Origin of the sequence: Bradyrhizobium sp. (genome assembly GCF_035484855.1) — a bacterium.
Taxonomy (GTDB): domain Bacteria; phylum Pseudomonadota; class Alphaproteobacteria; order Rhizobiales; family Xanthobacteraceae; genus Bradyrhizobium.
Window position 1 is genome coordinate 1 of record NZ_DATHOP010000109.1, and the last position, 112,283, is coordinate 112,283.

Here is a 112,283-nt window from a genome sequence, read left to right on the forward strand (position 1 = left end):
TGGCAACGGTCTTCGGCGTCGTGTTGAACTGGTAGGCCGCGTCAGCCTTGCTCAGTCCCCCTTCCACCACACTGCGGACCATCGCCTCTCGACCTTTGGGCGTCAAAGGCGCATTCTTGTGGACGTTCATCTGGTCTCTCCTTGGAACATTGAAGCTTCGCAACCTCAGTTTCCTCGGTTCAGACCAGATGGACAACCTCCTGAAAGACCACAACTAGAGCACGATCCGGAAAAGTGGACACTGGTTTTCCGAAAAGATCATGCTCAAGGATAGAGCGGGATGAGGTTTCAAGTCATCCCGCTCAGTTTAGAAATTCGACCAGCTTCGGAATCACCTGGTCGGGCGCTTCTTCCATCAGCCAGTGCCCCGATCCTTTTACCAGCACGCCCTCGACATGGGTCGCCACCATCTTGCCCTGCTCGATCAGGAACGGACCGCCGGCCTTTTCTCCCGACAACACCAGCACCGGCATCGTCAATTTGGTCTTTGCAAATTGCGCAAAATCCTCGGCGTCTCTGGGGAAGGCGCGGAAGACTTCCATGCCCGCGGCCATGTGACCGGGCTGCGCATACTCCTTCGCGTAAAACTCGCGGTCGTTTTCCGATAGCGACTTCTTCGGATCGGCGGCAAAATCGTTCCAGAAATGCTCCAGGTAAATCCGCTCACGCCCGGTGACCAGCGCCAGCGGCGTCTTGCCGTAGAAATGGAAATGCCAGAGGTCGCGCAACAGAAACACGCTGTTCCAGTCGCCGACGCCGGGCAGGAACGCTTCCATCAGCACCAGCCGATCGACCTCGCTTGGGTACTGCGCCGCATAGGCATAGGCGACCATCAAACCGATGTCGTGGCCGACAAGCCGGATATGGTCGTAGTTGAGGCTCTTCACCAACGCGTGGATATCGCGCGCCATCGCCGCTTTGGTGTAGCCGTCCGGCGGCGCGGCCGACTGGCCAAAGCCGCGCAGGTCCGGCGCGATCACCGTGTGTTTTTCGGTAAGCTTCGCGATCAGCGGCAGCCACATGTGGCTCGTTTCGGCATAGCCGTGCAGCAGCACGACTGGGTCGCCCTTGCCGCTAATCAGATAATGCAGCCGCGTGCCATTGACCTCGGCGAATTTGCTCTGCGGCGGCTGCATGCGCTATTCCTTGATCAAGTGTGACCGGCTTCAGTAATAGCGCGGGATCGGGCCGTTGTGCGGCGTCTTCCGGTCCGACAGGTCGAACATGACTTCGTCGACATAACACCAGCCCCAGCCCTCCGGCGGATCGTAGCCCTCGATGATCGGATGGTGTGTGGCGTGGAAATGTTTGGTCGCGTGCTTGTGGGGTGAGTCGTCGCAGCAGCCGACATGGCCGCAAGTGCGGCAGATCCGCAGATGCAGCCACTCACTTCCGATCTTCAGGCATTCCTCGCAGCCGAGCGCGCTCGGCGTCACGGTACGAATGCCGGCGAGGTGGGTGCAGTGCTTGGCCATGCCCGCCTCATACCACCTTGGTGTCGAAGAACATGATGTCGGCGCCGCCGCTTGCGAATTTGGGCACATCGGCCGCGGTGGCCTTGCCCTCCGCGCTGCCGAAGGCGTTCTGCACCGCCGCCATGCTGTCGAAGGTCAGCACTGCGACCAGATAAAGGCCCGACGGTCCGGCCGGCGTCGCAACCGCTCCCTGGCTGACCTGATACTTTCGCAGGCCAGGCAATTTCTTCGCCAGCGGGATGTGGGTCTCGGCATAATATTTGTCGAAGGCAGCCGGATCCTTTGGCGTTTTGTACAACACGACGACTTCGGCCATGGCGTTTCTCCCTTTCGAATTGAGGCAATCAGCCTGAACGCGCTCACTATACCGTTGGTTTCGCGGGATCGCCGAGAAATCCGTGCAGCGCCGCCACCACCTGCGCGCCCTCGCCGATCGCGCCGCCGACCCGCTTGACCGATCCGGAGCGCACGTCGCCGACGGCGAACACGCCCGGCACCGAGGTTTCCAGCAGCGACACCTCGCGCCCGTCCTTCCGGCACTGCGTGCCCGTCACCACGAAGCCGCCGCGATCGACCATCACGCCGCAGCCGTCGAGCCAGCCGGTTGCAGGATCGGCGCCGACGAACAGGAACAGATTGCGGATGTCGAATGCGACCTCCCCGCCGCCGAGGCGGCTCTTCCAGCGCACCCGTTCGAGCGATCCCTCCGCGGTGCCCTCGAGCCCGACCACTTCGGTATTGAACATCAGTTCGATGTTGGCCGTCGCCTCGATGCGCTCGATCAAATAGCGCGACATGCTGGCGCCAAGGCCGCCGCCGCGGATCATCATATTGACCTTGCGGGCGTGACCCGACAGAAACACCGCGGCCTGGCCCGCCGAATTGCCGCCGCCGACCAGCACCACCTCCTGCTCCGCGCAGAGCCGCGCCTCGATCGGCGAGGCCCAGTACCAGACGCCGCGGCCCTCGAACTCGGCGAGGTTCTCGATAGAGGGGCGGCGATAGCGCGCGCCGCTCGCCACCACGATGGCGCGGGCGCGCAGCACCTCGCCGTCCTCGAGCGCCAGGCCGAATGCGCCGTCCTCGCGCGAGCAATCGAGCGACTTGACCTCGACCGGGATCATGATGTCGGCGCCGAATTTCTGCGCCTGGTTATAGGCGCGTGCGGTCAGTGCCAGCCCGGAAATGCCGGTCGGAAAGCCGAGATAGTTTTCGATGCGCGCGCTGGCGCCGGCCTGGCCGCCGAACGAGCGCGTATCGCAGACCGCGACGCTGAGGCCTTCGGACGCCGCATAGACCGCCGTCGACAGGCCGGCGGGACCGCTGCCGACCACGGCGACATCGTAGACCTTGTCCTTGGCGAGCGCGCGCACCATACCCATGGCGCGCGCCAGTTCGGATGGGCTCGGGTTGCGCAACACGGTGCCGTCGGCGATCACCACCAGCGGCCAATCCGAAGGCAGCGGCGAATAGCGCGCGATCACCTCGGCGGCATCGGGGTCGCTGACGGGATCGAGCAGATGCTGCGGATAGCCGTTGCGGGCGAGAAAGCCTTGCAGGCGGATGACGCCGCCCGAATCCGATGGCCCGATCAGCACCGGGCCGCCGACACCGCCCTGGATCAGGCTGACGCGGCGCAGGATCAGCGCGCGCATGATACGCTCGCCGAGATCGGCTTCGGCGACCAGCAGCGCGCGCAGCCGGTCCGGCGCGATCAACAGCGTTTCGACGTCGCCCTCGGCATGGCCGTCGACCAGCGCGTTGCGCCCCGACAGCTGGCCGACCTCGGCGAGAAACTGCCCGGGTCCCTGATCGATCACCGGCGTGACATGGCCGAGGCCGTCGCGCTGGGTGACCGCGACATGGCCGGAGAGAACGACGAACATGCCCGGCCCGGGCTTGCCGGTCTCGAACAGCGCCTCGCCGTCCCTGTAACGGCGCAACTCGCCGAACCGGCGCATCCGCGCGATTTCCGGACCCGTCAGCTCCGGAAAGGTCTGATCGCGGCGCGGGAACGCGGGCGCAGGCGGCGCGCTGCCATTCGTCTTGCTTGCAGTCACGGAATCCACGGCGATCTCCGTCTCACATCATCGATAGGCTAGCAAAACCGAGCGGTGCGAGAACCCGGTTATTCGCCCGGCTTCCTTGCGCTGCCGTCATGTGGTGTGGCGTCATCGCCATTGGAAGATGCGAGGGCCGCCTCGCTTCGCCCCCGCAATTGCGATTTCCGCCGCTTCAGGTTTTCGCGCAACGCCAGCTTCAGCCGGTCCCGCCTCGGACCGTTCCCCGGATCGCGCTCGCGTTTGTCGCTGTCGTCCTGCATCGTGGTCCCGCTCGAATATGACGGTCTTCTAGAACATATCACGGGGAGAGCGGACCGGCGGGCGAACCCATGTGCCGGCGCCGCGCGGAAATTCGCCGACAATATCCGCGAATGGCCGCTGGTGAGGGAATTGGGAACCGGATCGGCCCGCAATCGGGCGCCTTCAAGGAGTTGGCGGCCTCACGGGGCCAATTTCGCCGGTTTTCGCAGCCGTCCGAGACAGCCCGCCGCGCTTGCGCCAGCTTGGGCCTTGTGGCAAGGATCGGCCGCCTTGTCGGGGCCTTTTTGGCTGATTCCCGTGGATCCCCGGGCACGCTGCCGTAGCTCAGTGGTAGAGCACTCCATTGGTAATGGAGAGGTCGACAGTTCAATCCTGTCTGGCAGCACCAGTTTTCCTAATAAAATCAGCTTTCGGCACAAACGAATTGTCTGTTTGGTGCACCGGTTCAGCATCTGCACGCAGAACGAAGCATGGAATGGCGTGCATTTTCGTGCAGTCGGTTCGCGTGACGTTCTGGTGCCGCGTTACTTTAAGAGCGGGGGCAGTTGAAGCGGCCCAAAAGCAAAAGCGCCCGGGTAACTAACGCCGGGCGCTTTATTGCTGATCAGGCAATGCAGCCTAGTGAGGGCCGCTGTTGGGTGGTAAGCCCAATACCAATCTCTGCGGATGCGAAGCCTCGGTGTGGCGACCTGAGTATGTAGCTTATCCCTCTGGGGGACCGAAAGATGTTTCGGGCAGCTAGCCTAACTCAATATCGACCAGGTAAAGCGCCGCGTTTCTCCTGAAGGATTTGCCAAGCCCTCGCAGTTTACCGCTTCGCCATCTCGCGCCGGCTATTGGGCGAAATTTAGGCCGCCAACTGAGGCCTTCTTTCATCCGGGTATCGGCGGCGAGTCTGCTTAGGGTCCGCCCTGTAGGCGTGTGCGGGAGGAGCGGATTAGTTTGCTTCGTTCCACTTCTTGTAAACAGACATTGGACCGTCAGCAAATTCCCTAAGGCCAGCGTGTCCGCGAAAATAGCAGAACTTTGTCGAACGGCTTTTCCCGAAGGCGTCTGTATAAAGGACGGCTCCGGCCAAATAGATGGCGGCGCGCCCCTCTCGAATACCTCTCAATTCCTCTTGAGTGATCGGGGATTCGAGGCTGGCGAAGAAATGGTTCACTGCGCCCGGAGCAAGCGGCCCCTTAGATTCATTTGGATCGCCGTCTGGGGGCGCTGGCTCCGTCGACAGCGGATAAGCGGCGACAGCCATGGTAGCCCAAAGTGTATGATCGTGGGCGGGCGTCTGGCCGGTGTTCTTGAGAACGACGGTGATTTCGGGAATGGACTCGATATTCGTGATAGTTACATCCTGCGGAAAAATATATGCCCGCAATTGCCGCTCTGCGGTGTTCTCAGCGCTCCTAACCAACCGCCAAGTTGCCCACCACAAACCCATAGTAGCCGCAAAAAGTAGCCACTCTCCGTATTTGACACCTAGTATTTCGCCGTGAACGTGTTCTGGAAACGGTAGGTAGATAAGAGGCAGCCCAATCAACAGCCACGCAGCCAAAGCTATCAACGCAACGAGAGCAATTCTGCCGTCCGTTGTTTTCGGCATCGTCCTACTTCCCGCGTTTGACCTTCAATTTCACCCCAACGAATTTCCCGTCGCTTTAGAAAAGCGCCTGCACAAAGAACACGCGGGGCTACGAATAGGTCTTCGTCTGGCGGTACGCGACGACTCTTTTCGAAATCCAACGGTGGAATTTCCAACACCGGCGCTTTTGCTCACTTGTGGCGCGGATCGTCGTGCGGATCGAGATATTCGAGACCGAGCGGACCGATCGCCGTCACCTGGGTGACGTATTCGCCGGATTTGGCCCAATGGAAGTGGAATGTGTCGCCGGGCAATACGATGACGCTGCCCGGCGGGTAGGCCTTGACCTTCTCGCCGTCGAACTCGTCGCCGAGGCCGATGTAGAACACGCCGGACATCACCGTGTAGATACGATCCTCGGGATGCCGGTGCGGCATCAGCTTCACGTCCAACGGCACCTTGACCCGGATCACATAGGGGCCGGGCTCGGAGGGTTTTCCGACCAGGACGGCCAACCGCACGGTAGGCGGGAAGGCCGGAAACGGCTTCCACTCGATGTCTTCCGGCAGGATCGATCTGAAAGCGGATTCGCCGGGTTGATGGGTGCGGGTCATGGCGGTCCTCCTGCTAATCCTGTTCGCCGAGGGTTTGGACGTAGGTTTTGCCGTAGGGATAGAAAAGCTCCTTGCGGCTTTGCTGCCAGGCGGCCTTGAGTTCGGGCGTCGTGATGTCCCAATCCGGCCGGCATTTTCTGGTCACGGCACGCAGGTCCTGGCGCAGTTCCTCCATGGTGGGCCGGCCGAAGAACCAGTAGCCGTTGTAGACCTTGTAAATGACGAGACGCGGCTCGAGCACGATCACATGGGGGATCATGGGATTGTGGAGGGGATCCGTATATTCGGCGATGTCGAGATCCTTCTGGATCACACGGCGCGCGTCGGAGAGAAATGGCCAGTGGGCGCCGACGCCGCTGCGATATTCATTCGTCTCGGTAATGTTGTCGGTGCTGATTGTGACCAGCCGGCAATAGCCGACCTCCATCTCGCGGTGGAGCTCGACAAGCCCTTCCGCCTGCCGGCGGTCCTTCGGGCAAAAACCTCCGCGGCTGAGCACGAGCACCATCGGATGTGGTCCTTGCAGCTCGGAGAGTTTTCGATGTTTCGCAGTGTGGTCGGAAAGTTCGTAGTCGGGAAAGACGGCCCCTGGGATCATGTCAGGACGCATGTCAGATCCTCCCCGTTCACGCCCTCGCCGGAGCACGCCGCACCGGTCGGCAATTTATCAGTCTCCAGGGTGAAACAACAGCTCGGCTCACACCAGGTTGATCGCGATGTCGATGTTGCCGCGCGTGGCCTTTGAGTAGGGACAGAGCTGGTCGGCTTCGTCCACCAGGCTCTGGGCGACGTCGCGCGCGATACCCGGCAGGCTGACGTTGAGGCGGGTACTGAGAAAGTAACCACCATCGCCCATGTGCAGGTCCACTTCGGCGTCGATCGCAAGCTCGGCGGGCAGCGCGATTCTCCTTTTGCGGGCCGCAAGCCCGATCGCGCTTTCGAAACAGGCCGACCAGCCGGCGGCGAAAAGCTGCTCCGGATTGGTGCCGATGCGCGCCGAGCCCGGCAGCGAAAGTTTGACATCCAGCCGCCCGTCGGAGCTGCGGGACATGCCGTTCTCCCGCCCCCCGGTGGTGTGGGTCTTGGCGGTGTACACGACTTTTCCGCCTTGAGTAGCCGCTGGGGCGTTTGCAAGTTCAGCCATCTTCTTTCCTCCTAGAGTTGGTCGTTGTAGGGCACGCGAAGTACCTCAAGCTGGTGAGGTCGGTTACAGCTGAGTGCGTCCGCCGTCGACAGCGAGTTCGACGCCGGTGATGTAGGAGGCGTGGTCGGAGGCAAGGAATGCTACCGCTGTGGCGACTTCTTCCGGCTTGCCGAACCGCTTGGCCGGGATCTGCTGCAGCAGAGCCTTGCCGAGTTCCCGGGCATCGGCTTCCGGAAGGCCGAGCTTTCCGAGAAGCGGGGTTTCGATCACGCCGGGGCTGACAGCATTGACACGAATGTTCCGGCCGATCAGTTCGGAGGCAAGCGTCCGCGTTAGGTTGCGCAACGCCGCCTTCGAAGCGGACACGGCTGACGTTCCGGCGATGCCGGCTTCGTCGAACCAGGACGTCGTGAAAACGATGGCCCCGCCATCGTTCATCAGCGGCAGTGCCTTCTGGACGGTAAAGTAGGCGCCGCGAAAGTTGGCATCGACGATTTCATCGAAGACTTCCTCGGTCGTCTCAGCGACGGAGCCCAGTTTGGCGATGCCCGCATTCACGTAGAGGACGTCAATTTGTCCGTACTTCTCGCGGACCTGCTTGAACAGCGAGTCGAGATCGGTCGACTTCGTGACATCGGCGCTGATCGCGATACCCTTCGCGCCAAGTTCTTTTTGAGCGTCGCCGACGGAACGCGAGTTGCGCCCGGTCACGACGACATTGGCACCCTCCTTGACGAACTGTCTTGCGGCTGCGAGACCGATCCCGCTGGTGCCGCCAGTGATAACGACGACTTTGTCGGTGAAGCGGCTCATGGCATTTCTCCTCTGATTGGCCAGCCTCATTGGCCGGATGTTGCAGGCTGACGCCGATCAACTTTCGGCGACATCGATGATGGCTTCGGCAAAAGCTCGCGGGGTTTCCTGCGGCAGGTTGTGCCCGATGCCGCCCTTGATGGTCCGGTGCGAGTATCGGCCCGAAAACTTCTTGGCATAGCTGCCCGGATCATCCGGGTGCGGTGCGCCGTTGGCATCGCCCTCGAGGGTAATGGTCGGCACGGTGATGACAGGACCTGCGGCAAGTCGCTTTTCCAGATCGTCATATTTCGGATCGCCTGCCGTCAGGCCAAGCCGCCAGCGGTAATTGTGGATGACGATGGCGACGTGATCCGGATTGTCGAAGGCCGCAGCGCTGCGATTGAACGTGGCATCATCGAAGTCCCACTTCGGCGAAGCGATCTGCCAAATCAGCCTGGTAAAATCGTTGCGGTACTTGTCGTAGCCGGCGCGGCCCCGTTCGGTGGCGAAATAATATTGATACCACCACTGCAGTTCTGCCTTTGGCGGCAGCGGAGCGGATTGCTGGCCAGGGATCAGATAGCCGCTCACGGAGACGAGCGCCTTGCAGCGCTCCGGCCAGAGCGCCGCCACGATATCCGCGTTGCGCCCGCCCCAATCGAAACCGGCGAGGGTTGCCTTTTCGATCTTCAGCGCATCCATCAGGGCGATGACATCGACGGCTTGCGCCGACGGCTGGCCGCTCCGGAACGTGTCACCTGAAAGAAAACGCGTCGTTCCATAGCCGCGCAAATAGGGGACGATCACGCGATAGCCTGCGGACGCCAGCAAGGGCGCGACATCGACATAGCTGTAAATGTCGTAGGGCCAACCGTGCAGAAGGATGACGGCAGGTCCATCGGCAGAACCCGCTTCGGCGTATCCGACATTGAGGACGCCAGCATCGATCTGCTTCAGTGCGCCGAACGAGGTGTGCGTCCCCGCCTTGATCCTGGGTAGATCCGCGGCTTTCGACTTGCCGGGTTGCGCGTCCGCAGAACCGCTCATGGCGAACTGGGCGGCGGCAAGGGCCGTAGCTGCTGTGCCAAAAAAGCGACGGCGAGCGTGGTTGATTTCTTCTGGCATGTTGAATCTCCATGGTTCACCGGCTGGAGGAAAAGTGGGTCTGGCGGTAGCGACGCTAAGGTCCGGCACCTATCCGTTCTGCGATGGTCTCTAGTCGCTCAACACGCTGGCGCAGCGGCTGGCAAATTGCCCGTTATGGCTTGTGAGGCGCCGTAAGCGATTGCAAGCAGCAGGGTCTCGTCCTGCAACTTTCCCGCGAGCGGAGTGCCGTTTTTTAGGCGGCCCTATGGCCGGGAACCGGACGCTGACTTAGGATGGGGGCCCAGGGCTAAGGGCTGCGAAGATCAGGCTATGATGACATCGGCAGGGCGGGCCAGAGAGGTCATATCGTTCGGTTCCTTCAGCCTGATTCCCAGCGAAAGGCTTCTCACAAGAGAGGACGCGCCGGTGGAATTGAGTGCACGAGCGCTCGATATTTTGATTGCGCTCTTGTCCAATCCCAACGAGGTGGTGAACAAAAGCGATCTGCTGTCTCAGGTCTGGCCCGACGTCACAGTGGAAGAGGCCAGCCTGCGGTTTCACGTCGCCAACCTGCGTAAGGTGCTGGGCGATGGAAAAGACGGTGCGCGGTACATCACTACCCTGCCCGGACGGGGCTATTGCTTCGTGGCCCCGATCTCGCGCTCGAGTCACCAACGCCAGGTCGCATCGACTGTTGACGCGCATTTTCGCTACGCCAACCTGCCCGGCCACCTCGGAAGAATGGTCGACCGCGTGGACGATCTTCGAAAGCTGTCAGCACGGTTGAACGCGGAACGCTTCGTCACGATCGTCGGCTCTGGAGGCGTCGGCAAGACGACGCTTGCAGTCGCTATCGGGCATGAGCTGATGGGCAATTTTGCCGGAGCCGTGCTGTTTGTCGACCTCGGCATGCTCAGCGATCCCAATCTGGTGGCGACCGTCGTCGCCTCGATGCTGGGAATATCCGTGCAATCCGATGATGCAACACCCAGCTTGATCGCTCATTTGCGGGACAAGCGGATTTTGCTGATTCTCGACACTTGCGAGCACCTGATCGAGACGGTGGCCGCACTCGCCTCAACGATCTTCGCATCGGCACCGCAAGTTCATATCCTGGCGACGAGCCGCGAGACGCTTCAGGCTGGAGGGGAACACGTCTACCGGCTTGAGCCTCTTGAGTGTCCGCCCGATGACCTGGCGCTCACCGCGGCATTTGCCAGGACATTTCCGGCTACCCAACTGTTTCTCGAGCGTGCCCTCTCGAGCGGCGCTCAGCTCGAGTTCGGCGATGCCGAGGCGGCCATCGTTGCCAGCATGTGCCGAAAGCTTGACGGCGTGGCTCTCGCAATCGAGCTCGCGGCGCGGCGGATCGAGGCCTATGGCGTGCATCAGACCGCGGAGCTTCTCGACCAGCGATTGACGCTTCTGTGGGCCGGTCCGCGGACCGCGCCGCCGCGGCAAAAGACCCTCCAGGCCACCATGGATTGGAGCTTCAGCCTCTTGACCGAGGTCGAACGGACGGTGCTTCGACGACTCGCCGTGTTTGTGGGATATTTTACGCTCGACGCAGTTCTCGCCGTCGTCGCCAGCGCTTCCATAGACCAGGCGGCAGTGTTCAGCGCCCTCGACAGCCTTGTTGCCAAGTCGATGGTCGCGACCCGGCCCGTAGGAGCCATGATGCGCTACCGGCTCCTCGACACGACGCGCGCTTATGCGCTCGATATCCGGATGGACGACGCCGAATTTGCCGATTTAGCCGTACGCCACGCGATTTATTACCGCCACTGGCTGGAGCAAACCGGGACGGAATGGGCGACATTGTCGACCGGTGCGGAACGCGCGCCGCACCTTGACCGTCTCAATAGTGTTCGGGCGGCTCTGGAATGGTGCTTTGGCGTCAACGGTAATGCTGAAATCGGCGTTGATCTTGCTGCGGCTGCTGCGCCTGTGTTCTGGGCGATGTCGCTGCTGCCCGAATGTCATCGCTGGTCGCAGCGAGCCATTCTCGCACTCGACGATGCGCGTCGAGGTGGATCCGAGGAGATGCGTCTTCAGGCGGGCCTTGGAACTTCGTTGATGAATATCCAGGGGAAGAGCGATGCGGCGCTTGCGGCCTTGAACAGAAGCCTCACCATCGCGGAAGAGCTTGGTGATAGCCTCGGCCAAATCGGGCTGCTCGGGGTGCTCCACGTGCTCTACGTGCGCAGCGGAGATTTCAAAACCGCCCTGCATTATGCCAAGCGCAGCTCCGCCGTTGCCGGGCGCGCGCAACATCGGGCCGCTATCGCGTTTGCTCACTGCATGTTGGGGAGAGCGCTGCTACTGATGGGCGACATCGGCGGTGCCCGCGCAGAGCTTGAGGCATCACTGCAGCATTGGTCGAACCCGGAGCGGTCCAGCCCGATCTATCTTTCCGCCGATCGGCACTATCGGCCCGGCATCGCCATGGCAAGGACCCTGTGGTTGCAGGGTTATCCGGATCAGGCCGTCGAGCGTGTGCACAAAACACTCAAGGAGGTCGCAGACCATCCGGTATCGCTGACCGGCGCTTTGACCTGGGCCATCGGTGTATTTTTTTGGGCCGGCGATCTGCGGAACGCGGAAACGCACATAGACTGGTTCATCTCCCGTTCGGAAGCCTATTCCCTGGGACCCAATCTTGCGGTTGGACTGGGCTTGAAAGCGCAGCTGGCCATTCGCCAAGGTGACGCAGTGCGCGGGGTTGCGGGCCTGAACGGATGTCTGGAAAAGATCCGGGCGGCGCGTCACGGGTTGTTAATCACGGAGTTCAACATCTCGCTCGTCCAGGGATTGGCGGCGATCGGCCGGTTCGATGAAGGTACGACCTTGATCGGCGAGACGATCCAACTGGTCGAGGCCAACGGCGATGTTGTTTACATGCCAGAGCTACTGCGTTTGAAAGGAAGCCTTCTGCTGTCGAAACCGCAGCCTAGCGTTGCTGAGGCGGAATTATGCTTTGCGCGATCGCTCGAGCTCAGCCGACGTCAAGGCGCACGCGCCTGGGAACTGCGGACCGCGACCGATCTGGCAACTCTATTTACCGGCCAGGGACAACCCGAACGCGGCCGGGCGCTTCTACAGCCCGTATTCGAGCAGTTCGCTGAAGGTTTTGACACGGCCGACCTGAGGGCTGCGAAAAGCCTGTTATTGACCTTGCGGTAATCCGGCCCCAAACGCGGCACCATCGAACGAGCGCGTGTGGCCGGCTCGCGGTTCAATTCTCCGGCACGGTGAAGACAGCGCATGGAGATGCGATACCGCGCAGCACATGCGTTCCCTGCGGTATCAGCGATGCACTGGTCTCGGCGGCGAAGGTGCCGGAGACAAGCACGACCTTGCCGAGCGGCCGGCATAGCCCTTCCAGCCGGCTGACCAGATTGACGGCGGCGCCGATCGCCGTGAAATCCAGCCGATCGGCAGCCCCGATATTGCCCCACAGCATCTCGCCGAGGTGCAGCGCCGCGCCGAAGGGCAGAGGCGGCAGCCCCTCTCGACGTCGCGCCTCATCGAGATGCGCCATCCCGGTCCGCGCGGCGGCAACCGCACGGAGCGCGGCGTCGCAGGCGCCACGCGGCGATCCTCCGACGACCGGAAAAATCGCCAGCACGCCATCGCCGATGAATTTCAGCACTTCACCGCCGAAGGCGTGCACCGGGCCGGCGATGCGGTCGAACCAGTCATTGAGAGCCGAGATCACCGCCGCGGGGGGATTGCTCTCGGACATGGTGGTGAAGCCGCGCAGATCGGCATAGAGCAGCGCGGCCTGGATGGTCTCGCCGATATCGCGCCTCAGGGGACCCGCCAGCACCCGCGCAGCGCTGCGCCGGCCGAGATAGGCCTCGAGCGCCGCCGTCAGCGTCGCGCGCGCAGCGAGAGCGGCAAGCGGTGCGACGGCGAAGCGCGCAACCTGGCGCAACGCATCGACTTCGCCTGGTGTGAACGGACGCGGCCCGATCCAGCCGAGCGAAGGGCCGTCCGGCCCCGACCCGACGACGTCCTCATGCACGGGACCGGCCGCCAGATGAGCGAGCCAGCGGCGGCCTTCATCGCCATGCGAGCTTGCTGCTCCCAGGGCGGCAAGCCCTTCCGCGGCGAAGCCAAAAGCCTCGATCACTTCCCCGTTCTCAGCCCGCCAGAGCCAGGTGCGCCGGGCGACGAGCGGGTGCGGCACGGCCAGGGTCAGGGCGCCCCCCGCGAGCGGAATGCCATCGGTGACCAGACGCGCGCCGACCTCGGCCAGCAGCCGATCGGCGCCCGGCGCCTCGCCGGCCGCATCGACGAGCCAGGAGAGCGTCGACGAAAGCTGCATCGACCGATCATGGGGCTGAGGCAGCTCTCTTGTCACCAGTCATTGTCGCGATGACCCGCGCTCGCGCCGCGATCCGCGCAGCCGCCAAACGGGTGTCGCGCTACGTGTCGCCCTTCCCTACGCCAGGATCGGCGCCGGGATTTCGGCCCGCGGCCGCCATCCCGAGCCTGCCCAGGTAATGCGCCCAGCCTTTGGCGTGGCCGGCGCACTCCGCCGCGTTGGGAAGACCGCTATGGGTCATGCGCAGCAAGGTACCGCCGTCCCGGTCGATCAGATCAATCTCGATCAGACTCGATCCCGGCGGGACTTCCTCGTCGTCGTCCCAACCGAAGCTGTAGACGAGCCGGTGCACCGGCACGACCTCGCGGAACGCGCCGCGCGCCACACGGCGGTTGCTGACGCCTTTGAGGAGATAGATCCCGCCCGGACGCATCTCCGTCTTCGCCTCGGTGCCCATCCAGCTGATGATCTTTTCGGGATCGGTCAGGAAGGCGAAGACGGTCGCGGGCGGAGCTGCGATCTGGGTCTCTTGCCGGACCATGAGCTGTTCGGTCATCGAAGTCTCCTTGATCAGGATGACGGCAGAAGCACCCGGTGCGCGAAGTTACACCCATGCCGACGCGGCATCCGGGAAACCGGCTGGGATCACGCCGGCACGGGCGCAGCCCGCGCTTTTGGAAACGGTCGAAAGCACATGGCCATCAGGAACGCACCAAGGCCCATGCCCCACGCGCCGATATAGAGCCACGCATAGCTTGAGAAGGTGTCGTAGATCAGGCCGCCGGCAATCGGTCCCGTCGCCATGCCGAGACTGCCCGCCATCGCGGTGCCGCCGATCACGGTGCCCATGATCTTCAGCGGGAAATTTTCCCGCGCCAGCACCGAATAAAGCGGCATCACGCCGGCATAGACGAAGCCGAACAGTGCTGCGACCGCATAGAACCCGGCAAGTTCGCGCACGAAGACGTAGCCCAGCGCACCGAACGCCTGGACCAACAGCCCCAGCACCAGAACGCGCTTGGCGCCAAAGCGGTCACCGAGCAGCCCGAAGGCGATGCGGCCGCCCAATCCGGCGAGCCCCTCCAGGCTGTAGATCGACACCGCGGCGACCAACGGGATGCCGCAACTGATGGCGTAGCTCACGGTGTGGATGATCGGGCCGGAATGCGTGGCGCAGCAGAAGAAATTGGTCGCTAGAAGGATGATGAACTGCGGCGAGCGCACCGCCTGCGAAATCGACATCTCCGATTGCGGTCCGGTATCGCCTGATGCGGCGGCGCCGCGGACGAGCGCGGGCGGGCGTCGCACCAAGAGCGCGACCGGAATCATGATGGACGCGACGACGACGGCAAGGATCTGCATCGTGGTTCGCCAGTCATAGGTGGAGACGAGCCGGGCCACCAGCGGTGACATGGTCAAAGGCGCCATTCCCATGCCGGCCGACACCAGCGACACCGCAAGGCTGCGCTGGGTTTCGAACCAGCCGGTCACGGTCGCCATCATCGGCGCGAAGATCGCACTCGTCGCCGCTCCGATGATGAGGCCGAACAGCAGCTGAAACTCGAGCAATGACGTCGCGCGGCTCGCCAGCGCGAGGCTGGCGGCGATGACGATCGAGCCGGTCAGCACCACCGGGCGGGCACCTATGCGGTCCGACAGCGTGCCCCAGGCCATGCTGCAACAGGCCATCGCCAGGAAACCGATGGTCATCGCGCTGGATATGCCCGCGACCGACCAGCCGGTATCCCGTGCGATCGGCTGCAGCAAAACCGGCAGCGAAAACATACCGCCGATGGCGACACAGCCCAACAGGCCGCCGGCCGCCACGATGACCCAGCGATAGCGAGGATTGTTCATTCCAGATCTCCGTTCAGTTCTCGGGACACAGGACGAATGAGGGGCTGCGAGAGCGACACGCTGGCCTTGCATGCCGCCTCACTTCTTTGTGAGGGCCATTGCCCCGTCTCCCAGAAAGCGGAAGTTACCATCTCATAAATGGCGGCCGAAGAATTGCCATCGTTTTTCGGAGGCTTTCCGCAGGGAATTATCTGAATCCAGGGAGCGGCAAATGTCACAGACGGTTTCGGAGCTTATCGTCGGGGTGCTGGAACAGATCGGCGTCCGGCACATCTTTGGATTGATCGGCGATTCCCTCAACCCGCTGGCGGATGCGGTGCGCCACAGCAAAATCGAATGGGTCGGCGTCCGGCATGAAGAAGGCGCAGCACTTGCCGCCGCCGGCCAGGCCAAGCTCACCGGGCAACTTGGGGTCTGCGCCGGCACCACCGGTCCGGGCAGCAACCATCTGGTCGCAGGCCTCTATGAGGCGAGCCGCGACCACGCGCCGGTGCTGGCGCTGTCCGGCGACATGCCGCGTGCGCTGCACGGCACCGACTATATCCAGACCACCGAGCCGGATCTCTTGTTTCGCGACGTCTCGCTTTATACGGAGACCATCTCGTCGCCGGCGCAGGCGCCGGCCGTGCTGCATCAGGCCATCGCCGCGGCTTACGCCGGCCCCGGGGTAGCGCATCTGACGCTGCCGCAGGACGTGATATCAGCCAAAGCGGTCGGCGCCGCCTCGAGTGTCGCGACCCTGAAGCCGCGCGGTGAGATCACCGCCAGCGAGGCCGATATCGCGGAACTGGCGCGGCGGATCGACAAGGCCGACACCATGGTGATCATGTGCGGCGCCGGCTGCCGTGGCGCTGCCGATCTTTTGGCCGCGCTGTCGGATCGCCTCAAGGCGCCTCTGATCCATACCGTGCGCGGCAAGGAGCTGATGGCCTATGACGATCCGCGCTGGATGGGTGGTCTCGGCATGATCGGCACCAAGCCGGTCTACAAGGCGGTCCAGGATTGCGACCTGCTGCTGATGGTCGGCACCGACTATCCCTATTCCAATTTCCTGCCCGCCAAGGGCAACGTGATCCAGATCGACGAACGCGCGCAGGTGCTCGGCCGCCGCACGCCGACCGCGCTCGGCGTCATCGGCTCGGTGCGGCCGACGCTAAAACTCCTGCTCGACAAGGTCGCGGCGAAGACCGACATGGCGTTCTGGGACAAGGTCACCCACGAGCGCCGGCGCTGGGACGAGATGCTCAACAAGCAGGCCGACCTCACGCGCAGCAAGGACTGCATCCATCCGCAAGGTGTGGCGCGTGCGGTCAGCGATCACGCGCGACCCGATGCGGTGTTCGTGTTCGACACCGGGCTGAACACGCTGTGGTCGGCAAACTGGATCCGGCAGACCGGATCGCAGCGCATCATCGGTTCGTTCAACAACGCAGCCGTCGGCACCGCGCTCGGCCAGGCCAACGGCGTGCAGGCGCTGGACCGCGCGCGCCAGGTGATCGTGCTGACCGGCGACGGCGGCTTCAACATGCTGATGGGCGAGTTCATGACGTCGGTGCAGCACAAGCTGCCGGTCAAGGTGATCGTCTACAATAATTCCGCGCTCGGGCTGATCACGCTCGAGGCCGAAAGCGTCGGCATCGTGCCGTTCCGCGAGGCCATCGAATTTCCCAATCCGGATTTTGCCGCGCTGTCGCGGGCCTGCGGCGGCCATGGATTCACGGCGCGCAAGCCGAACGAACTCGCGGCCGCAATCGCCGAGGCGCTCGCCAGCGACGGCCCGGCGATCGTCGATGCCGTCGTCGCCGCCGACGAGATGCCGAACATGCCGCACATCGAACTGGAGCAGGCCGGGCATTACGCCTTGGCCAAGATCAAGGAAGCCGTGCTCGCCTTTACCGGCGGCTGATCCGTCGCGGCCGGTTGGGGTCGCCGGCACCCGCCTACGCGGCGTCCTGACGCGAACCGACCGACGGCGGCACCCGCGAGGCGTACGTGCTTGGCGATCCCTATTGGATGGCGCTGTCGACCATGCCGACCGGAATTGGCACCGCCGCGGTCTCCGACGGCACGTCGGGAAAGCGGGTCTCCCAACCGCCGCCGAGCGCCTTGAACAACTGCACCAGGTCGAGCGAGACGTTGGTGGTGCTGGTGGCGTATTGCTGATCCGCCTGTAGCAGCGTGCGTTCCGCATCGAGCACGGTGAGAAATTCCGTGACGCCGTCCGTATAGCGCGCGCGTGCCAGACCGAGCGCGGCGCGGGCGTGATCGGCCTGCGCCCGCAGCCGCGTGCGGCGGATCTGTTCGAGGTGATGGGCGACCAGCGCGTTCACCACGTCATGCCAAGCCTGCAGCACGGTCTTGCGATAGGTGATGGCCGCTTCCTGCTGCTGCGCTTCGCGCAGCGCGAGCGTCGAGCGCAGCCGGCCGCCCGCGAAGATCGGCAGCGTGACCTGGGGTCCGACCATGTATTGCAGCGAACTCGCGTCGTACAGATGCTTGATGTCGAGCGAGTCGAAACCGACGGTGCCGTTCAATTGCACCTTCGGATAGAAGTCGCCGACCGCGACGCCGATATTGGCGGTCGCGGCATGCAGTTGATCCTCGGCGGCGCGGATGTCGGGACGCCGCCGCGCCAGTTCGGAGGGAATCCCGAGCGGAATGCGCGGCGGTCCGGTTCGCGTCATCAAAATTGAGCCAAGCTCGGACTTCAGCGTCCCCGGTGGCTGGTCCAGCAGCAGGCTGAGCGCATTGATGTATTCCGACTCCTGCTGCTGCAACTGCGGTATCTGGGCGCGGATGTTCTCGACCTGGGCGGCGGCATTCTCGACGTCGAGGCCGTTCTGCAATCCATGCTGCTGGCGATCCTGCACCAGCTGCAGGATATCGCGATCGACTTTGAGATTATCGTTGGCGATCCTGATCTGGGTCTGGACGCCGCGCAGCTGCATATAGTCTCGCGCCAATTCGGCGAGACTCGAGACCAGCGCGTCGCGGCGCTGGTCCGCCGCCTGATCGACCTGGGCATCGGCCGACTCGACCTGCCGGCGGATCCTGCCCCAAAGATCGATCTCCCACGAAGCGTCGAAGCCGGAATAATACTCGTTGATCGGCCCCGGGGCGACGCCGCCGCCGGCCGACGGCCCGAGCAGGCCGCTCAGCAGGCTGACGATGCCGTTCTTGCTGTATTGCTCGCGCGTGTATTTGTCATCGGCGTTGAGCGAGGGGAATTCGGCGGCGGCGGCGACGCCGCGTTGAAAGCGGCTTTCCGCGAGCCGCAGCGTCGCGGTCCGGACGTCGAGATTGGCGTCGGCCACGCGCTGTTCGAGACCGGTGAGCACCGGATCACGGAACACGTTCCACCAGGTCGGATCGGTCGGCGCCGGCAAGTGCGCCGTGCCGACAAGTCGTCCGTCGTCGCCAAAGAACGACTTCTCGGGCAGATGGGAATCCGGCTCGACGAAATTTGGCCCGACCGTGCAACCCGCGACAAGGCCCAACATCCCGACGACGCCGAACCAGTCCCTGAGCGTCCGCAAATTCATTCAATGCGCTCCGCCGGGGCCGCCGCCGCCGATCTTGGGCGAGAGCAGGAAGCAGAAGGGTACCACGATGAAGGCCACGATGGAGCAGTAATAAAATACGTCGGAATAGGCCAGGACGGACACCTGCGCGCGAAATGCCGAATAGACTTGCCCGACGGCGACATTGTGCACGGCCGCTCCCGCCCGTCCCATCGAGCGCAGGGACTGTTCATAGGTCGCGATCAGTGCGTCATATGGCTGGTGGAACGGACTTGCCCATTGCGACAGGTAGGTCTGGTGAACCTGCGAACGTTGCACGATCTCCGCCGTCGAAAGCGAAATTCCGATCGAGCCGAACACGTTGCGGAACATCGAGAACAGCGCGGCCCCGTCGCCGTTGAGACGGCGCGGCAGCGTCATATAGGCAACGGTGCTGATCGGGACGAAGAGAAATCCGAGGCCGGCGGTCTGCGCGGTGCGCATCTTCACCAGCGTCTCGAAATCGATGTTCGGCGTGATCGTGCTGGAATACAATAGCGCCAGGCCCATGATGGTGAACCCCAGCGCGATGATGTAGCGGGTCTGCAGTACCTGCATCAGCTTGCCGACGATCGGTATCAGCACGATCACCATCACGCCACCGGGCGACAGCACCAGCCCCGCCCAGGTCGCGGTGTAGGACAGGTTCTGCTGGGCGAATTGTGGAATGATGACCGCGCTGGCGTAGAGGATCCCGCCGGTCGCGCCGATCATGATGCAGCCAGCCGCGAAATTGCGGTCCTTGAACACCGCGAGATTGACGATCGGCTTCTTGGCCACCAGCAGCCAGCCGATCGCACCGAGGATGCCGAGGAAGGCGATCAGCGCCATCAGCCAGATGAAGCCGGACTGGAACCAGCCGTCGTCCTCGCCGCGGTCCATCATGATCTGCAGGGAGCCGAGCCCAAGCGTGATCAGCGACAGCCCGATATAGTCGACGCCGCGGCTTCTTTTGTTTTTCTCCCATGGCGGATCTTCGACCAGCACCGAAACCAGGAACACCGCCAGCACCCCGACCGGGATGTTGAGAAAGAAGATCCAGCGCCAGCTTGCCTGGTCGGTGATATAGCCGCCCAGCGTCGGGCCGAGCACCGGGGCCACGATCGTGGCAATCGCCGTGACGCCGAAGGCCGCGCCGCGCCTTTCGGGCGGAAAGGTGTCGAGGATGATGGATTGCTGGTTCGGTTGCAGCCCGCCGCCGAAAAACCCCTGCGCCAGCCGGTAGATGATGAGCTGGGTAAGACTGTCCGCGGTGCCGCACAGGAACGAGCACACCGTGAACATCGCGATGCAGATGATGAAATACCGTTTGCGGCCGAACACATCGCTGAGCCAGCCCGAAATCGTCAGCACGATGCCGTTGGCCACCAGATACGAGGTCAGCGCCCAGGTCGCCTCGTCGCTGCTCGAGGAAAGGCTGCCGGCAATGTGCGGCAGCGCCACGTTGACGATCGTGGTGTCGAGAATTTCCATGAATGCCGCAAGCGTCACCGTAACAGCGATTAGCCAGGGATTGTAGGCCGGCTTCCAGGCTGCGGCCGGCAGCGGGCCCGCGGTTTCGACGGCGCTCATCGGACGGTCACCGTCGGTTCGGCCGAGATTCCCAGCGGCAGCGGAATATCCGGATTGAGGCCGCTGTCGATCACGATCTTGACCGGCACGCGCTGCACCACCTTGACGAAGTTTCCGGTCGCGTTCTCGGGAGGGAAGGCCGTGAACTTGGAGCCCGAGCCCAGCTGGATGCTGTCGACATGGCCGCGAAGGTCGAGCTTCGGATAGGCGTCGATGCTGATCCGGACCGGTTGTCCTTTGCGCATGTCCGAAAGCTGGCTCTCCTTGAAGTTGGCGGTGATCCAGACCTCGGGCGCGACGATCGAGAGGATTTGCTGCCCGGCGGTGATGTAGTTGCCGGCCTCGACGTTTCGTTTGGTGATCCAGCCGTCCTGCGGGGCTTTCACCTCAGTCCACGACAGATTGAGGTTGGCCTGGTCGAGCCGCGCCTGGGCCTGCTCGACCTGCCCCTTCAGCTGTCCGACCTGGGCGTCGGTCTCGCCGATCCGCTCCGTTACCGGCGAATTTTCGGTCACCTGCGCTTCGGCAAGCGCCACCTGCGCCTCCCCCTGCTTGAGCGCCGCGGTCGCGGCATCGACCTCCTGCTGCGAGGTCGCCGGTTTCGGCAGGTCGCGCTGGCGTTCGTAATCGGCCTGGGCCCTGATCAGATTCGCCTTGGCGCTGGCGAGTTGCGCCTTGGCCTGCTCGAGCTGCGCCGGAAAGTTCTTTCGCGCGATCGCGGCGCCGAGTTGCTGTCCCTCATACTGGGCCTTCGCGGTGGCCAGCGCACCCTCCGCCTGGTCGCGGTCGTTGATGAATTGCCTGGGATCGATGCGGATCAGCGGCTGGTCCTTCTTGACGAACTGATTGTCATTGATCTCGAGCGAAACCACGACGCCGGAAACCTGTGGCGCGATGGTGATGGCGCGACCGTCGGTGTAGGCGTCGTCGGTGCTTTCCAGATTGCGGGTGGTAATCCAGTAGTAGAGACCGCCGCCAACCAACAGGAGAACGATGACGATCCCTATTGCAATGATCGGCGGGCGGCGGTGCTTGCGGGCCTCTTGCTCCGCCTGTTCCTCGCGCCTGTCGCCGGACTCGTCGGGAGCCTTGGCAGCTTTGCGGTCGCCGTCGCCTTTTTCGCTATTGTCGGCATTTCGCGAGGGCGGTTGCCGATCGCCGTCCGCCGGGCGCCCTGTATCATCGCGACTTGCGGCGTCGCGGTCGGTATCGCGGTCGGTCATCGACATCCGCTCCGTGGGTGAGCGCCGGAGCCGGCGAACGCGCCGGAAACTTAACCGAACCCATTAATCGGAAATATAAAATGGGGACGAGCCGAGTCAACCGACGCCGGACGCTGCGAAAAATTCAAATGGCAAAACACCATCGCGAGGCACCCAAATGTCGCCGGGCGGACCTTTGCGACGTTCCGCGGCTCAGGTAAGCTCGCACGAAGTGCCGGGGGTTTTGCGGCGATCCATGGAACCGCCGGCCGGGGGCGCGGTTATTACGGGTTCCATTTCCGGGTTCCGGCGATGAATATCCTTGATCCTCAGGGGCCGATCGGGGCCGCCGACAAGACGATCCTGATCGATTCCATCGCCATCATGCTGGCGATCGTGCTGCCGACGATTGTCGCCATTTTCGCGTTCGCATTCTGGTTTCGGCAGTCAAATCCCCGCGCTCACTATCGTCCCGATTGGGCTCATTCCGGCCGCATCGAGCTTGTGGTCTGGTCGATCCCGGCGCTCACCGTCATCCTGCTCGGCGGCGTCGCATGGATCGGCGCGCATCTGCTCGATCCGGCCGCGCCGGTCGAAGGCACGGGAAGCCCGGTCAGGATCCAGGTCGTGTCGCTCGACTGGAAATGGCTGTTCATCTACCCGGACCAGCGGGTTGCCACCGTCAATACGCTGACCGTGCCGGTCGGTGCGCCGCTGCAGTTCGAGCTGACATCGGCAAGCGTGATGAACGCCTTCTACGTCCCGCAGCTCGGCAGCATGATCTACACTATGAACGGCATGGTCACCCGGCTCAACCTGCGCGCCGATCAGGAGGGTGATCTTCAGGGCCTGTCGGCGCATTTCAGCGGCGACGGATTTCCCGACATGCTGTTCGACGTCCACGTCATATCGCCGCTCGCATTCCCCGACTGGGTGAAGACCACGCGCAGCGATCAGGTCCTCAACGCCGAAAGCTACCAGGAACTCGCCCGGCAATCGGTCGAGAAGTCGAGACCGACCTTCCGGCTCGACGATCCCGGGTTGTTCGGAGCCATCGCGACCCAAAAAATCCCGCCCGCGCCGGGGCCGAAAATAACCTCGGAAGGCGCGCAATCCTATCTCGGAGCGAGCGATGTTCGGTAAGCTCAGTTGGTCGGCGATCCCGTTCGATCAGCCCATTCCGCTCGTTGCGGGAGCTGTCGTGCTGGTCGCGATCCTGGCGGTTCTCGCCTGGGTCGTCATCAAGGGCCATCTGCCCTATCTCTGGAGCGAATGGATCACCAGCGTCGACCACAAGCGGATCGGCGTCATGTACACGCTGCTTGCGTTGGTGATGCTGCTGCGCGGATTTTCCGACGCCATCATGATGCGCGGGCAACAGGCGGTCGCCTATCACTCGCAAGGCTATCTGCCGCCGGAGCATTATAACCAGATCTTCTCGGCGCACGGCACCATCATGATTTTCTTCGTGGCGATGCCGTTCGTGATCGGATTGATGAACCTGGTGGTGCCGCTGCAGCTCGGCGTCCGCGACGTCGCGTTCCCGACTCTGAACTCGGTAGGCTTCTGGCTCACCGCGACCGGCGCGCTGCTGGTCAACATCTCGCTGGTGGTCGGCGAATTCGCGCGCACCGGCTGGCTGCCCTATCCGCCGCTGTCGGAACTGACCTATTCGCCGGGCGTCGGCGTCGACTACTATCTGTGGTCGCTTGAAATCTCCGGCATCGGCACGCTGGTTGCCGGCATCAATCTCGTCACCACCGTGCTGAAGCTGCGCACCCGGGGCATGACCTATATGCGCATGCCGATGTTCTGCTGGACCACGCTCGCCTCGAACCTCTTGATCGTCGCGGCGTTCCCGATCCTGACCGCGACGCTGGCGATGCTGATCCTCGACCGCTATTTCGGCTTTCATTTCTTCACCAATGAGGCCGGCGGCAACGTCATGATGTTCATGAACCTGATCTGGGCCTGGGGCCATCCGGAGGTCTACATCCTGGTCCTGCCGGCGTTCGGCATCTTCTCCGAAGTGGTCGCGACCTTTTCCGGCAAGCCGCTGTTCGGCTACCGGTCGATGGTGCTGGCCACCATGGCGATCTGCGTCATCTCGTTCATGGTCTGGCTGCATCATTTCTTCACCATGGGTGCCGGACCGAACGTCAACGCGATCTTCGGCATCGCCAGCATGGTCATCGCGGTGCCGACCGGCGTGAAGATCTATAACTGGCTGTTCACGATGTATGGCGGGCGCATTCGCTTCACGACGCCGATGTTGTGGTCGATCGGATTCATGGTCACCTTCATCCTCGGCGGCCTGACCGGCGTGCTGGTCGCCGTGCCGCCCGCCGACTTCCTGCTGCACAACTCGCTTTTCCTGGTCGCGCATTTTCACAACGTGATCATCGGTGGCGTGCTGTTCGGCGCGTTCGCCGGCTACACCTACTGGTTCCCCAAGGCGTTCGGCTTCCGCCTGCAGGAGGGCCTGGGCAAGGCGGCGTTCTGGTTCTGGCTGATCGGCTTCTATGTCGCCTTCATGCCGCTCTATGCGGTCGGCTTCCTCGGCATGACCCGGCGCATGCAGCACTACGACGTCGCGGAGTGGCGTCCCTGGCTGCTGGTGGCCGGTGGCGGCGCCGTGCTGATCCTGATCGGAATCATCTTCCAGATCGCGCAGCTCGTGGTCTCGATCCGTCATCGCGAGGAATTGCGCGATCGCACCGGCGATCCCTGGGATGGACGCTCGCTGGAATGGGCCACCGCCTCGCCGCCGCCAGTCTTCAATTTTGCCATTCCGCCCGATGTGCGCGGCGAGGGCGCTTACTGGGAGCAGAAATCCCGCGCCGAACGGCCGTATCTCGCAACGGCGGAACCGGACTACCAGGACATCGAAATGCCCCGCAATTCGCCGACCGGATTCGTCTGCGCGTTCTTTGCGACCGTCACGGGCTTTGCGCTGATCTGGCATATCTGGTGGATGGTGGCCGCAGGGCTCATTGGAGCGTTCGCGACCTTCGTGGTGTTCGCCTGGCGCGACCATGACGAGTACGTCATTCCGGCTGAAGAGGTCGCCCGCATCGACCGCGCCAATCTGGCGGAGCGCCGCGCGCTGGCCGGGCTCGCAGGGAGAGCGTGAGATGACGGACGCGACGATGGCATATGCCGATGGCGATCTGCATCATCTGCGAGGCACGGTCGCGCATAGCGGGCCCGCATCCAAGCGCATCGTCACCGGCTACGGCTTCTGGATCTTCATCCTCTCCGACATGGTGATGTTCTCGGCGTTCTTTGCGACCTATGCCGTGCTGCTCGGGCAGACGGCGGGGGGCCCGGGCGGCCGCGAATTGTTCGACCTGCGCAACGTCGCGATCGAGACCGGCTTCCTGTTGGCCTCGAGCTTTACCTGCGGGCTGGCCACTATCGCCGCCGACGTCCGCAACAAGCTCTGGTTCCAGGTCGCGATGGCCGTGACCTGCGTCCTTGGCCTCGCCTTCCTGACGATCGAGGGCCGGGAATTTGCAAGTCTGGTCGCGCGCGGTGCCGGGCCGACGCGCAGCGCGTTCCTGTCGGCGTTCTTCACGCTGGTGGGTTGCCACGGCATGCACGTCTCGGCTGGCGAACTCTGGCTCCTGACCATGATGGCGCAGGTCTTCGCCAAGGGCTTTCGCGCCGATATCCAGCGCCGCATCCTCTGCTTCGCGCTGTTCTGGCACGCGCTGGACATCATCTGGGTCGCGGTATTTTCGGTCGTCTATCTCTTGGGGAGCGCCGTATGAGCGATGAAGTTCAGGGCTTTGACAATCATGCCGACCTGGCGCCCGGCGATGAAGAGGAAGCCAGTATCGGCTCAAGGCTGCTTGGATATGTCGCAGGCCTTGGCCTTGCCATTCTGCTGACGGCAACGTCGTTCTTCGTTGCCGGCACCGACCTCGTCTGGCAGCCCAGCATTCCCGTCGCCATCATCGTGCTGGCGATCGCGCAGATGGGCGTGCATCTGGTGTTCTTCCTTCACATCACGACGGGGGCCGACAATACCAACAACGTGCTGGCGCTCGCCTTCGGCCTGTTGATCGTGTTTCTCGTGATCGGAGGCTCGCTGTGGATCATGGCCAACCTCAATCACAACATGATGCCGATGGACCAGCTCATGCAGATGCAGCGGTAGCCGCGCGCTCCAATGGAACCGAGGGCGCCGAAAAATTACGCGCAAGCGGCCAAAAATTAAGGCTTCTTTCAGGTTTGATTAAGGCTCCATTAAGTACAGATTCTCGTTGTTCCCCAATAGGTTGGGTTGTCATCGAGTGTGGCCCTCGGGTGACAGCATTTTATTCAAAAGCTGGCTAAGTGCGCGCCATGGATGGACGCCGACACGCGGCGCCTCTCGAAATAAAATGATCTGTCGGAGAACAACAATGAAGAAGCTTCTACTCGGTACTGTGGCCCTCGTCGCCCTCGGCGCGACCGTGCCAGCACTGGCCGCCGATCTCGGCACCCGCGCGCCCTATTACAACAAGGCCCCGGCCTATGCCGCGCCGATCTACAACTGGACCGGCTTCTATATCGGCGGTCACGTCGGCGGCGCCTTCTCCAGCGGCAACAATTTCAACGGCCTTGCCACCGGCAACAACGGCAACGGCCGCTTCCTCGGCGGTCTGCAGGGTGGCGCGGATTACCAGTTCGCCCCGAACTGGGTGGTCGGCCTCGAAGCTCAGTACAGCTGGCTCAGCGGCAATGTCGGCGCCGTGTTCCCCGGCGGCTTTGCCTACAACAACAACCAGCGCGGGCTCGGCTCGGTGACCGGCCGCGTCGGCTACACCTGGGGTCCTGGCCTGCTCTACGTGAAGGGCGGCTACGCCTATTCCGACAACAACGAATCGGTGACGCTGGGCGGCGTGCCGGTCGCATTCACGACCGACGTCAACCACAGCAACGGCTACACCGTCGGCGCCGGTCTCGAATATATGTTCGCGCCGAACTGGTCGGCCAAGGTCGAGTACCAGTATTACAACTTCGGCAGCGCCCGCTTCCTCACCCCGGCGCCCTTGATTCCGTTCGGCAGCTTCACCACCGACGACCATGTCGTGAAGGTCGGTGTGAACTACCGCTTCAACTGGGCGAGCCCGGTGGTCGCCCGTTACTGATCGGCGTCGATCGAAAGCGCGGAAAAGGCCGGCCTCGTGCCGGCCTTTTTCTTTGGGTTACGCAAATTTTGCGCAAATCCGCGAAAAGTTCCCGGTTTTGTTAACCATGCACCGCGATACTGCCGACCGGTATTTCCACGGACAGGGCGGGGGCGGTATGGCGGGGCGCTTCGGGAGCGGCAAGCTCTTTGGTTTCTTGAGGTTTCTTCGTCCGCGCTGGGGCGTGCGGGGCAGCCTGTTCGCCGCCTTCGCCACCATCGCCGGCATGGCGATCGTCATCAGCGCCGGAGCCGGCATGGTGCTGGGTCACCTCGGCAGCACCATGATGGATTTGAGCGGGCTGGACATCCCGCGGCTTGCCACCAGCCTGCAGCTTGCCGCTGAGAGTGCGACCCTGGCCAGCCAGGGGCCGGTGCTGCTCGCCTCCGAAAGCCAGGATGTGCTGGACGAACGCATCAAGAAAATACAGGAGACGCAGACGGGCACGCTCAACAAGCTCGGAGAGATCATCGAGCTCGGCGCCGACAAGACGGTGATCGCGGCATTGACCGAGACGGTCAAGAACATCGACGAAAACACCAAGAGCCTGAGCTCGGCGGCGCGCGAGCGGCTGGATGCCGCAGCCCGGCACCAGAAGCAATATGAGGCGCTGCGCAAGGCTCAGGCCGGCTTCGTCGCAGCCTCAGCGCCCGCGATGATGGACGCCCAGGGCCGGATCAACGCGATCCTCACCTCCGCCAACCTTTCTCCCGACGATGCCGCGCAATCGGCGCGCACCGTCGACCAGCTCGGCAGTATCGTCGCCGGCGGCAACCTGATGGCCGCCGACATGACCGCCGCGCTATCGGCGAATTCGAGCGACACGCTGGAGGCGATCGAAAAGGAATTCAAGGCCACGCTGGCAAGCGTCAGGCCCACCCTCGATGCCCTGCCGATCAATGCCGGAACCAAAGCGCTGAAGGACGTCGCGCTGGAACTGTTGGCGCTCGGCGAGGGCAAGACCGGCGTATTCAAGCTTCGCCAGAAGGAACTCGACGCCAACGATTACGGCCAGCTCGTGCTCGAGGAGACCCGCAAGCTCAATGTCGGTCTCGACATCAGCGTCCAGCAACTCGTCGACGCCGTGCAGAAGGAAACCAATACCTCGGCCTTCCTGGCGCGCCAGGAAATTGCCCTGGCGACCAAGGTGATGCTGGCACTCGGTTGTCTCACTCTGGTCGGATCGGCGCTGTTCGTCTGGCTCTATGTCGGCCGCAACATCCTGCGCCGGATCGGCAAGCTGCAGCGCTCGATGCAGCTTCTGTCCGACGGCGACCTCGAATCGGAAGTCTATCGCTCGCACCAGCATGACGAGATCGCAACGATGGCGAATGCGCTGCATATCTTCCGCGAGAGCATGATCGAGGCTCGCGCGCTCTCCGCCGATCAAAACAGGGATCGCGCGGCCAAGGCCGAGCGCGCCACCCGGATGGAGGCGCGGATCGTCGAATTCGAGACCACCGTCCGCGGCGCGCTGGACGCATTGCAGGAATCCGCCGGCTCCATGCAGGACACCGCACAGAGCATGGCGGCGACCGCCGATCAATCCAGCGCGCTGGTGAGCGCGGTGGCTTCCGCGGCCGAGGAAACCTCGGTCAATGTGCAGACGGTGTCCTCGGGCACCGAGCAGTTGTCCTCGTCGATCGCGGAAATCGGCCGCCAGGTCGTCAGCTCGGCGCAGATCGCGCACAAGGCCGTCGATGAAGCAGGCGCCACCGACGCCACCATGCAGGGACTTGCCGAAAACGCCGGCCGCATCAGCGTCGTGGTGGACCTGATCCAGACCATTGCCTCGCAGACCAACCTGCTCGCGCTCAACGCCACCATCGAAGCCGCGCGCGCCGGCGAAGCCGGCCGCGGCTTTGCCGTGGTCGCCTCCGAAGTCAAGAGCCTCGCCAACCAGACCGCGAAGGCGACCGACGAAATCCGCGCGCAGATCGCCAGCATGCAGCAGGTGACGACGTCGGCGGTCGGCGCCATCCGCAACATCACCAATACCATCAGCGAGATCAACGAAGTGACCACGGCGATTGCGGCCGCCGTCGAACAGCAGGGTGCGGCGACCCGCGAGATCGCCCGCAACATCCAGCATGCCGCCGGCGGCACGTCGGAGGTGTCCAGCAACATCATCGGCGTCTCCACCGCCTCCAGCGAGGCCGGATCGGCCGCCAGCGCCGTGCTGAGCGCCTCCGGCGCGCTGCGCCACGAGGCCAGTGTGCTGCGCGCCGAAATCGACGCGTTCCTGTCGAATATCCGGGCGGCTTAGAACGTCGTCATTCCGGGGCGCTCGCAAGAGCGAACCCGGAATCTCGAGATTCCGGGTTCTATGCTTCGCATAGCCACGGAATGACGGGTTGAATCAAAGCACCCATGTGCTTAGCCCAAGCCCGCATCTGCTTTTTCGGCTGGCGCCGCGCCGAATGTGCGGCTAAGCCGATATGGAACAACTGCGATTCAAGCGATGGATACGAAAACAGACACGATTCAGTCCTCGGCCGAGGCGCTCCGCTACCCCTGGGAAAATCACCCCGGGCCCGATCAGGTCGTCGAGGTGATGCCGGGCGTATTGTGGGTACGGCTGAAGCTGCCGTTCCGCCTCAACCATGTGAACATCTATCTGCTCGCCGACGGCGACGGGTTTGCGATGGTGGATTCCGGCTTCGGTAACGAGGAATCGATCGCGGCCTGGACCGCATTGTTCGAGGGCCCGCTCAAGCATGTGAACATCACCCGCCTGATCGTGACCCATTCGCATCCCGACCATGTTGGGCTCGCGGGATGGATCGTCGAGCGCTTCAACTGCCCGCTGCAGATGTCGCAGGTCGAATATCTGCAGTCGGTTTACCATCAGAACCGCGGCACCGAAGAACGCAAGATGGCGCAGCGGCTGTTCTTCCGCCGCCATGGCATGGACGAGAACCTGACCGACAAGCTGCTCGGCCGCGGCCAGGATTACCTGAAGCGGGTTTCGATCCTGCCGCCGGCCTATCGCCGCATCAGCCACGGCGACGAGATCTCGATCGGCACGCGGCGCTTCAAGGTCATCACCGGCGGCGGCCATGCGCTGGACCAAGTGATGCTGTATTGCGCCGCCGACAAATTGTTCATCTCCGCCGACCAGGTGCTGAGCAAGATCTCGCCCAATGTCAGCGTCTGGGCGGTGGAGCCCGACCAGAACTCGCTCGGCGAATATCTGGCCTCGCTGGCAAGCCTGACCACGACGCTGCCCTATGACGTCATCGTGCTGCCCGGCCATGGCGTGCCGTTCTACGGATTGAAGACCCGCATCAAGCAGCTCGCCGACCATCACGAGGACCGCTGCCGGCTGATCGCCGAAGCCTGCCGGGAGAGCTCGAAAACCTCCAAGGAGCTGGTGCCGGTGGTGTTCCACAAGCACGTGCTCGACGTGCACCAAATGGGTTTTGCCGCCGGCGAGTTGATCGCCCATGTCAACTACATGCTGGTGGAGGGCCGCCTGACATCAGAGGAAGTCGACGGCGTGCTGCGCTTCACGACCACCTGAATTTTACCGCCTCGAACGGTTTGTTGCCGGCACGATTTGTGACATCAGCGCGAAAAACGCTGATATCGCAGCTGTTTTATCGATACGTCGTGGCAGGCCTGAAATGTCGCCGACACGGCGACCGCATCTGGCAATTTTCGATTTGCAATCGTAGCATGCGCCATTCTAACAGGGGGAGTGGGCCATGGTCCTTGGTATGAGTCTGTCTGCCTTTACCACCTTGCACGTCGTCATCAGCCTGATCGCCATCCTCGCCGGCCTCATCGTGATGTTCGGCATGCTCGGCAGCAACCCGATGCCGGGCCTGACTGCGATATTCCTGCTGTTCACGATCCTGACCAGCGCCACCGGCTTCCTGTTTCCGTTCAATGGGGTGACGCCGGGAGACGTCGTCGGCGCGCTCTCGCTGGTGCTGCTGGCGATCGCCTGCATCGCGCTTTACGTCATGAAGCTCTCCGGCGGGTGGCGCTGGATCTATGTCATGACCGCGCTGATCTCGCTTTATCTCAACGTGTTCGTGCTGGTGATCCAGAGCTTCCTCAAGATACCGGCCCTGACCGCGCTGGCGCCCGGCAACCCGCCGACGGGTCCGGTATTCGCGGTGGTCCAGGGCATCGTGCTGGTGTTCTTCGTCGTCATGATTATCGGCGCGGTCAGGCGATTCCGGCCGGCGTAGGTTTGCCCGGGATGAACGTCATCCTGTTCGGCGCAACCGGCATGGTCGGGCAGGGCGTGTTGCGCGAATGCCTGCTCGACCCCGGTGTCGAGAGCGTGCTCGTGGTCGGGCGCAGCCCGACCGGGCAGCAACACGCGAAATTGCGCGAGCTCCTGCGCGACGACTTCGTGGATTATTCGGACGTCGAATCGCAGCTCGCGGGCTTTGATGCCTGCTTCTTCTGCCTCGGCGTGTCCTCGATCGGCATGGACGAGGAACGCTACCGGCATCTGACCTACGACATCACGCTGGCCGCGGCGCGGGTATTGGCACGGCTCAACCCGCAGATGGTATTGGTCTATGTCAGCGGCCGCGGCACCGACTCCACCGAACAGGGCAGCCTGATGTGGGCACGCGTCAAGGGCAAGACCGAGAACGATCTGCTCAAGCTGCCGTTCAAGGCGGCCTATATGTTCCGTCCCGCCGGTATCCAGCCGCTGCATGGCATCCGCTCCAAGACCGGCTGGGTGCAGGCCATCTATGTGGCGACCTCGCCGCTATTGTCGCTGCTCAACCGCGTGGCGCCGAAATACATGACCACGACCGAGCAGGTCGGCCGGGCCATGATCAAGGTGGCGCGGGACGGTTTCCCAAAACTGGTGCTGGAGAGCGAGGATATCAATTCGCTCTAATTGTCATTCCGGGGCGCGCGTCAGCGCGAACCCGGAATCTCGAGATTCCCCGGTGCGCAATTGCGCACCTGAGGTCTGGTCCTTCGGACCATCCCGGGATGACGGCTGAAGGTCCCACCCCATCAAATCGCCGCAAATTTCACGCCTTTGCCACCCGGGGCGCATTCGCTCTATACTTTATGAATAATAACATCGGGGGGCGGCATGGATCGCATTCGCATCGTCGGCGGCAACAAGCTCAACGGCACCATTCCGATTTCGGGTGCGAAGAATGCCGCGCTGCCGCTGATGATCGCGGGCCTGTTGACCGAGGAGACGTTGATCCTCGACAACGTGCCGCGGCTTGCCGACGTGGCGCAATTGCAGCGCATTCTCGGCAATCACGGCGTCGATATCACCTCGGTCGGCAAGCGCTCCGGCGACCATGAATATCAGGGCCAGACCCTGCACATCTCGGCGGCCGACATCATCGACACCACGGCGCCATACGAACTGGTGTCGCGGATGCGCGCCTCGTTCTGGGTAATCGCGCCGCTGCTCGCGCGGATGCATGAGGCGAAGGTTTCGCTTCCCGGAGGCTGCGCGATCGGCACGCGGCCGGTCGATCTCCTGATCATGGCGCTGGAGAAACTCGGCGCTGAAATTGCCATCGACGGCGGCTATGTGGTGGCCAAAGCGCCCGGCGGCCTGAAGGGCGCGGCAATCGATTTTCCCAAGGTGACGGTGAGCGGCACCCATGTCGCGCTGATGGCGGCAACGCTGGCAAAGGGCAAGACCATCATCACCGGCGCCGCCTGCGAGCCGGAAATCGCCGACGTCGCCGATTGCCTCAACAAGATGGGCGCGCGCATCGCGGGCGCCGGCACGCCGCGCGTCATCGTCGAGGGCGTGGCAAAACTCCACGGCGCGCGGCACACCGTGCTGCCCGACCGAATCGAGACCGGCACCTATGCGATGGCGGTGGCGATGACCGGCGGCGATGTGCAGTTGGCCGGCGCCCGGCCGGAACTGCTGCAATCGGCGCTCGACGTGCTGAGCCAGGCCGGCGCTGATATCACCGCGAACAATGAGGGCATTCGCGTCGCCCGCAACGGCGCCGGCATCCGCCCGGTGACGGTTTCGACCGCGCCATTTCCCGGCTTTCCCACCGACCTGCAGGCGCAGCTGATGGCGCTGATGGCCTGCGCCAAAGGCTCATCGCAGATCACCGAGACGATTTTCGAGAATCGTTTCATGCATGTGCAGGAGCTGGCGCGGTTCGGCGCGCGGATCAGCCTCGACGGCGAGACCGCGACCATCGACGGCATCGCGCAATTGCGCGGCGCCCCGGTGATGGCGACCGATTTGCGCGCCTCGGTGTCGCTGGTGATCGCCGGGCTCGCCGCCGAAGGCGAGACCATGGTCAATCGCGTCTATCACCTCGACCGCGGTTTTGAGCGGCTCGAGGACAAATTGTCGGCCTGCGGCGCCACCATCGAGCGCCTCAGCGGATAGGTCGTGGGATGCGATAAGGTGGCGCCTCAGCTCAAATTGATCGCGCTCGATGCCGACGATCTCGCGGTGATTTCGGCGCACGTCCAGGATGCCCGGGTGCAGGCCTCCGACATTCTGTGGCGGCAGGACGAGAGGCGGCTGGTGATCGGCATGAGCCGGCTGGACTGGGAACAGACGTTTTCAGGCGAAACCTCGCCGCGCCGCCTGATCGCAGCGTTGCGCTTCGACCGGGTGCTGTCGTGCAAGTCCCGTAACATCGGTTCGGCCACCGCGGAGACCGCGCTCGAACTGGTCGGGATCGAATTCCACCCCGCCGACACGCCGAGCGGCAGCGCCGTGTTGCTGTTCAGCCATGGCGGGGCGTTGCGGCTCGACGTCGAATGCCTGGAATGCGAGCTGACCGACCTCGGCGCCGACGACCTTGGAACCAGCGACGGCGCCGATGGCGCAGGGCTGGGGGTGTGACTTGGCCGTCATTCCGGGGCGATGCCACCGGGTCCGCGCGAAAGCGCGGCCCGATGACAGGCTCCGCATCGAACCCGGAATCTCGAGATTCCGGGTCTGGTGCGGAGCCTGTCATGGGGCGGCGCAGAGCGCCGACCCGTTGGGACCATCCCGGAATGACGCAAGGAGCGAGTTCAAGGGTTGACGGCCAATTCCCGCCGCGCCATTGAGCAGTGGGCCGAGAATCCCGGTCCGGAAAGCCACCATGCCCGTCCGCCTCGACCGCAGCAGCGCCGATTTCACCGAGCGATTCGCGGCCTTCCTCGCGATGAAGCGCGAGGTGGCGGCCGATATCGAGCTTGTCGCCCGCGCCATCGTCGACGATGTCGCCGCGCGCGGCGATGCGGCACTGATCGAGGCGACCTTGAAATTCGACCGGCTCGAACTCGATGCGAGCGGCTTGCGTGTGACGCCGGCCGAAATCGACGCCGGCGTAAAAGCCTGCGACGCCGCGACGCTGCAGGCGCTGCAATTCGCCCGCGACCGCATCGAGGTGTTTCACCGCAGGCAACTGCCAAAAGACGAGCGCTTCACCGACGCGCTTGGCGTCGAGCTCGGCTGGCGCTGGAGCGCGATCGAATCGGTCGGGCTCTATGTGCCCGGCGGCACCGCGGCCTATCCGTCCTCGGTGCTGATGAACGCGGTGCCCGCGAAAGTGGCGGGTGTCGGCCGCGTGGTGATGGTCGTGCCTTCGCCCGACGGCAGGCTCAACCCGCTGGTGCTGGCGGCCGCCGATCTCGGCGGTGTGACCGAGATCTATCGTGTCGGCGGCGCGCAGGCAGTCGCGGCGCTCGCTTATGGCACCGCGACGATTGCGCCGGTGGCGAAAATCGTCGGCCCCGGCAATGCCTATGTCGCCGCGGCCAAGCGGCTGGTGTTCGGCAAGGTCGGCATCGACATGATCGCCGGGCCGTCGGAAGTGCTGGTCATCGCCGACAACACCGGCAATGCCGGTTGGATCGCGGCGGATCTGCTGGCGCAGGCCGAGCACGACGTCAACGCGCAATCGATCCTGATCACGGATTCGGCCGCGCTCGCCTCCGAGGTCGAACGCGCGGTGGAATCGCAGCTTGCCACGCTACCGCGTGCCAACATCGCGCGCGCCTCGTGGAACGATTTTGGCGCCGTCATCCTGGTCAAGCGCCTCGATGACGCCGTGGAGCTTGCCAATGCCATCGCCGCCGAGCATCTGGAGATCATGACCGCGGAGCCGGAGCAGTTCGCGGCAAACATCCGCAATGCCGGCGCGATCTTCATCGGGGCGCACACGCCCGAGGCAATCGGCGATTATGTCGGCGGCTCCAACCATGTGCTGCCGACCGCGCGCTCGGCGCGGTTCTCCTCGGGCCTCGGCGTGCTCGACTTCATGAAGCGGACCTCGATCCTGAAATGCGGCCCCGACCAGTTGCGCGCGCTGGGACCGGCGGCGATGACGCTCGGCAAGGCCGAGGGGCTGGACGCACATGCGCGTTCGGTCGGGATGCGTCTCAACTTGACATGAGCAGTCCGCCACCAGAGAAGGATTCGCAGAACCGCATCGTCGCGGTGACGCTCGATGAGGAATCGATCGGGCGTTCCGGTCCCGACATCGAGCACGAGCGCGCGATCGCGATCTACGATCTGATCGAACAGAACCTGTTCGCGCCGGAGGGCGCGAGTGACGGGCCGTTCACGCTGCATATCGGCATCACCGGCAACCGGCTGATGTTCGATATCCGCAAAGAGGACAGCACGCCCGTGGTGGCGCATCTGCTGTCGCTGACGCCGTTCCGGCGGATCGTGAAGGACTATTTCATGATCTGCGACAGCTATTACGAGGCGATCCGTACCGCGACGCCGGACAAGATCGAGGCCATCGACATGGGCCGCCGCGGCATCCACGACGAAGGCTCGCGCACGCTGCAGGAACGGCTGAAGGGCAAGGTGCGGGTCGATTTCGAAACCGCGCGCCGGCTGTTCACGCTGATCTGCGTGCTGCACTGGAAAGGCTAGACCCCGTGGACGCGCCGCGCGCGCGCGCCCCGCAGGCCGTGTTGTTCGCATGCGCCCTGAACAGCGTGCGTTCGCCGATGGCCGAAAGCCTGCTGCGGCACATGTTTCCAGGCAGCCTCTATGTGAAATCCGCCGGCGCCCGCAAGGGCGAACTCGACCCGTTCGCGGTCGCGGTGATGGCGGAACTCGGCCAGGATATTTCCACCCACAGGCCGATGACGTTCGAGGAGCTCGACGACTGGGAGGGGCTCAATTTCGATCTCATCATCACGCTGTCGCCGGAGGCGCACCACAAGGCGCTGGAACTCACCCACACCATTGCCGCCGAGGTCGAATACTGGCCGACCCAGGATCCGACCGGCATTGAAGGTAGCCGCGAGCAAAAGCTCGCCGCCTATCGCGACGTTTGCGACGCCCTGTCGATGCGCATCCGCCGGCGCTTTGCGCGGGCGGGCGCGGCGAGCGGGTGATGGCACACCGCCGTCATTCCGGGGCGATGCGAAGCATCGAACCCGGAATCTCGAGATTCCGGGTCTGGTCCTTCGGACCATCCCGGAATGACGAGCCCCTTTTCGCCGCCGTCGGAGATGGGCGCGGTTGTCTCCTCCCATCCCTTCCGATAGGTTCCGCGCGCATTCCCGCCCCCGGTAAAAACCCGCATGCTAGGCCGCCCCAAATTCGTTCTCGCCTCCGGTTCGCCGCGACGCCTTTCCCTGCTGAACCAGGCCGGCATCGAGCCGGACGCGCTGCGCCCGGCCGACGTCGACGAGACTCCGAAGCGGGGCGAGTTGCCGCGCGCCTGCGCCAACCGGCTGGCGCGGGCCAAGGCCGACGCCGCGCTGAAATCGGTGCAACTCGACGACGAGTTGCGCGGGGCCTTCATTCTCGCCGCCGACACCGTGGTCGCGGTCGGCCGCCGCATCCTGCCGAAGGCAAACCTGGTCGACGAAGCCGCGCAATGCCTGCGGCTGTTGTCGGGCCGCAACCACCGCGTCTACACCGCGATCACGCTGGTGACGCCGAAGGAAGCGTTCCGCCAGCGCCTGGTCGAGACCCGCGTCCGCTTCAAGCGGCTGAACGAGGACGACATCCAGGCCTATATCGGCTCCGGCGAATGGCGCGGCAAGGCCGGCGGCTACGCCGTGCAGGGCATCGCCGGATCCTTCGTGGTCAAGATGGTCGGCTCCTACAGCAATGTGGTGGGCCTGCCGCTCTACGAATCGGTGACGCTGCTCGGCGGCGAGGGTTTTCCCATTCGCTTCGGCTGGTTGAATGCCACGTGAACCGAAAAAAGCCGCGGGCCGGGGCAAGCGAACGCCCAAGCCAAAACCGTGCCCGATCTGCGGCAAGCCCGCCACCGAGGCCTCGCGCCCCTTCTGTTCCGAGCGCTGCCGCGACGTCGACCTGAACCGCTGGCTGTCCGGCTCCTATGTCGTGCCCGGCCGCGACAACGCGGACGAGGACGCAGAATAGCAAAATATCGAAAACAACCCCATGCAAAGTAGCACGGCATCGCTGGCATGGATTGTTTGAGCGCGAGAACATTTTGACATGTCGGGCAAATCACCGGCACTATTCCATCTCACGCAATTTGTGAAACGCCCATGGCCCAGCCCGACAACGGGCTTTCTCACCTCTCCGCTCGCGGGGGAGCATAGGCCGCCTTCGGCGGCCGTTCTCAGGAATGACGCCGAAGCAAGGCTTCGGCTATGTCGCATCGTGAGATGCGATCCGGGTGGGGGAAGCTCTCTCCATACGAACAGTCTGACTCGCGGCGCCACCCCCACCCCGGCCCTCCTCCGCAAGCGGAGCGGTAGCGCGACGCCGTCGCGGTCAAATAGGTGAGATTTCCCAGTCATTTGGGCGATGTGACGAAGCGAGGCTGCGTCACGCCTGGCCGCCCGTCTTCGCCCTTCGGGCTACGCCGGACAGGCAGGCGCAGCGTGGTGGACAGCGCTGCCTCGCCTGACTATAAACCGGCGCTCCCGGGCCTTAGCGCCGGGCAGTGCCCGGGTAGCTCAGTTGGTAGAGCAAGCGACTGAAAATCGCTGTGTCGGTGGTTCAATTCCGCCCCCGGGCACCATTTTCTGCTCCCGACTTGGTCGATGGTATTGGCTTTGACCAATCCGGTCGGTTTAGATGCAATGGAAGTCGACATGTTGCGGATCTAGGAAGGCTCGTTTCCCGAAAACCTATCTGTCGGGTACTCGATGGCTGACTACTATTCCCTTCTGTCCCGGGCAGTTGCAGGGCTGGAGAGCAATACAGACGAGATGCGGCAGGCGCTGTATCAGCGCGTGCGGACGATCCTTGTCGATAATCTGCGTAATCAGAAGCCACCAGTTCCTGGCGCCGAGATTGAGCGTGAACGCCTTGTGCTTGAGGAGGCGATTCAGAAGGTCGAACAGAAATCGGCGAACCCAACATCGCAAAGCGGAACCACGGCACACGACCACCAATCGGAATTGCCCGCACGAGGCAAAACCCCCACCGCCGATCACAAAGGTCGCGGCGGAGAGATCTCGCTTTCGAAAAACAAGGCAATCGTCGCCTTGTACGAGGACGCTGACGCATTCTCCTTCATGCACCACAGCGCTCATCTCTGGCTTGAGGAAATGATACGAGATGCGGACGACTCGCGCGCCCTTCCTTGGGTAAGGAGCGATCTTGATGTAATTCTCAAGTGGCTTGGCGTAGCACATGCGGATGAACTCACGGCTGCGCGTCATGAACAATGGGCGCTTGGGTTCGAACAATACTTGGCCGAAGGTCGCGCGCCGTCCACGGCCTTGGCTGGCGCGTTCGAGCATTTCAAGTCATGGGCGCCTCAACGCGCAGCCAAATACGCCGGTATTCCGCTTACCGACGAAGTACGCGGTGTTATCGACCGAATGCTTGCAACGGATCAGGAATTGCGAAATCGGGCGCACGCCCCGGAGAAAATACCATCGGAAGCTTCTGCTATTCCCCGTGGGGCCGCTTCTAATCAACCGACCGCCTGGTCCTGGACGGACGCAACCTTCTGGAAGAAGGCTGGGCTCATAGCCGTCGTCGTGTGGTGCGCGCTTATCGCCATCTTATCGGCGATGAGTAGAGACTTCCGGTGGTTCGAATACCGCGGCGCGCTCGGACCCGCCTCGATCACCGCGATTGCCGGATTGATCATCATATTAGCCCTTTGTGCTGGTGTGCCGTGGCTGTTGCGGCCAACCAGCTCGACGGCGGCGGACCCCACGCGCACATCCGAGCAAGCGGGCGCGCGCCAGCGAAAACATCGGCAACTGAATTCCCATGTGACGCCGATCAAAGCGGCACCCACGCTTTGGCGGCTCAATGGCTGCGGAGTCACCCTTCTCGGACTCTTCCGCGATCCCGATATCGTGCCGCTCTATTTTTCCGTTCACACATTTACAGTCTTTTGGATTCCGGTCTGTCCGCTCGGCATATATCTGGTGAGGGCGACTGGCGACAGGTCGTATCAATTTCACGGAACGATATCGGTCTCGAATTTCGGCAAGCTTTACCCAAATGGCATGCTGCGACTTGCTGCATCCTGCCTACTCGAAAGCGGTATTTGGATAGTCGCGATTCTGTTGATCTTCGGACTAATCGCGCTTGTGTTCCCTCATGGACATTATGGATTCCGCGTACGGATTTAGAGGTGAAGCCCTCCTCCACAAGGCGTAACCCGCATCCACCGTAATTCCGTCACCGTAATTCTGTAACGCTTTGTGATCGCGGCTTCGACTTCCATTCCAGATCAGCCCCGATCATAGAACTGCATCGGGCTTGGTCTCCGTGGCCACATCATTTGGTGCACCAGCGCGCGGAGTTGGTGGTTGCTCCCGATCTCCGACAGCTCACGTCCATAACGGGTTTCGGCGGCCTCCTTCGCGCTGCTTGCCTCGACTTTCTGATAGTCATTCTCGGATAAGAGCCTTACCTGAAAAGTAGACATTGGAATCTCCGTTGAGTCCTTGATTCATCATAGCGCATCACGGCAATCCACGCTCATTTGGGTAGCGATCCGGGCAGGTAATTATTCTTCTTTCCGAAAAATTACTTATGCTGTCAATTGCTTAGCAGATCTGTGTGGTCCCGCCCTAGCTGGGCACCATTGGTTGTCCGCTACTCTCAGACGATGGCATCGGCTCCCTCAAACAGGCGATGCTCATTGCTGAAGTGGGTTCGAGGGCGCCGGTTCCAATCCGCCCTGCGGCCCTAGCGCTTGGCCTTCGCTGCCAGGCGCTCGTTGAACGAGCGCAGATCGATCACTGTCCTCCGGTGCGTGCCGTTGCCGATCTCCTCAAGCTCGTCGCTCGCAGAGACCTTGAACTCGATCCGCTTTCCCTCGACCTTGATCACTTCGGCTTCGGCGCGAACGGTGTGGCCGACCGGGGTTGCAGCGAGGTGCCGTACATTGATCGCGGTCCCGACCACGCTTTCGCCCGGCTCGAGATACGGCCGGATCGCGTTCAGCGCGGCGTTTTCCATCATCATGATCATCATCGGCGTCGCCAGCACCGGCGGCAGCATCGCGTCCTTGAATTGATTGGCGAGATGCGCAGGCTCGACGCGCATCGTGAACGTGCCTTTCGTTCCCGGCGGTATCTGGCGCATTCAGTCACCTCCCATCTCGGCAGCAAGCACCAAATAAGCCGGTTTCGGGTCGGCTCGCATTAAATAACTGTTTATGGAGCCGGTGGGGCGGGTTGGGCCCCAACGGGTCCGCGCAAAGCGCGGCCCGATGACAGGCTCCGGCGTAACCCGCCATCCTTTTCGTCGGCGAATGGTGGATTGCGACTGTGCAGTCCAGAGCGTCGCTCTCACGCCGCCTCGTAAGACGCGATTTTCCTGATCTGCGGCGCAAGCGCGTCTTCGGCGGTTTCGAGATCGAAGCGCGCCTGCATGTTCATCCAGAACGCAGCTCCGGTTTTGAAGAATTTTCCGAGCCGCAGCGCGGTGTCGGCGGTAACGGGCTTCTCCTCGCGCGCGATGCGTTCGATCCGGGTGCGCGGCACGTGCAGCGCGGCCGCGACCGCGTAAGGTGTCAGCTTGAGCGGAACGAGAAATTCTTCCCGCAGGATTTCGCCGGGATGAACCGGCGGAAGTTTCTTTGCCATGTGCTAACTCCCATTCGGCGGCCACAGGCGGCCGGTCTGGCTAGTGATAGTCGATGATCTCCACGTCTTCGGGGCCCGCATCGGTCCACCTGAACATGATCCGCCATTGATCATTGATGCGAATCGAGTGCTTGCCCGCCAGATCGCCCTTGAGAGCTTCAAGGCGGTTACCGGGAGGCGAGTTCAAGGCCTCGAGAAAGACGGCAGCATCCAACATGATTAGTTTTCGGCGAGCCACCCTGGCGAGATTTGCCGGGAAACCCTTCGGGACCATGCGGCCCTGAAGGATCGGCTCGGCAAACTTCCCTTTGAAGCTCCGGATCATGGACGCAACGTATCCCTTCAGGATACGTATTGCAAGGCTTCCGTATCTCGACGAGATACTACCTCCCGCGCTATCCCACCCCATACTTCTCGAACAAATCCTCCGCAAACTTCAGCCCCAGCCCCGCTCCGCTCGGCACTGTCATTTCGCCGTTGACCGGCATCGGCGGTTCGTCGAACAAGCGCCAGGTCCATGGCATGTATTCTACGACCAGCCCGTTCGGGATGGCGGCGACCAGGTGGACGTGGATTTCCGGCAGCAGATGACTGGCGACCTTCTTGTTGAAGGCCTCCGCCATGCCGGCGACCTTCATCCATTGCGTGACGCCGCCGACCCGCAGCAGGTCGATCATGGTGATGTCGATCGAATGATGCGACATCGCCTGGCGGTGCGGCTCGATGCCCCAGAGATATTCGCCGGCGCAGACCGGCGTCGTCAGCGCGTCGGCGATTTTTGCGTGGCCCTGGTAGTCGTCGCAGGTGGTCGGGTCCTCCAGCCAGCCGAGGCCGAGCTCCTCGATGCGACGGCCGATCGAGATCGCTTCCGCGACGCTCCAGCGCTGGTTGATGTCGACCATCAGATTGACGTTGGGCCCGACCGCGTCGCGGATCAGGCGGATGCGCTCGATTTCCTGCGCGGGCGTAAAACCTTCCACCGCCATCTGGGTCTTGATTTGAGTGTAGCCTTTCTCGACCAGCGCGGAAGCGGCGCGTTCGATCTTGTCGTTCGGCGTGGTGCGCGTCAGCGCGCCAGAGGCATAGGCCGGCACCTTGTCGCGCAAGCCGCCCAACAGCCGCGCCAAGGGAATGCCGAAGGCTTTGCCGCGGATGTCCCATAACGCCGTATCGATCGCCGACAGCGCGAGATCCACAATGCCGCCGCGGCCGCAGGAGGCGGACGCGGCCCGCAGTTTTGCGATCACCTGCTCGGTGCGCATCGGGTCGTCGCCGATGATCAACTCGCCAAAGTCCTCGATCGCGGCACGCAGCGCGCGCACCAGTTTGCCGCCGAAGCCGGTGACGCCGATGCCCTCGATGCCCTGATCGGTCTGGAGCTGCACGGTGAAGAATTCGCGCAGCATTCCGGGCATGTAGGGCGCGCCGACCAGCGGCTCCTCCAGCGGCAGGCGAACGAAATTGACTTTTATCGCTTGAATTTTCATCTTGTCCTCGGGCTCATGCGACGCGCAGTTTTTCCAGAATTTTCGGATCGGGATCGATGCCGAGGCCGGGTCCTTGCGGAACCGCAAGATGGCCATCCACCGGCTCATACCAGTCGCCGAACGGGCTCATCGTGAGGTCGCAATACAGCCGCTCGACCATCGGCGCGCGCGACAGTGCCGCAACGAGATGCGCGGTCGCGATCAGGCCCGGACCGAAATAGGCGGAGTGCGGCGCGACCGCCATGTTGGCCGCGTTGGCATTCGCGATGATGTCGCGCATGATGGAAATGCCGCCGATCTTGGCTGCGCTCGGCTGCACGTAGTCGACCGCCCGGCTGTCGATCAGCCGCGCGAAATCTGCGGGCGTCAGCACGTTTTCCCCGATCGCGACGGGAACGCCACTGCGGCTTACCTGGCGGGCGGCCTCAAAATCCTCCGGCGGCCAGACCGGCTCCTCGATCCATTTCAACCCGAGTTCGCGCAAGGGTGCCACCGCCGCCAAGGCTTCCGCTGGCGTCCACGGCGCATTGACGTCCACCATCAACGAGCCGCCATTGTGCCGCCGCAGCACTTGCGCCGCCGCCGTGATCTCGGCGCGGCCGGTTTCGTGGATTTTCAGTTCGCGGTACCCGCGGCCCAGCGCCTCCTCGCTGGTGCGGACGACGATGTCGGTGTCATTGTATTTCAGCAGGCTGGCATAGGCCGGCAACCTCTCGCATGGCTCTCCGCCGAGCAGCCTGTAGATCGGCAGGTTTTTCGATTTCCCAAGAATGTCCCAGAGCGCGATATCGAGGCCCGACAGCGCATACATCACAGGCCCGGCGCGGCCGACGCCGTGTACGTGATAGATCAGCTTCTTCATCAGCGCGGGAATGTCGCTCGCCTCCGCGCCGATGCAGACCGGCGCGATCAGTTTCTCCAGCAGCGATTTGACGGCCGGCCAGATCCGGTGCGGAAACGCTTCGCCCCAGCCGGTGATCCCGCTGTCGGTCTCGACCTTGACCAGCAGCGTCTCGAACGCGCTACGCCCCTCGCCGGCGAATTTCGGCGTGGCGGAGCCTGCCTTGAGATGCTGGCGATAGACGACGCCCGATACAGAAGTGATTTTCATTGCAATTCGAATCCGGCCCAGGCGCCACGCGAGAATCCCTCCCGCTGTTATTGTTGTTGATGCGCCCAAACTCTGCCTATCATGGGTCAAGCCGCCAGCATAGCGGCCGCGAGAGCGATAAAAACAACGACTGGATCGGGAGCTGAGAAAATGCCGGTGAAAAAGCGCGATCGGCTGGTGAGCCGGCGACATGCCATCGCCACCATGGCCGGTGGCGCCAGTTTTATCGCGGCGCCCGCGATCACATCAGCGCAAACCCCGCTGAAGGTCAGTTTCGTCCAGCAGCGTGGGCTGCTCTATCTTCCCGTCGACATGATGGTGTCAGGCGGCGTACTGCAGCAGGAGGCGAGCAAGCTCGGGCTTGGCAAGGTAGACGCCACGGCTACGACCTTGAGCGGCCCGGCGCCCGTCATCGATGCGTTGCTGTCGGGGTCGGCCGACTATGGCGCGGCCGCGCTGCCGTCCGTGCTGACGCTCTGGGACAAGACCCATGGCACTCCCAACGAGGTCAAGGCCGTCGGCACCATGTCGAACGGCGCCATGGTGCTTTACACCATCAATCCGAACGTCAAGACCATCGCCGATTTCACCGAGAAGGACCGCATCGCGGTGCCGTCGGTGCGCATCTCCTTCAATGCGATGATGCTGGAAATGGCGGCGGAGAAATTATGGAACGACCCGCATCGCCTCGATCATCTCACGGTCGGCCTCGGCCACGCGGATGCGGTCGCAGCCCTCTCGGCGGGCTACGGTTCGGCCACCGTAACCGCGCATATCGGCGTGCAGCCTTTTACGGATCGCGGGTTGAGGTTGCCCGGTGCCCATGTCGTCGCCGACAGCCGCGAGGTGTTCGGCGGGCCGCTGACGCAGGTCACGTTGCTCGCGAGCAAGCAAACCAGGGACAGGAACCCGACCCTGTTCAAGGCGGTCGCCAACGCGCTGGAGCAATCGATCAAGCAATGCAACGCCGACAAGCGCGCCGCCGCGGTGCTGTGGAAAAAGGCCCAGAACGCCTCCGAAAGCGTCGACGAGTTGTTCGCCCTGCTCAACGATCCCGGCTTCGAGTTCACCTCGCAGCCGCATCGCATCGCCTATTTCGCGGCGTTCCTCAACCGCATCGGCAGTCTGAAGTCAGAGGTCACCGACTGGAAGCAAGTGTTCTGGGAAACCGCCTACGATCAGCAGGGCGATTGAAGCCGTCGCGCGTCAGGCCGCCACCGTCTTCAGCCGTCCCTCGAACAAATCCCGTCCCTGCACCAGGGCGCGGATCTTGCCGTCGGCGATGGTGCGGCTCAGCATCCAGAACCCGCAATCCGGATGCACATAGCGGATGCGGCCGGCGCCGATCGCCTGTTCGGCCTGTTCGATCGAGCGCGCGACCTCGTCGGCGCGTTCGATCTCGGTGCGCTTGACGTCGATGACGCCAAGCCCCATGCCGATTTCCGGCCGCAGGTCGCGGAACACGGCGAGTTCGCCTAAGGGGCGGTGCGCGTTCTCCATCACGATGTGATCGACATGCAGGCTGTTGAGATAGGCGATCAGCTTGCTCCAGCTGCCTTTCTGCACCGATTGGCCGCCGTAATTGCCGAAGCAGAGATGCACTGCTGCCTTGCCCTTGACCGCGTCGAGCACGCGGTTGATGGCGGCCGCCGCCCATTCCCATTCCTCGGGATGGCCGGGAAGATTGGCCTCGTCGAGTTGCACCACGTCGGCCTCGATGTGGCTGACCTGCTGCGCCAGCACGTCGGCGATCGCCATGCACAGCGAAGGCGTGTCCTTGTAATGCTTGTTCAGCACGGTTTTCGCCAGCATGTGCGGACCGGTGACGGTGAATTTAAGCGGCCGGCTCGCCAGCGCTTTGGCCCGCGCGCAGGCATCGGCCAGATTGAGCGTGCCGCTTCCGAGCGCGCCGTCGACCACGGCGGGCGGTCGCGTCCGGAATCGCATGCCCGGCTGGGCGCGGTATTCCATGAGTTCGTCAAAACCGATCTCGGTGCGGACGCCCCGCATCGGTTTCACGAAGTATTCGATCATGCCGTTGGTCTCGGGGTGATTGATGTCGAACCGGTAGAGTTCGCCGTCGCAGACCAGATCGATGCCGGAATGCTCCTGGGTCGCGATCACCACGCGCGTCGCATCCGATAGCGCCTGCTCCGACGGCGCCGCCACCAGCCAGCTGGGAATCGGATAGGAGCCGACGGTGGTGGTCTTGATGGCGGGACCTGTCATGGTTTTTTCTCCTGGCTCATTTCGGCAGGTATTGCAGCGCGTAGAAATCCTGCGGATGGTCCGCGGCGGATTTGTTGACGCCGGCATATTCCACCAGCACGGACACGGAACTGGCAAAATTCGCCGGGCTGACCTGGAACGGCGGCAGGCTTTTGGTTTCCTCGGTGTGATAGAGCGGCAGCGTCAGCTTCAATCCGTCGAGCAGCAGTTTGCGCTCGCCGGCCTTGGGATAGGCCTTCAGCAGCGCATCCACCGCGGCCTCCGGATCCTTCTCGGTGGCCTGCACGGCGCGCGCGGCGGCCTTCATGAAGTGGCGGGCCAATTCCGGATTCTTCGCCAGCATGTCCTTGTTGACGACGATGCATGAGCTGATCAGGTTGACCCCGAAATCGGAGAACGGAATCACCGTCACCGGCTTGCCGGTGGCCTTCTCGATCCGCAGGTTCTGGTCATTCAGATAGCCCAGCATCAAGTCGGCGCGGCCGTTGATCACGGCGTTGAGTTTGGTTTGCGGGTCGCCGCTGACGATGGTGAGTTCGTCCTCCTTCAGGCCCATCTTCTTCAACAGCAGCGGCCACACCAGCGACAGCGAATCGCCCGGCGTCAGCGCCACCGTCTTGCCGCGCATGTCCGCGGGCGAATGGATGTTGCGTTCGGCCAGACCAATCAGCGCCATAGGGCTCTTCTGCAGCAGCACGCCGGTCGTCACCACCGGCGCGCCTTGCGCCGCGGCCTTGATCATCGAGGCCACGTCCGCATAGCCGAAATCGGCTGACCCGCCGGCCACCGCCTGCACCGTCGGAACCGAGCCGCGGCCTTCCTGGATCTGCAGGTCGATCCCTTCCTCGGCAAAATAACCGCGCTCCAGCCCGAGGAAGAACGGCGCATGCTCGCTGTAGACATACCAGTTGAGCAGCAGCACCGCCTTGGCCGGCGGCTTGTCCTGCGCAGAAGCGGCGGGAACAAGGGAAAGAAGCGCGATCAGCGCTGCGACTAGTCGGATCACCGTTTGCTCCCTGGATTTTCTTTCGCCCGTCTGGCGCACGCCGAAGCGTTGGCAAATCGTGTCTGAAGATACCGGGCAACACAAGAGCCGATTGCCGGCGGCCTCGAGAGGTCCGGTCGAACTTCGAAATTCAGCTTCGATCGGCCGATTTCGCGCGCAGATATTGAGCGTATCCTGGACCAACGTGCGGTTGAGGCCTGCGATGGCCAGGTCGCTGGCGCCGACTGGCGCGCCACTCTACCCTGCTGGCCTCGCCGTCGATCCCCGCACGATCAGCACTGGCTCCAGCACCACGCGTTCCCTGCGTGCGGCGGGGTCGGCGATGGCGTCGAGCAGCAGGCGCGCGGCCTGGTTGCCCATGCTGCGCTGGGCGATGCGCACGGTGGTCAGCGGCGGGGACAGCATGTCGACATAGGGCATGTCGTTGTGGCCGACCACGGAGATGTCGGCCGGGCAAATCAGGCCGCGCTCGGACAGCGCGTCATAGACGCCGAGCGCAAGCAGGTCGTTGGCAGCGACGACAGCGGTCGGCATAGTCTTGCGGTCGAACAGACGCAGCGCAGCGAGACGGCCCTGCTCGCGGGTATAGGCACGCGCGGTTTCGATGGCGATGTCCCGCGCCGAAAGTCCCGCGCGCGCGGTGGCCGTCTTGAAGCCGGCCCGGCGCAGCGCGCCGGTCGAAACATGCTGCGGCCCGGCGATGTGGCCGATGCGTTTGTGCCCGAGGCCGACGAGATGGTCGACCGCAAGCCGCATGCCCGCTTCGTCGTCGGTGACGACCGCCGGCAGCGCTCGCGCCGCATCGCTTCGGTTGACCAGCACGACCGGGATCGATGCGGCGCGGCATTGGGCGACCACGGGATCGTCCAGCGTCACGGTGGCGAGCACCAGCCCGTCGACGCCGCGTGCGATCAATCGTTCGACCAGTTCCTGCTCGCGCGAGGGATCGGGCCCGACGTCGACGACGATGGTCGCATAACCCTCGGCGCCGAGCGTCTCCGTGATGCCGGAAAGCACCGGCGGAAAGCCGGGGTCGGCGATGTCGGGGGCGAGCACGCCGATCAGGCCGCTTCGCCCGGTGCGCAGGCCGGCGGCGATCACATTGGGTTGATACCCCAGGTCGGCCGCGGCGGCGCGGATGCGCCTGGCGACATCGGGAGCGACCAGATGGCTCATCGCGCCGGAGAGCGCGCGCGACACCGTCGAGGGGTGCACGCCGCATTTTTCGGCCACATCCTTTATCGTCGGGCGCGAGGAAGCCGTTGGCTTTGTGGCTCGCGCTGATCCTGTGCTGCCTCTGTGCGTCATTCGAAGGTCTTCCGCATCGCAACCAACGCCCGGTATCGGGCATTTAGAAAGCCCGCCGCGTCCTTGACACACGCCTATAAAACCCTTTATGCAATCGATTGCAACGCCCTCCAGCCGGTCATCCCCCATGAATGTTCCGAACGCGCTGTCGCCGCATCTGATCCGCCCTGAACATCTTGAGCCGCATTGGCGTTGGGATCGTGCGATCCCAGCGCATGGCCACATGTCGGTCGATTTCGAGCGCCGGATCGATTTCGACCGGCTGCGCCATTATCGCCTCGCGCGTGCGCGGGCGGCGCTGAAGGCGTCCGGCTGCGGCGCGCTGCTATTGTTCGACGTCAACAACATCCGCTACGTCAGCGGCACCAAAATCGGCGAGTGGGAGCGCGACAAGCTCTGTCGCTTCGCGCTGCTGGCCGGCGACGGCGAGCCGATCGTCTGGGACTTTGGCTCGGCCGCGGTGCATCACCGCATCAATTGCGACTGGCTGCTGCCGGAGAATTGCAAGGCCGGCATGCTCGGCATGCGCGGCACCGTGCCGCCGGCGGTCGGGTTGATGAAGGCGCATGCCGAGGAAGTCATGAGCCTGCTGCGCACAGCCGGCGTCGCCGACATGCCGGTCGGCGTCGACATTGCGGAGACCGCGATGTTCTTCGAACTGCAGAAGGCCGGCATGAAGGTGGTCGACGGCCAGCAGGTGATGCTGGACGCGCGCGAGATCAAGAACATCGACGAGATCATGCTGCTCAACCAGGCCGCCGCCATGGTCGACGGCGTCTATCACTCGATCTACGAGGCGCTGAAGCCCGGCGTGCGCGAGAACGACATCGTGGCGCTGGCCAACAAGATCCTCTACGAGATGGGCTCCGACGACGTCGAGGCGATCAACGCCATCTCCGGCGAGCGCTGCAACCCGCATCCGCACAATTTCACCGACCGCATCCTGCGCCCGGGCGATCAGGCCTTCTTCGACATCCTGCAATCCTATCAGGGCTACCGCACCTGCTATTACCGCACCTTCAACATCGGCCGCGCCACGCCGGTGCAGCACGACGCCTACAAGCAGTGCCGCCAGTGGCTCGACGACGCCATTGCGCTGATCAAGCCGGGCGTCTCCACCGACACGGTGGCAAAGGTCTGGCCGAAGGCGGAAGAATTCGGCTTCCCCAGCGAAATGGCGGCGTTTGGCCTGCAGTTCGGCCATGGGCTGGGGCTGGCGCTGCACGAGCGCCCGATCATCTCGCGGCTGGTGTCGCTGGAAAACCCGATGGAGATCAAAACGGGGATGGTGTTCGCGCTGGAGACCTATTGCCCGGCCAAGGATGGCTTCTCGGCGGCGCGGATCGAAGAGGAAGTCGTCGTCACCGACCGGGGGTGCCAGGTCATCACGCTGTTCCCCGCGGAAGAATTGCCGATCGCGAACAGGTATTGAGGACGTTCGATCCGTCATCCTGAGGTGCGAGCGCTGCGGTGCCCTTGCACCGCAGGGCGAGCCTCGAAGGATGAACGGCCGGGCTGGTGGCTGTCATCCTTCGAGGCTCGCCGAAGAGGCTCGCACCTTCAGCGACAACGGCGAAGCCGTTGCGCGGGGATGACGGATAGAGGTTTGAGTATGCCGTCGCTTCGCCCGCAGTCAAACGCAAACAGGAGCAAGAACATGACAAAACATTCCCTCGGCTGGATCGGCATGGGACGGATGGGCTATCCGATGGCGGAGCGGCTGGTGAAGGCCGGCCACGATGTTGCGATCTGGAACCGGACCCGCGCCAAAGCCGAACCGCTCGCGAAGAAGGGCGGGCGCATCGTCGACCAACCGAGCGAACTTTCCGGCTGCGACATCGTGTTCACGATGGTGTCGACGGGCAAGGATCTCGAACAGGTCTATTTCGGCGACCACGGCCTGGTTGCGAGCGCCTCCGGGCCGCGGCCGAAAATCCTGGTCGACTGCTCCTCGATCGGGGTCGAACAGTCGGAAGCGATCCGCGCGCGGTTGAAGCAACTGGGCTGCGAATTCATCTCTTCGCCGGTCTCGGGCAACGGCAAGACCGTCAAGGCCGGAAAGCTCTCCACCGTCGTGTCCGGTCCCAAGGCTGCCTTCGACCAAGTGCAGCCTTATCTGGCGATCATCGCCGCCTCCGGCGTGTCCTATGTCGGCGAGGGCGAATTGTCGCGCATCTGCAAGATCGCGCACAACGTCTTCCTCGGCGTCGTGATCCAGAATCTGGCCGAGATCACCATCCTGGCGCAAAAGGCCGGCGTGCCGCGCCACGCCTTCCTCAACTTCATGAATGCCAGCGTGCTCGGCTCGACGTTTACGAAATACAAGAGCAACGCGCTGGTCAATCTCGACCTCACCACGACCTTTACGCCGACGCTGCTGCGCAAGGACCTCGATCTCGGCCTGCAGGCCGCCCGCGAGCTCGGCGTCGCCATGCCGGTGACGGCCGCAACAAGGGAGGCGCTGCAGAGCCATTTTGGCGCGGCGACCTTGAAGCCGGATCCATCGGCCTATCTGGAAAAGGATTTTGCCGCGCTGATCGAAACCGTGGCGCTCGCCGCCGGCCTGAAGCTCGAGCCCGAAAACGTGCCGATGCCGACCGGACTGGAGACCGAAGACTAGATTAAATCCGCGGCTTCACTACAGCTCCGGCCGGAAGTCGATCGTGCGCAGGATCACGCCCGGCGGGTTGCCCTCCAGCTCGACATCGCTGAATTTCCGCGCCGCGCGCGCCTCGATGCGGTCGCGCAGCCGGAAGAATTGCTGCTGGCGCTGCTCGGGCGTCGTGCGCGAGGTTCCCTCGATCAAATCCATCGCGTCGGTGGAGATGGCGCAGGCGACAACGGCCTCGTCATTCTTCATCGTGAACAACACGACCCTGCGGTTGAAGTCGTAGTCCTGAAACTGGCCTTCGGTGAGGGCCATCTCGAAGCCTCCTCGATTGGCGATCGGCCGGGTCGTCAGAATTTCTTCTTGGCCGGCGCCGGGTTGAGTTCGGCGATCCTGGAAAGGCAATCCTCCCGCGTGACGTGCGGCCCGGTGACGAAGGTGCCGCTCACCTTGGTCGAGTACCAGCCCTCACCGACCCCGAGACGCAGCGACTCTTCGGTCTTGACGTGGCGCGGCGAGAGAATTTGCATGGAGCTTCCTTTGCGGCCCGGTATTCGCAACGTTTCGCGCAAACCATCCTGCCACCCTCGCATTGCGCCTTTTAAGCCCGAATAGCCACGACTTTCTTCTCCACGGTCGGCGTTCTCCGGCATCGGCTTCGCAAACCGTCGGGGATTATTGCGCAAGGCGCGACCTGCGTCGGGCTACAGCGTCGCGGCTAAACCGGTTCCGAGAAGCCATTTTTTGCTTGACGGCGGCGGGTCCTGCCACAATCATGAGTTGCGTCACGATCAATCCATTAGACGATAAATCATTGCAACCACGGATCATGAGCCAATGGCCAATCAACTCGGCGCTATCAAGCACATCGTTCAGCTGATGCTGGAAAACCGCTCGTTCGACCAGATGCTGGGGTTTCTCTACGAGGGCCAAAAGACCCCGGGCGGTCAGCCCTACGAAGGCCTGACCGGGAACGAGTCCAATCCCGACGACACCGGCCGCGAGTTCAAGGTCTACAAGATCGATAGCTCTTCGCCGCATCCCTACCGGATGCCGGGCGCTGATCCCGGCGAGGGATATCAGCACACCAATTATCAGCTGTTCTCGACCGACACTCCGAAGCCGAACCAGATTCCCGCCAACAAGGGTTTCCTGATCGACTTCAAGGCCGCGATCGCCTCCGATCTCGCCAATGGGTTCAAGGATACGCTGCCGGGCACCGATCCATCGGAAATCATGGGAATGTATACCCCGCAGATGCTGCCGATCATGTCCGCTCTCGCCAGGGGTTTTGCGGTCTGCGATCACTGGTTCTCTTCGGCGCCGACCCAGACCTTGCCGAACCGGGGGTTTGCGGCGGCGGCGACATCGCTCGGTTTCCTGAAAAACGCCCACGCCAAGTTCTTCACCACGACCAGCATTTTCGGGCAGATGTCGAAGAGCAACGTCGACTGGGGGATCTACGGCTACAACAGCGAGCCGATGACGCGGATGGATTTTCCCGACACCCGCGCGGCGCCCGATACCCATTACGGGCATTTTCGCGACTTCCAGGAGCGGGCGGACGACGGCACGTTGCCGGCCTATTCGTTCCTCGAACCGGACTGGGGCGCCAACGGCAACAGCCAGCATCCCAATTACGACGTGGCGCTGGGCGAGAAGCTGATGCACGACGTCTATTACGCGGTGCGCAATGGCCCGAACTGGAACGATACGCTGCTGATCATCACCTATGACGAGCATGGCGGCAATTACGACCATGTGGCGCCGCCCTGGGGCGCGGTTCCGCCCGATGACTCCGCCGGCGAGTTCGGCTTCGACTTCACCCGCTTCGGCGTCCGCGTGCCGGCGCTGCTGATTTCACCGCGGATCGCGCCGGGCACCGTGTTCCGGGCCAAGCGCGGCACCATCGATCACACCTCGGTGCTGAAGACGATCGAACTGCGCTGGAACATCCCGCCGCTGACCGCGCGCGACAAGGCGGCCCCCGATCTCGGCGACGTATTGACGCTGGCGACGCCGCGGCCGCTCTCGGACGATCCGCTGCAAGGCGTCGAGATTCCGGTCTCCGCCACGGTGCCCGTGGACGTGCAGCAAGACCTGTCGCAGCCATCGGTGATGGAGCGCCTGCATGCCGAGAAGGTCTCAACCCTGCCGCTGCGCAACCAGCAAGGCAGTTACGACGAGCATACGATGCCCGATCTGCCGACCAGCGGCGCCGTCGCCGAGTATATCCAGGGCCGCACCGCCGCCTGGCGTCAGCACCTGCAGCGTCGCGAACACCGTGCGCAGCGCAGCCGCAAGGCTCGTCCAGCACGGCCTGCCGCGCCGTCGCGCAGCGCGCCGAGCCGCGGCAAAAAGACCACCAAGAAGTCGAGCCGAAAGAAATAGTCACGAACAGCGACCGACGCTGACATTGCCGCGTCGGTCGCAGGCGCTTCACCCCGCCGTGCGCGCCCTGCGTCCCTCGATCGGATAGCCCGGATCGTTGAAACCCGGCGTCGACGGATGGCCTGATGCGACCAGCCGATCGATCAGCGCCTCATCCTCGGCGGTGAACGTGTAGTCGAGCGCGCGGATATAGTCGTCCCATTGCGCCTCGGTGCGGGGACCTGCGATCACGCCGCTGACGAAGGCGGAGTTCAGCACCCAGCACACCGCGAATTGCCCGGCGGTGATGCCCTTCTTCTCCGCATGCTGCTTGATCTCCTGCGCCAGCTGCAGCGATTCCGGCCGCCACTCGGTCTGCATCATGCGCTTGTCGTTGCGCCCGGCGCGGGTCTCCTTGTCGGGGGCTGTGTCGGGGGCGTATTTGCCGGTCAGCACGCCGCGCGCCAGCGGGCTATAGGGCACGATGCCCAGCCCATAGTAATTGCAGGCCGGGAAATGCTCGACCTCGGGCATCCGGTTCATGGCGTTGTAATAGGGTTGGCTGACGATCGGGCGGTCGATGCCAAGATCGTCGCAGATGTTGCAGATTTCCGCGACCCGCCAGGCGCGATAGTTCGAGACGCCGAAATAGCGCACCTTGCCGGCCTGGATCAGTTCGCCCATGGCGCGCACGGTCTCGCCAAGCGGCGTCGAATGGTCTTCCTTATGCAGGTAATAGATGTCGATATAGTCGGTGCCGAGCCGCTTCAGGCTTTCATCGGCCGCCTGCAGCACCCAGCGCCGCGACAGCCCGCCGCGATTGGGATCGTCGCCCATCTGGTTGGCCAGTTTGGTCCCGAGCACCCAGCCGTGCCGGCTGTTGGAAATCGCCCGCCCCACCACCTGCTCGGAATTACCGCCATTATAGGCGTCCGCGGTGTCGATGAAGTTGACGCCTGCCTCGCGCGCTTTCGCCACGATCCGCGTCGATGTCGCTTCGTCGGTCGGGCCGCCGAACATCATGGTGCCGAGACAAATCGGCGAAATCTTCAGGCCGCTGCGGCCGAGGTTGCGGTAGTGCATGGGGACAGTCCTTCTCAGTATGTGCTCCCTCGCCCCGCTCTTCGCGGGGAGAGGGTTGGGGTGAGGGGCTCCCTCAGCGAGTGCGGACGATGGGTTGAGCAGTGTGCCTCGCCCCTCACCCGAAATTCGAGTTACACTCGAATTTCACCTCTCCCCGTGAAGAACGGGGAGAGGTGAAGAAGGCTTATTCATTCTTCAATATCTTAAACACGCCGCTGGCCATTGCGATACAGCGCTTGTCGACGGTGACCTCGGTCGAGACGAAAACCAGGCTGCGGGTCGAGCGTACCACGCGCGGCCTGGAGATCAGGGTCTCGCCGATCTTGCCGGACTCGACGAAATGCGTGTCGAGCTGAACGGTCGCGAGTTTCGTCTTGCCCGAAACGTAGCGCGCCGTCATGCCGCAGGTGCGGTCGGCAAACGTCATCAGCACCCCGCCCTGCACCAGGCCGCGCCGGTTATGGTGCTTGTCCTGGGCGACGAGGGCATATTCATGCGCGCCGTCGACGATTCTTTGCCACAGCGGCCCGACCAGGTGCACGAAGCCGGTGGTTTCGACGATGCTCCAGCCGGAGGCCTTCAGCAATTTCTCGGCGGCCTTGTCGGTCATGGCTGTCATTCCGGTTCCGGCGGTGAATTCGCATCTCGCCTCATTTCATCAAGCGGCGGCGTGTTGTAGTCAAGGGCATGAGCCGGCCGTTCAACGATGCCACCAGGCGGAATATCCAGGCGCGCTGCGCCGCCTTTGCGCGGCTGCCGGAGAGCGCGAGCGCGCCCGCGCTGAAACGCGCCGCGGTGGCGATCGCGCTGGTCGAAGCAGGTTCCGACAGCAACGAGACGGCGCTGTTGCTGACGAAGCGCGCGGCGGCCCTGCGCGCCCATCGCGGTCAATGGGCGCTGCCGGGCGGACGCTGTGACGCAAGCGAGACCCCGGTTCAAGCCGCGCTGCGCGAACTGCATGAGGAGCTTGGCCTCGAACTCGGCAAAGCCGATGTGCTGGGCCTGCTCGACGATTATCCGACGCGCTCCGGCTATCTCATTACCCCGGTCGTACTGTGGGCTGGGGCGAATGCGGCGATATCGCCGAACCCAAGCGAGGTCGCTTCGGTGCATCGCATCGCGCTCGACGACATCGAGCGTGAGGACGCCTTCGACTTCATCGCCATTCCCGAAAGCACGCGCCGCGTGATCCGCTTTCACCACGCCGGCGGATTGATCCACGCGCCGACCGCGGCCCTGATCTACCAGTTCCGCGAAGTGCTCGCAGGACGCGACACCCGCGTCGCCGAGTTGGAACAACCGGTGTTCGCCTGGAAGTGACCGCGTGAAGCAATCGAAGCCGTCATTCCGGGATGGTCCGAAGGACCAGACCCGGAATCTCGAGATTCTCCGATGTGCAATTGCACATCGTAGTTCGATGCTTCGCATCGCCCCGGAATGACGATCACCCCTTTCGGGGGCTGACTTGCGCGATATGCTTGCTACAACGGCGCCATGCGTCCTCATGCGATTCGCAATTGTCTGTTCACGTTCGCGCTGCTCCTGATCGGGCGGCAGGTCGTCGCCGCCGAGGCGGGATCGCTGCCGGCCGCAACGTCCGACGCCATGGCGCAGGCCGCTTCGCCCCAGGCGATCGCCGAATATCGCCGCAAGTTCGCCGAATATCGGCAGGCCCGCGCGGCGTTCGAGGCGGAGGCCGATGCCTACTGGAATTCGATCGCCGAGAAGCGGCGCGGCCGCAACGCCAAGCGGCGCGAGCATGTTCAGATCGAGCCCGACGACTATGTGCTGACGCAGCCGCCGGTCTATGCCGGTCCGCCGCGCCCGGTCAACCCGGAGCCGTCAGCGCCCGAGCCGCAGGAGCCGCGCCGCGAGCGCAAATATATTCCTGTGGTCGCCGATCTGCTGAAGGCCGCGGCCGAGAATTTCCAGTTCGTGCCGCAGCAGCCGGCAAACGACCTCGAATTCAAGCGCGCCTATGCGTTGACAGCTGCGGCGGCGGGGCTGACGCGGGAGCAGGCGGTGCGGGTCTATGCGTTCGAGACCGGCGGCAACGGCACCCATGCCTCGCAATCGGGGTTTCACGGCACCCGCGCGATCTCGACCGCGATCGGCTACAACCAACTGCTCACCACCAACACCGTCGAACTGCTCGCCGAACAGGGTCCCGAATTTGTGAAAGCGCTTGCGGCGAAGGCCGCGACGCTGAGCGGGCCTCCGCGCCAGGCGATGGATCACAAGATCGAGGTGCTGAGGAAGATGGTGGCGCTGGCGCGCTCGGTGCCGGACGAATGGGCGCAGCACGAAAAGGTCGGCGACACGCCGAAGGGCTGGGCGCTGCATGCCATGGTGCTGGACATCGATGTCGGTCCGCTCTTGCAGACCCACAAGCTCCTGACCTCGGTGATCTTCGCGCGCCAGAAGGGTTTCATGCGCCCGCTCACCGCCGCAGAGCTCGAGATGATGAACCTGACCGGCGACGGCACCGGCCTCGACATGGTGACGATGCCGCAGGCGATGCGCGAAGTGGTCCCGACCTCGAACTTCTTCCAGCGCTCTGGCTACGAGCGCAATCCGGTCGCGATCCGCCACAACACGGTGGCGAAGCTGCTCGCGGTAACCGACGAGAGGATGGACAGCAACAGCAGGCTGCCCGGCGCGAAGGAATTGGCGGCGGCGTTTTAGTTCGACGTCGTCCCGGCGAAGGCCGGGACCCATACGCCGTGACTTTTCGTTTTGGCAATGTCGTCAACGCCGTTTTCTATTTACGGCCGCCGCGGATTATAGGTCCCGGCCTTCGCCGGGACGACGATGGAGCTTGCTCTCACTCCGGCCCGAACATGAACTTGCCGTCGCCTTCGAGATACGGCGCGGTTCGCATGTAGAGCTGTCCGTTCTGGGTCACGAAGAACAGCGTGCCCTTGGGCACCTTCTTGGCGCCCTTCAGGAGCAGGCCGGCATTATCGGTCCCCATCTTGTAGGCAAAGGTCTTGCCGTCCTTGCCGTAGCCATAGCCCATGTCCGTCTTCAGCTCCCAGGGCTCGGGCGTGGCGGCTTGCGCGAACGCTGACGTCGTCAAGGCGCCGAGCGCCGCGGCCGTCACCAGAATCTTGATCGAAAATCGCATCATCCTGCTTGCTCCCAGCAAATGGTCCGAAAGGACATCGGCGTCCCTGCCCATTTTGAACAAATCACGAACGTCATGAAGCCGTCAATACGACCACGCGATGCGCCGCGGTGTGGGTCGTTCAAGACTTTGGGATTTCCCGCCGTCGGCTTCGCGACTATGTTCAGTTTCGGTCTGGAACTGTTCTTTGCAAATACGTCATAGGGATTACTCGGATGAACCACGTCATGAAAATCTGTCTGGGTGTGGCGCTGTCGGCGGCGACGCTGGTTTCCGTTGCCCGGGCCGACGATTTCAAGCTCAGCCACAACCAGCGGATTTCCTGCAGCCGCGGGCTCGCCCCGGGCAAGCTCAGCACCGCGACCTGCAAATCCTACGCCTATGTGTTCAACGCCAAGACGTCGGAATATTTCCGCTGCCAGGTCAGCATGGCGCTGACGCGCGACAACAAGGAAGTGCTCAACGTCCAGGCCGACGGCGGCTGCAGCAAGAAGCCGCGCATCTTCGATACCGACTCCAATTACGACTTCGACGCCACCGAGACCGAGCCGCCGAACACCAATTCGTTCTTCGGTCCCGGCGGCTATGCGATCTGGGCCAGCGACACCACGGCGCAGAAAGTCCGCGGCTGCATCATCATTTCCCCCGGCATCGGTTCCGACGTCTCGAAATGCGTGGACATGACGTTTCAGTGAACGTTCGCCCGGGTTGACCCGACCTCACAGCACGCGGCGAAGCGCAGGGTCGCCCCCGCGAAGCACGGGGGCGTTCGGTCCGGTCTCGGGCATCATGGCGACGAACAGGGCCAATCCGCCCGCCGCGATCGCGGCGAGCGTCAGAAACGCCGCGCTGTATCCGGCTCCCACCACGATATAACCGGCGACCGCGGCGCTCAGCGCGCCGCCGATCCCCGTCGCGGTGGCGATGGCGCCCTGGCTGACATTGAAATGGCCGGTGCCGCGGGTGAGGTCGGCTACGACAAGCGGAAACAGCGCGCCGAAAATCCCGGCGCCGACGCCGTCGAGCAGTTGCACCGACACCAGCCAATACGGGTTGTCGGACAGCGGATAGAGCGCGCCGCGCAGCGCCAGCACGGCAAGGGCTGCCGAAAAGATCGGCTTGCGGCCCCAGTCGTCGGCCTTGCGGCCGACCAGCATGGCGACCGGAACCATCACCATCTGCGCCGCGATGATGCAGACCGACATCAGCGTGGTGCCGAGGTTGCGGTTCACCAGCGCCAGTTTCTGGCCGACCAGCGGCAGCATCGCCGCGTTCGAGAAGTGGAACAGCACGGTTGAGATCGCGAAGATCAGAAGCGGCTTGCAGGCCAGCATCACGGCGAATCCGGACGGCTGGTCGCCGCCTTCGCCGCGGCCATCCGCGGCGCCGTCGAGGCCGCGCGCGAGGCGATGGTCGATCGCGTTCGCAGGAATCGACAGTGTCGCGATCACGCTGGCGACGGCCATCGCGGCCAACAGCCAGAACACCACGATCGGACCGTAAACATAGGCTGCGATCCCGGCGATCGCGGCGGCCGTGGCATTGCCCGCATGGTTGAACGCCTCGTTGCGGCCGATGCGCGCGGCGAAGGCTTTTGGGCCGACGATGCCGAGCGTCACCGCCGCGACCGCCGGCGCGAAAATCGACGCCGCCGCGGCTGCCAGCGATTGCGTCGCCGCCACCAGTTCGAAACTGTGGATCAGCGGCAGCGCCAGGCAGGCCGCGGTCACCGCGATTGCGGCCGCGACCATCAGCGCGCGCTTGGCCCTGGTGCGGTCGATCAGCGCGCCGGCCGGTGTCTGCGCGGCAATGCCGGCCAGCGCTGCCACCGACATCACGAGGCCAATCGAGCCCTGGTCCCATTTTTGTTCCGTCAGGAGATAGATGGCGAGATAGGGCCCGAGACCGTCGCGGACATCGGCGAGAAAGAAGTTCAGCGCGTCGAGCGCGCGAGCCACGCCTCTCTCTTTCCGCAAGCAAAACCTCCGTGCCGGGCGCCGGTTCAACGGCGCCCAACGAGGCGGGTTCCATCTTTGGGTCGGTGCGGCCGAGCGCTTATTTGTCGATGCGGTTGTTTTTTAGCCGGCCGAATGGGTTGACCGCAGGCACCGCGCCGTCCAATTTCCCGGCCAAATCGGGGACGGGCAATGCGGGGGATTTCGAGGCGGGTTGCCGTCGTGGCGGCCATGGCGATTCTGTCGGCGCCGGTAGCCGAGGCGCAGCCCTTCATCAATGTGCTGACCGGCGGCACCTCCGGCGTCTATTACCCGCTCGGGGTTGCGATCGGAAAAATCTTCGGCGACGGGATACCCGGCGTCAAAACCCAGGTGCAGGCCACCAAGGCCTCGGTCGAGAACCTGATCCTGCTGCAGCAGGGTCGCGGCGAGCTCGCGTTTACACTGGGCGATTCGCTGAAAGCGGCGTGGGAGGGCGACGAGGAGGCGGGCTTCAGGTCGAAGCTCGACAAGCTGCGCACCATCGGCGCCATCTATCCCAACTACATCCAGATCGTCGCCACCGCCGACAGCGGCATCAGGACGCTCGCCGACCTCAGGGGCAAGAGTCTTTCGGTCGGCGCGCCGAAGTCGGGCACCGAGCTCAATTCGCGCGCCATCCTGGCGGCCGCCGGACTGAGCTACAAGGACCTCCGCAAGGTCGAGTATCTGCCGTTCGCCGAATCCGTCGACCTGATGAAGAACCGCCAGCTCGACGCCACGCTGCAATCGGCCGGCCTCGGGGTCGCCTCGCTGAAGGATCTCTCGACCTCGACCGACATCGCCGTGGTGGCGGTGCCGAAGGAGGTGGTCGACCGGATCGGTCCGCCCTTCGTCTCCGTGCTGATCCCCGCCAGCACCTATGCCGGCCAGGACAAGGACGTGCCGACCGCCGCCGTCGTCAATTATCTCGTGACCAGTTCGGCGGTCTCCGACGATCTCGCCTACCGGATGACGAAGCTGATCTTCGAGCAGCTCTCCGAGCTGGCCAATGCGCATGCGGCCGGCAAGGAGATCAGGCTGGAAAACGCGGCCATGGGAAGTCCGGTGCCGCTCCACCCCGGCGCCATTCGCTACTACAAGGAAAAAGGCCTCATTAAATAAGCCTGGCATTTCGGATGCCATGGCGCCAGCCATTCTTCCTGAAGAGAATCGTTTTAAGATGGGGACGCAGCGCGGGCCCGCACCTCGTATATTAACGAACGGCGCGGCCGCGTTATAAGACGTCAATTGATTTGGGCGTTCGGGGGAACGACAGGAATGCTGCAGGCCGTGGACGCAGGCGCGCCCGTCAAGGCTTCGTTCGACAATTTCGAACACGGTTTTCCGGAAGGCTTTGGGCCGGGCGGCTGGGGTCATCTCGCCTATGCGATCGGCATCCTGTTCGCGGGTTTTCAACTCTATGTCGCCGCCTTCAATTATCTGCCGAGCCAGGTGGTGCGCGGCGTCCATGTCGGCTTCCTGATCCTGATGACCTTTGGCCTGGTCGGCAACTTCACCGCCAAAGGCAATGCCGGCCGCGCCGCCGGCTGGCTGATCGGCGCCGCCGGATTTTTGTGCGGGCTCTATCAGTGGATCTTCTACGCCGACCTGATCGGGCGCGACGGCGATCCGACCCGGCTCGATCTGGTGGTCGGCACCCTGCTAGCGATCCTGATCTTCGAAGGCGCGCGGCGGCTGATGGGCCTGGCGCTGCCGCTGATGTGCGGCGCCTGCATCCTCTATTGGTTCTTCGGTCAGTATCTGCCGGCGCCGTTCAACCATCGCGGCTATGGCTTCGACCAGATCGTCACGCATCTCGCCTACGGCACCGAAGGCTTTTACGGCGTGCCGATCTACGTTTCCGCGACCTACATCTTCCTGTTCATCCTGTTCGGCTCGTTCCTCGAGCACGCCGGGATGATCCAGCTGTTCACCGAGGTCTCGCTCGGCCTGTTCGGCGGCACCCGCGGCGGACCCGCCAAGGTCGCGGTGTTTGCCTCGGGCATGATGGGAACGATCTCGGGCTCGGGCGTCGCCAATGTCGTTACCGTCGGCCAGTTCACGATTCCCTTGATGATCAAGTTCGGCTATCGCCGCGCCTTTGCCGCCGGCGTTGAGGCCACCGCCTCGATGGGCGGCCAGATCATGCCGCCGGTGATGGGCGCGGTCGCCTTCATCATGGCGGAGACGCTGGGCGTCGATTACGCCGTGATCGTCAAGGCCGCGGTGATCCCGGCGATCCTGTATTTCGCCTCCGCGTTCTGGATGGTGCATCTCGAAGCCGGCAAGCACGGCCTCGTCGGGATGAAGAGATCGGAGATTCCCAGTGCCTGGAAGGCGCTGACGGCGCGCTGGTACCTGGCGCTGCCTCTTGCGGCGCTGGTCTACATGCTGTTCGAAGGCTTTACCCCGCTCTATGCCGGCAGCATGGGGCTGGCGCTGACGGTGGCGCTGATCCTCGGCGCCAGCATCACGCTCGGTTTCTCCAATCCCGTGTTCCGCTACGTGTTCTGGATCTCGCTCGCGCTGGCGGTTGCCGCGGTATCGCATGGCGGGCTCACCATCGTTCCGGTCGCCGGGTTAGTCGCCATTCTCGTGGTGCTGGCGGCGGTCACCCGCGGCGGCCGGGCGACGCTTGCGGCCTGCCGCGATTCGCTCGCCGACAGCGCCAAGACCGCGCTCACCGTCGGCATCGCCTGCGCCATCGTCGGCTCCATCATCGGCATGATGTCGCAAACCGGCGTCGGCACCATCTTCGGCGGCTGGATCATCGGGCTCGGCTCGAAAAGCCTGTTCGTGGCGCTGGTCATGACCATGCTGCTGTCGATCCTGCTCGGCACCGGTATCCCGACGATTCCGACCTACATCATCACCGCCGCGCTCGCCGCACCGGCGCTGGCCAAGCTCGGCGTGCCGCTGATCGAGAGCCACATGTTCGCGTTCTATTACGGCATCATGGCCGACCTCTCGCCGCCGGTGGCGCTGGCGGCACTGGCGGCGGCGCCGATCGCAAAGGAAAACCCGGACAAGATCGGCTGGGAGGCGATGCGGATCGCGCTCGCCGGCTATGTGATTCCCTTCATCTTCGTCTATTCGCCGGCGCTGATGCTGCAGGCCGGCGACCCGATGGCGGCGCAACTCGGCTTCTACGGCGCGGTGGCGTTTGCGACGCTCAAGGCGCTGGTCGCGATCGGCCTGTTCGGCATGGTGGCGATCGGCTTCCTGTTCGTGCGGATGACCCTGGTCGAGCGGCTGGTTGCCTTTGCCGCGGCGCTGTGCCTGCTCGGCGACTTTCCCTTCAGCGATACCGCCGGATTCCTGCTCGCGCTCGTCATCGTGCTGCGGCAATGGCGACTGAGGACGCGCCCCGCCGCGGCCGCCGCGTGAGCCTCTGCCTCGCCTCGGCCGGTGTGGTGAAGATGCTCTCGGTTGCAGCGTTCACGCTGGTATGGACGCACTCGATCGAAAAGACCGACTGGCAGGAAGACTGGCGCGTCACATCAGCCGGGCTGCAGCTGGCGCAGGCGCGGGTCAAGGGCTTTGGCGCCGGCATGGAGCCGCCGCCGGAGGCGCTATTGGACGACGGCTGGTTTCAGTGGCGACCTGTGCGCGCGCCGATGCCGGAAGTTCTGCTGGCCAATTCCGGCGCCGCCGGCGAATGGCGGCTCTGCAGCGGCGGAAGCTGTCATACGCTGTCGGAGATTTTCGGGCATCCGGTCGGGATGAATGTCACAACGATGCGCGCATGTCCGTAGCCCGGATGGAGCGCTTGCGTAATCCGGGACTTGGCATGTTGCTTCCCGGATTTCGCAAGGGCTCCATCCGGGCTACAAGAATTCAACAATAGGGAGAAACTCGATGGATCGGCTCAAGGGAAAAATCGCCATGGTGGTCGGCGCGGGCTCGATCGGGCCGGGCTGGGGCAACGGCAAGGCGACCGCAGTGACCTTTGCGCGCGAGGGCGCGCAGGTATTTTGCGTCGATCGCAACACGGCCGCGGCCGAAGAGACGGTGAAGATCATCACCGGCGAGGGCGGCCACGCGACCGCGTTCACCGCCGATGTGTCGCGCGCCGCCGAGGTCGAGGCGATGGTCGCGGCATGCTTGAAGACCTACGGCCGCATCGACGTGCTCGACAACAATGTCGGCATCGCCGAGATGGGCAGCGTGGTCGAGGTTTCCGAAGCCGAATGGGACCGCGTCTTCGCGGTCAATCTCAAAAGCGCGTTCCTCGCCATGAAGCACGTCATTCCCGTGATGGTGGGCCAAGGCGGCGGCTCGATCATCAACATCTCCTCGATCGCCTCGATCCGCCATCTCGGCATCTCCTATGTCAGCTACGGCACCTCCAAGGCCGCGATGAACCAGATGACGCGCACCACGGCGGTGGAATTCGCATCGAAGCATGTCAGGGTGAACACGATCCTGCCGGGGCTGATGAAAACCCCGATGGTCGAGCATTCGGCGGGGCTGGCGGCAAGCTACGCGGCGGGCGACGTCGAGGCGATGTGGCGCGCGCGCGACGCGCAGGTGCCGATGGGCCATATGGGCGAAGCCTGGGACGTCGCCAACGCGGCGCTGTTTCTCGCCTCCGACGAATCGCGATATGTCACCGGCATCGAACTGGTGGTCGACGGCGGGGTGACGTTGAAGGCGTAGCCGTCGTCCCTGCGAACGCAGGGACGACATGTCCGCGGTACTGCGATACGATCGCAGCGCAATGTACAATTCGCTGCGGTTCTGTTTCATGTTTCGAATGCGGTACGTGATCATCGCTCTCGTGCTGTGCGCCGCGCTTTCGCGCGCCGCCTTCGCCGCGGCCGCCGAGCCCGCCACCGATCCGCAAGTCGATCCCGTGCCCTGCGCCGCGGCGGCGGCAGCCGGTGACGACGACAAGGTCATCGCCGTCTGCGGCGCGCTGGTCGACAGCGAGAAGACGCCAGCGCCCGACCGCATCAAGGCGCTGATCGCGCGCGCTTCCGCCTTCGCGCGCAAGGATCAGATCGACCGCGCCATTTCCGACTACGACACCGTGTTGCGGCTCGATCCGAAACTGGCCGATATCTTCAATGCGCGCGGCGAACTCTGGCGCAAAAAGGGCGACCGGCCCAAGGCGCTGGCGGATTTCGGCGCCGCGATCAAGCTCGACCCGAACCATCCGTCCGCGCGCGGCAATTACAAATCGCTGGCCCAGGAGCTGGAGCGTCTCGGCGCGCTGATGGCGGTCTACGGCAAGCCCAGTTTCAATTGTGCCACCGTCCGCCGCGCGGTGGAAAAGGCGATCTGCGCCAGTCCGGAGTTGGCCAATCTCGACCGCGAGATCAACGCGGCGAATACCAAGGTGGTCCGCGAGGCGACCGCCGACAGCCCGCGCGCGGGCCGGGAGTTGCAGCGCCAGCAGGAGGATTTTATCGCCCGCCGCGCCGCCGCCTTCGGCCGGCCGGATTACGATCTGCAAAAGGCGATGCGGGAGCGGCTGGACCATCTGCTGGAGGTCGAGCGGTATTAAGCATCGCCGCCGGGTCCTTCACCTCTCCCGCAGGGAGAGGTGAAGCTGTTCCGGCTTGATCTCGCCCCGCTTCAGGTCACAATGTCGAACGAAATGTGACCAATTTGATCCACGTCATGGCCGGGCTTGTCCCGGCCATCCACGTCTTGCTTCGCTGATGAACTGCAAAAGACGTGGATGCCCGGCACAGGGCCGGGCACGACGGTGGATGGATCACCAGCGGGAGTACGCCATGAACATCCAGAGCAGCCGCTATCACGAAATCCATGCCCGCTCGCTCGCCGATCCCTTGGCCTTCTGGGGTGAGGCGGCGCGCGAGATCGACTGGATCGAGCCGGCGAAGAAGGTGTTCGATCCGTCGCTGGGCCTCTACGGCCGCTGGTTTCCCGGCGCCGTGGTCAACACCTGCTACAATGCGCTCGACCGCCAGGTCGCGGCCGGCCGCGGCAACCAGGCCGCGCTGATCCATGATTCGCCGCTCGCCAATGCCGTGACGACCTACACCTATTCGGAAATGCTCGCCGAGGTGCAGACGCTCGCCGCCGTCATGACCGACTTCGGCGTCGCCAAGGGCGACCGCGTCATCCTCTATATGCCGATGGTGCCGGAGGCCATGATCGCGATGCTGGCCTGCGCGCGGATCGGCGCGGTGCACAGCGTGGTGTTCGGCGGCTTTGCCGCGAAAGAGCTTGCGACCCGGATCGAGGACGCCAAGCCGAAGCTGATCTTCTCGGCGAGCTGCGGGCTCGAGCCCGGCCGCATCGTGCAGTACAAGCCGCTGCTGGACGAGGCCATCAGACTTTCCAGCGTGAAGCCGGAAGCCTGCATCATTCTGCAGCGGCCGCGAGAGGCTTGCGAATTGATCGCGGGCCGCGACCATGACTGGGCCGACTTGCGCAGCAAGGCCATCGCGGCCGGCAAGAAGGCGCCCTGCGTGCCGGTGCTTGCGACCGATCCGCTCTATATCCTCTACACTTCGGGCACCACGGGAAAACCGAAGGGCGTGGTGCGCGACAATGGCGGACATCTGGTCGCGTTGAAATGGTCGATGTTCAATCTCTATGGCGTCAAGCCAGGCGAGGTGTGGTGGTGCGGCTCCGATATCGGCTGGGTGGTCGGCCACAGCTACATCATCTACGGCCCGCTGATCCATGGCGCGACCTCGATCATGTACGAGGGCAAGCCGATCGGCACGCCCGATGCCGGCGCGTTCTGGCGGGTGATCTCGCAGCACAAGGCAGTCGCCTTCTTCACCGCGCCGACCGCGTTCCGCGCCATCCGCAAGGAGGATCCGGAAGGCACCTTCATCCGCGAATACGACCTGTCGAAATTCCGCACGTTGTTCCTGGCCGGCGAGCGCGCCGACCCGCCGACGGTGGAATGGGCGGAGCAGCAGTTGAAGGTGCCTGTGATCGACCATTGGTGGCAGACCGAAACCGGCTGGTGCATCGCCGGCAATCCGGTGGGGCTGGGGATGCTGCCCGTCAAGCACGGCTCGCCGACGGTGCCGATGCCGGGCTATCGGGTCGAGGTGGTGGACGAGGCCTCAAGGCCGTTGCCCGCGGGCACCATGGGTTCGATCGTGATCAAACTGCCGATGCCGCCGGGCTGCCTGCCGACCCTGTGGGAGCAGGACGAGCGCTGCCGCGAAGCCTATTTCAACGAGTTCCCCGGCTACTACAAAACCTCCGACGCCGGCTATATCGACGAGGACGGCTATGTCTTCGTGATGGGCCGCACCGATGACATCATCAACGTCGCCGGCCACCGGTTGTCCACCGGCGGCATGGAGGAGATTCTCGCTGGTCATCCCGACGTCGCCGAATGCGCCGTGCTCGGCATCAAGGATTCGATCAAGGGCGAAGTACCCTGCGGTTTCCTGGTGCTGAAGGCCGGCGTGACCAAAAAGCCGATCGAGATCGAAAAGGAGATCGTGGCCCTGGTGCGCGAAAAACTCGGGCCCGTCGCCGCCTTCAAGCTCGCCATCACCGTCGGCCGCCTGCCGAAGACGCGCTCCGGAAAAATCCTGCGCGGCACCATCAAGAAGATCGCCGACGGCGAGGCCTGGACGATGCCCGCCACCATCGAGGACCCGAAGGTGCTCGACGAAATCGGCGAGGCGCTGAAGGGGAGGGTGTGATCGCCTCACCGTCATTGCGAGCCAACGGGTCGCGCGAATGCGCGCCCGATGACGGGCTCCGCGAAGCAATCCATCTCTCCGCGGAAAGAAAGAATGGATTGCTTCGTCGCAAGGGCTCCTCGCAATGACGACTCCGTCGTCATGCCCGGGCTTGACTCGGGCATCCATCACACTTGAAAGAATGCCTTGATTTTGATGGATTGCCGGGTCACCCGTGTATACCTAGGCTTCGCCGGATCCTCGGGGCTGGTCCGCCGAAGCCTTGGCGAAGGCGGAAGCCCGGCAATGACATTATGAGGGTTCAATCGACGGGATTCGCATGCAACTGAACTCGGCAAAACGATACGCGGCGGTCGTACTCGCAGCCCTGGCCCTCTCCGCCTGCGCATCCGGCAGCCCGACCCGGGTCTCCACCCTCGACCAGGACGACGACACCTTCTGCCGCGCCAACAATGTCGCGCCCGGCTCCTCGGCCTATATCGCCTGCCGCAAGGACCGCGACGTCCAGCGCGACGCCGCCGCAGCGCGAAGCGACCGCAAGCAGCGCGACCTCGGCGAATACATGCTGAACAATCCGGTCCACCCCTGAGCCACGAGGGCTATCATGAACGAAGACGTCTTCAACACCAGCCTGCGCCGATTCCTGAAAAAGGTCGGCATCACCTCGCAACGCGAAATCGAGATCGCGGTGCGCGAGGCGATCGCGGACGGCCGGCTGAAGGGCCACGAGAAGCTGCCGGCGAAAATGGTCCTGACCGTCGGCGGCGTCAGCCTGACGCACGAGATCATGGACGAGATCGAACTTGGTTAAATAAGGCGCGGCGCGTTCTTTCTTCCCCTCTCCCCTTGCGGGAGAGGGTGCATAGGCGGCCTTCGGCCGCCATCCTTAAACAAGACGCCGATGCATTGCATCGGCTATGGATGCGCAGCATCGCAGACCGGTGAGGGGTTCTCTCCGCGAACACCGAATTCCGCGATTAGCACCGAACCTGCCGATAGAGACCCCTCATCCGGCGCGGACTAAAGTCCGCGCCACCTTCTCCCACAAAGGGAGAAGGGAAAAAACGCGCGCTACATCTCCTCACCCATGGATCATTGCGAACGCATCGTCGGCTCAACGACATCCTCAATCTGAACCCAGTCATGTTTGGTCCGCTCAAACACCGATCTGCCGGGGGCGGGGTATTTTGGATCTGCCATCGCGCCGAGGGCAACGGCGACCAGCGCGGGAAAATTGCTGAGTTTCCAGTAGACCGTTGAGCCACACTGGGGGCAAAAATAGTTATGGATGTTGCCGCCGCTTGCGGCGGCGTGCGTGAATTCCTTTGATGTTCCCGAGATGATGACAGCCTCGGCGGGGTAGTAGGCGCCGACGCCGAATGGCGCGCCGGTTCGGCGCTGGCAGTCGATGCAGTGGCAGGCAATGATGATCCTGGATGGTTCGTCTGGAAGCGAGAGCGTGACGGCACCGCAGCTGCATCTGGCGTCGGCCATCGGAACGTCCCCCATCCTCTCCAAGCTGAATTTCAAGCTGCGATATTAGCCCGGATTCACGGGGCTGTCTTGCGGGCTTGTGGCAGCGCTTGCGCTCGCAACGACAATGTAGAGCGAGAATCGCGAACCAATGCACAGTGTGCTCCCCTCCCCACCACTCACTGCGCTCGCGGGGGGAGGGAGGGGAGAAGAATGGTGGGCCGTTTGAAAATATGAATTCGGAGCGCGACCACCCTCCGCGTCGTCCCGGCTCGGAGGCCGGGACGACGGTGGCCGAGAGGCGCGCGCCTGTCCCGCTACTCCTGCTCCGGCTTCTTGCCGCCGATCGTCTTCAGCTTGGCGAACACGGCGTCGACGTTGAGATCGTCGCGCTCTTTCTCGCTGGGCTCGAATTCGGCTTCCTTGCGGGTGGTCTCGGAGGCCGGCAAAAGAGTGGCGCCGCCATAGGCGGTGTCGATCGGCTTCTCCTTGGCGGCGCGCTGCACCTCGAAATCGAGCTCGATCTGCGAGCACAGGCCGAGCGTCACCGGGTCCATCGGGGTCAGGGTCGAGGCGTTCCAGTGGGTGCGGTCGCGGACGCTGGCGATCGTGGTCTTGGTGGTGCCGACCAGCCGCATGATCTGGGCGTCCTTCAATTCGGGATGGTTGCGCACCAGCCAGAGGATCGCGCTCGGCCGCTCGTGGCGGCGCGACACCGGGGTGTAGCGCGGGCCCTTCTTCTTGGCGGCCGGCGGCAGCGTCACCTTGCTCTCCTCGAGTTTCAGCCGGTAGTTCGGGTCCTTCTCGCCGCGCTCGATTTCGTCGCGGGTGAGTTGGCCGGTCGAAATCGGGTCCATGCCCTTGATGCCCTGGGCGGCGTCGCCGTCGGCGATGGCGCGCACCTCGAGCGGGTGCATCTTGGTGAAATCGGCCACTTGGTCGAAGGTCAGCGCGGTATTGTCGACCAGCCACACGGCCGTGGCTTTCGGCATCAGCGGTGCATTGCTCATGGCAAATCTCCTTAGCGCTTCGCCCACCCCTGGAGGCGAAGCCGATGGTCATCAGCGATGACGGGAATTACGGCCCTATATAAGCCGTCCGGGGGGAAGTCTGCAATGGCTCTTGCGAAACGGCCTTGACAGAGCCCGAAAGCAGTCCCAAGTCCTTATCCGAATTGACCGTTCCCAGCCCGGCGGCGAGGGGTGATTCGGTCCGAGATCGCATCAAATGCAGGCCAAACCACCCCTGAGAATCGTGCTTTGCTCGCCCCGCGGCTTCTGCGCCGGGGTGGTGCGGGCGATCGACACCGTGGAACGGGCGCTGACCATCTATGGCGCCCCGGTCTATGTCCGCCACGAGATCGTCCACAACCGCTATGTGGTGGACAGCCTGAAGACCAAGGGCGCGATTTTCGTCGAGGAACTGGCCGAAATCCCGGACAATACCAATGCGCCGGTGGTGTTTTCCGCCCACGGGGTTCCGAAATCGGTGCCGGCCGACGCCAGAGCCCGCAATTTCTTCTCGCTGGACGCGACCTGTCCGCTGGTGACGAAAGTGCACCGGGAGGCCGCGATCCATTTCAAGCGCGGCCGGGAAATCCTGCTGATCGGGCATTCGCATCACCCCGAAGTGGTCGGTACGCTCGGCCAATTGCCGCCGGGCGCGGTGACGCTGATCGAGACCGCGCAGGATGCCAAAACCTTCACGCCGAAGGATCCCGACAATCTCGCCTTCGTGACGCAGACCACGCTGTCGATCGACGACACCGCCGAGATCGTGGCGATGCTGAAGGAGCGATTCCCCAACATCTCCGGCCCGCACAAGGAAGACATCTGCTACGCCACCACCAACCGCCAGCTCGCGGTCAAGAAGGTGGCCCCCGTGGTCGACGCCCTGATCGTGGTCGGCGCGCCGAACTCGTCGAACTCGCAGCGGCTGCGCGAGGTCGCCGAGCGCGAGGGCTGCCCGATCGCGGTATTGGCGCAGCGCGCCGCCGATATCGACTGGAAGCGGTTCGAAGGCATAAAGAGCCTCGGCATCACCGCGGGCGCGTCGGCGCCGGAGGTGATCGTCGAAGAGATCATGGGTGCGTTTGCCGAGCGCTACGACCTGCATGTGGAGACGGTCTCGGCCGCGGAAGAGAACGAGTTCTTCCCGCTGCCGCGTTCGCTGCGGCCAGACGCTGCGTAGGCGCCCATGGCGGTATACACCGACGTTGCCGCCGACGAGCTTGCGGAATTCCTTTCCCGTTACGATCTCGGCGAATTGCTGTCCTACAAGGGCATCGCCGAGGGCGTCGAGAATTCCAACTTCCTGCTGCATACCCAGGCCGGCTATTTCATCCTGACGCTGTATGAGAAGCGCGTCGCCCGCGGCGACCTGCCGTTCTTTCTCGGCCTGATGACCCATCTCGCCTCGCGCGGCATCTCCTGTCCGCTGCCGGTGCAGAACCGGGACGGTGAGGCGCTCAGCACCTTGGCCGGGCGGCCCGCGGCCATCATCCATTTCCTGGAAGGTGTCTGGCCGCGCAAGCCCAACGTCGCGCACTGCGCCGGCGTCGGCCAGGCGCTGGCGCGGATGCATCTGGCGGGGCGCGATTTTCCGGTTCAACGCGCCAATGCGCTGTCGGTGTCGGGCTGGCGGCCGCTGTTCGAACAGGCGGCTACCCGCGCCGACGAAGTGCAAAGCGGGTTGCGGGCGCTCATTTCGGCCGAACTCGATTATCTCGAAGGCGGCGTCTGGCCGAAACACTTGCCGCAAGGGGTGATCCACGCCGATCTGTTTCCCGACAACGTGTTCTTCCTCGGCGACAAACTGTCGGGCATCATTGACTTCACCTTCGCCTGCAACGACATGCTGGCCTATGACGTCGCGATCTGCCTCAACGCCTGGTGCTTCGAGAGCGATTGCTCGTTCAACGTCACCAAGGCGCGCGCTTTCCTGGGCGCTTACGGCCGTGAGCGGCAACTGTCGGATGCGGAGGAGAGCGCGCTGCCGCTGCTCGCGCGCGGCGCGGCGTTGCGCTTTTTGCTGACGCGGCTGGTCGATTTCCTCAACGTCCCGCCAGGCGCCTTGGTGCGTCCGAAGGATCCGCTGGAATATGCCAGAAAACTGCGCTTCCAGCAGGGCGTGACCAGCCTGCGCGATTACGGCGTCGCGACTTCGGGGCTGGTGGCGTGAGCGCACTTCCGCCCGTCGTCATCCATACCGACGGCGCCTGTTCGGGCAATCCCGGACCGGGCGGCTGGGGCGCGATCCTGAAATTCGGCGAGGTCGAGAAGGAATTGAAGGGCGGCGAAGCCCACACCACCAACAACCGCATGGAGCTGATGGCGGCGATCTCCGCGCTGGAAGCGCTGAAGAAGTCGTGCTCGGTCGATCTCTACACCGACAGTCAATATGTCCGGCAGGGCATCACCAGCTGGATCCATGGCTGGAAGAAGAACGGCTGGCGCACCGCGGACAAGAAGCCGGTCAAGAATGCCGAACTGTGGCAGCGCCTCGACGCCGCGCTGAAATCGCACGAGGTCCGCTGGCACTGGGTCAAGGGCCACGCCGGCCACGACGAGAACGAGCGCGCCGACCAGCTCGCACGCGAGGGCGTGGCGATGGCGCGGCTGAAGAGATGAATCCGTCATTGCGAGGAGCGAAGCGACGAAGCAATCCAGCTTGCGGCTATGGATTGCTTCGCTCCGCTCGCAATGACGATGGCCCTACAGCTGCCCCAGCAGCGTGTCGCCGCCCGAAACCTCGACCTTGCCGGGCGCGGGCTCCTTGTTGAGCTTCTTGACCACGCCGTCATCCACCACCATCGAGTAGCGGTGCGAGCGGATGCCGAGCCCGTTGCCGGAAGCGTCGAGCTCCATGCCGATCGCCTTGGTGAAGTCGGCGTTGCCGTCGGCGAGGAAGGTGGCCTCGTCGCGCTGATCGGTGTCACGCTTCCAGGCGTTCATGACGAAGGCGTCGTTGACCGAGACGATGGCGATGGTGTCGACGCCCTTGCCCTTGATGGCGTAGGCGTTGAGGAAGATGCTCGGCAGGTGCATCTTGTGGCAGGTGCCGGTATAGGCGCCGGGGACCGCGAACAGCGCGACCCTTTTGCCCTTGAAGATGTCGTCGGTGGTCTTCACTTGCGGACCCTCCGCCGTCATCACGCGAAACTTGGCTTCCGGCAGCTTGTCGCCAACTTGGATCGTCATCGTCAAATCTCCTTAATGGTGCGGATGGTTCTTAAACCGGGCGGGCGGCGGGCACAATATTGGCATCAGCGAAAACGGCAATGGGTCGCCGTGTTCACTGTTCTGTCATCAAGCAGGCCGCGGGCGTGGTCGAACATCGCACGCCCGCAGGTGCCTTCTCAGGCCGCCGCCTTGTTCTCATCGCGCAGTTCGCGGCGCAGGATCTTGCCGACATTGGTCTTCGGCAGGCTGGTCCGAAACTCGATCTGCTTCGGCACCTTGTAGCCGGTCAATTGGGTCTGGGAGAACTTGATGATGTCCTCGGCGGTGACGTTCGGATCCTTCTTCACCACGAACGCCTTCACCGCCTCGCCCGAGCGCGCGTCGGGGACGCCGATCACGGCGCATTCCAGCACGCCGGGATGGCTCGCCAGCACCTCCTCGATCTCGTTGGGATAGACGTTGAAGCCCGAGACCAGGATCATGTCCTTCTTGCGGTCGACGATCTTGGTAAAGCCGTCCGCCGTCATCACGCCGATGTCGCCGGTGCGGAAATAGCCGTCCGCGGTCATCACCTTGGCGGTCTCGTCCGGCCTGTTCCAGTAGCCGGCCATCACCTGCGGGCCCTTGGCGCAGATTTCGCCGGGCTCGCCGAGTGGCACCTCGTTGCCGTCATCGTCGCGGATCGAAAGGTAAGTCGAGGGCACCGGGAGACCGATCGTACCCGAGAACTCCTCGATGTCGGCCCGGTTGCAGGTCAGCGTCGGCGAGGTCTCGGACAGCCCATAGCCTTCCGACAATGCGCAGCCGGTGGTTCTCAGCCATTTCTCGGCAACCGGTTTTTGCGTGGCCATGCCGCCGCCGTTCGAGATTTTCAGCTTGGAGAAATCGAGCTTGTCGAACCCCGGTGTGTTCAACAGGCCGTTGTAGAGGGTGTTGACCGCCGGGAAAAAGCTGACCTGGTATTTCGTCAGCTCCTTGACGAAGCCGGCCATGTCGCGCGGGTTGGGGATCAACAGATTGGTGCCGCCCGCGCGCATGCCCAGCAGGTAACACGCGGTCAGCGCGAAGACGTGATAAAGCGGCAGCGCGCAGACGATGATCATATTGTCGACGATCGGGGGCTTCTTCAGCGCCGGCTGCAGCCAGGCGTCGTTCTGCAGCACATTGGCCAGAATGTTGCGATGAAGCAGCGTCGCGCCCTTGGAGACGCCGGTGGTGCCGCCGGTATATTGCAGGAAGGCGACATCGTCAGCCGTCATCTTCGGCTTGTTGAATTTCATGCCGCGGCCGGCCGCGACCGCGTCGTTGAAGGCGACCGCGCCCGGGATCGAATAGGGCGGCACCATCTTCTTCACCCGCCGCACCACCAGATTGACGATCATGCCCTTCAAGCCGAGCATGTCCCCCATGCTGCCGACGATGACATGCTTGACCGCGGTCTTGCCTATCACCTGCTGCACGGTGGTCGCGAAATTCTCCAGCACGATGATGGCCTCGGCGCCGGAATCCTTGAGCTGGTGCTCGAGTTCGCGCGGGGTATAGAGCGGATTGACGTTGACGACCGCGTAGCCCGCGCGCAGCACGGCCGCGGTCGATACCGGATATTGCATTACGTTCGGCATCATCAGCGCGACGCGCGCGCCCTTCTGCAGGCCCTTGCCCTGCAGATAGGCGCCAAGCGCCCGCGACATTTCGTCGAGATCGCGATAGCTGATCGACTTGTCCATGCAGATGAAGGCCTTGCGGTCGGCGAATTTCGCAAAGCTCTCCTCCAGCAATTCGACCAGCGAGGCGTATTGGGTCACGTCGATATCGGCGGGCACGCCGGGTGGATATTGCTTGAGCCAGATCCGCTCCATGGTATTCCCCCTCTGAGGTTCAGTTCCCTCGCCGTCTCGGCGGGATGCCGCATTTCGGGCCGTCTTGTTTCCCGGCAGTATTGAGCAAGGCGGCCGTCCGTGGCAAGCGCCCACGCCCGGTCGGCGGATCGTTGCTGGACAGGAGTGCCGCCTTTGGGTAGCGCCGCGAGGGGTTCAGGTGTGTGGCGCGCCGGGCGTTTGATCCGCCGGCCTGGCGTCGCTGGTCGCGCTCTTGGGCTTGGGTGCGGGTTTCGCAACGGCCTTGGGCTTGGCCGGCTTGGCTGTGGGCTTGTCGGCCGCGGCGATGGGCTTTTCGGCAGGCTTTGCGGCCGCATCAGGCTTGGCATTGGCGTGCCTTGCGGCCGCAGGTTTGGCCGCGGACGTCGCGTCGGGCTTGGATTCGGGTCCCTTGGGCTCGACCGCCGCATCGGGCTTTGCCGCAAGGCGCGTCTTCTTGCCGCGATGCCGGGACGTCTGCTTCTCGGAGTCCGCATTGACCGCAGCCGTCAGCGCCGCGCCGGTCCGGGTCGGGCCGGTGTAGACGACCATCGGCTCCGAAGCTTCGGCCGGGCCCGCCAGCATATCCGAGGGTTTCGGCATCGGCGGCTGCAAGCCGGCGGCAAAGAACGTCATCGCGCTTTCCCCGCTGCTGCTGCTGCTCGCGCTGCCGCTGTTGGTGGCGACCGTGTCTTCATCCTCGTCGCTGGCCGGCTTGTGGCGCTTGCCGCCGCACATCTCGTCGCGCAGGTTCGGCGGCGAGGCGTCGATCGGCACCAGATTGTCGACGATGCCGAGCGAGGGACGCAGCCAGGACAGCGTGTTGTTGGCAAAGCCGCGCTCGAGCAATTGGGCGGCCCGCACCGCGCGCATGTGGCCGGAGGTGGAACCGAGCACCACGGCGATCAGCCGCTTGCCGTTATGGGTCGCCGATCCCACGAGGTTGTAGCCGGAGGCGCAGATGAAGCCGGTCTTGAAGCCGTCGGCGCCGGGATAGCGTCCGATCAGATGGTTGAAATTGTTGGTGACCTTGCGGCCGAAGCGGATCGAGGGGATGTGGTAGAAATATTCGTATTCCGGCAGGTCGTGAATGATGGCGCGGGCGAGAATGGCGAGATCGCGCGCCGAGGTGATCTGGCCGTCCGCCGGCAGGCCGTTCGGATTGACGTAGCTCGTCTGCGTCATGCCGAGCCGCTGCGCGTTCTGGTTCATCATCGCCGAGAACCCGTCGATCGAACCGCCGACGCCTTCGGCGAGCACCACCGCCATGTCGTTGGCCGATTTCACCAGCATCATCGCCAGCGCATTCTGCACGGTGACCTGCGTGCCGGGACGGAAACCCATTTTCGACGGCGACTGCGAGGCTGCGACCGAAGACACCGTGAACAGCGTATCCATCGTGATACGCCCCTCCTTGACGGCCTTGAGCGTGACATAGGCCGTCATCATCTTGGTCACGGAAGCGGGATACCAGGGATAAGTCGCGTTCTGCGCTTCCAGCACCTTGCCGGTGTCGGCTTCGACCACCAGCCATGCTTCCGCATGCGCGACGCGCGCGGTGAGGATGCCGAGCGCAGCGACGAGGAGAATCCAGGTCCACGAGGACTTGCGAAGCAACGGGCGAAGCAGATGCACTATTCGATTCCGGTCCTCTGAGGCCCGCCTCTGAAAGCGAGGAGGTCCTGGCGTGTGACATTCGGGTTTCAAGCGTGTCCGGCGCCGTCCGCTACGGCGCTGCAAACCTATACCGGCTTGCCGATCCAGAACAGAGGCCGGGCGATTAAATCGTGGACGAAAGGGGCCGAAATTCGACCACCCTTAAAATCTTGCCTTAAATCTTGACAGTGGCGCTGGCTGCGCCTTGCGCTTGAATACTGGCCCGCGCGTTCTCCTGAACCATGAACTGGGCGCGCGCCAATTCCGCGAAACGGCCGCCTTTCGCCACCAGTTCATCGAAAGTTCCGCTTTCGATCACCTGTCCGCCATCGAACACCAGGATGCGCGTGGCGTTGCGGATGGTGGAAAGCCGGTGCGCAATCACGAATGTGGTGCGGCCCTTCATCACTTCATCGAGAGCGGCGTTGACCTTGGCTTCGGTGACGGCGTCGAGCGCGCTGGTTGCCTCGTCGAGGATCAGGATCGGCGGGTCCTTCAGCAGCGCGCGCGCGATCGACAGCCGCTGCCGCTCGCCGCCCGACAGCATCCGCCCGCGCTCGCCGGCATTGGTTTGAAATCCCTGCTCGCTGCGCTCGATGAATTCCAGCGCCTGCGCGCGGCCCGCGGCAATCCGCAATTCCTCATCGGTCGCGTCCGGCTTGCCGACGCGCAGATTGTCGGCGATCGAGCGGTTGAACAACAGCGCCTCCTGGAACACCACGCCGATGTTCCGCCGCAGCGCCGTCAGCGTCAGGCCGCGGATATCCATGCCGTCGATCCGGATGAAGCCGGACTGCGGATCGAACGCGCGATGCAGCAGCGCGATCGCGGTCGATTTGCCGGCGCCGGTCGGACCGACCAGCGCGATGGTCTGGCCGGGCAATGCGACAAAGGACAGGTCTTCGACCGCCGGCCGCTTGCCGTCGTAGGAGAACGACACGTCGTTGAATTCGATCAGCCCCGCCAGCCGCCCGGTATCGATCGCGTCGGGCCGGTCACGCACCGCGGGCACCGCGTCCAGCACGTTGAAGAATTCCTGCAGGCGCGGCGCTTCCATGAACAGACTGTTGATGAAGCCGACCACCTGCTCGAGCTTCTGGATCAAGAGCGTGGCGAAGCTGACGAACATCACGATCTCGCCGACCGAAGTGAGCCCCTGTTCGTGCAGCGCGATGCCGACGGTGAAGATCGCCAGCACCGTGATGGTGGTGGAGGCGCGCGTGATCACGGTGACCAGCGCCCACCACGACAACACCGGCATCTGCACGGCGAGCAGCTGGTCGGCGACGAAGCGCAGGCCCTGCACCTCGGCATCGATGCGCACAAAACTCTGCACCAGCGCGACATTGCCGAGGGCGTCGGAGGCCCGCGCGGAAAGGTCGCTGTAATGCGCCTCGACCTCGTTCTGCATGCCGTAGGTCTTGCGCACCACGAGCGTCGTCAGCACCGTGAACACCACGCACAGCGCGAACAGAAGGATCGCGAGCCGCCAGTTGATGTAGAGCGCAAGCGGCAGCAGCACCACCAGCGACATGATGGCGGCGAAATGCTCGCGGAAGAATCCGAGCCACAGCCGCCACAGCGCGTCGGTGCCGTTGAGCATCACCTTCATCAGCCGGCCTGAATGGGTGCCGGTGTGGAAGGTCAGCGGCAACTGCATGATGTGTTCGAAATAGCTCGTCAGCACCGCCTGGCGCTGGCGATGCGCCAGCCGGTCGGCATGCAGGGCAACGGCCGCGCCGCACAGAATCGTGAACAGGCCGAACGCCGCCCAGGCCGCCAGCAGGGGCCACGCCGATGTCGATCCGGATGGACCGGGCTTGCCGGAGAGCACATCGACGATGCGGCCGAACAGCACCGGTTCGGCGAATTGCGCGCCGGCCAGCAGCAGATTGGCGCCGGCCAGGATCCAGCCGAGCCGCGCCTCCTTGCCGAGCAGGTCGAGCACGCGGATATAGAGACGAAGCAGTGACATGCCGTTTCGAGGACTCGTCAGGCGCCGGGCGGGCGACCGTTCAGGTCCGCATTCTAATCGGGGAACGCGGGCTGGGGAACCAAACATCCGCCCCCTGTGTTGGATCAGCAGGCTTGTCATGGAGGATATTCGAGATGTTTGCCCGAAAAGCTTTGTTTTCGTCGATTGGCCGCGCCGCTGCGATGGCGGCGGTTGCGGCGATGGCGCTGACGGCCGTCGCGCCGCTGCCGGCCTTTGCCGGCTCGGCGCCAGCCGGAACAGGGTTAACCGCGGCCAATGCGAGCGGTGGCGTCACTGACGTCAGCGCCCGCCGTCGTTATTACCGTGGTGGCGGAGGTGCCGCGGCGGCAGGCGCCTTTGCCGCGATCGTTGGCACGGGCGTTGCGATCGCCGCGACCCAGAACCGCCGGGCCTATTACGACGATTATTACGGCGGCGGCCCGGCCTACTATGGCGGCGGTCCGGTCTATTACGGCGGTGGCCCCGGCTATTACGGCGGCTATGGCGACAATGGCTATGGCGCGAGCGTACCGTATTTCCACGGTCATCCGAACGCCGGCTGGTAGCCCAAAAAGTTTCCGCAACCGATTAATCCGCCGGTCACCGTCGCCGGCGGATTTGTCGTTGTGGCAGCGGGCGTTAACACGCTGGCGACGCATTTGGACTAGATTCGCAAAATGAGTGATTCGCTCGAACGGCTTTATCAGGCTGTCATCGCGGCCAGGGATCTCGACCCGGGTGTCTCGCGAACCGCCCGGCTGTTTCAGCGCGGCCCGGCCAAGATGGCCAAGAAACTCGCCGAAGAAGCCATCGAAGTCGTGATCGACGCCGTCAACGGCAATACGGCGGCCGTGGTGCGCGAGAGCGCCGACCTGCTCTACAACCTGACCGTTCTGTGGGCGTCAGCCGGGGTGCGGCCTGAGGACGTGTGGAACGAGATGGCGCGGCGGGAGCATCTGCTTGGAATTGCCGAGAAGCTGCCGAAATCGACCGTGAAAATGCCCAAGGCTACCGCGGCGGGGGTGGCTCGGCGACCAATTGTCGCGCTCGAAGGCCGCGCCTTGCGCAAGCGCCACTGACGCCTGACGAAATTTCCGCGAATGCATGGCATGGACAAATCCGCCGCGGGGTGGTTCATCGCGCCATGCTGAGACGGATCTACGACTGGTGTATCGACGCCGCCCACAAGCCCTATGCGCTCTGGATCCTCGGAGCGGTGGCGTTCGCCGAGAGTTCGTTCTTCCCGGTGCCCCCGGACGTGATGCTGATCCCGATGTCGCTGGCGCGCCCGCAACGGGCGTGGTTTTACGCCCTGGTCTGCACGGCGGCTTCCGTGCTCGGCGGCATCCTCGGTTATGCGATCGGCGCGCTGCTCTACGATTCGCTCGGGCAGTGGCTGATCAATTTCTACGGTCTTGGCGGCAAGGTCGAGGCGTTCCGCGCCGGCTACGCCGAATATGGCGCCTGGATCATCCTGCTGAAGGGACTGACGCCGATCCCCTACAAGCTCGTCACCATCACCTCGGGATTTGCCAACTACAACATCTGGCTGTTCGTCGCGCTTTCGGTGATCGCCCGCGGCGGGCGTTTTTTCTTCGTCGCCATCCTGCTCAACCGCTATGGCGAATGGATCCGGGTCCGGATCGAGCAACGCCTCGGGCTGTGGGTGGCGATCGGCGTCGCCGCGCTGGTGGGTGGCTTCGTCATTGCGTTTCGGATGCTGTGAAACAGACCGTGAAGCGCTTTGCCGCTCCACGGCTTCGGGTTAGATTCGAGGTCATGACGGCTCGACCGGATCAACTCCACGCGCCCGCCAGGTCGCATGCCGCGGCTGCGGCCCTGGGAATATCGATGCTGCTGCTCGCAGCCGGCGCCGCATGGCCGCAAACCGCGTCTCCGCCGCCTGCGCTCGGCGTCCAGGATACCGGCGCCCAGCCACCGCCCGCGCCGCCGCAAGCCGCGCCGCAGCGCGAGGCGAATCCGGGCCTGATCAACGAAATCGGAAAATTGTTCGACAAGCTGCCGCCCCTGAAAAGTCCGCAACAGACCATCGACGACCTGAATGCACGTGCGAAAGATGCGGCAAAGGGTGCATCCGAGAGCCTGTCGCGGCTGGCCAGGCCGGCCTCGATGGTTTCGGGGCGCATGATCTGTCCGGCTTCGGCCGACGGCTCGCCGGACTGCAAGTCCGGTGCCGACAAGCTCTGCCAGTCCAAGGGTTACAAGGAGGGCAAGAGCCTCAACACCGATTCGGCGGAAACCTGCTCGGCGAAGGTGCTGATCCCCGGCCGGACGCGAAAGCCGGACGACTGCCGCACCGACAACTACGTCACCAGCGCGCTGTGCCAGTAGCAGTGCCGGCGGTGCTGGCAGCGGTTGCCTTGTTGGTATGATGTCTGGCATCTATTAAACCGACGCGTGCCGTCATCGAATGAATCGCGAAAAGGATTTTCCAACATGTCCATGCCTGCCTTGTTCAGGGGTCGTCTATCGCTACCCGTGATCGGTGCGCCGCTGTTCATCATCTCGGTGCCCGATCTCGTGATCGCCCAGTGCAAGGCCGGCATCGTCGGATCGTTTCCGGCGCTGAACGCGCGTCCGCCCGCGCTGCTCGACGAGTGGCTGGCGCGGATCAAGCAGGAGCTTGCCGCCTACGACAAGGCGCATCCGGACGCGCCTTCGGCGCCGTTCGCGGTCAATCAGATCGTGCACCGCTCGAACAACCGGCTCGATCAGGATCTGGCGCTATGCGAGAAGCACAAGGTGCCCGTCATCATCACCTCGCTGGGCGCGCGCGAAGAACTCAATCAGGCCGCGCATGGCTGGGGCGGCATCGTGTTTCACGACGTGATCAACCAGAAATTCGCGCACAAGGCGATCGAGAAGGGCGCCGACGGCCTGATCCTGGTCTCGGCCGGCGCCGGCGGTCATGCCGGCGAGATTTCGCCATTCGCCTTCGTGGCCGAGACGCGGCAATGGTTCGATGGCCCGATCGCGCTGTCGGGCGCCATCGGCAATGGCCGCGCCATTCGCGCGGCCCGCCTGTTGGGCGCCGACTTCGCCTATATCGGCTCCGCCTTCATCGCCACCAGGGAAGCCAATGCGGTGGAAGGCTACAAGCAGATGATCACCACCTCGGCCGCGGAAGACATCGTCTATTCCAACCTGTTCACCGGCGTGCACGGCAATTACCTGAAACCCTCGATCGTCGCTGCCGGCATGGACCCGGACAATTTGCCGGAGTCCGACGCCTCCAAAATGAGCTTTGGCACCGACGCCTCCGGCGAGCGCGCCAAGCCGAAGGCCTGGAAGGAAATCTGGGGCTCAGGCCAGGGCGTCGGCAGCGTCAGCAAGATATTGCCCGCCGCGGAATTGATCGCGCGGTTCAAGAGGGAATACGACGAAGCGATCGATCCCGCGCTGTGATGCTTACTTCCCTTCTCCCGCAACAATGGGAGAAGGAAGAAAGGCCGATTCAATCCGTGCGATTGGAGCCATCATGACCTCGAAGCGGCCTGCGCTTCCCATGACCGGCGGCTGTTCTTGCGGCGCGATCCGTTATGAGATCGCGTCGTTTCCGCTGCTGCTCTACACCTGCAATTGCACCGATTGCCAGACCGCGTCCGGCAGCGCGTTCGCGCAGAACATGCCGGTGCTGGCCCGCGATTTTCACATCCTGCAGGGCGAGCCGAAGGGCTGGCGTCATCTCTCTCCGACCGGCATTCTCGTGATATCCTGGTTCTGCAGGGATTGCGGCGGCAGGCTCTACGGCGAGCGGGCGGGGCGCGAGGAGATCGTCAACGTTCGGGCGGGCACGCTCGACGACACGTCATGGCTCATTCCGGCAGCGCATATGTTCATGAAGAGCGCGCAGCCCTGGGTGTTGCCCGCGGCCAACGCCGAATGCCATGAGGTCGGCCCGGACGATTTTCGGCCGCTTGCGGCGGCATGGCGCGCGATGTGGCCGGAATTCTTTCCGCGGAAATAGCGGCTCAGCCAGAGCGATCTGAAAAGTTCCATTTCGCGGGAACCGATTGGTGCCAATCGAGTTTGTCCCCGGTTGAGGGGGGTCGCATGAACTCGGTTGAACCGATCGCCACCAAGGCAAAGAGCGGCATTTGGGGGCTGGACAATATCTTGTCGGGCGGATTTTCGCGCGGTCACGTCTTCCTGCTGGAAGGCGCGCCCGGAACCGGCAAGACTACGGTGGCGCTGCAATTCCTGCTCGAAGGCGCCAAGGTGGGTGAAAAGTGCCTCTACATCACCCTGTCGGAGACCGAGCGCGAGTTGCGCGACGGCGCGGCCTCGCATGGCTGGTTGCTGGATAACGGCATCGAGGTGTTCGAACTGCTGCCGCCGGAGAGCTTGCTCGATTCCGAACAGCAGCAGAGCCTGCTCTATTCGTCCGACCTCGAACTCGGCGAGACGACGAAACAGATCTTCGAAGCCGTCGATCGTACGCGTCCCGCGCGGGTGGTGCTCGACAGCCTGTCCGAGATCAGGCTGCTGGCGCAAAGCTCGCTGCGTTACCGGCGGCAGATCCTGGCGATCAAGCACTACTTCGCGAAATTCAACACCACCGTGATGCTGCTCGACGACCTGACCGCCGACATCGCCGACAAGACTGTGCACAGCGTCGCCCATGGCGTACTGCGGCTGGAGGAACTGGCGCCCAACTACGGCGCGGAGCGGCGGCGCGCGCGCGTCATCAAATATCGCGGCGTCAAGTTTCGCGGCGGCTATCACGACGTCACCATCACTACCGGCGGCCTGAACGTGTTCCCCCGCCTGGTGGCCTCGGAATACCGCGCCAACCTGGTCCGCCACACGATGTCGAGCGGAATCGCGGAACTGGATCAGTTGCTCGGCGGCGGCGTCGAGACCGGATCGAGCACGCTCATTCTCGGTCCCGCCGGTACCGGCAAATCGCTTACCGCGATCGTGTTTGTGGCCGCCGCGATCAGGCGGGGCGAAAAGGCGGCCCTGTTCATCTTTGATGAGGAGCTCGGCCTGTTGTTCTCGCGTATGAAGGGTCTCGGCATCGACCTCCAGGAAATGCAACGCGGCGGCAAGCTTTTCATCGAGCAGGTGGACGCCGCGGAGCTTTCGCCGGGCGAATTCGCGCATCGAGTCCGCAAACGGGTCGATGAGGACCAGATCAAGACCGTGGTGATCGACAGCCTCAATGGTTATCAGGCGGCGATGCCCGAAGAAAATTCGCTGATCCTGCACATACACGAACTGCTGCAATACCTCAATCGAAGGGGTGCTGCGACCTTCATGACGGTGGCGCAGCATGGGCTGGTCGGCGACATGAAGGCGCCGGTCGACGTCACCTATCTGGCCGACACCGTGGTGCTGCTGCGCTACTTCGAGGCGCTCGGCAGCGTGCGGCGCGCGATCTCGATCATCAAGAAGCGCACCGGAATGCACGAATCGACGATTCGCGAATACCGCATCGACAACCGCGGCCTCACCATCGGCGAACCGCTCGACGGCTTCCAGGGAATATTGCGCGGTGTTCCCGTCTATATCGGCGAGGGCCAGCCGTTGCTGCAGGAGCTGACCGAGTGAGACCGGGCCCCTCATCCGAACGCGCCGTGATTCTGGCGCCGAACGGACGCGACGCCTCGGTGGCCGCGGCATTGATCAAGGAAGCAGGCTACTATGCCAATGTTTGCGCTGATCTTGCGGGCCTGCTGCACGAAATCGAAGGTGGCGCCGGTCTTGCCGTGATCGCCGACGAGGCGATCAAGACCGCTGATCTGCGCGGCCTGATGCGCTGGCTGAACGATCAACCGTCATGGTCGGATTTCCCGTTCGTGCTGCTGACCCATCAGGGCGGCGGCCCCGAGCGCAATCCGGACGCCGTGAGGCTTGGACAGGCTCTCGGCAATGTCACCTTCATCGAGCGTCCGTTCCACCCGACCACGCTGGTGAGCGTGGTCGGCTCCGCGGTCCGTGGCCGGCGCCGCCAGTACCAGACCCGCGCGATTCTGCAGAACCTCACCGAGAGCGAGGGCCTGCTGCAGACCGCGCTCAACGCCGGCCATCTCGGCGCGCTGGAATTGCATCTGCCGCAGCTGGAATTGGAGGCTTCCGATACCTGCAAGCGGTTTTTCGGACGCAAGGCAGGACAGCCGTTCTCGTATCAGGAACTGCTGGCGGCGATTCATCCCGACGACCGTGCCAGGCGCCAGGACGTGCTGGACCGCACCATCAAGACCGGCGGCGACTATAGCATCGAATATCGCAATATCTGGCCGGACGGCTCGCAGCATTGGGTCGACGTCCGCGCCCGCGCCGTGGTCCGGCCCGACGGCAGCATCAAATCGCTGGTCGGGGTTTGTTCCGACATCACCGCGCGCAAGACCGCCGAAATCGAGCGCGAGAATCTGCTGGCGCAGCTGGCGGCCGAGCGCACGGCGCTCGCGGAACTGACGGCGACGCTGGAGCAGCGCGTCGAGCAGCGTACCGCCGATCTGATGAAGGAAGTCGCCGCGCGCGAAAGGGCCCAGGAGCAATTGCGTCAGGCGCAGAAGATGGAGACCATCGGCCAGCTCACCGGCGGCGTCGCCCACGATTTCAACAACTTGTTGATGGCGGTGATGGGCAATCTCGATCTGTTGCGCAAGCGCGTCCCCGACGATCCCCGCCTGCAGCGCCTGATCGCCGGCGCGATGCAGGGCGCTGAGCGCGGCGCCTCGCTGACGCAGCGCCTGCTCGCATTCGCGCGCCAGCAAGATTTGCGCGCGGTGCCGGTCGATCTGTGCGGCCTGATCCAGGGCATGATCGACCTGCTCGAACGTTCGCTGGGTCCGCGCGTCAGGCTGCGGCTCGATCTGCCCGAGGGATTGCCGCCGGCGCGCGTCGACACCAACCAGGTCGAACTCGCGATCCTCAACCTTGCGATCAACGCGCGCGACGCTATGCCGGATGGCGGTTCGATCGACATCGCGATCGCCGAATGCCAGGCCAGCGCCGATCCGGCGCTGCGGCCGGGCCGTTACCTGAAGCTGTCGGTGATCGACACCGGCAAGGGCATGCCGCCGGAGATTTTGAAGCGGGCGGTCGAGCCGTTCTTCTCGTCGAAGCCGCTCGGCAAGGGCACCGGGCTCGGCCTGTCGATGGTGCACGGGCTTGCGGTGCAGCTCGGCGGCGCGCTGCAGCTGACGAGCACGGTGGGAAAGGGCACCGCCGCGACGCTGATCTTGCCGGTCGCGACATCGGCGCCGGAGGTCGATAGCCCGGCGCAGCGGTCGCAGAAGATGAACCGCCCGGCGGTGATCCTGTTCGTCGACGACGATCCGCTGATCGCGCTGTCGACCACCGAAATGCTGGAGGATCTCGGCCACCAGGTGATCGGCGCCAGTTCCGGCCTGCACGCGCTCAAGATCATCGGCAGCGAACAGCCGATCGACCTGATGATGACGGACCATGTGATGCCCGGCATGACCGGTATTGAACTCGCCAAGGCCTCGCGCGAGCTGCGGCCGACATTGCCGATCCTGCTCGCGACCGGTTATGCCGAACTGCCCGAAGGCGCCCAGCTCGACCTGCCACGGCTGGCAAAGCCGTATCACCAGGACCAGTTGCGCGACCGGCTCGATCAACTGCTCGGCTGAGACCAGCGGCTTCCGCGCCGCTGCCCGATCAATCACGGGGCGGGTTCCGACCTTAACGCGCCATTAACCATATCGCCCCGACAATCCCTTGGTGAGGCCGTTCACTGCCGGCGCGGCGGGTCGCGGCCTGGGAAGCGTCGTTCAAGGGGATGCGTCATGGATTTCGAGACACTGTTTGCCAAGACCCCGGCTACCATCGAGGAGATCAGGGCTCGTGTCGCCTACGCGCTGGAGCGGCATCCCCTTTGCCGCAATGTGCAGTTCGACATCGTCGCGACGCCCCGCACCGCCAGGGGCGGCAACTGGACCATCAGCCTGCGCTCGGTTGCACCGGACGCGCTGTGGGAGGCCTCCGATATCGTCGCCGACATCCAGGAGGCCTACGTCCTCTCGGCCGCGGCCTGATTTTTCGCTGGTCCCCTGCCGCCCGGTCCGCGGCCGCCGCCATGACGGCACGGTTAAGCCTTAATTAGCGCCCAGTTTTCGGGAAAGTCAGCCTGGTTGACAGGCCAGAACGGAGAACTGCTTGACGAAGGCTGTTACCATCATCGCGATGACCTGTTTCCTGCTCGCCGGTGCCGCCGCCTTGAGCATCCTCGGCCGCGACAGCGTGCCGTCGGCCGCGGCCGAGCTCAGTTCTCCCATTGCCCAGAATCCGGTCGCGAACCGGGCGAGCAAGCAGGATCGGCTCGCGGTCGGCAGCCTCGCGCTGGCGTCGTTCGATCCGCCGCTGACCACTTCCGTCAGCGAGCCGCTGCGGCAGGCCTATGCGTCCGCGGCACCCGCCGATATCGAGGTGCCGAGGATCACGAGCCCCGTGGCGAAGCCCGCCCCGCCGCCGAAACCGAAGCTCGCGGCAAAACCGGCCCCGCAGAAATCCTATGCGCTGCTCAGCGATGCACAGATCGCCGGCATCAAGGAGCGGTTGAGGCTTTCTTCCGACCAGGAATCTTACTGGCCCGCGGTGGAAACCGCGCTGCGCGCCGTGGCCCGCAAGATCCACGCCACCCGTCAAGGCGACCCGAACGCGACCGGCATACCGATCGATCCCGATGCCGCCGAAGTGCAGCAGCTGAAATCGGCTGCGATGCCGCTGTTGTTCCAGCTGCGCGAAGACCAGAAGCAGGAAGTGCGCACGCTCGCCCGCCTGATCGGCCTGGAAAAGGTCGCCGCGCAGATTTGAGGCGGGGATCGGCTAGCTAGTAAGCGCTCCTGGCCAGCCCCCGCAGGTTCTTGGACCTCGGTAGCTAATCCTTCGAACAGGCTTTTGCGATGCACAACAAAACGTAATTGTGCTGAAGCACAATGTTGCAATGTTTGGTAGAGGCTTTGAAAGCACATTTATGGGTTGCTTGACGCCGCGCATGGCTGAGTCAGCCGGTAGCAGGTCCGTTTGCCGGGGAGACTGGGGGTTAGCGGGAGGTAGGTGATGTCGGCCTCTTGCATACTGTGGTTGCATTGTGGTTTTCTGTCTGATGGGTGGAGGAGAAAATTGTAGGCCGCCTGTCCGATGGGCGGAGTAGAAATATGGGGCGCGCAGTAACGGCCATTGTTGTTTGCTCGCTCGCCGCGTATCGGGTGCGCTAGTGGAATACCGGGCCGACCTGCAGCTGAAGTCGATGGTGCGCTCGCTGCAGCAGCACATCGACCTTGCCAACGAGCTGCAGCTGGATTTCACCGCCCAACTGCTCGCGATGGCGGTGATGGAGATCACCACCAGGATTCACGGTATCTCGCAGCAGGAATTGCACGCGTTGTGCGAACGCGTCGAGCAGACGTCGACGGTGCAGCGCAGGTAGGCGGCTGCGCTGGCCATGGGCCTGCGCAGCTTCGAACGTCGCGCCCGGAGTTGAATCGACGACGCGCGAATGGGGGTCACCTCGCCCCGCTTGCGGGGAGAGGTCGAAATTCGTGGGTCACGAATTTCGGGTGAGGGGGACTCTCCGCGAGTCCCGATGCCGAGAGAGCCCCTCACCCCAACCCTCTCCCCGCGAAGAGCGGGGAGAGGGAGATGATCGATCGCTGCCGGCTCGGCCTAAACTCATCTCCCTCTCTAAGTCAGGCTGCGTTGCTGAAGTTCTGCGATCAACTGATAGGATTGGTCGTAGGGAGGACGCGCGCCTTCCGGCGTCGACAGCGTGACATCAAGGAATTCGGAAACGGCCTCGAAGGCCTCGAGGTCCACCGCTTCGATCAGCAGCAACTGGCCGTAGATCTCCTCCTTGCTGGTCCGCATCTTCTTCTCTTCGGTTTGAATCGTCGTGGCTGCCGTGTCCACTTCGAACAGACGGACGGCGAGCACGCGGTCCATCCCGTTGACATGCTCGAACAGCGCGGCTCGGGCATCCGGGTCGTCGAGCAGCGGGTGTGGTTGCTCAAACCGCAGGGCTTTGGCCGCCCCGCCGCCGCAAACCCCGCTTGATCGAACGACGCGGCCGGCGCCGCGGACGAAGTTCTTCAATTTCGGCATCGCCATTTGCGTCATCGGTGTCGGGCTGTTGAGCCTCGCGACATAGGCAGGGCTCGCCAGCACGTCAGGCGATTGCGTCTCATAGAGGATGAAGAACTGGAAATCCGCACCCGTCTGCCGCCTGAAAACGCGGGCGGCGATGAAACCGGGAATGCCGACGCGCTCCGGGAAATGCTCGCTCAGCAGCCAGCGATGATAGAAGTCGAAATCATCCGGCGCCACGTCGCTCCAGATCGCCATGAAGCCGTGACCGGCGTTCCACATCGCATCCCTCCTGCCGGGATTATCAACGGGAAGCTTCGCACACGCCAGAGCCGACCGAAATGCCGCGCCTTGCACGATCTGCCGCGAAATCAAAAATATCGGTTGATTTATCAACCATCCAGTGTTCGATCCCGTCCCTGTCGTTGAGATAGCGCGATGTCGTTGCAGTCGGACAACCGCCGGTGGGATTTCGAGACCGATCTTCTGGTGGTTGGCGCCGGTGCCGCCGGCATGACGGCGGCGCTGGTGGGCGCGCTTGAGGGGTTGAATGCCGTCCTCTGCGAAAAGTCGGACATGGTCGGCGGCACGACCGCGACCTCGGCGGGGACGGTCTGGATACCGGGAAGCCGGCAAAGCAGCGCGGCCGGACTGCCGGATACGCTTGCGGCAGTCAGGACTTATCTCGGCGCGATACTGGGCGAGCAAACCCTGGACGACCGGTTGGAGACTTATCTTGCCACCGGGCCGCTCGTGCTCGACTACCTCGCCGAGCGAAGCAGCGTGGCGTTCATTCCGCCGCCGGTCCATCCCGATTATCGCGCAGAGCCCGGTGCCGCGATCGGCGGCAGGGCGCTGGGCGCCGTTCCATTCGACGGGCGAAAACTGGGCCGGGATTTTGCGCGCGTGAGGCCGCCGCGTCGCGAATTCCTCGTGCTCGGCGGCATGATGGTCGGCAAGAACGACATTGCATCCCTGCTGCATCCGTTCGCCTCGCTGCGGAATTTCGCGCATGCGGTAGGCCTGCTGGCGCGGCAGGCGCGAGACCGGATCAATCACCGGCGTGGAACGCGGCTCGTGATGGGAAACGCACTGGTCGCCCGGCTGCTTTACAGCCTGAAGCAGCGCGCCGTCGAAATTCGCTACCGGAGCCGGTTGAGCGAGCTGATCGAGCGCGAGGGCAGAATCACAGGCGCCGTTTTCAACACACCGGACGGCGACATCGCCATCCGCGCCAAAAAGGGCGTCGTGCTGGCGGCGGGTGGAATTGGCTGGAGCAGCGCGCTGCGCGACCGGCTGTTCCCGGAAGGGACGCGGCGTTTTTCGCTCGCGCCCGAAAGTATCACCGGCGATGGCCTGCTTGCCGGAGAACGCGCGCAAGGGCAGATCGAGCAGGAGTTCCACAGCCCCGCGCTGTGGATGCCTGTTTCGGTCATGCAGCAGCCCGACGGTCACCTCTCGGTATTCCCGCACATCATGCTCGATCGCGCCAAGCCCGGCCTCATCGCCGTCAATGGCGCGGGCCGCCGTTTCGTCAACGAAGCCGATTCCTATCATGACTTCGTGGAAGCGATGCTTCTGTCGCATCGATCCGTCCCCAGCATTCCGTCCTTTTTGGTCTGCGACCGCAGTTTCATCCGCGATTACGGTCTCGGCCTGGTTCATCCCGGCACACGCGACCTCGCGCGTTACCTTCGCGCCGGCTATCTCTTGACCGGCGACGGCCCAGAGCAACTGGCCAAGCAGATCGGCGTCGACGGCGGCGCGCTTGCCGACACGATCGAGCGGCACAATCGGTTTGCCGAGACCGGCGTGGATGAAGATTTTGGCCGCGGCGGAAGCGAACTCAACCGCTTCAACGGCGACCCGCTCAACCGGCCGAACCCGTGCATGCGCAGGATCGGCCCGGGCCCATATTATGCTGTTGCGGTCTGGCCCTCCGACCTCGCCAGCAGCGCTGGCCTGCGCACCGACGTCAACGGCCGCGTGCTGACATCCGAAGGCCGGCCAATTCCGGGCCTCTATGCCGCCGGCAACGACGCCGCCTCGATCTTCGGCGGCACCTATCCCGGCCCGGGAACGATGATCGGTCCAGCGATGGTGTTCGCGTGGCGGGCGGCGATGGATGCAGCGGGGAAGTTGGAGAGATATGCGGCGGACGTGGCGCAGTGAACTGCAGGATCGGTGTCGGTGATTGCTGATTTCAGGCCAGTGGCCGTGCTGCTGACGCCGCTCGAAAAATCACAAGGAGGAGTCCGCGCGATGAAGCGACACGCGATGCGGTCGCTGCTTTCTCGGCTTCCTCGACGACCCTAAATCTGCCTGGCAGGCAGCGAGTCGATGATCGAAGTTCGATGCAGACCGGCCGCGGGATAGGCCTTGTCCCGCAGCTTGTCGTAGGAAAAATCGGGTTCGTTGGCCTGCAACTTCCTCACCATCTCGAAAGAGAGATCGTGCTTGCCTTCGTGCGCATACAGCGCTGAAAGGTAACGCAACGGCGGCGCGAAGGTTGGCGCCAGCGCGTGGCTGGCCTCCGCCAGATGGACGGCCTTCTCGAGTTCGCCCGCCATCGTCCCCGCGATACAGCTCAAAGCATCCATCTGGTATCTGAATGGCGCCGTTCCGGCGATGGAGCGGGCAAGCAGCGTATGATGGAAGCCCTCCTCGGATTTGCCGAGATAGCTCTTGGCGATTCCGAGACAGGCCCAACCGATCGGATTGGCGTGGTTCAACTGGATGCTCCGTTCGGCCAGTTCGTACGCGGCGACGTAGGACCGCCGCATCATGGTCTGAACATGCGCGCTCAGGCCGGCGACATAAGAATTGTGAGGCTCCAGTTCGAGGGCGCGGTGCATGAAATCTAGGGCCTCGGCTTGCAGTGTCTGACGGCAACTAAATTGTCGCTCTGCAAGCAGAAAGGTCCGCAGATAGGCCCGCCAGGCCAGATATATTCCGCGCGATTCGATGTCGAATGCGGCGGCAAAGAGTTTGTCGGCCGTGGCAAAGTTGATCTTGCCGAGTCGGAAAAGATGCAGAATGCCCGAATAGCAGAGATTGGACGCCACTTCGGCATCGGGGCCTTGCGAGCGGAGCCCGATGAACTGATCGATGGCGACGTTGACGACCAGATTGACGCATCGCATGACATCCGCGTCGTTCAAGTCCAGCGCCTGGGGGCCGGATAGCTGCAGCGTGGACGACCACGTCAGGGTGTTTTCCGGACGCTGCAGCAATGCAAGGCGAACGATTTGCCTCGTGTCGGATCCGAACACGTCCGAATGCAGCGAAAGTGTCTTGCGCGAAGCCGCGTCCTCGTCGCCGCAAACCGGGTCTGCCGTGCTCCGACAATCGACGACCTCGGCGGCGCCGAGTTCATTGATGGTTTTTGCAATCGAGTCGATCAGGCTGTCCGCCAGCACGGACGCGTCGGACTGTCCGGACCTGGATCCGCGAACCAGCACGACCCGATTCCGTGAGGGCGAACGTCTACGCTCCGACGTCTTGGGGGCAACGTCCGTGACGTGCTCAATCCTCGCTGCGCGCGTCGCGCGGCGATCACTGACATTCTGACGTTGCGATCGAAGCCACTCTTCGAAGCCATCTTCGCCGATATCGAGCCCCTCCAGGAATTCTCCTTGGTCGTCGCCTGAAGCAAAATCGATATCCGTTTCAAACAAAGCCGGATCGAGCGCCAGCACATAGCTGTCCGCAAAAAGCAGGCCGCGATCGTTTCCGAGCGCCTTCCGGATTTCGGACAGGCTTTGGCGAAGGCTTGCCGCACCCTGCTCCTTGCCGCGGCTGCCCCAGAGCTTGTCCTGAATCCAGACGCGCGACCGTTTGTTTTCAGACGACAGCGCCAGCATTACCAGCAGGGCGCATGCCTTACGTCCCCGCGGGGTGCAATCCTCACCCGTTGATTTGATGATTTTGGGCGGACCAAAAAGTTGCAGGCGCACCTTGGCTGTCGAACTGCCCATGGATCGCTCGTGATGGTCCTACCCTGTCTTTCGCAACTACCGCTCGCAAGGGTAGCGCAAGACGTCTTTCAACTATGGAGTGAAAGCCTGTAAGGCACACGTGTCAACGTGAAATATGCGTGAAATTGCGTCATTTCGACCCTAGTTGGCTTGACCGTTCGCATGTCCGAACTGAACATTGCGATGAACCTGAGGTTGTTCATTGGGTGTTTCGGAGAGGCGCACATGGCACGGATGAGCGGCGAAAGCGGCGAAAGCGGTGAGAGCGGCGAAAGTGGTGAGAGTGGCGAAAGCGGCGAGGGCGCGCGGTCCGGTTCGTTCACTGCGGCAAGGGCGCTGATCTCGAGCCGCGAAGGCGTGGTCGGGATGTGGGAGGGTATTGGTGACCCTCCGGCAAACTACGAAGCCAAGCCCTGCGCTTTGGATCGCTGGTCGACGCCGGTGCGATTGCGAACGCTGACAGCCGAATTGCTGTCCGGGATTTACTACGATTGTGCACAAGAATCGGTCTCGGTCCAATTTCGCGACTCGTCGCCGGGCGACCCTCAAACCCTTGTGTTGATGACGCGACCGGGTAAGGAGGATTTTGGCGATCAGCTGGTCTATGTGAACAACTACGCCGCTCTCCGGATGGAGCGCAGCGGCGAGATAATGACGGAAATGACCGACATCCTGTCCTTCCTCGGCTCGGTCGGCTACCTTCACCCGAACCGGACACGGCGGACGTTCGAGCTGTTGACGCTGGTCCTGAACGTGACGGGCCTCATCGAGATGCGGGTCAAGCATGCGCTGACCTGCCGGCGGCCGGTCGAGTATTCGCCGCAGATCCAGCCGATGATTCCGACGCCGGGGCACGGCTCGCTGCCGAGCGGACATGCGACCGAGTCGTTCGCGGCTGCGTTCGTGTTCTATGCCCTGATTACCGAGGCTGGAGCCCGATGTATAAAGGACCACGTGCGTCACCATACGTTCGTGCAACTGATGCGCATTGCCGAACGGATCGCCATCAACCGAACCGTGGCCGGTGTTCATTTTCCTGTGGATAGCGTTGCCGGGATGGTGCTCGGATGGGCTCTCTCCGATTTTTTTATTGCGCGCTTCGGAGGTGATGCTGATCCCAAGATGCGCGGCTTCGATGGCCGCGGCTTTGCGAATGACTTCTCCTACGAGCAGGTGCTCTCGAAGTCATACGTCAAGCGCAAAAAGGGGAGGGGCAAGGTCGAGGACGATCGAAATATCACCGAGGGCGAGTCGTTAGAGATACCGCAATCGTACGATCTGAACCATCTCTGGAAGCAGGCGATTGCGGAATGTCGTTTGATGATTTGCGGCATGCCGGAAAACGACAAATGAACTTAAAATGGCAAAAAGAAAGCTGCAAACGGCCCGATCCCTATCTGGATTGGGAATTCCGGACGCGGCGTGAGCGCAACGCGGATCCCTGGTGCTCCGTGCAAATCCAGATCAGGCCGTTGCGCAGTGCTCTGGCGAGCCTCCGCAAGCTGGAACGTGCCGTCAACAAGGGCTTCGTGCCTGGCCACGACGTTCCGGCCAGAAAATTCACCATTCGAATGAGCGACGATGAGCGGACCCTCCTGTGCCATTGGATCAATGCTCTCGAAGGGCCCAAACCGCCAAAGATAGATGAAATCGATATGCAGTTCTTCATCTATCGCCAGGAGTCGTTCATCTATCGCGATGGCAAATACCGAGATCCCGGATTCTATCGCTCTCTTTTTGTGGGGCCGCCGATCGTCGGCTTGCACTTCAACAAATTCAACAAGAAACCTGATCCAACTACGTTCGAACAGCCACTCTTTCTAAATACGAAAGTTGCAGTCGGCATCATCGACGATGGCATCGCCTTTGCTCACGAAAGATTCCGAGATTCCAGTGCGAGTTCGAGGATTGCGGCCATGTGGCTGCAAGAGACTGAAAAAAGAAGATCGTGCGACGACGGCGTCGTGTTCGGTCGACGCCTCATGGGCGACGAAATCAATGAGTTGTTGCGGAAGTGCAAGAGCGAAGACCAGATCTATCGGAAAGTCGGCGTTACCGATTTCGGCAAGACGATCAAGGTGAACGAATTCGGCAAGACCAACCAGTTCGTGTACAATCCCTTGGCCGCGCGCGCCACACACGGAACGCATCTGCTTGATTTGGCTGCCGGCAGTGACAAGACTGTCGACGATCGACCAATTCTTGCCGTTCAATTGCCGTCTGTCGCGACGATGGATACGTCGGGACTGACGATGGGCAGCTATGTTCTGCAAGCTGTTCGGATGATCATGACTTGGGCGGACAGGCTTGGCGAGGACAAACACCGTGTCCCTCTGGTCATCAATTTCAGCTACGGATTGCTGGCCGGACCCAAGGACGGCAGCCAGTACCTCGAAAAGGCGCTGGCCGCCCTGATCCACCGTCGCAATAGCCGACCTGTCAATTCTGCACCTACCCGCCTCGTCATGCCGGCTGGCAACAGCTATCGGACACGAGCTGCCGCCAAGCTCGAGCTTAAGGAAAGAGGGGAAGAAACCCTCGAATGGGTCATCCACCCCGACGATGGCGCAACGAATTACGTCGAGATCTGGCTCGACACCGGCGCCGAAGGCAAGCAGGGAGAGGCGCCGGTCGAGGTCTGGCTGACCGCACAGGACGAGAAGACGAGCCACCCCATTCGGCCGAGTGAGGCTCGCCTCCATCAGGCGACGATCGGTGGTGGGCCGATTGCTGCTATCTATTTCCAGCGCATTGGTGATGGGAAAGATGCGCGTGAGCGCATCCTGCTTGCCATCAACCCGACGGTGCGCAACGACGAGTGCCGCCAGATCGCGCCATCAGGGCGATGGAAGGTGTCGCTTCGGAATTTGACCAGGAAACTGATCACTGCGCATGTCTACGTCCAGCGCGACGATACGCCATTCGGTTACCCGCGGCGCGGCCGCCAATCCTATCTCGATCATGCCGGCGCCTATGACCGAGATCCACAGACCGGCGACTATCGGCTGCAAGAAAAGGGGTCTCACATCATTTACACGGATACCTTATCGTCTATCGCAACCTGCCCGATGACTAGCGGTGATCACGTCATCGTCGTCGGTGCCGCGGAGGCCTCCGAAGCCCTTCCTCCCTCCGACTACCCTCCTTCCGCCGACTATACGTCGAGCGGCCCCACCAAGGGGCGGGCCGGACCGGACTGCTCCGCTTTTGCCGACGAGGGCGACGCGCTCTGGGGGGTGCTCGCCGCGGGCACATTCAGCGGCTCGGCCGTCAAGTTCAGCGGCACCAGCGTCGCCGCGCCACAGATCGTGCGGCAGGTGGCAGACCAACTGCAGGCGATGGCTTATCCGGCTCCCGCCAAATCCGGTGCGTCGGATACCACCAGCTCAGCTTCGACGGATCCGGACGTCACGATTCCCATCGATCCACCCGACCCCCGACTCGGGAAACACATCTTCCGGCCCGGCTCCGACGGACATATTCCGAAGCGCCGGTATCCGGCGGTGAAGGGGCTATAGGTAACCCGCCCGCGCTATTCGAATCGCACGCCGCATCGCGAGTGCATCGCCGTGTCCACACACGACCCGGGCGATCGACGGCCCGCATTAATAATCAACTGTACTACGATGACTCTTAGGTCGTCGATTTTTTTAACGATAGATTTGCGCTGAACTTGCGTCCAACTCACGTCGTCCATGCATGCTTTTGCCCGCGCTTGCAAATGGTGCAGCGTCAACATTGCAAAGGAGAAATGGTATGGCTGAGAAAGACGATTTTCCAATCAATTTCGCTGAAGCTGTCCAACAGCAGAGCATGTTTGCCGTTTACGGCGTTCCTATCAAGGACGCCTCGCTCGGCGACTTCTCCCGCCTAGTGTCGCCCGGGCTGACGCGGTTGGCGCAGATCAAGGCCTACGCTGTCGGCGAGTTTTGTTTGCGGCTTCCAAAGCCGGTCGTGATGCTTGTACCGGGTGACGGGATTCCGACCTCTGATCCGTGCGCTCGGCCCAAGGAACTGAAATGGTCGGTACTGCCGGCAGACAAGACCGTCGCTATGTCCATGTCGACAGGAACTTTTGGTGACGTTCTGGACGACGTGGCAACAAAGGGAATTGATGGCGGTTTGACGTTGGAGAATCCGCGGATTCAGGACGGCAAGGCCTGTGTGGACATTCACGCCTGGGCAAAGATCGAAATTTTTGGAGCGCATGTAGATTTCGATCAGCGCATTCCCGTCTGCATTCCGCTCGAAGGATGCCAGACGGTTTACGACGTGGGCTGGGCGAACGTGCAGGTTTGCTTCCGAGCGCCCAACCAGATTTGCGCTAAGCTCTGCATCGGAAAGTGGGGTTTGTCGAAGTGTTGGGAATATTGCGTGCCGGTGCATCTCGTCACTGCCGCGGCCGCGAAACCCTGCAAGTGTCACAGCGAATAGCCTGACAAATCAGCTTGGCTGCCAGCAAAAGGTGGCCGCCAAGCCTTGCAGGGATCCCGAAAGTCCTACCACCCCTAATTGCGAAACAAAAATATCAGGAGAAGCAGCATGCCCGACCAAGTCCGCGTCCGATTCGCGACCAATCGAAATCCCGTCCCGGGGCCCGATCTGTTCGGGCCAAAATACAGGGACAACAACCCGAAACACTATGTCACGGGATCCATCGACGTCTACCGGCTGTCGAACCTCCCTGATACGGGTTGGGTGCCGGACCCCAATTCGGTGCAACTTGATCCGCCGATCGATGCGTCGGTGTTCCAACCGACCACGCAAAATCGCAACGACATCGTGGCGTTCGCGCGCGATCGCGTTGCCGCAGAGCTCGCATCCACCGCCGCTTCGCAATATGGCCTGATATTGCTGCCGGGTTTCGATTCGACCTTCATGGATTCGATGAGCCGTGCCGCGCAGGTCATGTCGAACTACAAGGCGGCAGACATCTTCTGCTTCTCCTGGCCGTCGCAAGGCAAGCTGGACTTGGCGAGTTACAAGGCTGATCGTGATGCGGCCGCCAAGTCCGCCAATGCTGTCGCCGACTCGCTTCGCAGGTTGTTCGCCGTTCTCAGGGCGCTCAAAGCCAATCTTCCGGTCTTGCATCTCGTTGCTCATTCGATGGGAAACTATGCACTTCAAAACGCTGTGCAGTTGATACCCGCGAAAGAACGCAGCACTCTGTTATTTGAAAGCGCGTTTCTGATGGCGGCCGACGTCAATTACGACGCCTTGTCCAAGGCCAACGAACTGAAGCCATTGATCACGCTCGCCAAGAAAGTGCTCGCGTACAAGAATGGCGGCGACCTGGCGCTGTCGCTATCCGGCAGCATACTTATTAACAATTACCCTCGCTTGGGCCAATGGGGGCCGCGCGATCTGAGCAAGCTTCCCAAGACGGTCAACTCGGTGGATTGCTCCGACGTGGGATCAACCCAGGGTGACAACGGCGAGTCCCACTACGGACATCAGTACTACCGCTTGTCTCCGTGGGTCCTGAACGATGTCGTTCAGGTTCTGGCCGGGCTACCGGCCAACAAGATTGCAGGCCGCCTTCCCGCGATTCCCGATGAAGGAGGCCGCGCGTGGTGGATACCGTATGATTCGGGGGCTGCATCTCGGGGCCGCGGCAAGCCGGACAAAAGCAAGGGAAAGCCAACAAGACGGAAGAAGTGACCTGAGGTTGGTCCGGTGGCCCATTGCGTGTGATGGAGGCGGCCGCTCGGCCGCCTCTCTATCCCTCTTGGAGCGGCCAATCCGCGCTCCGCCCGAAATCCGCGCGCCGCACGCGCGGGCCCGACGCCAACACGCGGCTTGCCAGCACGACACCCGCGACCGGATGGTCGATCCCGCAAAACGCCGGCATCGTAGCCGACGTCAGCCCGACCTTGTAGCCCACGGGCTCACCGTGCTTGCCCCGAAGCAGCGCGACGTAGCGCTGCTTGGACATTGACCGATAAAGGAATGCTTGACCTTCTATCCGATGGAATTACGGAATTACGGTGACAGTGCACTCATTTCCAGACCCGTTCAATGTGCCTCCCGCGGCCGCCCTGGTTCAACCGGTTGCGGCCACGGCCCTGTCGAGGTCTGGAACGGTATTCACGTCGATATCTCCTCGGGCACGCGCATCGGAAAGCGCGCGGTTCGGCAACGCGCAGCGATCATTCGCTGTGGCGAGCCGGTGCAACTTCAATTGTGGGTGAGGATTTTTTGCTTGCAATCGCGCCGAAGCGCCCGTTGTCGGCCCGGGCCATGGGCGTTTGACGATGATGATGGATCAGTGCCGGTGATTTGCCCGACGTGTCAAATGTTTTCGAAGGATCGCTCAAAGCATCCGGGCTGGCGAGACCAGGCTACTTTGCATGGGGTTGTTTTCGATATTTTAGTTGGGAGCGGGCACCGCGGCGACCTTGCCGCTGGCTTTCCCGATGATGATCGCACGAATCACGGTGCACTCATTTCCAGGCCCCGTTCAATGCGCCTCCGACGCATGTGTGTAAGACCGTCTCCTGGAAAGAGAGCCAAGACCGGCGACTTTATTGGTAATTAGGGCGCCTGCCGTGACGAATAGTCAGGCGCGGCTACGGGCCTTCGTCTTTGCCACCCGCGCTTGTCGTGCAGATGCCCATCTGGCCGCCGCGAACGTTGGTGCCCCTGGCCGGAATCGAACCAGCACTCCTTGCGGAACTCGATTTTGAGTCGAGCGCGTCTACCAATTCCGCCACAGGGGCTTTTCCCGACATCGCAAACGAGCGAGAGGTCGCGAAGCCGGCGGAATATAGCGGGCGGGGAGGGGCGGTCAACCCGAAGCTGTTGGGCAAATGGGGCGCGCAACGCTGGATCGTTCCATGCTGCGCGAGATTGTTGCGCGCTGGCCGGCGACGCCAATCGATTCGTGGTGCCGGCCCTGCCGCCTCTCCCAGTCATCTCCCTGCCAAAACACCGCCCTGTGATTGCCGCCGCCTCGACAGCACCCCACCTGCACGCTACGACGCTTTCCGCATCAGGAGATGACCGTGACCTCCGACACCCTTGCAAATCCCGCGCAGGCGCGCGCCAATCCAGCGCTGACGGCGGCGCTCGCGGTCACGGTGATCGCGGCGGCGACGCTTGCCGGGGCGTGGTTCTTTCAGCTGGTGCTGGACATCCAGCCCTGTCCGCTCTGCCTTGAGCAGCGCTACGCCTATTATCTCGCGGTCCCGCTTGGCGCGTTGGTTGCGCTCGCCGCGGCCAAGGATGCGCCGCGCGGCGTGGTGATGGCGGGGCTTGCGTTGCTCGCGCTCGCAACGCTCGCCAATGCCGGGCTCGGCAGCTATCACGCCGGCGTCGAATGGAGTTTTTGGAAGGGGCCGACCGAATGCACCGGGCCGCTGGTCGATCTCGGCAAAGCCGGCAACCTGTTGCAGCGCCTCGACACGGTCAAGGTGATCCGCTGCGACGAGGTGCAATGGCGCTTTCTCGGCCTCTCGCTCGCCGGCTACAACGTGCTGATCTCGCTGCTGATGGCTGCGATCGCGGGCTGGGGCATGGCGAGGCTGTCAGCACGCAAGTCCTGACGCGCGGTCCCCGCGTTCGCGGCGACGCCATCAAGGGCTAATCATCCACGTCGTCCTGCGGCCGGCCGAACAGATGCACGATGCCCGGCGTTGCGATGGTCACGAACACGAAGCGCGAAATGTGATGCGCGCCGACGAAAATCGGGTCGATGTGCAGGGTCAGCGCCAGCGCCAGCATGGCGTCCATCGCGCCCGGCGCGAAGGCGACGATCACATCGGACACCCGCACCTGCGTGGTCAATCCGATCAGCGCGACAAAAATCCCGGAAATGAGAATCGCGATCGCAAACGAACCCAGCGCGGCGTTGACATGGCCGAGCAGCACGGTCGCCTTCATCCGCGCAAATCGCGCGCCGATCAGCGAGCCGACGCCGACCAGCGCCACGCCCCTTACCCATGACGGCAGCCCGCCCTCGACCCAGCCCGCGCCATGCAGCACGCTGGAGGCGATCATCGCGCCGAACATCCAGCTCGCCGGAAAATTCGTGAATCGCAGCACCAGCGCCAGCGCCAGCGAGGCCAAAACCAGCGCGGCCAGTTCAGGCGGCGAGGCGACGCCAAGGGTCAGCGCCGGCGACGACGACGCGGCGACCCCGGTCAGCGCCAGCACCATCGGCAACGCCGCGGTGAGGATGATGACGCGCACGGTCTGCACCACGGCGATCGCCGGCAGGTCGGCGCCGCGCTCGACTGCAAGAATCGTGATCTGCGACAGCGCGCCGGGGCTTCCGGCCAGGAACGCCGAGGTGCGGTCCCAGCCGTGCACGCGCTGCAGATAGAAGCTGGAGCCGAAGGTCGAGCAGAAGGTGGCGAGCGCCAACAGGCCGATGGTCAGGGGATAGGCGCTGACATGCTGGATCAATTGCCGCGACACCACCGAGCCCAGCGATATCCCCAGCAGCACCAGCACGGCCTGGGTGACATGCGCCGGCACATAAAGCGGCCGACCGGCCAGCGCCGCGGTGCCGACCGCGATCATGGCGCCCGTGATCAGCCCGCCCGGAAGGCTCAACCACAGAAACAGCGCACCGCCAAAACTGCCGATCGCCAGCGTCTCGATCACCCGAAGCGCTCTGGCGCGGCTTGGGATGACGGCGGCGATCGATGAGGGGATGCGGCTCACGCCGCCTTATGGCAAATCCGACGAGGGGCGACAAATGCGTCAGCGCGATGCAGCAATGCGTGCCTTGGGTGCACTAAACACGGCTGTCATACGCCGCCACCGGGTCGACGCAACGCGCCGCCCGGTGGCGATGATGACAGCAGTGGGGTCGGCCGCTAGGTCTTCGGCGCTTCCTTGGCGGCCTTCTTGCAGTCCGACATGAATTTCTTGCGATCCTTGCCGTGGAGGCTCTTGGCATCGGCGTCCTTGGAGCATTGCAGCGACGCGGCGCTGCGCGGCTTCTCGGCCTTCTTTTCGGGCGCCATCTTCGGCGCGGGCGTTGCCGCGGGCGCGGGTGTCGCGGCCGGCGCCGTGGTCTGCGCGAAGGCCGGGCTGATCAGGAACAGGGACACGATGGCGGCCGCGGCCGCGCGGGAGGAAAGGGTCATCATTGGGGGCACCTCGGGTTGAAGAGGCGCGCAACGTCGCGCCGCAATGATGAACCGCGGATGAATGAAGCCGGCCGGGCCGCGGAAACCGGCGCAGGATATTTTAGCGCAAGCAACGCCCGTTCCGTTGTCACGAGCCGTCGCCGCGCTAGGATGGGGGACTACAGATCGCCCACGCCCCAAGGAGACCAAGGGATGACCATTCAAGCAAAATTATTGTGCACATTTGCCGCAGCGGGTTTTGCCGCGTTCGCGCTGAGCGCGCCCGCGCAGGCCCTGAGCATGACGGAATGTAGCGCAAAGTACAAAGCGGCCAAGGATGCGGGCACGCTCAATGGCCAGAAGTGGAACGATTTCCGCAAGGCCAACTGCGCCGCCGACGCCGCGGCCACGCCCGCCGCGGCTCCTGCCGCTGCACCGGCGCCCGCAGCGGCGGCCGCGCCGAAGCCGGCGGCTGCGCCTGCGCCGATATCGACCGGCAACGCCGTGTTCCCGTCGGCGGTCAGTCCGAAATACGCCCAGGAAAGCGCCGGCAAGGCCAGGATGCATACCTGCCTCGACCAGTACAAGGCCAACAAGGACAGCAACGCCAATGGTGGCCTGAAATGGATCCAGAAGGGCGGCGGCTATTACAGCCAGTGCAACACGAAGCTGAAGGGCTAGGCGTCTTTCGACTTGCTGGCAGGCCGGGGCCAGACTTGCCCGGGCCTGCCAGTCGGTAGAGACTGCCCGAACAAGGTTGCTGCACGGGCGGCCGATTTGACGAGAAGTGCATGAAAAACGTTTGCTGGAAAATCATTGCCGTGATCGGGCTCATGGTATTTTCCCAAACAGCCTCCGCGACGGATCAGCCGAACGTCTACCGTCTCGCCCAGGCCGCAGAGTCCACGGCACCCGCCGCGCCGCCGCCCGCGGATTCGAAGGCCGCGTCTGCCCCAACCTCGCCTCCGGTTGCTTCGACGCCGAATCCCACCGCGACAGCGGAAGTCACGAAAGCCGGGCCGAGCACGCCCGGCTGCGCCCTGAGATACATGGCCGCCGAACTTGCCGGCAAACTGAAGGGCCGCAAGTGGAAGGAGTTTCACCAGGAGGAGTGCGGCGCGAGCGAAGTACAGGCGGTGTTTCCCACCGCGATTGCGCCGAAATATTCCACCGAGAGCCCGGACAAGGCCCGCACGCTCACTTGCGCCGACCAGTTCAATGCCAACAAGGCTACCAATGGCAATGGCGGCCTGAAGTGGATCGAAAAGAGCGGCGGCTATTACAGCGAGTGTGTCATCCGCCTGAAAGGTTGAGCGGCTCAGGTATCGTCATCCAGCAGTTTTTCGGCCGATCTTGCGATCAGCTGCGCCCGCCCGCGCGGGCCCCGTTCGAGAAACAGCAAGCTCTGGCCGAAGATGAAGGCGTAAAACAGAAACGCCTGGGCGTCCGCCTGCTCAGGCTTCAGTCCGGTCGCGCGATAGAGCTGGCCGACATTCTTCAGCCGCGCGGCATCGACGCTTGCAACGGCCGTGGCCGCAACCTGGTCGGACCGGGCCCATTGCCGGATCGCGAGTTCCACCGCCATGGCCTCGGTGTTCGTGCGCTCCGAATAAAGCCGGATCAGCGCCCGCAGGCGGTCGCGCGCGGCTTCGCCATCGAGGCTCGTCTGCTGCTCGATCGCGGCGATCCGGCCTGCGCTCCAGTGCTGCAGCATGCCCTCAAGCAGTGCGGCGCGGTCCTCGAAGCGGCGGTAAAAGCCGCCCTTGGTGACGCCGAGGTGTTTCGCCAGCACCTCGACCCGCACGCCCTCGACGCCGGAGCGCGCGAGTTGCCTGAACCCGGCCTCGATCCAGGCATCGCCCTTGTCGTCGGTCATGATGGGCCCTCACCTGATCTTGATACGGTACCGTATTGCTAGCCCGGCACCAGCCTGATACGCTACCGTATCAAGAATCGAGGGCGGGAGCGAGCGATGGAAACGGCAGCCACCTATCGCGGTACGGTCTATCCGTGGCAATGCGACCATATCGGCCACATGAACATCATGTGGTATGTCGGCAAATTCGACGAGGCCAACTGGAATCTGTTCGCCCGGGTCGGGCTGACTCCGACCTATTTGCGGGAATCCGGCTGCGGCATGGCGGGAGTTCAGCAAAACATCGCCTACAAGCGGGAATTGATGGCCGGCGACATCGTCGAGGTAACAAGCGTCCTGCTCGAGATCCGCGACAAGTCGATCCGATTTCGGCACGAGATGCGGAACGCCGAAACCGGCGAGATCGCGGCGTCCTGCGAAATCAGCGCGGTTCACCTGGACCGGCAGGTGCGCAGGGCAGCCCCGTTTCCCGAGGCCATCCGCAAAATCGCCGAAACGCAACTTGTCGCCGCCGAGCCGGTCTCGGTGTAGACGAGACATGCCGCAGTTCGAGCCGAAAAATCCCGACTATCGGGAGATCGCGACAGCGACCTTCGCACGACAGCAGGCGATGCAGACGCTTGGCATTTCGGTTGTCCGGATCGATCCCGGCGAGGTCGAACTCGCGATGCCCTACTCGCATCTGTTGACCCAGCAGAACGGTTTTATCCATGCCGGAATCGTCACTGCGGGACTCGACACCGCCTGCGGCATCGCGGCCTTTACGCTGATGCCGGCAGGCTCCGATGTCCTGACGGTGGAATTCAAGACCAACCTGCTGGCGCCGGCGCGGGGCGAGCGCTTCGTCTTCCGCGCGCACGTCGTCAAGCCCGGGCGCACGCTGACGTTCTGCGAGGCCCATGCCTTCGCGCAAACCGGCAGCGGCGAAACCCTGATCGCGACCATGACCGGCACGCTGATGGCGATGACGCCGCGCGGGTAGGGGGATCGGGCGTTTCAGGTCGACCGTGTCGCGGGCTTATTCGCCGGCATCGCGATGAGCCTTCACGCGCTGGTCGCGCCGCTGTTGATGCCAGCGGCGGTAACGCTGCTGATGCATCGATGGCGATTGCAGTTTTCGCCCAACCCCGCCATAGAGACCTGCAAAACTTCCCCGGGGGACGCCGTGCCAGCGATGTTATTGTCTTGATGATCTCGGCGATGCAGGGCGTGCTTGGATTGGCATCGGGAGCGCTGGTCGGATTTTCGCTGGGGCTGGTCGGTGGCGGCGGCTCGATCCTTGCGGTGCCGCTGATGGTCTATGTGGTCGGCGTGCCCGATCCGCATTTGGCGATCGGCACCAGCGCGATTGCGGTTGCGACCAATGCCGCCATCAATCTGTCGATCCATGCTCGCGGCGGCACCGTGCGATGGGGTTGCGCGCTGACCTTCGCGGCCGCCGGGATCGTCGGCGCCTTCACCGGCTCGATCTTCGGCAAGATGCTCGACGGCCAGAAACTGCTGGCGCTGTTTGCGCTGCTGATGCTGGTGATCGCAGCCCTGATGCTGAAGACCCGCGCGCGGGTCGGCCTGCCCGACGTCAGGATGGACTGGTCCAACATGCCCGCCATCGTCGGCCTCGGGCTTGCGACCGGGACGTTGTCCGGCTTCTTCGGCATCGGCGGCGGATTTTTGATCGTGCCGGCCCTGATGCTGGCGACGGGAATGTCGATCCTGAACGCGGTCTCCTCGTCGCTGGTCGCGGTCACCGCGTTCGGCACCACCACGGCAGCGAGCTACGCCTGGTCGGGATTGATCTCCTGGGAGCTCGCCGGACTGTTCATCGTCGGTGGCATTGCCGGGGGATTGATCGGCAGCCGCTCGGCGCGGCACCTGGCGGCGCGGCGGGGTGCGCTGAATATCGTGTTTGCCGCTGTCATTATCGCCGTTGCGCTCTATATGTTGGCGCGCAGCTTGCCCCCACTTCTGATGCACACGCCCTAGGCGCCGGCCGGGAGACCCTTAGATGACGAAATCGATCGATCCGGCCGCAGCGGGACGCACGCGGCGCGAGGCGCTCGGCCTGTTCGGCGCGGGAGCGGCCTTGCTTGGCCTCGCGTCGACCCGGGCATTGGGGCAGGGCAGCGAGGAGACGGTGCTGACCGAGGCGCTGGTATTGCGCGATCCGGAAATCCCGGTGGCGGGCAACGCCGGTGGCGACATCACCATCGTCGAATATTTCGATTACCAGTGTCCCTATTGCCGCAAGGTCGAGCCCGAGCTGCGCCAGGTGGTGCAGGACGACGGCAAGGTCCGCCTGGTGCTGAAGGATTGGCCGATCCTCGGGCCGGTCTCGGTCGTCGCCTCACGAATGGCGCTGGCCTGCAAATACCAGGACAAATTCGTTCAGGCGCATGACGCGCTGATCGGCGTCAACTCGAAGCTGACCGAGCCGCGCATCCGCGAACTGCTCGCCGGTGCCGGCATCGATGCCGATCGCGCCACCAGCGACCTCGCTGCGAATGCCAAGGCGATCGACGCAATTCTGGCCCGCAACAACGATCAGGCCACGGCCTTCGGCTTCAACGGCACGCCGGCCTTCATCGTCGGCAAATTCCGGGTGCCCGGCGTCTTGACCATGGCGCAATTCGACATGGCCATTGCCGATGCGCGCAAGGCGGCGGCGAAGGCGACGAAGAAGAAATAGCGGCTGTTGCGACTATCTGGACGACAACCTGATCCAGTCGTCATGGGCGCGCGTCTTCAGCGCATGCCAGTCGGCGGCCGCCACGTCCCAATTCACGATGGTGCGATTGGTCTGCGCCACGTCGCCGCCCGCGACCGTCGAGGTCTGCATCGAATCATAGACGTAGACGCCTGCGACCAGCAGCAGCGCACCCAAGATCATTCCCAGAAAAACGCGCATGGCAACCCTCCAATGACCGCCGACAACGTCGGAGGGGGCAGTTGGTTCCCTGACTCGCCGATAGCTGACGTGTGTGGAAAACGGGCACAAAATGAGGTATTGTGAGGCATGACAACAAATGACGTCGCAAGCGACACGATCGCCGAATTCGGCCGCAAATACCTTTGGTGGCAGCCGGCAGGCGGGCTTCCACACTCCGAGGCTCGAATCATCGCGCAAACGATGAATCTCGGAACATATGACGATATCCTTCTGCTGGAGCGGACGGTCGGCAAGACGCGCTTGGTGGAAATCATGCTGCATGCCGAGCCCGGCTGGATCAGCGACCGCTCCTGGGAATTCTGGCGCGGTCGCCTGTCGTTCGCGACGGGAGCAGCGATCCCGGACCGTGCTCCGCGGAGAGCATTTGATGCCGCCGTGTCTTGAACCGAGACTTGATGTATTGCCTCTGGCACAAAATGAGATCTGGTCAAGCCTCGTGCCAGCCCCTCATTTGAATTTCGTCCTCTACGGCGGAACGGCGATAGCGCTTCATCTCGGACACCGGGAGTCGCTCGACTTTGACTTCTTTCGATCAGACCCATTGGACAAGGATCAGATACGTGCGAACTTTCAATTCGTTCGAGGAGCTGCCATTTTACGGGACGCGCCTGATACCTTGGCGATTCTCGCCGAAATGCCAGCTGGTCCGGTAAAGGTCTCGTTTTTCGGCAGTATTGGCTTCGGCCGCGTCAGCGATCCGCTGTGCACCTGCGATGACACACTACTGGTTGCGGCCCTTGACGATTTGATGGCGACGAAGCTGAAGGCGATATTGGACCGTGCCGAAGCCAAGGATTACCGCGACATCGCTGAGATGATTTCCGCAGGCGTGTCTCTTGGCGCAGGGTTGAGCGCATTCAAACAAATGTTTCATGGCGAACCGGCACAAGTCTTGCGAGCGATCGGGTATTTCGACGATGGAGATCTGAATACGATGAGCACCGCCGATCGGGAGGTATTGCGCAAAGCGCGAGACTGTGTGGGCAAGTTGCCGGAAGTGCATCTCAAGTCGAGGTCTCTGGCGGGGTATTGAACGGCTTGCGGGCACGATCAATCACCGTTCGCCCGCCAGCCATCTCAGAATCTCCGCGTTCATCTCGCGCGGATAGCAATGGCTGAGATCCTCGAGTTCGCGATAGGTGACGTCGGCGCCGGCCGCGGTCAGCAGGTCGCGCGTCTGGCGGGCGACCTGCACCGGAAACATCCAGTCGAGCCGGCCGTGCACGATGTGGACAGGCAGGCCGCGCAGTCGTTCCGCGTCCGCCATCTCCACCATCAGGGGATGGAAGGTGGCGGCGACCGGCGCGAGATGGGTGAAGGGCGAGGTGGCCTCCAACCCGGTGACGTAGCAGAAGGTGCCGCCGTCGCTCATCCCGGTGAGCAGCAGTTTTGTCGGATCGACGTTCCATCGCGCCCGCACCGAATCGAGAATCCGGGCGAGATTTGGCGTGTCGGTGTCCTCGCCCATCAATGCCCAGGTATTGCCGGTCGCGGTCGGCGCGACCACGATGGCGCCGAAGCTGCGCGCGTCGCGCAGCCAGCTCCACAGGAAGCCGCGCCCGTTGCCGCTGCCGCCATGCAGCGCCATCACCAGCGGCCAGGCGCGCTCGGGCGTGTAATATTCCGGCACGTAGAGTGAAAAGCCGCCGCGGCTGCCGGGCTCGTTATGGTCGTGCATGATCCCGCTGTTTTCGGCGGCCGGTTCGGCAAGGCGCGCCAGCAAGCCTTCATCTTCACGCGAAGCGGGATCGACGAAAAAGGCGGAGACCGGCGGCAGTTTCGCGGCCAGCGGATACAGCGCCTCCTGTGCGCGCGGGGCATGGCGCAGCGCGCGAAATACGGAGACCAGGTCGCCATTGCCTTGCTCGACCTCACGCAACCCGCCAAACGCCGTCAGCGTCGCATCGACGGCGGACTCCAGCGAGGCCTGGACGCCGGAAAATTCGTCGGGCCAACCGGCGAGCCGCGGCCGGACGGTCTGCAGATCCCGGTCCGGCTCGCCGGCGGCTTCCATGACGCTGCCGAATTGCGGCGGGTTCAGATGACGCGCGACGAAGGCAAGCGCTTCGAGCGATTGCAGCAGCGGCGGCAGCACGGCCACGATGTCGTCGACCACGGCCTCGCTCATGGCCAGTTCCCGTTCTTGCCGCTCGCCGCGCCAGCTATACGGCGCACAACAACGGGCTTCAAGGCTTCTCGCGCGGCTTGAATCCAAGGTACATCGAATTTGCGATCCCCATCAGCAGGAGCAGGTTGGTATCGAAATCGACGAAGACGAAATTCCAGACCGTGTTCCAGAAGAAGATCACCGCCAGGATGCAGGTCCATATCACGACCTGAATCCGCTGCAGCTTCGGTCCATCGCCGTCGCAGGTCAAATCGCGGAGAAATGATTTCGATTCCGCCGGAGCCGGCGGTGCGCCGCCCGTCGCCGGCTGATCGAGCGCGACGGCCGCCAATCCCGTGGCGCCGTTGATGCCGAGCAGCACGAGGATGGAGGCGGTGATGACGTTCAAGTAAATTCCCAGCGTCAGCCACAGGAAAATGAAACCGGCGGTCGTCAATCCCAGCCACAACGCCATCTGGGTTCGTCCCAGGCTGAACGTTCCGATCGGCTGGTCCGCAATTTTCTTCAATGCATCAAGCTTTGCGGCGGCATCGTCGGACGCCTGCTTGAGGTCCGCTCTGTCGGGGGCGGCATCCGAGTCGGCCTTTGCCTTATCCGCCGCCGTCTTCGCAGCTGCCATCCCGGCGCTGCCGCCGATCGTCAGGGCGGTATCGCGCAGAACAGTCGAATTGGCCGCGAAGATCGTGAACGCGGCGATCAGCAGGACCATCGACAGTCCGCCGACAACCAGGATGGGGACGAGATAGACCACGATCTTGAGGGGGGTGGCCGCGACGGCCTCGGGGCCGATGCTTGCGGATTTCGACACGCCGATATCGACCTGCATGACGCCGCCTCTCGTCTTGCCGGCGAGCAGTCCGCGCCAGAATTTCGTGGCGTCCGACGTCGCATCCGCAGACTGGCCGAAATCATAGGTCAGGACTTGCGGATGAGGCACGGCGGCGGCTTTGACGGTCAGCGGAACACGACGGTCGTTGAGAAAGAGCGCGATTTCGACCGGGGCGCGATGGGTATCCGCGCCAGCCTGCGCATCCGCCGCCTTCGGCGCGGCGCCGGCGACAACCAGGCACAAGCGCCCCGAGAGCGGGATGGTCTGCGGCCAGATGTCCACGACACGCAAGCCGCCGGCTTCATCCGCCGGTGTCGCGCTCGATGCCGCGGGCGCCGAAAGCTTGCCGTGGCAATCCTCGAACAAATCCGGGGACAGGACTTCATAGGCGGTCCATATCAGACAGACCAGCAGCGCAATACCGCCGAATACTCCGAGAACCTTTGCCAGTTTTTTGGCTGTATCTCCGTAAAGTGTCATCGCGTTTCCCTGCATGTGCCCGACGGATGCCAGTGCCGTCGTGGACTCCGGGCGAAGGGAAGACCGGCCGGCGATGGATCCGAGCCAGCTAATCACGAATCCGGCAGTCAGACATCCGCAGATTGCTGGAAAACACAGCGCCGCCGAGGCGGCGGAGGGCAGGCGCGGGCGTGTCGCGGGAAAGTTTCGACTCCCCGCGTTCAGTGCAGCCGCGGACCTTTGAGCAGTTTCGTGCGGTCGATCGAGGTCAGCACCACGTCGAAGGTGACGCCGTCATGATAGACGGTGAGCGGCACGTCGACGCCTGCGGGGCCGAGCGCCCAGAGCTTGCGGTAGAACATGCTCTCGCTCGACACCTTCTCGCCATTGACCGCCAGGATGACGTCGCCGGCCTTGAGCTCGGCGCGCGCCGCCGGACCCCTGCCCGAGATACCGATCACCACCACGCGGTTGTCGATCTCGGTCGAATACATCCCGAGCCAGGGCCGCGCCGGCTTGTTGACGCGGCCGAATTTGCGCAGATCGTCAAGCACCGGCTTGAGCAGGTCGATCGGCACGACCATGTTGACATGCTCGGCCTTGCCCTCGCGCGCGCGCTCGAGCTGCAGCGAACCGATGCCGATCAGTTCGCCGCGGTTCGAGATCAGCCCGGTGCCGCCCCAGTTGGGATGCGCGGGATAGGTGAAGATCGCCTCGTCGAGAAGGTACTCCCAATAGCCGGCGAATTCCTGCTTGGCGGCGATCTGGCAGGCGACCGACCGGGTGCGTCCGCCCGCGCCGCCCATCACCACGCGGTCGCCGATCGCCGTCGTGCCGGAGGAACCGAGCGGGATCGGATCGAGTTCGATATGGCCGAGCGCCTGCACGAGGCCGAAGCCGCTCACCGAATCGATTCCCAGTGCGTGGCCTTCCACCACGCGACCGTCGCCGAGATGCAGCCAGACCGATTCGGCCTCGGTGATCAGATAGCCGATGGTCAACACCAGCCCGTCGTCGATCAACACGCCGTTGCCGGCGCGCTCGGTACCCAGCGTCTCCGCGCTGGAGGCGTCGCTTGGAATGATCGAATGCAGCCCGACCACCGCGGAAAGCACGCGATCGAGATCGAAAGCGAAATCGCCCTGGCGCGGCTGATACGCCGGCGGCACTTTCCATTCAGTCAGAGAGGGCATGAAGAATCTCCTGGCCAACCGGCGCCTGCGTTCCGCAACCGGCAGGGAACAGCGGCACGCGAACCAGGGCTGATCTTATGTCGCAAACGACCTTCGCGAAAGTCCTTCGAGACCGACCAAACAGATTGTGACGCAGGACATAAACGACGAGCCGACGATGGCTACCCCGTCTGTTTCATCGTTCCATGAAACCTGGAAAAGCTCGGATGGGTCAGGTCAGGTCCGGGCTCGGTGATATTCGTGATGATCGTGTTGTTCTTGTAGTCCTCCAGATGCACCACGGTGTCGCCTTCCGCCTCCTTCCATGTGACCAGGAAGAGCTGATCCCTGATCGGCTCGACGTTGATGGTCACGGTTTCCGAATTGGCGTTGTCGAGCGTGCCGTCCGGTTTGACGCCGGTATAGGTCAGCGACGTCTCGGAATGAAAATCGAGCTGGACCCGAAACTACCCTTGAAATCGACCAGATAGCAGTGACCAACGGCAGGAAATCTTTCTGGCATCGTGAACTCCTTCGCAGCGGTTCGTGACTACGCGCTTCAAGCCGGGCGACCGCCCGGCCTATTTCACGTTCACCGTGAATAGCGGCCGTTTCTCGGGCGCGGTCCTGGCCAGGGCGGCCAGACTGGCAGGTTGACCGAGCAGGCCGTCGCGGGTGCGGATTTCGACCTCGACCTGGTCCTGTCCGACGCTTGTTGCCATGGCGCCAAGCGTCTGCAGGCCGACGGTGGCCCGCGCTTCCAGATGGGTTTGGCAATTCGCGCAGCCTTCGACGTGCCAGCGGCTCAAAATGGCTTCCGTCCCGACGTGCTGCCGCTTGCCGCCGACATTGGCGAATACCGAGATCAGGAACGAGCCGCGAATCCGGGCGCGGTTGACGCCACGGACGCTGATCGTCCTTTCGCTCCCCGCCGCTGGCGCTGCTGCGGCAAGCGGTTGCGGCCCTTCGAGCGAACCGGGGCCGTAGCAGTAGCCAAGCTGGGTTTCGATATTCACGCAGTCCAGCGACGTGAACGGGCGCTCCTTGCCTGCCTCCTTTTTTCTGAAGGGATCGAGCGGCGAGGCCAGCGTCAGCCAGGAATTGGGCGCGGTACCCGGCGTCGGCCCCTGACTGTCGACGGAATTGGTGCCGGGATATTCCGGAATGATTTCGAGCCGGTCGGTGAAGCCATGCTTCTTCTGCCAGAGCCAGAACACGCGATCGACGAAGCAATGGTGAAAGAAGAAGATCGGATCGAGGCCCGCGGTATCGTTTTCGCCCATGTCGCCATTCGCCCCATCGATCGGGGAAGCGTCGAAGACGTTGGCGAGGTCGAATCCGCCGACCGCCAGATGGATGCTGTTATGGGGGCTTTCAAGCGGCACGACGCGGGCATTGGTGTCGTCGAACCACGCAGCCGCGGAAGTGGTGTTGGAGAACACCGTGTAATTCGGCGCGTCGAGACAGGAGGCATAGCGGTCCTTCACCTTGCCGCCGACCCGCTGCCCGTTGACCACGATATCCGTGTTCAGCCACGCGACGATGTTGTCGTTCAACAGCTTCACGTTGGTATCGTAATCGGGGTATTTCGCGTTGTGCGCCTTGGTGGCCGCGATATCCCCCGGGCCGACCAGTCCCGACAACGGATAGCGCACCGTCTCGTACCCTTGCGGTTTACTGTAGTCCGTGTCGGGAAACGGACTGAGATTATCGGTAATCCCGTGCGTGAAGACGAACGAGCGCAGCGGATTGGCGATGGTCTGGCCGTCGAGCGAAAAATCCTTCTGCGTCAGTGCGGACGGAATTCCCTTGGCGACCGAATCGGGACTGCACTCATCCCAGAACGGCAGCGTGACGTCCCCGCAGCCCGGAATGCTGCGCAGCGCTTCTTCGAGCCGCATCAGATAGGCCCGATGCCAGGTCGGAAACAGAACGTTGCCATGATTGC

The 112,283-nt window shown here is 63.4% G+C and carries 108 protein-coding genes, 3 tRNA genes and 2 pseudogenes (1 of these 113 running past the window's edge); 64 read left to right on the forward strand and 49 right to left on the reverse strand.

The features are described from left to right. The 5 genes and pseudogenes from VK804_RS33075 to VK804_RS12600 all read right to left on the reverse strand — a co-directional run. Positions 1 to 130 (reverse strand): annotated as a pseudogene (locus tag VK804_RS33075) (IS481 family transposase); the annotation flags it as partial. A gap of 172 nt (positions 131 to 302) precedes the next feature. Continuing rightward, positions 303 to 1,136 carry an alpha/beta hydrolase gene (locus tag VK804_RS12585; protein WP_325371144.1) on the reverse strand — a complete coding sequence of 278 codons (834 nt, stop codon included), beginning with the start codon at positions 1,134 to 1,136 and terminating at the stop codon, positions 303 to 305. 30 nt (positions 1,137 to 1,166) lie between these two features. Continuing rightward, the gene (locus VK804_RS12590) at positions 1,167 to 1,475 is read right to left on the reverse strand and encodes a UBP-type zinc finger domain-containing protein (RefSeq protein WP_325371145.1); all 309 of its coding nucleotides are present in this window, start codon (positions 1,473 to 1,475) and stop codon (positions 1,167 to 1,169) included. Positions 1,476 to 1,482: 7 nt separating this feature from the next. Then, entirely contained in the window at positions 1,483 to 1,791 is a 309-nt protein-coding gene (locus tag VK804_RS12595) for an EthD family reductase (protein ID WP_325371146.1), read from the reverse strand. Between the two features lie 46 nt (positions 1,792 to 1,837). Beyond that, on the reverse strand, positions 1,838 to 3,544 hold the full coding sequence (locus VK804_RS12600; RefSeq protein ID WP_414642768.1) for an FAD-dependent oxidoreductase: 1,707 nt from the start codon (positions 3,542 to 3,544) through the stop codon (positions 1,838 to 1,840). A gap of 568 nt (positions 3,545 to 4,112) precedes the next feature. Here VK804_RS12600 and VK804_RS12605 point away from each other — a divergent pair. Beyond that, positions 4,113 to 4,187: transfer RNA gene (locus VK804_RS12605), tRNA-Thr, on the forward strand. 549 nt (positions 4,188 to 4,736) lie between these two features. On the opposite strand, the gene VK804_RS12610 is transcribed toward VK804_RS12605, so the two are convergent. The 6 genes from VK804_RS12610 to VK804_RS12635 form a co-directional block, all read right to left on the reverse strand. Beyond that, entirely contained in the window at positions 4,737 to 5,399 is a 663-nt protein-coding gene (locus VK804_RS12610; protein WP_325371147.1) for a hypothetical protein, read from the reverse strand. A 170-nt stretch (positions 5,400 to 5,569) separates the two neighbouring features. Then, the gene (locus VK804_RS12615) at positions 5,570 to 5,992 is read right to left on the reverse strand and encodes a cupin domain-containing protein (protein ID WP_325371148.1); all 423 of its coding nucleotides are present in this window, start codon (positions 5,990 to 5,992) and stop codon (positions 5,570 to 5,572) included. Positions 5,993 to 6,005: 13 nt separating this feature from the next. Further along, positions 6,006 to 6,602, reverse strand: coding sequence for a redoxin domain-containing protein (locus tag VK804_RS12620; RefSeq protein WP_325371149.1), 597 nt, complete (start codon positions 6,600 to 6,602; stop codon positions 6,006 to 6,008). 87 nt (positions 6,603 to 6,689) lie between these two features. After that, positions 6,690 to 7,136 (reverse strand): organic hydroperoxide resistance protein, encoded by a 447-nt coding sequence (locus VK804_RS12625; protein ID WP_325371150.1) that lies wholly within the window; start codon positions 7,134 to 7,136, stop codon positions 6,690 to 6,692. Between the two features lie 63 nt (positions 7,137 to 7,199). Continuing rightward, the gene (locus VK804_RS12630; protein ID WP_325371151.1) at positions 7,200 to 7,949 is read right to left on the reverse strand and encodes an SDR family oxidoreductase; all 750 of its coding nucleotides are present in this window, start codon (positions 7,947 to 7,949) and stop codon (positions 7,200 to 7,202) included. Positions 7,950 to 8,006: 57 nt separating this feature from the next. Then, the gene (locus VK804_RS12635; RefSeq protein WP_325371152.1) at positions 8,007 to 9,056 is read right to left on the reverse strand and encodes an alpha/beta hydrolase; all 1,050 of its coding nucleotides are present in this window, start codon (positions 9,054 to 9,056) and stop codon (positions 8,007 to 8,009) included. 291 nt (positions 9,057 to 9,347) lie between these two features. Here VK804_RS12635 and VK804_RS12640 point away from each other — a divergent pair, with 291 nt between their 5' ends. Then, positions 9,348 to 12,200, forward strand: coding sequence for an ATP-binding protein (locus VK804_RS12640; protein WP_414642769.1), 2,853 nt, complete (start codon positions 9,348 to 9,350; stop codon positions 12,198 to 12,200). Positions 12,201 to 12,252: 52 nt separating this feature from the next. Here VK804_RS12640 and VK804_RS12645 read toward each other — a convergent pair whose 3' ends face one another. The 3 genes from VK804_RS12645 to VK804_RS12655 form a co-directional block, all read right to left on the reverse strand. Then, positions 12,253 to 13,347, reverse strand: a complete 1,095-nt coding sequence (locus VK804_RS12645) for an adenylate/guanylate cyclase domain-containing protein (RefSeq protein WP_325371153.1) — start codon at positions 13,345 to 13,347, stop codon at positions 12,253 to 12,255. 100 nt (positions 13,348 to 13,447) lie between these two features. Next, the gene (locus VK804_RS12650; protein WP_325371154.1) at positions 13,448 to 13,903 is read right to left on the reverse strand and encodes an SRPBCC family protein; all 456 of its coding nucleotides are present in this window, start codon (positions 13,901 to 13,903) and stop codon (positions 13,448 to 13,450) included. Positions 13,904 to 13,992: 89 nt separating this feature from the next. Next, positions 13,993 to 15,204, reverse strand: coding sequence for an MFS transporter (locus tag VK804_RS12655; protein ID WP_325371155.1), 1,212 nt, complete (start codon positions 15,202 to 15,204; stop codon positions 13,993 to 13,995). A 211-nt stretch (positions 15,205 to 15,415) separates the two neighbouring features. Here VK804_RS12655 and VK804_RS12660 point away from each other — a divergent pair, with 211 nt between their 5' ends. Further along, positions 15,416 to 17,110: a thiamine pyrophosphate-dependent enzyme gene (locus VK804_RS12660; protein WP_325371156.1), complete on the forward strand. Its 1,695-nt coding sequence runs from the start codon at positions 15,416 to 15,418 to the stop codon at positions 17,108 to 17,110. A gap of 100 nt (positions 17,111 to 17,210) precedes the next feature. On the opposite strand, the gene VK804_RS12665 is transcribed toward VK804_RS12660, so the two are convergent. From VK804_RS12665 to VK804_RS12675, 3 genes are read right to left on the reverse strand one after another with little or no spacing between them, the layout of a single operon-like run. After that, positions 17,211 to 18,746 carry an efflux transporter outer membrane subunit gene (locus VK804_RS12665; RefSeq protein WP_325371157.1) on the reverse strand — a complete coding sequence of 512 codons (1,536 nt, stop codon included), beginning with the start codon at positions 18,744 to 18,746 and terminating at the stop codon, positions 17,211 to 17,213. Then, positions 18,747 to 20,336 (reverse strand): DHA2 family efflux MFS transporter permease subunit, encoded by a 1,590-nt coding sequence (locus tag VK804_RS12670; protein WP_325371158.1) that lies wholly within the window; start codon positions 20,334 to 20,336, stop codon positions 18,747 to 18,749. It abuts the gene before it with no gap. Beyond that, positions 20,333 to 21,559 carry an HlyD family secretion protein gene (locus VK804_RS12675; protein WP_325371159.1) on the reverse strand — a complete coding sequence of 409 codons (1,227 nt, stop codon included), beginning with the start codon at positions 21,557 to 21,559 and terminating at the stop codon, positions 20,333 to 20,335. Before VK804_RS12675 ends, VK804_RS12670 begins: the two co-directional genes overlap by 4 nt. Before the next feature lie 291 nt (positions 21,560 to 21,850). On the opposite strand from VK804_RS12675, the gene cyoA reads away from it, so the two are divergent. The 18 genes from cyoA to VK804_RS12765 all read left to right on the forward strand — a co-directional run bounded on the left by cyoA (position 21,851) and on the right by VK804_RS12765 (position 39,234). Beyond that, positions 21,851 to 22,681: a ubiquinol oxidase subunit II gene (cyoA, locus tag VK804_RS12680; RefSeq protein ID WP_325371160.1), complete on the forward strand. Its 831-nt coding sequence runs from the start codon at positions 21,851 to 21,853 to the stop codon at positions 22,679 to 22,681. Then, entirely contained in the window at positions 22,671 to 24,671 is a 2,001-nt protein-coding gene (gene cyoB, locus VK804_RS12685; protein ID WP_325371161.1) for a cytochrome o ubiquinol oxidase subunit I, read from the forward strand. Before cyoA ends, cyoB begins: the two co-directional genes overlap by 11 nt. 1 nt (position 24,672) lies before the next feature. Continuing rightward, on the forward strand, positions 24,673 to 25,311 hold the full coding sequence (locus VK804_RS12690) for a cytochrome (ubi)quinol oxidase subunit III (protein ID WP_325371162.1): 639 nt from the start codon (positions 24,673 to 24,675) through the stop codon (positions 25,309 to 25,311). Further along, positions 25,308 to 25,700 carry a cytochrome o ubiquinol oxidase subunit IV gene (cyoD, locus tag VK804_RS12695; RefSeq protein WP_325371163.1) on the forward strand — a complete coding sequence of 131 codons (393 nt, stop codon included), beginning with the start codon at positions 25,308 to 25,310 and terminating at the stop codon, positions 25,698 to 25,700. The genes VK804_RS12690 and cyoD overlap by 4 nt, the downstream gene beginning before the upstream one ends. 247 nt (positions 25,701 to 25,947) lie before the next feature. Continuing rightward, positions 25,948 to 26,676: an outer membrane beta-barrel protein gene (locus tag VK804_RS12700; RefSeq protein WP_325371164.1), complete on the forward strand. Its 729-nt coding sequence runs from the start codon at positions 25,948 to 25,950 to the stop codon at positions 26,674 to 26,676. A gap of 157 nt (positions 26,677 to 26,833) precedes the next feature. Then, a complete protein-coding gene (locus VK804_RS12705; protein WP_325371165.1) occupies positions 26,834 to 28,981 on the forward strand; it encodes a HAMP domain-containing methyl-accepting chemotaxis protein in 2,148 nt (715 codons plus the stop codon). Positions 28,982 to 29,176: 195 nt separating this feature from the next. Then, positions 29,177 to 30,238 carry an MBL fold metallo-hydrolase gene (locus VK804_RS12710; protein ID WP_325371166.1) on the forward strand — a complete coding sequence of 354 codons (1,062 nt, stop codon included), beginning with the start codon at positions 29,177 to 29,179 and terminating at the stop codon, positions 30,236 to 30,238. 184 nt (positions 30,239 to 30,422) lie between these two features. Beyond that, positions 30,423 to 30,914, forward strand: coding sequence for a hypothetical protein (locus VK804_RS12715; protein WP_325371167.1), 492 nt, complete (start codon positions 30,423 to 30,425; stop codon positions 30,912 to 30,914). Positions 30,915 to 30,925: 11 nt separating this feature from the next. Next, positions 30,926 to 31,585, forward strand: a complete 660-nt coding sequence (locus VK804_RS12720) for an NAD-dependent epimerase/dehydratase family protein (protein WP_325371168.1) — start codon at positions 30,926 to 30,928, stop codon at positions 31,583 to 31,585. A 204-nt stretch (positions 31,586 to 31,789) separates the two neighbouring features. Beyond that, complete coding sequence (gene murA / locus VK804_RS12725; protein WP_325371169.1) at positions 31,790 to 33,079, forward strand: UDP-N-acetylglucosamine 1-carboxyvinyltransferase; 1,290 nt, start codon at positions 31,790 to 31,792, stop codon at positions 33,077 to 33,079. 18 nt (positions 33,080 to 33,097) lie between these two features. Next, a complete protein-coding gene (locus VK804_RS12730; protein WP_325371170.1) occupies positions 33,098 to 33,544 on the forward strand; it encodes a DUF2948 family protein in 447 nt (148 codons plus the stop codon). Between the two features lie 244 nt (positions 33,545 to 33,788). Then, entirely contained in the window at positions 33,789 to 35,084 is a 1,296-nt protein-coding gene (hisD, locus tag VK804_RS12735) for a histidinol dehydrogenase (protein WP_325371171.1), read from the forward strand. Further along, positions 35,081 to 35,575, forward strand: a complete 495-nt coding sequence (locus tag VK804_RS12740; protein WP_325371172.1) for a UPF0262 family protein — start codon at positions 35,081 to 35,083, stop codon at positions 35,573 to 35,575. Before hisD ends, VK804_RS12740 begins: the two co-directional genes overlap by 4 nt. 5 nt (positions 35,576 to 35,580) lie before the next feature. Beyond that, a complete protein-coding gene (locus tag VK804_RS12745; protein ID WP_325371173.1) occupies positions 35,581 to 36,045 on the forward strand; it encodes a low molecular weight phosphatase family protein in 465 nt (154 codons plus the stop codon). A 189-nt stretch (positions 36,046 to 36,234) separates the two neighbouring features. Then, positions 36,235 to 36,858 carry a Maf-like protein gene (locus VK804_RS12750; RefSeq protein WP_325371174.1) on the forward strand — a complete coding sequence of 208 codons (624 nt, stop codon included), beginning with the start codon at positions 36,235 to 36,237 and terminating at the stop codon, positions 36,856 to 36,858. Then, positions 36,848 to 37,048 carry a DNA gyrase inhibitor YacG gene (gene yacG, locus VK804_RS12755; RefSeq protein WP_325371175.1) on the forward strand — a complete coding sequence of 67 codons (201 nt, stop codon included), beginning with the start codon at positions 36,848 to 36,850 and terminating at the stop codon, positions 37,046 to 37,048. Before VK804_RS12750 ends, yacG begins: the two co-directional genes overlap by 11 nt. 534 nt (positions 37,049 to 37,582) lie before the next feature. Further along, positions 37,583 to 37,658, forward strand: a tRNA-Phe gene (locus VK804_RS12760). A 127-nt stretch (positions 37,659 to 37,785) separates the two neighbouring features. Then, positions 37,786 to 39,234: a hypothetical protein gene (locus VK804_RS12765; protein WP_325371176.1), complete on the forward strand. Its 1,449-nt coding sequence runs from the start codon at positions 37,786 to 37,788 to the stop codon at positions 39,232 to 39,234. Positions 39,235 to 39,796: 562 nt separating this feature from the next. On the opposite strand, the gene VK804_RS12770 is transcribed toward VK804_RS12765, so the two are convergent. From VK804_RS12770 to VK804_RS12790, 5 genes are all read right to left on the reverse strand, one after another. Further along, positions 39,797 to 40,195: a thioesterase family protein gene (locus tag VK804_RS12770; RefSeq protein WP_325371177.1), complete on the reverse strand. Its 399-nt coding sequence runs from the start codon at positions 40,193 to 40,195 to the stop codon at positions 39,797 to 39,799. A gap of 206 nt (positions 40,196 to 40,401) precedes the next feature. Continuing rightward, complete coding sequence (locus tag VK804_RS12775) at positions 40,402 to 40,698, reverse strand: HigA family addiction module antitoxin (protein WP_325371178.1); 297 nt, start codon at positions 40,696 to 40,698, stop codon at positions 40,402 to 40,404. 40 nt (positions 40,699 to 40,738) lie between these two features. Further along, on the reverse strand, positions 40,739 to 41,023 hold the full coding sequence (locus tag VK804_RS12780; protein WP_325371179.1) for a type II toxin-antitoxin system RelE/ParE family toxin: 285 nt from the start codon (positions 41,021 to 41,023) through the stop codon (positions 40,739 to 40,741). Positions 41,024 to 41,093: 70 nt separating this feature from the next. Continuing rightward, positions 41,094 to 42,185: a mandelate racemase/muconate lactonizing enzyme family protein gene (locus tag VK804_RS12785; protein WP_325371180.1), complete on the reverse strand. Its 1,092-nt coding sequence runs from the start codon at positions 42,183 to 42,185 to the stop codon at positions 41,094 to 41,096. Positions 42,186 to 42,198: 13 nt separating this feature from the next. After that, positions 42,199 to 43,296, reverse strand: coding sequence for a mandelate racemase/muconate lactonizing enzyme family protein (locus VK804_RS12790; protein ID WP_325371181.1), 1,098 nt, complete (start codon positions 43,294 to 43,296; stop codon positions 42,199 to 42,201). 150 nt (positions 43,297 to 43,446) lie between these two features. Between VK804_RS12790 and VK804_RS12795 the strand changes: the two genes are divergently transcribed. Further along, positions 43,447 to 44,490, forward strand: a complete 1,044-nt coding sequence (locus VK804_RS12795; RefSeq protein WP_325371182.1) for a hypothetical protein — start codon at positions 43,447 to 43,449, stop codon at positions 44,488 to 44,490. Between the two features lie 12 nt (positions 44,491 to 44,502). Here the strand turns inward: VK804_RS12795 and VK804_RS12800 are convergent, their stop codons facing one another. From VK804_RS12800 to VK804_RS12810, 3 genes are all read right to left on the reverse strand, one after another. Beyond that, complete coding sequence (locus VK804_RS12800) at positions 44,503 to 45,525, reverse strand: cobalamin-independent methionine synthase II family protein (RefSeq protein WP_325371183.1); 1,023 nt, start codon at positions 45,523 to 45,525, stop codon at positions 44,503 to 44,505. A 16-nt stretch (positions 45,526 to 45,541) separates the two neighbouring features. Beyond that, positions 45,542 to 46,531 carry an ABC transporter substrate-binding protein gene (locus tag VK804_RS12805; protein ID WP_325371184.1) on the reverse strand — a complete coding sequence of 330 codons (990 nt, stop codon included), beginning with the start codon at positions 46,529 to 46,531 and terminating at the stop codon, positions 45,542 to 45,544. Positions 46,532 to 46,768: 237 nt separating this feature from the next. Beyond that, entirely contained in the window at positions 46,769 to 47,764 is a 996-nt protein-coding gene (locus VK804_RS12810; protein ID WP_325371185.1) for a LacI family DNA-binding transcriptional regulator, read from the reverse strand. 202 nt (positions 47,765 to 47,966) lie between these two features. Here VK804_RS12810 and VK804_RS12815 point away from each other — a divergent pair, with 202 nt between their 5' ends. Next, a complete protein-coding gene (locus VK804_RS12815) occupies positions 47,967 to 49,271 on the forward strand; it encodes a Xaa-Pro peptidase family protein (protein WP_325371186.1) in 1,305 nt (434 codons plus the stop codon). A gap of 180 nt (positions 49,272 to 49,451) precedes the next feature. Then, positions 49,452 to 50,459 carry an NAD(P)-dependent oxidoreductase gene (locus VK804_RS12820; RefSeq protein ID WP_325371187.1) on the forward strand — a complete coding sequence of 336 codons (1,008 nt, stop codon included), beginning with the start codon at positions 49,452 to 49,454 and terminating at the stop codon, positions 50,457 to 50,459. An 18-nt stretch (positions 50,460 to 50,477) separates the two neighbouring features. On the opposite strand, the gene VK804_RS12825 is transcribed toward VK804_RS12820, so the two are convergent. Both VK804_RS12825 and VK804_RS12830 read right to left on the reverse strand, forming a co-directional pair. Next, the gene (locus VK804_RS12825; protein ID WP_325371188.1) at positions 50,478 to 50,762 is read right to left on the reverse strand and encodes a DUF1488 family protein; all 285 of its coding nucleotides are present in this window, start codon (positions 50,760 to 50,762) and stop codon (positions 50,478 to 50,480) included. A gap of 35 nt (positions 50,763 to 50,797) precedes the next feature. Further along, positions 50,798 to 50,977, reverse strand: a complete 180-nt coding sequence (locus VK804_RS12830) for a hypothetical protein (protein ID WP_325371189.1) — start codon at positions 50,975 to 50,977, stop codon at positions 50,798 to 50,800. Positions 50,978 to 51,284: 307 nt separating this feature from the next. Between VK804_RS12830 and VK804_RS12835 the strand changes: the two genes are divergently transcribed. Continuing rightward, positions 51,285 to 52,838, forward strand: coding sequence for an alkaline phosphatase family protein (locus VK804_RS12835; protein WP_325371190.1), 1,554 nt, complete (start codon positions 51,285 to 51,287; stop codon positions 52,836 to 52,838). Between the two features lie 48 nt (positions 52,839 to 52,886). On the opposite strand, the gene VK804_RS12840 is transcribed toward VK804_RS12835, so the two are convergent. Together VK804_RS12840 and VK804_RS12845 are read right to left on the reverse strand one after the other, a co-directional pair. Next, a complete protein-coding gene (locus VK804_RS12840; protein ID WP_325371191.1) occupies positions 52,887 to 53,900 on the reverse strand; it encodes an aldo/keto reductase in 1,014 nt (337 codons plus the stop codon). A gap of 184 nt (positions 53,901 to 54,084) precedes the next feature. After that, positions 54,085 to 54,510, reverse strand: a complete 426-nt coding sequence (locus tag VK804_RS12845; RefSeq protein ID WP_325371259.1) for a PaaI family thioesterase — start codon at positions 54,508 to 54,510, stop codon at positions 54,085 to 54,087. 77 nt (positions 54,511 to 54,587) lie between these two features. Between VK804_RS12845 and VK804_RS12850 the strand changes: the two genes are divergently transcribed. Both VK804_RS12850 and VK804_RS12855 read left to right on the forward strand, forming a co-directional pair. Then, positions 54,588 to 55,220: a CoA pyrophosphatase gene (locus VK804_RS12850; protein ID WP_325371192.1), complete on the forward strand. Its 633-nt coding sequence runs from the start codon at positions 54,588 to 54,590 to the stop codon at positions 55,218 to 55,220. A gap of 174 nt (positions 55,221 to 55,394) precedes the next feature. Beyond that, on the forward strand, positions 55,395 to 56,585 hold the full coding sequence (locus tag VK804_RS12855) for a hypothetical protein (protein ID WP_414642770.1): 1,191 nt from the start codon (positions 55,395 to 55,397) through the stop codon (positions 56,583 to 56,585). Positions 56,586 to 56,724: 139 nt separating this feature from the next. On the opposite strand, the gene VK804_RS12860 is transcribed toward VK804_RS12855, so the two are convergent. Further along, a complete protein-coding gene (locus VK804_RS12860; protein ID WP_325371261.1) occupies positions 56,725 to 57,027 on the reverse strand; it encodes a hypothetical protein in 303 nt (100 codons plus the stop codon). A gap of 215 nt (positions 57,028 to 57,242) precedes the next feature. On the opposite strand from VK804_RS12860, the gene VK804_RS12865 reads away from it, so the two are divergent. After that, positions 57,243 to 57,722 (forward strand): hypothetical protein, encoded by a 480-nt coding sequence (locus VK804_RS12865; protein ID WP_414642771.1) that lies wholly within the window; start codon positions 57,243 to 57,245, stop codon positions 57,720 to 57,722. 24 nt (positions 57,723 to 57,746) lie between these two features. Here the strand turns inward: VK804_RS12865 and VK804_RS12870 are convergent, their stop codons facing one another. Continuing rightward, positions 57,747 to 58,985 carry an MFS transporter gene (locus tag VK804_RS12870; protein WP_325371194.1) on the reverse strand — a complete coding sequence of 413 codons (1,239 nt, stop codon included), beginning with the start codon at positions 58,983 to 58,985 and terminating at the stop codon, positions 57,747 to 57,749. A 189-nt stretch (positions 58,986 to 59,174) separates the two neighbouring features. Between VK804_RS12870 and VK804_RS12875 the strand changes: the two genes are divergently transcribed. The 8 genes from VK804_RS12875 (at position 59,175) to VK804_RS12910 (ending at position 67,463) form a co-directional block, all read left to right on the forward strand. Beyond that, positions 59,175 to 60,125 (forward strand): TAXI family TRAP transporter solute-binding subunit, encoded by a 951-nt coding sequence (locus VK804_RS12875; RefSeq protein ID WP_325371195.1) that lies wholly within the window; start codon positions 59,175 to 59,177, stop codon positions 60,123 to 60,125. A gap of 156 nt (positions 60,126 to 60,281) precedes the next feature. After that, positions 60,282 to 62,390: a TRAP transporter permease gene (locus VK804_RS12880; RefSeq protein WP_325371196.1), complete on the forward strand. Its 2,109-nt coding sequence runs from the start codon at positions 60,282 to 60,284 to the stop codon at positions 62,388 to 62,390. Then, entirely contained in the window at positions 62,387 to 62,758 is a 372-nt protein-coding gene (locus VK804_RS12885; protein ID WP_325371197.1) for a DUF1850 domain-containing protein, read from the forward strand. Before VK804_RS12880 ends, VK804_RS12885 begins: the two co-directional genes overlap by 4 nt. Positions 62,759 to 62,861: 103 nt before the next feature. Then, on the forward strand, positions 62,862 to 63,662 hold the full coding sequence (locus VK804_RS12890) for a glucose 1-dehydrogenase (RefSeq protein ID WP_325371198.1): 801 nt from the start codon (positions 62,862 to 62,864) through the stop codon (positions 63,660 to 63,662). 97 nt (positions 63,663 to 63,759) lie between these two features. Continuing rightward, on the forward strand, positions 63,760 to 64,512 hold the full coding sequence (locus VK804_RS12895; protein ID WP_325371262.1) for a tetratricopeptide repeat protein: 753 nt from the start codon (positions 63,760 to 63,762) through the stop codon (positions 64,510 to 64,512). A gap of 232 nt (positions 64,513 to 64,744) precedes the next feature. Beyond that, positions 64,745 to 66,652: a propionyl-CoA synthetase gene (locus tag VK804_RS12900; RefSeq protein ID WP_325371199.1), complete on the forward strand. Its 1,908-nt coding sequence runs from the start codon at positions 64,745 to 64,747 to the stop codon at positions 66,650 to 66,652. A 319-nt stretch (positions 66,653 to 66,971) separates the two neighbouring features. After that, positions 66,972 to 67,241 carry a hypothetical protein gene (locus tag VK804_RS12905; RefSeq protein WP_325371200.1) on the forward strand — a complete coding sequence of 90 codons (270 nt, stop codon included), beginning with the start codon at positions 66,972 to 66,974 and terminating at the stop codon, positions 67,239 to 67,241. A 15-nt stretch (positions 67,242 to 67,256) separates the two neighbouring features. Further along, positions 67,257 to 67,463, forward strand: coding sequence for a DUF6494 family protein (locus VK804_RS12910; protein ID WP_325371201.1), 207 nt, complete (start codon positions 67,257 to 67,259; stop codon positions 67,461 to 67,463). Positions 67,464 to 67,744: 281 nt separating this feature from the next. Here the strand turns inward: VK804_RS12910 and VK804_RS12915 are convergent, their stop codons facing one another. Next, a complete protein-coding gene (locus VK804_RS12915; RefSeq protein WP_325371202.1) occupies positions 67,745 to 68,146 on the reverse strand; it encodes a GFA family protein in 402 nt (133 codons plus the stop codon). Positions 68,147 to 68,442: 296 nt separating this feature from the next. Then, a complete protein-coding gene (locus VK804_RS12920) occupies positions 68,443 to 69,135 on the reverse strand; it encodes a DUF1013 domain-containing protein (protein WP_325371203.1) in 693 nt (230 codons plus the stop codon). Positions 69,136 to 69,352: 217 nt separating this feature from the next. On the opposite strand from VK804_RS12920, the gene ispH reads away from it, so the two are divergent. The 3 genes from ispH to rnhA are packed head-to-tail and all read left to right on the forward strand — an operon-like array spanning position 69,353 to position 71,754. Further along, complete coding sequence (ispH, locus tag VK804_RS12925; RefSeq protein WP_325371204.1) at positions 69,353 to 70,315, forward strand: 4-hydroxy-3-methylbut-2-enyl diphosphate reductase; 963 nt, start codon at positions 69,353 to 69,355, stop codon at positions 70,313 to 70,315. A 6-nt stretch (positions 70,316 to 70,321) separates the two neighbouring features. Next, on the forward strand, positions 70,322 to 71,305 hold the full coding sequence (locus VK804_RS12930) for a homoserine kinase (protein WP_325371205.1): 984 nt from the start codon (positions 70,322 to 70,324) through the stop codon (positions 71,303 to 71,305). Continuing rightward, a complete protein-coding gene (rnhA, locus tag VK804_RS12935; RefSeq protein WP_325371206.1) occupies positions 71,302 to 71,754 on the forward strand; it encodes a ribonuclease HI in 453 nt (150 codons plus the stop codon). Before VK804_RS12930 ends, rnhA begins: the two co-directional genes overlap by 4 nt. An 84-nt stretch (positions 71,755 to 71,838) precedes the next feature. On the opposite strand, the gene VK804_RS12940 is transcribed toward rnhA, so the two are convergent. From VK804_RS12940 to VK804_RS12955, 4 genes are all read right to left on the reverse strand, one after another. Continuing rightward, positions 71,839 to 72,324 (reverse strand): peroxiredoxin, encoded by a 486-nt coding sequence (locus VK804_RS12940; protein ID WP_325371207.1) that lies wholly within the window; start codon positions 72,322 to 72,324, stop codon positions 71,839 to 71,841. 158 nt (positions 72,325 to 72,482) lie between these two features. Next, the gene (locus VK804_RS12945) at positions 72,483 to 74,165 is read right to left on the reverse strand and encodes a long-chain fatty acid--CoA ligase (RefSeq protein WP_325371208.1); all 1,683 of its coding nucleotides are present in this window, start codon (positions 74,163 to 74,165) and stop codon (positions 72,483 to 72,485) included. 174 nt (positions 74,166 to 74,339) lie between these two features. Next, positions 74,340 to 75,797, reverse strand: coding sequence for a D-alanyl-D-alanine carboxypeptidase family protein (locus VK804_RS12950; RefSeq protein WP_325371209.1), 1,458 nt, complete (start codon positions 75,795 to 75,797; stop codon positions 74,340 to 74,342). Positions 75,798 to 75,993: 196 nt separating this feature from the next. Further along, positions 75,994 to 77,793 (reverse strand): glucan ABC transporter ATP-binding protein/ permease, encoded by a 1,800-nt coding sequence (locus VK804_RS12955; protein ID WP_325371210.1) that lies wholly within the window; start codon positions 77,791 to 77,793, stop codon positions 75,994 to 75,996. Positions 77,794 to 77,927: 134 nt separating this feature from the next. Between VK804_RS12955 and VK804_RS12960 the strand changes: the two genes are divergently transcribed. The 11 genes from VK804_RS12960 to VK804_RS13010 all read left to right on the forward strand — a co-directional run bounded on the left by VK804_RS12960 (position 77,928) and on the right by VK804_RS13010 (position 87,217). After that, positions 77,928 to 78,359, forward strand: coding sequence for a hypothetical protein (locus tag VK804_RS12960; RefSeq protein ID WP_325371211.1), 432 nt, complete (start codon positions 77,928 to 77,930; stop codon positions 78,357 to 78,359). 111 nt (positions 78,360 to 78,470) lie between these two features. Beyond that, positions 78,471 to 78,872 carry a phosphoribosyl-ATP diphosphatase gene (gene hisE, locus VK804_RS12965; protein WP_325371212.1) on the forward strand — a complete coding sequence of 134 codons (402 nt, stop codon included), beginning with the start codon at positions 78,471 to 78,473 and terminating at the stop codon, positions 78,870 to 78,872. Between the two features lie 65 nt (positions 78,873 to 78,937). Beyond that, a complete protein-coding gene (locus VK804_RS12970; RefSeq protein ID WP_325371213.1) occupies positions 78,938 to 79,519 on the forward strand; it encodes a YqaA family protein in 582 nt (193 codons plus the stop codon). Positions 79,520 to 79,644: 125 nt separating this feature from the next. Continuing rightward, the gene (locus VK804_RS12975) at positions 79,645 to 80,145 is read left to right on the forward strand and encodes a hypothetical protein (RefSeq protein WP_325371214.1); all 501 of its coding nucleotides are present in this window, start codon (positions 79,645 to 79,647) and stop codon (positions 80,143 to 80,145) included. Between the two features lie 105 nt (positions 80,146 to 80,250). Next, a complete protein-coding gene (locus tag VK804_RS12980; protein ID WP_325371215.1) occupies positions 80,251 to 81,219 on the forward strand; it encodes a nitronate monooxygenase family protein in 969 nt (322 codons plus the stop codon). Between the two features lie 73 nt (positions 81,220 to 81,292). Continuing rightward, on the forward strand, positions 81,293 to 81,781 hold the full coding sequence (locus tag VK804_RS12985; RefSeq protein ID WP_325371216.1) for a GFA family protein: 489 nt from the start codon (positions 81,293 to 81,295) through the stop codon (positions 81,779 to 81,781). An 86-nt stretch (positions 81,782 to 81,867) separates the two neighbouring features. Further along, the gene (locus VK804_RS12990) at positions 81,868 to 83,367 is read left to right on the forward strand and encodes an ATPase domain-containing protein (RefSeq protein ID WP_325371217.1); all 1,500 of its coding nucleotides are present in this window, start codon (positions 81,868 to 81,870) and stop codon (positions 83,365 to 83,367) included. Beyond that, on the forward strand, positions 83,364 to 85,418 hold the full coding sequence (locus tag VK804_RS12995) for an ATP-binding protein (RefSeq protein WP_325371218.1): 2,055 nt from the start codon (positions 83,364 to 83,366) through the stop codon (positions 85,416 to 85,418). Before VK804_RS12990 ends, VK804_RS12995 begins: the two co-directional genes overlap by 4 nt. A 156-nt stretch (positions 85,419 to 85,574) precedes the next feature. After that, positions 85,575 to 85,823: a hypothetical protein gene (locus VK804_RS13000; protein ID WP_325371219.1), complete on the forward strand. Its 249-nt coding sequence runs from the start codon at positions 85,575 to 85,577 to the stop codon at positions 85,821 to 85,823. 121 nt (positions 85,824 to 85,944) lie between these two features. Then, positions 85,945 to 86,601: a hypothetical protein gene (locus VK804_RS13005; RefSeq protein WP_325371220.1), complete on the forward strand. Its 657-nt coding sequence runs from the start codon at positions 85,945 to 85,947 to the stop codon at positions 86,599 to 86,601. A gap of 403 nt (positions 86,602 to 87,004) precedes the next feature. Then, positions 87,005 to 87,217 (forward strand): hypothetical protein, encoded by a 213-nt coding sequence (locus tag VK804_RS13010; RefSeq protein ID WP_325371221.1) that lies wholly within the window; start codon positions 87,005 to 87,007, stop codon positions 87,215 to 87,217. A 254-nt stretch (positions 87,218 to 87,471) separates the two neighbouring features. Here VK804_RS13010 and VK804_RS13015 read toward each other — a convergent pair whose 3' ends face one another. Continuing rightward, positions 87,472 to 88,152 (reverse strand): hypothetical protein, encoded by a 681-nt coding sequence (locus VK804_RS13015; RefSeq protein WP_325371222.1) that lies wholly within the window; start codon positions 88,150 to 88,152, stop codon positions 87,472 to 87,474. A gap of 156 nt (positions 88,153 to 88,308) precedes the next feature. On the opposite strand from VK804_RS13015, the gene VK804_RS13020 reads away from it, so the two are divergent. Continuing rightward, positions 88,309 to 90,042, forward strand: coding sequence for an FAD-dependent oxidoreductase (locus VK804_RS13020; protein ID WP_325371223.1), 1,734 nt, complete (start codon positions 88,309 to 88,311; stop codon positions 90,040 to 90,042). A 140-nt stretch (positions 90,043 to 90,182) separates the two neighbouring features. On the opposite strand, the gene VK804_RS13025 is transcribed toward VK804_RS13020, so the two are convergent. After that, positions 90,183 to 91,847 (reverse strand): hypothetical protein, encoded by a 1,665-nt coding sequence (locus VK804_RS13025; RefSeq protein WP_325371224.1) that lies wholly within the window; start codon positions 91,845 to 91,847, stop codon positions 90,183 to 90,185. Positions 91,848 to 92,009: 162 nt separating this feature from the next. Here VK804_RS13025 and VK804_RS13030 point away from each other — a divergent pair, with 162 nt between their 5' ends. From VK804_RS13030 to VK804_RS13045, 4 genes are all read left to right on the forward strand, one after another. Then, a complete protein-coding gene (locus VK804_RS13030) occupies positions 92,010 to 93,200 on the forward strand; it encodes a phosphatase PAP2 family protein (RefSeq protein WP_325371225.1) in 1,191 nt (396 codons plus the stop codon). Further along, positions 93,158 to 95,365, forward strand: coding sequence for a hypothetical protein (locus VK804_RS13035; protein WP_325371226.1), 2,208 nt, complete (start codon positions 93,158 to 93,160; stop codon positions 95,363 to 95,365). The genes VK804_RS13030 and VK804_RS13035 overlap by 43 nt, the downstream gene beginning before the upstream one ends. A 238-nt stretch (positions 95,366 to 95,603) precedes the next feature. Beyond that, positions 95,604 to 96,281: a hypothetical protein gene (locus VK804_RS13040; protein ID WP_325371227.1), complete on the forward strand. Its 678-nt coding sequence runs from the start codon at positions 95,604 to 95,606 to the stop codon at positions 96,279 to 96,281. Positions 96,282 to 96,389: 108 nt separating this feature from the next. Beyond that, positions 96,390 to 97,508 carry an alpha/beta fold hydrolase gene (locus tag VK804_RS13045; RefSeq protein ID WP_325371228.1) on the forward strand — a complete coding sequence of 373 codons (1,119 nt, stop codon included), beginning with the start codon at positions 96,390 to 96,392 and terminating at the stop codon, positions 97,506 to 97,508. 973 nt (positions 97,509 to 98,481) lie between these two features. Here the strand turns inward: VK804_RS13045 and VK804_RS13050 are convergent. Next, positions 98,482 to 98,566, reverse strand: a tRNA-Leu gene (locus VK804_RS13050). Positions 98,567 to 98,845: 279 nt separating this feature from the next. Here VK804_RS13050 and VK804_RS13055 point away from each other — a divergent pair. Next, positions 98,846 to 99,391: a disulfide bond formation protein B gene (locus VK804_RS13055; RefSeq protein ID WP_325371229.1), complete on the forward strand. Its 546-nt coding sequence runs from the start codon at positions 98,846 to 98,848 to the stop codon at positions 99,389 to 99,391. A gap of 37 nt (positions 99,392 to 99,428) precedes the next feature. Here VK804_RS13055 and VK804_RS13060 read toward each other — a convergent pair whose 3' ends face one another. Both VK804_RS13060 and VK804_RS13065 read right to left on the reverse strand, forming a co-directional pair. Continuing rightward, the gene (locus VK804_RS13060) at positions 99,429 to 100,514 is read right to left on the reverse strand and encodes an AbrB family transcriptional regulator (RefSeq protein ID WP_325371230.1); all 1,086 of its coding nucleotides are present in this window, start codon (positions 100,512 to 100,514) and stop codon (positions 99,429 to 99,431) included. A gap of 155 nt (positions 100,515 to 100,669) precedes the next feature. Next, the gene (locus VK804_RS13065; RefSeq protein ID WP_414642772.1) at positions 100,670 to 100,945 is read right to left on the reverse strand and encodes a PsiF family protein; all 276 of its coding nucleotides are present in this window, start codon (positions 100,943 to 100,945) and stop codon (positions 100,670 to 100,672) included. Between the two features lie 192 nt (positions 100,946 to 101,137). Between VK804_RS13065 and VK804_RS13070 the strand changes: the two genes are divergently transcribed. Further along, the gene (locus tag VK804_RS13070; RefSeq protein ID WP_325371231.1) at positions 101,138 to 101,605 is read left to right on the forward strand and encodes a hypothetical protein; all 468 of its coding nucleotides are present in this window, start codon (positions 101,138 to 101,140) and stop codon (positions 101,603 to 101,605) included. Between the two features lie 452 nt (positions 101,606 to 102,057). Further along, a pseudogene (locus VK804_RS32985) lies at positions 102,058 to 102,237 on the forward strand (hypothetical protein); the annotation flags it as partial. 5 nt (positions 102,238 to 102,242) lie between these two features. Here the strand turns inward: VK804_RS32985 and VK804_RS13080 are convergent. Beyond that, a complete protein-coding gene (locus tag VK804_RS13080; protein ID WP_325371233.1) occupies positions 102,243 to 102,800 on the reverse strand; it encodes a TetR/AcrR family transcriptional regulator in 558 nt (185 codons plus the stop codon). Positions 102,801 to 102,896: 96 nt separating this feature from the next. Here VK804_RS13080 and VK804_RS13085 point away from each other — a divergent pair, with 96 nt between their 5' ends. From VK804_RS13085 to VK804_RS13105, 4 genes are all read left to right on the forward strand, one after another. Beyond that, positions 102,897 to 103,331, forward strand: a complete 435-nt coding sequence (locus VK804_RS13085; RefSeq protein ID WP_325371234.1) for a thioesterase family protein — start codon at positions 102,897 to 102,899, stop codon at positions 103,329 to 103,331. Between the two features lie 7 nt (positions 103,332 to 103,338). Continuing rightward, positions 103,339 to 103,782 (forward strand): PaaI family thioesterase, encoded by a 444-nt coding sequence (locus VK804_RS13090; RefSeq protein ID WP_325371235.1) that lies wholly within the window; start codon positions 103,339 to 103,341, stop codon positions 103,780 to 103,782. A 206-nt stretch (positions 103,783 to 103,988) separates the two neighbouring features. Continuing rightward, positions 103,989 to 104,783: a sulfite exporter TauE/SafE family protein gene (locus tag VK804_RS13100; RefSeq protein ID WP_325371236.1), complete on the forward strand. Its 795-nt coding sequence runs from the start codon at positions 103,989 to 103,991 to the stop codon at positions 104,781 to 104,783. Between the two features lie 22 nt (positions 104,784 to 104,805). Beyond that, positions 104,806 to 105,486, forward strand: coding sequence for a DsbA family protein (locus tag VK804_RS13105; RefSeq protein ID WP_325371237.1), 681 nt, complete (start codon positions 104,806 to 104,808; stop codon positions 105,484 to 105,486). A gap of 12 nt (positions 105,487 to 105,498) precedes the next feature. Here the strand turns inward: VK804_RS13105 and VK804_RS13110 are convergent, their stop codons facing one another. Next, positions 105,499 to 105,705, reverse strand: coding sequence for a hypothetical protein (locus VK804_RS13110; protein ID WP_325371238.1), 207 nt, complete (start codon positions 105,703 to 105,705; stop codon positions 105,499 to 105,501). Positions 105,706 to 105,813: 108 nt separating this feature from the next. Here VK804_RS13110 and VK804_RS13115 point away from each other — a divergent pair, with 108 nt between their 5' ends. Both VK804_RS13115 and VK804_RS13120 read left to right on the forward strand, forming a co-directional pair. Beyond that, entirely contained in the window at positions 105,814 to 106,131 is a 318-nt protein-coding gene (locus VK804_RS13115) for a hypothetical protein (RefSeq protein ID WP_325371239.1), read from the forward strand. Then, positions 106,115 to 106,780 (forward strand): nucleotidyl transferase AbiEii/AbiGii toxin family protein, encoded by a 666-nt coding sequence (locus VK804_RS13120; protein ID WP_325371240.1) that lies wholly within the window; start codon positions 106,115 to 106,117, stop codon positions 106,778 to 106,780. Before VK804_RS13115 ends, VK804_RS13120 begins: the two co-directional genes overlap by 17 nt. A 21-nt stretch (positions 106,781 to 106,801) precedes the next feature. Here VK804_RS13120 and VK804_RS13125 read toward each other — a convergent pair whose 3' ends face one another. The 5 genes from VK804_RS13125 to VK804_RS13145 form a co-directional block, all read right to left on the reverse strand. Next, positions 106,802 to 107,875 carry a phospholipase gene (locus VK804_RS13125; protein WP_325371241.1) on the reverse strand — a complete coding sequence of 358 codons (1,074 nt, stop codon included), beginning with the start codon at positions 107,873 to 107,875 and terminating at the stop codon, positions 106,802 to 106,804. Between the two features lie 58 nt (positions 107,876 to 107,933). After that, positions 107,934 to 109,184 carry a hypothetical protein gene (locus VK804_RS13130; RefSeq protein ID WP_325371242.1) on the reverse strand — a complete coding sequence of 417 codons (1,251 nt, stop codon included), beginning with the start codon at positions 109,182 to 109,184 and terminating at the stop codon, positions 107,934 to 107,936. Between the two features lie 200 nt (positions 109,185 to 109,384). Continuing rightward, positions 109,385 to 110,356, reverse strand: coding sequence for a S1C family serine protease (locus VK804_RS13135; RefSeq protein WP_325371243.1), 972 nt, complete (start codon positions 110,354 to 110,356; stop codon positions 109,385 to 109,387). A gap of 161 nt (positions 110,357 to 110,517) precedes the next feature. After that, complete coding sequence (locus tag VK804_RS13140) at positions 110,518 to 110,766, reverse strand: MoaF-related domain-containing protein (protein ID WP_414642773.1); 249 nt, start codon at positions 110,764 to 110,766, stop codon at positions 110,518 to 110,520. A 150-nt stretch (positions 110,767 to 110,916) separates the two neighbouring features. Continuing rightward, on the reverse strand, positions 110,917 to 112,283 hold the 3' portion of the coding sequence (locus VK804_RS13145; RefSeq protein ID WP_325371245.1) for a tyrosinase family protein. It continues 223 nt past the right edge of the window; only the last 1,367 of its 1,590 coding nucleotides appear in the window; its start codon lies beyond the right edge, outside the window; its stop codon occupies positions 110,917 to 110,919.

Bases quoted from the DNA above. Each gene is read 5' to 3' on its own strand.
- VK804_RS13035 (WP_325371226.1), top strand. From the start codon at position 93,158: ATGTCGTTTGATGATTTGCGGCATGCCGGAAAACGACAAATGAACTTA.
- VK804_RS12830 (WP_325371189.1), bottom strand. From the start codon at position 50,977: ATGCAAATTCTCTCGCCGCGCCACGTCAAGACCGAAGAGTCGCTGCGT.
- VK804_RS12835 (WP_325371190.1), top strand. From the start codon at position 51,285: ATGGCCAATCAACTCGGCGCTATCAAGCACATCGTTCAGCTGATGCTG.
- VK804_RS12610 (WP_325371147.1), bottom strand. From the start codon at position 5,399: ATGCCGAAAACAACGGACGGCAGAATTGCTCTCGTTGCGTTGATAGCT.
- VK804_RS12770 (WP_325371177.1), bottom strand. From the start codon at position 40,195: ATGCGCCAGATACCGCCGGGAACGAAAGGCACGTTCACGATGCGCGTC.
- VK804_RS12930 (WP_325371205.1), top strand. From the start codon at position 70,322: ATGGCGGTATACACCGACGTTGCCGCCGACGAGCTTGCGGAATTCCTT.
- VK804_RS12615 (WP_325371148.1), bottom strand. From the start codon at position 5,992: ATGACCCGCACCCATCAACCCGGCGAATCCGCTTTCAGATCGATCCTG.
- VK804_RS12645 (WP_325371153.1), bottom strand. From the start codon at position 13,347: ATGCAGCTTTCGTCGACGCTCTCCTGGCTCGTCGATGCGGCCGGCGAG.
- VK804_RS13055 (WP_325371229.1), top strand. From the start codon at position 98,846: ATGACCGTGACCTCCGACACCCTTGCAAATCCCGCGCAGGCGCGCGCC.
- VK804_RS13135 (WP_325371243.1), bottom strand. From the start codon at position 110,356: ATGCCCTCTCTGACTGAATGGAAAGTGCCGCCGGCGTATCAGCCGCGC.
- ispH (WP_325371204.1), top strand. From the start codon at position 69,353: ATGCAGGCCAAACCACCCCTGAGAATCGTGCTTTGCTCGCCCCGCGGC.
- VK804_RS13025 (WP_325371224.1), bottom strand. From the start codon at position 91,847: ATGGGCAGTTCGACAGCCAAGGTGCGCCTGCAACTTTTTGGTCCGCCC.
- VK804_RS12945 (WP_325371208.1), bottom strand. From the start codon at position 74,165: ATGGAGCGGATCTGGCTCAAGCAATATCCACCCGGCGTGCCCGCCGAT.
- VK804_RS12860 (WP_325371261.1), bottom strand. From the start codon at position 57,027: ATGCGATTTTCGATCAAGATTCTGGTGACGGCCGCGGCGCTCGGCGCC.
- VK804_RS13030 (WP_325371225.1), top strand. From the start codon at position 92,010: ATGTCCGAACTGAACATTGCGATGAACCTGAGGTTGTTCATTGGGTGT.
- hisD (WP_325371171.1), top strand. From the start codon at position 33,789: ATGCCCGTCCGCCTCGACCGCAGCAGCGCCGATTTCACCGAGCGATTC.
- VK804_RS12655 (WP_325371155.1), bottom strand. From the start codon at position 15,204: ATGAACAATCCTCGCTATCGCTGGGTCATCGTGGCGGCCGGCGGCCTG.
- VK804_RS13015 (WP_325371222.1), bottom strand. From the start codon at position 88,152: ATGTGGAACGCCGGTCACGGCTTCATGGCGATCTGGAGCGACGTGGCG.
- VK804_RS12875 (WP_325371195.1), top strand. From the start codon at position 59,175: ATGCGGGGGATTTCGAGGCGGGTTGCCGTCGTGGCGGCCATGGCGATT.
- VK804_RS12790 (WP_325371181.1), bottom strand. From the start codon at position 43,296: ATGAAAATCACTTCTGTATCGGGCGTCGTCTATCGCCAGCATCTCAAG.
- VK804_RS12840 (WP_325371191.1), bottom strand. From the start codon at position 53,900: ATGCACTACCGCAACCTCGGCCGCAGCGGCCTGAAGATTTCGCCGATT.
- VK804_RS13080 (WP_325371233.1), bottom strand. From the start codon at position 102,800: ATGACCGACGACAAGGGCGATGCCTGGATCGAGGCCGGGTTCAGGCAA.
- VK804_RS13070 (WP_325371231.1), top strand. From the start codon at position 101,138: ATGACCATTCAAGCAAAATTATTGTGCACATTTGCCGCAGCGGGTTTT.
- VK804_RS13105 (WP_325371237.1), top strand. From the start codon at position 104,806: ATGACGAAATCGATCGATCCGGCCGCAGCGGGACGCACGCGGCGCGAG.
- VK804_RS13065 (WP_414642772.1), bottom strand. From the start codon at position 100,945: ATGATGACCCTTTCCTCCCGCGCGGCCGCGGCCGCCATCGTGTCCCTG.
- VK804_RS12700 (WP_325371164.1), top strand. From the start codon at position 25,948: ATGAAGAAGCTTCTACTCGGTACTGTGGCCCTCGTCGCCCTCGGCGCG.
- VK804_RS13110 (WP_325371238.1), bottom strand. From the start codon at position 105,705: ATGCGCGTTTTTCTGGGAATGATCTTGGGTGCGCTGCTGCTGGTCGCA.
- VK804_RS12625 (WP_325371150.1), bottom strand. From the start codon at position 7,136: ATGGCTGAACTTGCAAACGCCCCAGCGGCTACTCAAGGCGGAAAAGTC.
- VK804_RS12905 (WP_325371200.1), top strand. From the start codon at position 66,972: ATGCAACTGAACTCGGCAAAACGATACGCGGCGGTCGTACTCGCAGCC.
- VK804_RS13040 (WP_325371227.1), top strand. From the start codon at position 95,604: ATGGCTGAGAAAGACGATTTTCCAATCAATTTCGCTGAAGCTGTCCAA.
- VK804_RS12850 (WP_325371192.1), top strand. From the start codon at position 54,588: ATGAGCCGGCCGTTCAACGATGCCACCAGGCGGAATATCCAGGCGCGC.
- VK804_RS12865 (WP_414642771.1), top strand. From the start codon at position 57,243: ATGAACCACGTCATGAAAATCTGTCTGGGTGTGGCGCTGTCGGCGGCG.
- VK804_RS12765 (WP_325371176.1), top strand. From the start codon at position 37,786: ATGGCTGACTACTATTCCCTTCTGTCCCGGGCAGTTGCAGGGCTGGAG.
- hisE (WP_325371212.1), top strand. From the start codon at position 78,471: ATGAGTGATTCGCTCGAACGGCTTTATCAGGCTGTCATCGCGGCCAGG.
- VK804_RS12820 (WP_325371187.1), top strand. From the start codon at position 49,452: ATGCCGTCGCTTCGCCCGCAGTCAAACGCAAACAGGAGCAAGAACATG.
- VK804_RS13020 (WP_325371223.1), top strand. From the start codon at position 88,309: ATGTCGTTGCAGTCGGACAACCGCCGGTGGGATTTCGAGACCGATCTT.
- VK804_RS12915 (WP_325371202.1), bottom strand. From the start codon at position 68,146: ATGGCCGACGCCAGATGCAGCTGCGGTGCCGTCACGCTCTCGCTTCCA.
- VK804_RS12970 (WP_325371213.1), top strand. From the start codon at position 78,938: ATGCTGAGACGGATCTACGACTGGTGTATCGACGCCGCCCACAAGCCC.
- VK804_RS13125 (WP_325371241.1), bottom strand. From the start codon at position 107,875: ATGAGCGAGGCCGTGGTCGACGACATCGTGGCCGTGCTGCCGCCGCTG.
- cyoA (WP_325371160.1), top strand. From the start codon at position 21,851: ATGAATATCCTTGATCCTCAGGGGCCGATCGGGGCCGCCGACAAGACG.
- VK804_RS13130 (WP_325371242.1), bottom strand. From the start codon at position 109,184: ATGACACTTTACGGAGATACAGCCAAAAAACTGGCAAAGGTTCTCGGA.
- VK804_RS12890 (WP_325371198.1), top strand. From the start codon at position 62,862: ATGGATCGGCTCAAGGGAAAAATCGCCATGGTGGTCGGCGCGGGCTCG.
- murA (WP_325371169.1), top strand. From the start codon at position 31,790: ATGGATCGCATTCGCATCGTCGGCGGCAACAAGCTCAACGGCACCATT.
- VK804_RS13000 (WP_325371219.1), top strand. From the start codon at position 85,575: ATGGATTTCGAGACACTGTTTGCCAAGACCCCGGCTACCATCGAGGAG.
- VK804_RS12985 (WP_325371216.1), top strand. From the start codon at position 81,293: ATGACCTCGAAGCGGCCTGCGCTTCCCATGACCGGCGGCTGTTCTTGC.
- VK804_RS12780 (WP_325371179.1), bottom strand. From the start codon at position 41,023: ATGATCCGGAGCTTCAAAGGGAAGTTTGCCGAGCCGATCCTTCAGGGC.
- cyoD (WP_325371163.1), top strand. From the start codon at position 25,308: ATGAGCGATGAAGTTCAGGGCTTTGACAATCATGCCGACCTGGCGCCC.
- VK804_RS13115 (WP_325371239.1), top strand. From the start codon at position 105,814: ATGACAACAAATGACGTCGCAAGCGACACGATCGCCGAATTCGGCCGC.
- VK804_RS12795 (WP_325371182.1), top strand. From the start codon at position 43,447: ATGCCGGTGAAAAAGCGCGATCGGCTGGTGAGCCGGCGACATGCCATC.
- VK804_RS12705 (WP_325371165.1), top strand. From the start codon at position 26,834: ATGGCGGGGCGCTTCGGGAGCGGCAAGCTCTTTGGTTTCTTGAGGTTT.
- VK804_RS13045 (WP_325371228.1), top strand. From the start codon at position 96,390: ATGCCCGACCAAGTCCGCGTCCGATTCGCGACCAATCGAAATCCCGTC.
- VK804_RS12640 (WP_414642769.1), top strand. From the start codon at position 9,348: ATGATGACATCGGCAGGGCGGGCCAGAGAGGTCATATCGTTCGGTTCC.
- VK804_RS12635 (WP_325371152.1), bottom strand. From the start codon at position 9,056: ATGCCAGAAGAAATCAACCACGCTCGCCGTCGCTTTTTTGGCACAGCA.
- VK804_RS12670 (WP_325371158.1), bottom strand. From the start codon at position 20,336: ATGAGCGCCGTCGAAACCGCGGGCCCGCTGCCGGCCGCAGCCTGGAAG.
- VK804_RS12585 (WP_325371144.1), bottom strand. From the start codon at position 1,136: ATGCAGCCGCCGCAGAGCAAATTCGCCGAGGTCAATGGCACGCGGCTG.
- VK804_RS12665 (WP_325371157.1), bottom strand. From the start codon at position 18,746: ATGAATTTGCGGACGCTCAGGGACTGGTTCGGCGTCGTCGGGATGTTG.
- VK804_RS12895 (WP_325371262.1), top strand. From the start codon at position 63,760: ATGCGGTACGTGATCATCGCTCTCGTGCTGTGCGCCGCGCTTTCGCGC.
- VK804_RS12690 (WP_325371162.1), top strand. From the start codon at position 24,673: ATGACGGACGCGACGATGGCATATGCCGATGGCGATCTGCATCATCTG.
- VK804_RS12775 (WP_325371178.1), bottom strand. From the start codon at position 40,698: ATGGCAAAGAAACTTCCGCCGGTTCATCCCGGCGAAATCCTGCGGGAA.
- VK804_RS12710 (WP_325371166.1), top strand. From the start codon at position 29,177: ATGGATACGAAAACAGACACGATTCAGTCCTCGGCCGAGGCGCTCCGC.
- VK804_RS12595 (WP_325371146.1), bottom strand. From the start codon at position 1,791: ATGGCCGAAGTCGTCGTGTTGTACAAAACGCCAAAGGATCCGGCTGCC.
- VK804_RS12660 (WP_325371156.1), top strand. From the start codon at position 15,416: ATGTCACAGACGGTTTCGGAGCTTATCGTCGGGGTGCTGGAACAGATC.
- VK804_RS12750 (WP_325371174.1), top strand. From the start codon at position 36,235: ATGCTAGGCCGCCCCAAATTCGTTCTCGCCTCCGGTTCGCCGCGACGC.
- VK804_RS13120 (WP_325371240.1), top strand. From the start codon at position 106,115: ATGCCGCCGTGTCTTGAACCGAGACTTGATGTATTGCCTCTGGCACAA.
- VK804_RS12675 (WP_325371159.1), bottom strand. From the start codon at position 21,559: ATGACCGACCGCGATACCGACCGCGACGCCGCAAGTCGCGATGATACA.
- VK804_RS13100 (WP_325371236.1), top strand. From the start codon at position 103,989: ATGATCTCGGCGATGCAGGGCGTGCTTGGATTGGCATCGGGAGCGCTG.
- VK804_RS12800 (WP_325371183.1), bottom strand. From the start codon at position 45,525: ATGACAGGTCCCGCCATCAAGACCACCACCGTCGGCTCCTATCCGATT.
- VK804_RS12955 (WP_325371210.1), bottom strand. From the start codon at position 77,793: ATGTCACTGCTTCGTCTCTATATCCGCGTGCTCGACCTGCTCGGCAAG.
- VK804_RS12620 (WP_325371149.1), bottom strand. From the start codon at position 6,602: ATGCGTCCTGACATGATCCCAGGGGCCGTCTTTCCCGACTACGAACTT.
- VK804_RS12900 (WP_325371199.1), top strand. From the start codon at position 64,745: ATGAACATCCAGAGCAGCCGCTATCACGAAATCCATGCCCGCTCGCTC.
- VK804_RS12880 (WP_325371196.1), top strand. From the start codon at position 60,282: ATGCTGCAGGCCGTGGACGCAGGCGCGCCCGTCAAGGCTTCGTTCGAC.
- VK804_RS12715 (WP_325371167.1), top strand. From the start codon at position 30,423: ATGGTCCTTGGTATGAGTCTGTCTGCCTTTACCACCTTGCACGTCGTC.
- VK804_RS12815 (WP_325371186.1), top strand. From the start codon at position 47,967: ATGAATGTTCCGAACGCGCTGTCGCCGCATCTGATCCGCCCTGAACAT.
- VK804_RS12990 (WP_325371217.1), top strand. From the start codon at position 81,868: ATGAACTCGGTTGAACCGATCGCCACCAAGGCAAAGAGCGGCATTTGG.
- VK804_RS12910 (WP_325371201.1), top strand. From the start codon at position 67,257: ATGAACGAAGACGTCTTCAACACCAGCCTGCGCCGATTCCTGAAAAAG.
- VK804_RS12960 (WP_325371211.1), top strand. From the start codon at position 77,928: ATGTTTGCCCGAAAAGCTTTGTTTTCGTCGATTGGCCGCGCCGCTGCG.
- VK804_RS13090 (WP_325371235.1), top strand. From the start codon at position 103,339: ATGCCGCAGTTCGAGCCGAAAAATCCCGACTATCGGGAGATCGCGACA.
- VK804_RS12630 (WP_325371151.1), bottom strand. From the start codon at position 7,949: ATGAGCCGCTTCACCGACAAAGTCGTCGTTATCACTGGCGGCACCAGC.
- VK804_RS12590 (WP_325371145.1), bottom strand. From the start codon at position 1,475: ATGGCCAAGCACTGCACCCACCTCGCCGGCATTCGTACCGTGACGCCG.
- cyoB (WP_325371161.1), top strand. From the start codon at position 22,671: ATGTTCGGTAAGCTCAGTTGGTCGGCGATCCCGTTCGATCAGCCCATT.
- VK804_RS12740 (WP_325371172.1), top strand. From the start codon at position 35,081: ATGAGCAGTCCGCCACCAGAGAAGGATTCGCAGAACCGCATCGTCGCG.
- VK804_RS12720 (WP_325371168.1), top strand. From the start codon at position 30,926: ATGAACGTCATCCTGTTCGGCGCAACCGGCATGGTCGGGCAGGGCGTG.
- VK804_RS12845 (WP_325371259.1), bottom strand. From the start codon at position 54,510: ATGACCGACAAGGCCGCCGAGAAATTGCTGAAGGCCTCCGGCTGGAGC.
- VK804_RS12785 (WP_325371180.1), bottom strand. From the start codon at position 42,185: ATGAAAATTCAAGCGATAAAAGTCAATTTCGTTCGCCTGCCGCTGGAG.
- VK804_RS12975 (WP_325371214.1), top strand. From the start codon at position 79,645: ATGCTGCTGCTCGCAGCCGGCGCCGCATGGCCGCAAACCGCGTCTCCG.
- VK804_RS13085 (WP_325371234.1), top strand. From the start codon at position 102,897: ATGGAAACGGCAGCCACCTATCGCGGTACGGTCTATCCGTGGCAATGC.
- VK804_RS12920 (WP_325371203.1), bottom strand. From the start codon at position 69,135: ATGAGCAATGCACCGCTGATGCCGAAAGCCACGGCCGTGTGGCTGGTC.
- VK804_RS12855 (WP_414642770.1), top strand. From the start codon at position 55,395: ATGCGTCCTCATGCGATTCGCAATTGTCTGTTCACGTTCGCGCTGCTC.
- yacG (WP_325371175.1), top strand. From the start codon at position 36,848: ATGCCACGTGAACCGAAAAAAGCCGCGGGCCGGGGCAAGCGAACGCCC.
- VK804_RS12940 (WP_325371207.1), bottom strand. From the start codon at position 72,324: ATGACGATCCAAGTTGGCGACAAGCTGCCGGAAGCCAAGTTTCGCGTG.
- VK804_RS12650 (WP_325371154.1), bottom strand. From the start codon at position 13,903: ATGACCGAACAGCTCATGGTCCGGCAAGAGACCCAGATCGCAGCTCCG.
- VK804_RS12825 (WP_325371188.1), bottom strand. From the start codon at position 50,762: ATGGCCCTCACCGAAGGCCAGTTTCAGGACTACGACTTCAACCGCAGG.
- VK804_RS12980 (WP_325371215.1), top strand. From the start codon at position 80,251: ATGTCCATGCCTGCCTTGTTCAGGGGTCGTCTATCGCTACCCGTGATC.